Origin of the sequence: Paraburkholderia sabiae (assembly GCF_030412785.1) — a bacterium.
GTDB lineage: Bacteria > Pseudomonadota > Gammaproteobacteria > Burkholderiales > Burkholderiaceae > Paraburkholderia > Paraburkholderia sabiae.
In genome coordinates this window covers 1,206,650-1,321,992 of record NZ_CP125296.1, presented here as the reverse complement: position 1 = coordinate 1,321,992, position 115,343 = coordinate 1,206,650, and the positions used below count along the sequence as shown (strand labels likewise).

At 61.6% G+C, this 115,343-nt stretch carries 76 protein-coding genes and 5 pseudogenes (1 of these 81 cut by a window edge); 47 read left to right on the top strand and 34 right to left on the bottom strand.

Annotated features, from left to right (window positions below):
• Nucleotides 1-52, top strand: partial view of a nicotinate phosphoribosyltransferase gene (locus QEN71_RS35460; RefSeq protein WP_201651809.1) — the final stretch only. 1,670 nt of this gene lie to the left of the window's left edge; 52 of the gene's 1,722 nt are visible here — the last part of the coding sequence; its start codon lies beyond the left edge, outside the window; it ends in the stop codon at nt 50-52.
• 587 nt (nt 53-639) lie between these two features.
• Here QEN71_RS35460 and QEN71_RS35455 read toward each other — a convergent pair.
• Nucleotides 640-1,119, bottom strand: a complete 480-nt coding sequence (locus tag QEN71_RS35455; protein ID WP_201651811.1) for a hypothetical protein — start codon at nt 1,117-1,119, stop codon at nt 640-642.
• 166 nt (nt 1,120-1,285) lie between these two features.
• Here QEN71_RS35455 and QEN71_RS35450 point away from each other — a divergent pair, with 166 nt between their 5' ends.
• On the top strand, nt 1,286-1,837 hold the full coding sequence (locus QEN71_RS35450; protein ID WP_201651813.1) for a hypothetical protein: 552 nt from the start codon (nt 1,286-1,288) through the stop codon (nt 1,835-1,837).
• A 489-nt stretch (nt 1,838-2,326) separates the two neighbouring features.
• Here QEN71_RS35450 and QEN71_RS35445 read toward each other — a convergent pair whose 3' ends face one another.
• From QEN71_RS35445 to QEN71_RS35430, 4 genes are all read right to left on the bottom strand, one after another.
• On the bottom strand, nt 2,327-3,217 hold the full coding sequence (locus tag QEN71_RS35445) for a PoNi-like cognate immunity protein (protein ID WP_201651837.1): 891 nt from the start codon (nt 3,215-3,217) through the stop codon (nt 2,327-2,329).
• Nucleotides 3,214-13,233 (bottom strand): hemagglutinin repeat-containing protein, encoded by a 10,020-nt coding sequence (locus QEN71_RS35440; protein WP_201651839.1) that lies wholly within the window; start codon nt 13,231-13,233, stop codon nt 3,214-3,216. The genes QEN71_RS35445 and QEN71_RS35440 overlap by 4 nt, the downstream gene beginning before the upstream one ends.
• On the bottom strand, nt 13,230-14,990 hold the full coding sequence (locus tag QEN71_RS35435; RefSeq protein WP_233471898.1) for a ShlB/FhaC/HecB family hemolysin secretion/activation protein: 1,761 nt from the start codon (nt 14,988-14,990) through the stop codon (nt 13,230-13,232). Before QEN71_RS35435 ends, QEN71_RS35440 begins: the two co-directional genes overlap by 4 nt.
• An 893-nt stretch (nt 14,991-15,883) precedes the next feature.
• A complete protein-coding gene (locus QEN71_RS35430) occupies nt 15,884-16,288 on the bottom strand; it encodes a YybH family protein (RefSeq protein ID WP_233471903.1) in 405 nt (134 codons plus the stop codon).
• A gap of 237 nt (nt 16,289-16,525) precedes the next feature.
• Here QEN71_RS35430 and QEN71_RS35425 point away from each other — a divergent pair, with 237 nt between their 5' ends.
• Entirely contained in the window at nt 16,526-18,061 is a 1,536-nt protein-coding gene (locus QEN71_RS35425; protein ID WP_201651843.1) for a purine-cytosine permease family protein, read from the top strand.
• Between the two features lie 329 nt (nt 18,062-18,390).
• Here the strand turns inward: QEN71_RS35425 and QEN71_RS35420 are convergent, their stop codons facing one another.
• A complete protein-coding gene (locus tag QEN71_RS35420; RefSeq protein WP_201651845.1) occupies nt 18,391-18,573 on the bottom strand; it encodes a hypothetical protein in 183 nt (60 codons plus the stop codon).
• Nucleotides 18,574-18,863: 290 nt separating this feature from the next.
• Between QEN71_RS35420 and QEN71_RS35415 the strand changes: the two genes are divergently transcribed.
• From QEN71_RS35415 to QEN71_RS35375, 9 genes and pseudogenes are all read left to right on the top strand, one after another.
• Complete coding sequence (locus tag QEN71_RS35415; RefSeq protein WP_201651847.1) at nt 18,864-19,385, top strand: hypothetical protein; 522 nt, start codon at nt 18,864-18,866, stop codon at nt 19,383-19,385.
• Nucleotides 19,386-19,452: 67 nt separating this feature from the next.
• Nucleotides 19,453-20,031: pseudogene (locus QEN71_RS35410) on the top strand (DUF2059 domain-containing protein); the annotation flags it as partial.
• Between the two features lie 1,098 nt (nt 20,032-21,129).
• Nucleotides 21,130-21,795 (top strand): carbonic anhydrase, encoded by a 666-nt coding sequence (locus QEN71_RS35405; protein ID WP_201651849.1) that lies wholly within the window; start codon nt 21,130-21,132, stop codon nt 21,793-21,795.
• A 103-nt stretch (nt 21,796-21,898) separates the two neighbouring features.
• A complete protein-coding gene (locus QEN71_RS35400) occupies nt 21,899-23,458 on the top strand; it encodes a SulP family inorganic anion transporter (protein WP_201651851.1) in 1,560 nt (519 codons plus the stop codon).
• Between the two features lie 424 nt (nt 23,459-23,882).
• Nucleotides 23,883-25,283 carry an alkaline phosphatase family protein gene (locus tag QEN71_RS35395; protein WP_201652028.1) on the top strand — a complete coding sequence of 467 codons (1,401 nt, stop codon included), beginning with the start codon at nt 23,883-23,885 and terminating at the stop codon, nt 25,281-25,283.
• A gap of 407 nt (nt 25,284-25,690) precedes the next feature.
• Nucleotides 25,691-26,923: a hypothetical protein gene (locus QEN71_RS35390; RefSeq protein ID WP_201651853.1), complete on the top strand. Its 1,233-nt coding sequence runs from the start codon at nt 25,691-25,693 to the stop codon at nt 26,921-26,923.
• Nucleotides 26,910-27,461 (top strand): condensin complex protein MksE, encoded by a 552-nt coding sequence (locus QEN71_RS35385; protein ID WP_201651855.1) that lies wholly within the window; start codon nt 26,910-26,912, stop codon nt 27,459-27,461. Before QEN71_RS35390 ends, QEN71_RS35385 begins: the two co-directional genes overlap by 14 nt.
• Nucleotides 27,458-30,187, top strand: a complete 2,730-nt coding sequence (locus QEN71_RS35380; protein ID WP_233471905.1) for a chromosome partitioning protein ParA — start codon at nt 27,458-27,460, stop codon at nt 30,185-30,187. The genes QEN71_RS35385 and QEN71_RS35380 overlap by 4 nt, the downstream gene beginning before the upstream one ends.
• Complete coding sequence (locus QEN71_RS35375) at nt 30,165-31,034, top strand: hypothetical protein (RefSeq protein WP_233471907.1); 870 nt, start codon at nt 30,165-30,167, stop codon at nt 31,032-31,034. Before QEN71_RS35380 ends, QEN71_RS35375 begins: the two co-directional genes overlap by 23 nt.
• Before the next feature lie 16 nt (nt 31,035-31,050).
• On the opposite strand, the gene QEN71_RS35370 is transcribed toward QEN71_RS35375, so the two are convergent.
• Entirely contained in the window at nt 31,051-32,274 is a 1,224-nt protein-coding gene (locus QEN71_RS35370) for a DUF4268 domain-containing protein (RefSeq protein WP_201651857.1), read from the bottom strand.
• A gap of 62 nt (nt 32,275-32,336) precedes the next feature.
• Nucleotides 32,337-33,254, bottom strand: coding sequence for a BKACE family enzyme (locus tag QEN71_RS35365; RefSeq protein WP_201651859.1), 918 nt, complete (start codon nt 33,252-33,254; stop codon nt 32,337-32,339).
• A gap of 272 nt (nt 33,255-33,526) precedes the next feature.
• Between QEN71_RS35365 and QEN71_RS35360 the strand changes: the two genes are divergently transcribed.
• The gene (locus QEN71_RS35360) at nt 33,527-34,570 is read left to right on the top strand and encodes a phosphotriesterase family protein (RefSeq protein ID WP_201651861.1); all 1,044 of its coding nucleotides are present in this window, start codon (nt 33,527-33,529) and stop codon (nt 34,568-34,570) included.
• A gap of 9 nt (nt 34,571-34,579) precedes the next feature.
• Here the strand turns inward: QEN71_RS35360 and QEN71_RS35355 are convergent, their stop codons facing one another.
• Nucleotides 34,580-35,404, bottom strand: a complete 825-nt coding sequence (locus tag QEN71_RS35355; RefSeq protein ID WP_233471915.1) for a TetR/AcrR family transcriptional regulator — start codon at nt 35,402-35,404, stop codon at nt 34,580-34,582.
• 346 nt (nt 35,405-35,750) lie between these two features.
• On the opposite strand from QEN71_RS35355, the gene QEN71_RS35350 reads away from it, so the two are divergent.
• The 6 genes from QEN71_RS35350 (at nt 35,751) to QEN71_RS35325 (ending at nt 45,274) form a co-directional block, all read left to right on the top strand.
• Entirely contained in the window at nt 35,751-36,836 is a 1,086-nt protein-coding gene (locus QEN71_RS35350) for a porin (RefSeq protein WP_201651865.1), read from the top strand.
• Between the two features lie 129 nt (nt 36,837-36,965).
• Complete coding sequence (locus QEN71_RS35345) at nt 36,966-38,267, top strand: MFS transporter (protein WP_201651867.1); 1,302 nt, start codon at nt 36,966-36,968, stop codon at nt 38,265-38,267.
• Nucleotides 38,268-38,390: 123 nt separating this feature from the next.
• Nucleotides 38,391-39,755, top strand: a complete 1,365-nt coding sequence (locus tag QEN71_RS35340; RefSeq protein ID WP_201651869.1) for an aspartate aminotransferase family protein — start codon at nt 38,391-38,393, stop codon at nt 39,753-39,755.
• Between the two features lie 545 nt (nt 39,756-40,300).
• Nucleotides 40,301-41,059, top strand: a complete 759-nt coding sequence (locus QEN71_RS35335; protein ID WP_201651871.1) for a hypothetical protein — start codon at nt 40,301-40,303, stop codon at nt 41,057-41,059.
• 523 nt (nt 41,060-41,582) lie between these two features.
• Nucleotides 41,583-42,914: an esterase/lipase family protein gene (locus tag QEN71_RS35330; RefSeq protein ID WP_201651873.1), complete on the top strand. Its 1,332-nt coding sequence runs from the start codon at nt 41,583-41,585 to the stop codon at nt 42,912-42,914.
• Nucleotides 42,911-45,274, top strand: a complete 2,364-nt coding sequence (locus QEN71_RS35325) for a hypothetical protein (protein WP_201651875.1) — start codon at nt 42,911-42,913, stop codon at nt 45,272-45,274. Before QEN71_RS35330 ends, QEN71_RS35325 begins: the two co-directional genes overlap by 4 nt.
• Before the next feature lie 369 nt (nt 45,275-45,643).
• Here QEN71_RS35325 and QEN71_RS35320 read toward each other — a convergent pair whose 3' ends face one another.
• Nucleotides 45,644-45,922, bottom strand: coding sequence for an HU family DNA-binding protein (locus tag QEN71_RS35320; protein WP_201651877.1), 279 nt, complete (start codon nt 45,920-45,922; stop codon nt 45,644-45,646).
• 287 nt (nt 45,923-46,209) lie between these two features.
• On the opposite strand from QEN71_RS35320, the gene QEN71_RS35315 reads away from it, so the two are divergent.
• The gene (locus QEN71_RS35315) at nt 46,210-46,647 is read left to right on the top strand and encodes an SET domain-containing protein (protein WP_201651880.1); all 438 of its coding nucleotides are present in this window, start codon (nt 46,210-46,212) and stop codon (nt 46,645-46,647) included.
• 147 nt (nt 46,648-46,794) lie between these two features.
• On the opposite strand, the gene QEN71_RS35310 is transcribed toward QEN71_RS35315, so the two are convergent.
• Complete coding sequence (locus QEN71_RS35310) at nt 46,795-49,008, bottom strand: TonB-dependent siderophore receptor (RefSeq protein ID WP_201651882.1); 2,214 nt, start codon at nt 49,006-49,008, stop codon at nt 46,795-46,797.
• A gap of 759 nt (nt 49,009-49,767) precedes the next feature.
• On the opposite strand from QEN71_RS35310, the gene QEN71_RS35305 reads away from it, so the two are divergent.
• The gene (locus tag QEN71_RS35305) at nt 49,768-50,817 is read left to right on the top strand and encodes a DUF535 family protein (protein WP_201651884.1); all 1,050 of its coding nucleotides are present in this window, start codon (nt 49,768-49,770) and stop codon (nt 50,815-50,817) included.
• A 151-nt stretch (nt 50,818-50,968) separates the two neighbouring features.
• Here the strand turns inward: QEN71_RS35305 and QEN71_RS35300 are convergent, their stop codons facing one another.
• From QEN71_RS35300 to QEN71_RS35290, 4 genes and pseudogenes are all read right to left on the bottom strand, one after another.
• Nucleotides 50,969-51,409, bottom strand: a complete 441-nt coding sequence (locus QEN71_RS35300) for a winged helix-turn-helix domain-containing protein (RefSeq protein ID WP_290468258.1) — start codon at nt 51,407-51,409, stop codon at nt 50,969-50,971.
• A 43-nt stretch (nt 51,410-51,452) separates the two neighbouring features.
• A pseudogene (locus QEN71_RS44840) lies at nt 51,453-51,659 on the bottom strand (response regulator); the annotation flags it as partial.
• 519 nt (nt 51,660-52,178) lie between these two features.
• Complete coding sequence (locus QEN71_RS35295; protein ID WP_233471938.1) at nt 52,179-52,916, bottom strand: BPL-N domain-containing protein; 738 nt, start codon at nt 52,914-52,916, stop codon at nt 52,179-52,181.
• A 98-nt stretch (nt 52,917-53,014) separates the two neighbouring features.
• Nucleotides 53,015-54,388 (bottom strand): flavin monoamine oxidase family protein, encoded by a 1,374-nt coding sequence (locus QEN71_RS35290; RefSeq protein WP_201651888.1) that lies wholly within the window; start codon nt 54,386-54,388, stop codon nt 53,015-53,017.
• 486 nt (nt 54,389-54,874) lie between these two features.
• On the opposite strand from QEN71_RS35290, the gene QEN71_RS35285 reads away from it, so the two are divergent.
• Complete coding sequence (locus QEN71_RS35285; RefSeq protein WP_201651890.1) at nt 54,875-56,029, top strand: porin; 1,155 nt, start codon at nt 54,875-54,877, stop codon at nt 56,027-56,029.
• 188 nt (nt 56,030-56,217) lie between these two features.
• Here QEN71_RS35285 and QEN71_RS35280 read toward each other — a convergent pair whose 3' ends face one another.
• Both QEN71_RS35280 and QEN71_RS35275 read right to left on the bottom strand, forming a co-directional pair.
• Nucleotides 56,218-56,742, bottom strand: a complete 525-nt coding sequence (locus tag QEN71_RS35280) for an NAD(P)/FAD-dependent oxidoreductase (RefSeq protein WP_233471940.1) — start codon at nt 56,740-56,742, stop codon at nt 56,218-56,220.
• Complete coding sequence (locus QEN71_RS35275) at nt 56,711-57,208, bottom strand: NAD(P)/FAD-dependent oxidoreductase (protein WP_201651892.1); 498 nt, start codon at nt 57,206-57,208, stop codon at nt 56,711-56,713. The genes QEN71_RS35280 and QEN71_RS35275 overlap by 32 nt, the downstream gene beginning before the upstream one ends.
• Between QEN71_RS35275 and QEN71_RS44835 the strand changes: the two genes are divergently transcribed.
• Nucleotides 57,184-57,534 carry a GNAT family N-acetyltransferase gene (locus QEN71_RS44835; protein ID WP_377791359.1) on the top strand — a complete coding sequence of 117 codons (351 nt, stop codon included), beginning with the start codon at nt 57,184-57,186 and terminating at the stop codon, nt 57,532-57,534. The two genes, QEN71_RS35275 and QEN71_RS44835, sit on opposite strands and share 25 nt — an antisense overlap.
• 242 nt (nt 57,535-57,776) lie before the next feature.
• Here the strand turns inward: QEN71_RS44835 and QEN71_RS35270 are convergent, their stop codons facing one another.
• The 4 genes from QEN71_RS35270 to QEN71_RS35255 form a co-directional block, all read right to left on the bottom strand.
• Nucleotides 57,777-59,591 carry an esterase/lipase family protein gene (locus QEN71_RS35270; protein ID WP_201651896.1) on the bottom strand — a complete coding sequence of 605 codons (1,815 nt, stop codon included), beginning with the start codon at nt 59,589-59,591 and terminating at the stop codon, nt 57,777-57,779.
• A 71-nt stretch (nt 59,592-59,662) separates the two neighbouring features.
• Complete coding sequence (locus QEN71_RS35265) at nt 59,663-60,418, bottom strand: hypothetical protein (RefSeq protein WP_201651898.1); 756 nt, start codon at nt 60,416-60,418, stop codon at nt 59,663-59,665.
• Between the two features lie 254 nt (nt 60,419-60,672).
• Nucleotides 60,673-61,176, bottom strand: a complete 504-nt coding sequence (locus tag QEN71_RS35260) for a M15 family metallopeptidase (protein ID WP_201651900.1) — start codon at nt 61,174-61,176, stop codon at nt 60,673-60,675.
• A gap of 1,082 nt (nt 61,177-62,258) precedes the next feature.
• Nucleotides 62,259-63,746: a tetratricopeptide repeat protein gene (locus QEN71_RS35255; RefSeq protein ID WP_201651902.1), complete on the bottom strand. Its 1,488-nt coding sequence runs from the start codon at nt 63,744-63,746 to the stop codon at nt 62,259-62,261.
• On the opposite strand from QEN71_RS35255, the gene QEN71_RS35250 reads away from it, so the two are divergent.
• Complete coding sequence (locus QEN71_RS35250) at nt 63,745-63,936, top strand: hypothetical protein (RefSeq protein ID WP_290468257.1); 192 nt, start codon at nt 63,745-63,747, stop codon at nt 63,934-63,936. The genes QEN71_RS35255 and QEN71_RS35250 overlap by 2 nt on opposite strands.
• A gap of 69 nt (nt 63,937-64,005) precedes the next feature.
• Here the strand turns inward: QEN71_RS35250 and QEN71_RS44830 are convergent.
• Nucleotides 64,006-64,347: pseudogene (locus QEN71_RS44830) on the bottom strand (toll/interleukin-1 receptor domain-containing protein); the annotation flags it as partial.
• A gap of 652 nt (nt 64,348-64,999) precedes the next feature.
• Here QEN71_RS44830 and QEN71_RS35240 point away from each other — a divergent pair.
• From QEN71_RS35240 to QEN71_RS35225, 4 genes and pseudogenes are all read left to right on the top strand, one after another.
• Nucleotides 65,000-65,098 (top strand): annotated as a pseudogene (locus tag QEN71_RS35240) (IS5/IS1182 family transposase); the annotation flags it as partial.
• An 80-nt stretch (nt 65,099-65,178) separates the two neighbouring features.
• Complete coding sequence (locus QEN71_RS35235) at nt 65,179-66,843, top strand: hypothetical protein (protein WP_201651904.1); 1,665 nt, start codon at nt 65,179-65,181, stop codon at nt 66,841-66,843.
• A gap of 11 nt (nt 66,844-66,854) precedes the next feature.
• Entirely contained in the window at nt 66,855-67,676 is an 822-nt protein-coding gene (locus QEN71_RS35230; protein ID WP_201651906.1) for a hypothetical protein, read from the top strand.
• A 381-nt stretch (nt 67,677-68,057) separates the two neighbouring features.
• Nucleotides 68,058-69,053 (top strand): hypothetical protein, encoded by a 996-nt coding sequence (locus QEN71_RS35225; protein WP_201651908.1) that lies wholly within the window; start codon nt 68,058-68,060, stop codon nt 69,051-69,053.
• A gap of 1,350 nt (nt 69,054-70,403) precedes the next feature.
• On the opposite strand, the gene QEN71_RS35220 is transcribed toward QEN71_RS35225, so the two are convergent.
• The 4 genes from QEN71_RS35220 to QEN71_RS35205 form a co-directional block, all read right to left on the bottom strand.
• A complete protein-coding gene (locus tag QEN71_RS35220) occupies nt 70,404-70,730 on the bottom strand; it encodes a hypothetical protein (protein WP_201651910.1) in 327 nt (108 codons plus the stop codon).
• A 14-nt stretch (nt 70,731-70,744) separates the two neighbouring features.
• A complete protein-coding gene (gene flgK, locus QEN71_RS35215; RefSeq protein ID WP_201651912.1) occupies nt 70,745-72,730 on the bottom strand; it encodes a flagellar hook-associated protein FlgK in 1,986 nt (661 codons plus the stop codon).
• Nucleotides 72,731-72,839: 109 nt separating this feature from the next.
• Nucleotides 72,840-73,622, bottom strand: a complete 783-nt coding sequence (flgG, locus tag QEN71_RS35210; RefSeq protein ID WP_201651914.1) for a flagellar basal-body rod protein FlgG — start codon at nt 73,620-73,622, stop codon at nt 72,840-72,842.
• A 157-nt stretch (nt 73,623-73,779) separates the two neighbouring features.
• Entirely contained in the window at nt 73,780-75,279 is a 1,500-nt protein-coding gene (locus QEN71_RS35205; protein ID WP_201651916.1) for a flagellar hook protein FlgE, read from the bottom strand.
• 706 nt (nt 75,280-75,985) lie between these two features.
• Between QEN71_RS35205 and QEN71_RS35200 the strand changes: the two genes are divergently transcribed.
• The 3 genes from QEN71_RS35200 to QEN71_RS35190 all read left to right on the top strand — a co-directional run bounded on the left by QEN71_RS35200 (nt 75,986) and on the right by QEN71_RS35190 (nt 79,998).
• Nucleotides 75,986-76,804: a flagellin domain-containing protein gene (locus QEN71_RS35200; protein WP_201651918.1), complete on the top strand. Its 819-nt coding sequence runs from the start codon at nt 75,986-75,988 to the stop codon at nt 76,802-76,804.
• Between the two features lie 485 nt (nt 76,805-77,289).
• On the top strand, nt 77,290-79,164 hold the full coding sequence (locus tag QEN71_RS35195) for an EAL domain-containing protein (protein ID WP_201651920.1): 1,875 nt from the start codon (nt 77,290-77,292) through the stop codon (nt 79,162-79,164).
• A gap of 555 nt (nt 79,165-79,719) precedes the next feature.
• Complete coding sequence (locus QEN71_RS35190; RefSeq protein ID WP_233471919.1) at nt 79,720-79,998, top strand: hypothetical protein; 279 nt, start codon at nt 79,720-79,722, stop codon at nt 79,996-79,998.
• A gap of 233 nt (nt 79,999-80,231) precedes the next feature.
• Here QEN71_RS35190 and QEN71_RS35185 read toward each other — a convergent pair whose 3' ends face one another.
• Nucleotides 80,232-80,456, bottom strand: coding sequence for a hypothetical protein (locus tag QEN71_RS35185; protein ID WP_201651922.1), 225 nt, complete (start codon nt 80,454-80,456; stop codon nt 80,232-80,234).
• A gap of 396 nt (nt 80,457-80,852) precedes the next feature.
• Between QEN71_RS35185 and QEN71_RS35180 the strand changes: the two genes are divergently transcribed.
• From QEN71_RS35180 to QEN71_RS35160, 5 genes are all read left to right on the top strand, one after another.
• Nucleotides 80,853-81,998: a glycosyltransferase gene (locus tag QEN71_RS35180; RefSeq protein WP_201651924.1), complete on the top strand. Its 1,146-nt coding sequence runs from the start codon at nt 80,853-80,855 to the stop codon at nt 81,996-81,998.
• Between the two features lie 144 nt (nt 81,999-82,142).
• Entirely contained in the window at nt 82,143-82,883 is a 741-nt protein-coding gene (locus QEN71_RS35175) for a polysaccharide deacetylase family protein (protein WP_201651926.1), read from the top strand.
• Between the two features lie 218 nt (nt 82,884-83,101).
• Nucleotides 83,102-84,316 carry a macrolide transporter subunit MacA gene (gene macA / locus QEN71_RS35170; RefSeq protein ID WP_201651928.1) on the top strand — a complete coding sequence of 405 codons (1,215 nt, stop codon included), beginning with the start codon at nt 83,102-83,104 and terminating at the stop codon, nt 84,314-84,316.
• Nucleotides 84,313-86,394: a MacB family efflux pump subunit gene (locus QEN71_RS35165; RefSeq protein ID WP_201651930.1), complete on the top strand. Its 2,082-nt coding sequence runs from the start codon at nt 84,313-84,315 to the stop codon at nt 86,392-86,394. The genes macA and QEN71_RS35165 overlap by 4 nt, the downstream gene beginning before the upstream one ends.
• 13 nt (nt 86,395-86,407) lie before the next feature.
• Complete coding sequence (locus QEN71_RS35160) at nt 86,408-87,850, top strand: efflux transporter outer membrane subunit (RefSeq protein WP_201651932.1); 1,443 nt, start codon at nt 86,408-86,410, stop codon at nt 87,848-87,850.
• 188 nt (nt 87,851-88,038) lie between these two features.
• On the opposite strand, the gene QEN71_RS35155 is transcribed toward QEN71_RS35160, so the two are convergent.
• Nucleotides 88,039-89,169 (bottom strand): porin, encoded by a 1,131-nt coding sequence (locus QEN71_RS35155; protein ID WP_201651934.1) that lies wholly within the window; start codon nt 89,167-89,169, stop codon nt 88,039-88,041.
• Between the two features lie 468 nt (nt 89,170-89,637).
• Here QEN71_RS35155 and QEN71_RS35150 point away from each other — a divergent pair, with 468 nt between their 5' ends.
• From QEN71_RS35150 to QEN71_RS35125, 6 genes are all read left to right on the top strand, one after another.
• Nucleotides 89,638-90,918 carry an EAL domain-containing protein gene (locus QEN71_RS35150; protein ID WP_201651936.1) on the top strand — a complete coding sequence of 427 codons (1,281 nt, stop codon included), beginning with the start codon at nt 89,638-89,640 and terminating at the stop codon, nt 90,916-90,918.
• Between the two features lie 500 nt (nt 90,919-91,418).
• A complete protein-coding gene (locus tag QEN71_RS35145; protein ID WP_201651938.1) occupies nt 91,419-91,808 on the top strand; it encodes a hypothetical protein in 390 nt (129 codons plus the stop codon).
• A 32-nt stretch (nt 91,809-91,840) separates the two neighbouring features.
• Nucleotides 91,841-92,347 (top strand): hypothetical protein, encoded by a 507-nt coding sequence (locus tag QEN71_RS35140; protein ID WP_201651940.1) that lies wholly within the window; start codon nt 91,841-91,843, stop codon nt 92,345-92,347.
• Between the two features lie 214 nt (nt 92,348-92,561).
• On the top strand, nt 92,562-93,404 hold the full coding sequence (locus QEN71_RS35135; protein WP_201651942.1) for a hypothetical protein: 843 nt from the start codon (nt 92,562-92,564) through the stop codon (nt 93,402-93,404).
• Between the two features lie 4 nt (nt 93,405-93,408).
• Nucleotides 93,409-95,412: a RiPP maturation radical SAM C-methyltransferase gene (locus QEN71_RS35130; protein WP_201651944.1), complete on the top strand. Its 2,004-nt coding sequence runs from the start codon at nt 93,409-93,411 to the stop codon at nt 95,410-95,412.
• 235 nt (nt 95,413-95,647) lie between these two features.
• A complete protein-coding gene (locus QEN71_RS35125) occupies nt 95,648-97,894 on the top strand; it encodes a hypothetical protein (protein ID WP_201651946.1) in 2,247 nt (748 codons plus the stop codon).
• 52 nt (nt 97,895-97,946) lie between these two features.
• Here the strand turns inward: QEN71_RS35125 and QEN71_RS35120 are convergent, their stop codons facing one another.
• Entirely contained in the window at nt 97,947-100,004 is a 2,058-nt protein-coding gene (locus QEN71_RS35120) for a hypothetical protein (RefSeq protein ID WP_201651948.1), read from the bottom strand.
• A gap of 341 nt (nt 100,005-100,345) precedes the next feature.
• Here QEN71_RS35120 and QEN71_RS35115 point away from each other — a divergent pair, with 341 nt between their 5' ends.
• Nucleotides 100,346-101,299, top strand: coding sequence for a DUF2971 domain-containing protein (locus tag QEN71_RS35115; RefSeq protein WP_201651950.1), 954 nt, complete (start codon nt 100,346-100,348; stop codon nt 101,297-101,299).
• A gap of 263 nt (nt 101,300-101,562) precedes the next feature.
• On the opposite strand, the gene QEN71_RS35110 is transcribed toward QEN71_RS35115, so the two are convergent.
• Nucleotides 101,563-102,480, bottom strand: a complete 918-nt coding sequence (locus QEN71_RS35110) for an alpha/beta hydrolase (RefSeq protein ID WP_377791348.1) — start codon at nt 102,478-102,480, stop codon at nt 101,563-101,565.
• Between the two features lie 261 nt (nt 102,481-102,741).
• Nucleotides 102,742-104,319: pseudogene (locus tag QEN71_RS35105) on the bottom strand (methyl-accepting chemotaxis protein); the annotation flags it as partial.
• Nucleotides 104,320-104,668: 349 nt separating this feature from the next.
• On the opposite strand from QEN71_RS35105, the gene QEN71_RS35100 reads away from it, so the two are divergent.
• The 4 genes from QEN71_RS35100 (at nt 104,669) to QEN71_RS35085 (ending at nt 108,306) form a co-directional block, all read left to right on the top strand.
• Nucleotides 104,669-105,046, top strand: a complete 378-nt coding sequence (locus QEN71_RS35100) for a response regulator transcription factor (RefSeq protein ID WP_201651954.1) — start codon at nt 104,669-104,671, stop codon at nt 105,044-105,046.
• A gap of 191 nt (nt 105,047-105,237) precedes the next feature.
• Complete coding sequence (locus QEN71_RS35095; RefSeq protein WP_201651956.1) at nt 105,238-105,516, top strand: HU family DNA-binding protein; 279 nt, start codon at nt 105,238-105,240, stop codon at nt 105,514-105,516.
• Between the two features lie 563 nt (nt 105,517-106,079).
• Nucleotides 106,080-107,507, top strand: a complete 1,428-nt coding sequence (gene fliD, locus QEN71_RS35090) for a flagellar filament capping protein FliD (protein WP_201651958.1) — start codon at nt 106,080-106,082, stop codon at nt 107,505-107,507.
• A 505-nt stretch (nt 107,508-108,012) separates the two neighbouring features.
• A complete protein-coding gene (locus QEN71_RS35085) occupies nt 108,013-108,306 on the top strand; it encodes a PsiF family protein (RefSeq protein WP_201651960.1) in 294 nt (97 codons plus the stop codon).
• Between the two features lie 303 nt (nt 108,307-108,609).
• Here QEN71_RS35085 and QEN71_RS35080 read toward each other — a convergent pair whose 3' ends face one another.
• The 3 genes from QEN71_RS35080 to QEN71_RS35070 all read right to left on the bottom strand — a co-directional run bounded on the left by QEN71_RS35080 (nt 108,610) and on the right by QEN71_RS35070 (nt 114,983).
• Entirely contained in the window at nt 108,610-111,885 is a 3,276-nt protein-coding gene (locus QEN71_RS35080) for a hypothetical protein (protein ID WP_201651962.1), read from the bottom strand.
• Nucleotides 111,886-112,028: 143 nt separating this feature from the next.
• Nucleotides 112,029-113,039: a hypothetical protein gene (locus tag QEN71_RS35075; protein ID WP_201651964.1), complete on the bottom strand. Its 1,011-nt coding sequence runs from the start codon at nt 113,037-113,039 to the stop codon at nt 112,029-112,031.
• A 135-nt stretch (nt 113,040-113,174) separates the two neighbouring features.
• Nucleotides 113,175-114,983 (bottom strand): ABC transporter ATP-binding protein, encoded by a 1,809-nt coding sequence (locus QEN71_RS35070; RefSeq protein WP_201651966.1) that lies wholly within the window; start codon nt 114,981-114,983, stop codon nt 113,175-113,177.
• Nucleotides 114,984-115,343 lie beyond the last annotated feature (360 nt).

Genomic DNA, 115,343 nt, shown 5'->3' with positions numbered 1-115,343 from the left:
GCGCGCATCCTGGACTTGTCCCGAACCCGGTTCCATTGACTGGGCGGTCTGACGACGTGCGATGTCCTCGCCACCCCAGGCGGGGACATCATCCAACGGAATCTCACGGTTTCGTCAGAAATCGTCTGGATCGACCGCCCGGCGCAGCAACGGGGTTCCCGCCTGTTGCGTAACCCTCGGTCGACGCGGCCCTGATGCAACCAGTGGGAGGCTTCTGACAACCAGCGCGTTCGACTTGGCCCGGGCGGACTCCGCGGTGGATAGCCATCTTGGTGCAACGCCCAGGCAAGCGCACGGACAGCCAGTTCGACAGTGCTAACCGGACGATCAAGCGCCTTATTCAACGACGCCAGGGCGGCCACAGAGCGCACGCCGCCGTCAATGTACATTGCTCACCGCGAAGCCCCTGTTGTACTTGGACGACGAGAACGAGATGTGCCTGGCGTAGTACGGACCCTGCTGAGTCGTCTTCGGGGCAGAAAATAGATGCCCTCCTTCGCGAATGCAGTTGCCGCTGCGAACAGCATGACGGCAGGAACGAACTTCTCGGCGAACTGGTTCATTTCCCTGTGTTTTGATTGTGGGCGACGGGACGCCGGTGGGCGGCGCGCATATTGCCGCGCCACCGCGTTCGACATTTCAAAGTTTGAGCCGGCTCTTCAAGCTGGCACACGTGTTTTTGGTGTCTTTTGCGTCGTCGCTGCGCAACGCATCGATGATTCCCGCGATGCGAGGTTTCGCGGCATCCTGCTGGAGATCCACCAATCCTTTCGCGGTGAGGTTTGTGTTTGCCCGGATATCCGTTCCGACGTCGATGGCGAGCGGCAGGATCTTGCCGCCGCCCACGTCGCAGTTGTACGAAACGTGGCTGGTCGAACCTGTGAGGACGATGCGGTTGCTCTTTTGGACGTCCGTCATGTAGATAACCGTGACAACGAACGCGTCGCCCTTACGACTCTCGGGCGGGAGCAGTTCATATCCGGCCGACTGAAGGGCCTGCTGGATGACTGAAGAGTCGCCTTTCCCGTTCGACTGGAAATAGATCCCTTCCTTCGAGAATACGGACGCCGCCGCGAACAGCATGACGGCGGGGACAAGCTTCTTTGCAAATTTTCTCATCGGTTCTCACGTGTAGTTTCAGGAGCAGCACTCTTCTTATCGGCAACCTTTCACTGAAATTAAGCGGTTGCGGAGTTGAATAATCCGCTCCAGATCGATGGTTTCCGCCGATCGCCGCGCGCCGCCGCTGCTACTCTCGCTTGCGAGGCGGCGCGAGTCGCCTAGAGTGTCTTTTTCGATTCCACATGCCGCCACACCCCAGACCCAGCGTCCTGCACCGATGCGTCACGACGCGCGCACTCCCGCGTGGATCATCACCCATGAGCATGCAAACGCGGTGCTCAGCGCCGCCGTCTGTTCGCAACTGTGCACCTGCCGCGCGGATGCAGGAGCAGGCAGTCATCACCAGCCCACCTGCCCGTACCGCCTCATGGTCGAGTCTGCCGAGATCCTTTCCATACTCGCCGCGACTGACATCGCGCACTACAAGGGTCACGCTTCGCTCGCGGAGATGGTCAGCACACACGTATCGGCGTTCCGCGGCCTCATCGGTCAGGCGGCGCGCGTCGCCGGCAACGCAGATGGCGCAGACACCGCCGTCGAAGTTGTTGCGGAGGATGGGCACACCGATCTCGAGACGCAAGCAGCAGACGCGGCATCCTTCGATGCCAGCTACGTCGAGCACGAACTGGCGTCCCTCGCCGACATCGAAAACGCATGCCGCAAGGACATGCACCTGCGGTTCGGGATCCGGGCGGTGCCAGCCCTCGCGCGTTAGCGCCACCCACCGCGTGGAAAACAACCCACAAGGCTGTCCGTTCAGATCGACCATCAACTGATCTCGCTGCGCAGACTTATCGCAGATCACTCGAACGTCGGCGTATGAGTACGCACGCGCAGCCATGAAGCAAACAACGAATCGCTTTTCGTAGACACTCACCCGATAGAAGGCCCCGCCCGAACGGAAGACTGAATTTCCGAACGATGCGACTGCCCGAGCCTGCGCGATCAGACGGCCAGCATTTCTATCCGCCGTTCGCGGAACTGCAGGCAGCCCGACGAATACCACTAGCGCGACCGCAAAGAGCAATCCAATTATCACCCCCCTTCTAAGGGGCTAAGAGTCGCATGAAAGAATGGTTTCACTTTTTTCGAACGATAGCGATATGTCGGATCAACGGAAGCATTTGGCGGATATGCTAACGCCCACCAATCAACAAGCAGGGCAGCGCGCAGGTAAGAGTTCGTCGTCGCAGGGAAAGTGCTTTCACTCCCTCCTGAAAAAGCGCCTCAGCAAGCTTCGTCGAACAGGAGAGAGGTTCGTCTTTGTCAAATGCTCAGCAAGCTCGTCGAGTTCTTCCGAAGTCGTGCCGGGTTTGCGTAGCAAATCGCCAGGATAGTGCGGTAGACCCAAACACAGGTTGTCGTCGAGCTGGAAAACCTTGACCGCCGCCACAGCTTCAACACACCAGAAACCGAAGTACGCACCGCCCTCAATAAGTTCATCAAACCCGTACCAATACGGGCGATCGTAAATTGCAACGCCCCCCCCTTTTTTTGCCGATCGATTGAGTTCCGCATACCAGTTTTCGACAAACTGCCGAAGCATATGCGGTTGGTCGGGCGGCCGTGCGTTGATCGCATCGAGCAATCGGGCGTATGGCTTTGGATGACATAACACAGTCCCGATACGCCGGCCATGATCGCGGCTTGAGATGATACGGTCGAGCAGCACGTCTTCACCCTCATTGCCCATCAAGGCCGTCAAACGGTTCCATTGATCGTCAGGAATGTCGAGAGCAAGTGCCAGACCGGTCAGCCAGAAGCACACAATGTATTTGTCGAGGTTTGTGGTCCAGCTGCGGCGCGAGACCTGTTGTTCCGGTGAAAACACCTCCATCCCGAACTGCTCAGATTGCTCCCATGCATCAAGAAGTCCCGGAAAATACTGAGCCAACTCGCTAACTGTGTCGCCGCGTGAATATCGCTCGAACATCAGTTGCCAGTACTCTCTCGCAATTTCAAAGAGATACTGTGGTCGATAGCGTCGATCTCCAGACGGCTCCCTGGATTTTGCCCACATCGTGTCTATTCGCTTGCGCGAATGTTCGATCCACCGATCCCAATATGCATGGGTGGCAAGCTGATCTCTCGTCATTTTGTCGCTCCGACTAACGCGGATGCCGGTTGAGGAATGAATTTTCCGTTACTGTCCAGCATGCCGACCGTTACATTCCCAAAGGGATCGGTATGCACCAGCCATTTCTCCACACGACCGGACATCATCGCGTCCTGGATACCTTCTGCGGCAGCACGATTTCCACCAACGGACTGCAAGATACGGTTCATCCCGGTGTTAGCCCCGGTGAGCCAGTCGTCACTCATCTGTAACCCGTCAAGCGTCGATCCCAATCTGGATGTACCGAACTTGTATTCGACCACCACATAGTCCACGCCCGGTTTGCTGACCTTGTACAGATCATCAATCCCGTTCTGCCCGACTGCCTGTGTACGACCGAGTTTTACGGCGCCCGGTGCGATATTATCGATTGTGGCGCTGCCCAGCAATTCACCGACCATCCCCTTTTGCGCGCTGGTAAGTGCGGTGAAATCCATTAGTGGCGCACCATCCGCACCAAAGAGGCTAGCGAGATTCGTCAACTGACCGAACTCTCCGGATTTTCCGCTTGCCTTTGCCAAAGCATCAATCCCTACGTCAATACCGGCATTCGCCAAGGCAAGACCGGTCTTCGCTCCTCCGTAGACAACTGTGCCTGCGCTGGCAACCTGATAAATCAGATTACCCAGGTCCTTGCCCAAGAGTTCCGCGTTCGCATCGCCTCCAACCGTCAAGGCGGTTTGCATCTGGCTTATCTGGGTTTGAAGCGACGTCACAATTTGCGCGCCAAGCGCTTCCCGAACCTGAGGATCAGAGATGAGCGCCGCAAGACCGTTCAGACCCGTTACTGGATCAGACAGAAACTGCGCAAGTCCTTGCAGGTCAGTCAGCCCTGCTGATGCAAGGCCTTTTGCCACGCCGGTCGTCGTCAACGCATCCTGCTTAAGGCTAACGCCCGCCCACTTGCCGACCGCTTTCAACTGGCAAAGTGCGTTGCCGTTACAGGCGATCATGTCCTTCTGGGCCTGCACAATCTGCTGCGTGGCCAGCCAGTTGTTTTCGACTTCTGCCTGCGCCGCGTTTACTGTCGTCGCGGTGCTCGATGCACCTCCCACGGTTGCAATGCCTGCGACCAGCGTGTCGACCAAGTTTTCCTTGGCCTGCTTCTGCTGTTCCGTCTCGTTCGGATCGGTATCGCTAAATAGATTGGTCAAGAGACTAGCCGTCGCGGCGCCCAAGGCTCCAGCGCCACAACTTTGGCTGCTAGCTGCCGCACCAGCGCAGGCCACGATAGCATGCAATGCAGCGTGTAACGGACTGCCTTCTGTAATCGTGCCGTCCGATACCAGCTTGCCGATAAACTCGGCACCCTGCTGTTGCACGTAGTTCACCAGACCCGCCTGCACGAATTGCGCGCCGCTGCCCGTCACATTCCCGCCGGCCGCCGCCGTCAATGCAGTAAGTACTTGACGGTAGGTGCCGCCCGGGCCCCATTCGGCGGAAAGCTGATTGGCCTGTTGCTGCGCCGCCGCGCGCTGTTCCGGCGTCAGCTTCGGATCGTTGGCGGCCTTTCTTGCTTCATCCGCTTCTTTCGCACGATTGTTGACGAATGTGCCGACCTGATTGATGAACTGACTCGTGATGTCGAATCCGGCCTGGATCTTGTCCTTATCGAAGATGGGCGCGAGCGTATTTGCCGTCGAGCTTGTGTCGCGGCTGATGCTCGCGACCGCTTCCGCTGCACTCTGTCCGGTCAGTTGCTGTTGTTTTGCCCCATCTGTGATGTTGATAGCGCCGCCACTAATAGCGCTTGCTGTCGTCGAGCTGGCGTTCCCAGACGCGCTCAAAGCCACCGGCGGTGTCGCCGAGAAGCCGTTGTAGCCCGGCAGTTCCGTCCCCTTGACGGGATTCGTGTTATTCGCAACACCTTTCTGGTCCTTGCCAATTGTTCCGCCGTAGCCACCGGACAACCCGACCGACGATGCATCATAGGCCGCATGGTTTTCGATGTCGCTATGCGTCAGCGTCGCGGTCGTCAGGCTGTTCACACCATCCTGCACAGCCTTGTCACTGCTCGCGATCACGGCACCCTTGAGATCCGTGTTTCCCTTCACGTTGATCTGGAATCCGCCGTCGCCCGCCTTGATGCCCGACTGTTCGCTCACGCTGGCATAGTCGCTGTTCATCTTTTGCTGGTTGAAGTTCGCCGACGCGCTGGATGCCCCGTAGCAGATAGGTGGTACGCAGACGCTCACCGATACGCCACCACTTGTTTGCTTTGAGTCGTAGTGGCTGGTGTCCTGCAGGCTCTCGATGTTGAGATTGCCGCCGACATTCGCGACGACCTGCTCACCATCCACCACCGCCCCCTTCAGATTGGTATCACCGCCCGACTGCAGTGTGAGCGTGTTGCCCGCAGTAACGTGCGTATTGGTCCAGGTCGTGTCGCTGCCATTCCCGTTGCCCTTGGTGCCCGACACCCCGACCTGGAACGAAATACCATTTGATTTTCCGACGCCGAACGTCACGCCGATACTCGCGCTCGAACCGCTGTTCGTGCTCGTCTGGCTATCGGAGTTTTGCGCCGCCTGAAGGTTGATGTCGCCCTGCGCAATCAGCGTGGCGTTATTGCCGGCGGAGATATCGCTGCCGATAACGTTGATGTTGCTGTCGGCACCCGCGCCGGCAGCAGCAATGGTCAGATTGTGGCCGGCCGTGACCGTGCTGCCCGCCGACGTACTCATTGTGGCTGTCGAATTGCTGTTACTGTGGCTTGTACCGAGTGACACATTAATCCCTACGCCGCCGATGGCAGTCGGATCGCTCGCGACTGCATCAATTGCATTCTTCGCCGCCAGCCCCGTGGTGGCAGCAGCGAGTGCCTCAAGCCGCGCGTCACCCTTGGTCTTCTTCACATCCTGCCGCATCTGGTTCGCGGTCTGCACTGCCGCAAGGACAGGATTGCTCACGCCGCCCGTGATCGCTGTCTGGCTGAACGATTGCTGCTCGCTTTGCGTGAAGGTGTTCTGCGCTGCGTCGATCGTTACTGTCTTGCCCGCAAGTCCCAGATCGTTCGCAGCGTACAGTACGCCGTCCGTCACATGCAGGTCGTTGCCAGCGCTAATGGTGAGATCGCCGTTCACCGAACCCACCATACTGCCGTTGTTCGTGACCTGGGTGATCTGCTGTGCATCGGTCGTTTTCCGCGAGCCAAAGCTGTAGCCTTGCAGGCCACCGTCAAGCTGATTCACGACAGTCATGCCCGACAGGAAGCCGTACTCACTCTTCCTGTAGTCGGTCTGCGTCGTCTGCGTGTCCTGCGAACTCGTGACGATCACGTCGTGCGCCGCTTTCAGGCTAACGTCGTTCGTACCGACAACGTTGCTGCCCGTGATATTGATGTCCTTGCCGCTAACAACGTTCACGCCATCGGCGGAAATCATGCTGCCCTGGCTTAGCGTCAATGTCTGATCGATGCTGCTGGAGACTTTCGAACCGCTCACCACTTCGCTATGGCTATGTGTCTCATGCCCGTTCAGCTCGTGAGTTTCAGTTGCGGCGACGACATTCACGTTACCGGCGGCCAGCAGATTCGCGTTGCCCTTGTCCAGGCTGATCGTGCTACCGCTGAGCGTGATGTCTTTGCCCGACACGATATTCAAGGTGTTACCCGCTTCAAGCGTCGTGCCTGTCAATGCCTGATCGGATGTGTGCAGCGTTTCTGCATAGGTGCGGCTCGTGTCGCTACCCGAACTGCTGCTGTTCACGGTTGACGTCGCGCTTGCCGTACCGAGCGTCACATTGCCCTTTGCGGCAATCGTGCCGCCCTGGCCCAGGTCGATCTGCGCGCCGCGCGCCGTGAGATCACCGCTGATCGCGACGTTCGACTGTCCGCCGACCTTCACTGTACTGCCGATCACCTTGTTGATATCCGTATCCGATATCCCGTTCGCGCGCTCGACGACCTTGTGCTCACCCGTCTGCACAGCACCGAGCGTCCAGTCGCCGCCGATCTGCATGGCCAGGTTTCCACCGACCGACAGATTCCCCGCGTTCTGCTCGAAATTGCCGCCCGTGATGATTGCCGCGTTACCTGCGACATTGATGCTAGCTGTAGGACCAAGCGTCGTCGTGACACGCGTCGCGCCAGTAGCGCTGACCTGACTGACCGTCTTCGCCGCCGTATCCAGAATCAGATTTCCGCCTGCCTGCAGCGCCAGGCTGCCGGCATTCACATTCGCCGACGTCAGATTGACATCGCCCGCCGTCACGAGCGTCATCTGCCCGCCTGACTGCAACGTGCCAAACGAACTGTCGATGCTCTGCGCACCAATCGAGAAACTGTTTGTCGCGCTGATCGTGCCACTGTTGGTCACCGACTGGGCGTTTTGCAGATCGATGTTCGTCGCCGCGATGACGGGGCCGTTGCCCATGTTCTGCTGGCTCGCCTGCGCCAGATACACGACGGGCACGAGCACCGTCTGACCATCGACAACCTGGCTTTGCATGATGACGACGTTGCTGGTCAACTGCGCCACCTGGTCGGGCGACAACCCCGTGCCCGGCGCAAGATTGAGCGACTTCGCCAATTGTGCGCCGGATGCCATCAGCGCCTGGAACTCGTCCTGCGTGCTGGCGTAGTTCGTGAGCACCGACTTGCCCGTCATCGACATGATCTGGTCCTGCACGAGCTTCTGCTCGTAGAAGCCATCGCCCAGGCGCAACTGGATCTGCCCGGGGTTCATGCCCATCTGATTGAAGTAATAGTCGCTCGACAGCCACTGCTGCTGGTTGGTGAAGGCCGGATTCGTCTCAACGAGGTACGGCGCATTCGGCGCGGTATCGACGCTGAACAGACCGCCCTTCGGCAACCGGATGTTGCTCAATACGTTGGCGGCCGTGGCGCGGGCGATGACGGGGTTGCTGAAATCGATCAGGCTGCTGTTGGCGATGTGGCCGCCCTGCACAGACGCTGAACCTGCGTGCGCGCCGCCGCTCGCACCGATCGTCCCGCTCACGGATCCCGCGCCATTACCCGATATGCTCTGCCCCGGCAGCAGCCCGAGCGGCGTCACGGAGGCATTGCCAGCCGTGTTGTTGATGGTGACGCCTGTGCCGCTGATCGTCCCGCCCGCCACAAAGCTGGACTCATACGCCGGCAGCGCATACGTGCGAACGTCGGCCGGTGCTGCCTGTGCATAGCCACCAGGACGCGAGCCGACGAACGGTGCGTCACCGAACGGCAACTTCCAGTCGTGCTCGCTGTTGTCGTAGTTGTTGTAGTGATATTGCCCGGAGTACGTAACCTGCACCTGCGGCGCAGTCTGGCCCTGCCAGCTGTCCTGGTCAAAATGATGCGGCGAGGCGATGTTGCCCCCCGCCGCTATCTGGCTCCAGTAATTCTGGAGATTCCCCACCGCCGAAACGTTCAGATTGCCGCCAGCGATGATCTGCGATCCCGGCGTGACCGAGGTAACGGTGTTGGCGACGGCCACGCCCGTATAGGTCGTGAATTCGTACGTGCTGTTCCACTGGCCGCCGTGCGGAGGTTCCGTATAGACGCCGCCAATACTGTTCGGGTCCTTCACACCCACCTGGCCGGTCTGGCCGGACAGGCTGATGCCGAGACTTGCAAGCAGGTTCGGATCGACCGACGACGTGAAGCCGGACGTGGTCATCTCGCGCCGCGTGTTCGTCACCAGGTTTGCTGCGATCTGCATGTCACCGCTCGACTGGATCAGGGCGGACTGATTCCGGACCAGATTCGCGTTGACGTAGTTGCCACTCCCGTCCTTACCGCCCGCGAGGACCACCTGACCCAGGCCATAGATCGTCGTCATCGCCTGCGTGTCACCGTAGGTGGTGTCATCGCGGTTCTCGATGTCGGGTGCAAGCAGTTCGAGCTTGCCAGCGCTATCGGTCGCACCGATCAATGCGCTCGTGCCGAGATTCGACAGGGTCTGCGTGGCATTCAGCGATACGCTGCCGCCTACGATCGTGCCCGTGTTGGTCAGCGTATTGGAATGCGTGGTCAGCAATCCGCCCGCCGCGAGCGTGCCCGAGTTGGTGATGTTGCTCGCATTGACGGTCAGACCGTTCACCGCCGAGAAAGCACCGGCGTTGTTGAACGTGCCTGGCAACGAGAAGGTGAGGTTGTGGCCGGCGCTGAAGCTGTAGTTCGGCGCCGTCGTGAAGTCGCCTTGCAGGTTCAGCGTGAGGTCGTTGACCGCGCTGTACCGGCCGCCACCCAGCAGCGTGCTGGCGCCCACCGAAAGATTGCGCGACGCGTTGATCTGGCCGTTCGTGGCCGTGAGCGTCCCCGTCGAGATGCCGACGTCGCCCGTCGTGTTGGCGGCGTTGCCGATTGCGCCGCCCGTGTTGTCGAGATTGCCCGTGTTGATCTGCAGGTTCGCGCCGCTCAGTTGCCCGCCTTGCGTGTTCGAGATGGATGACGCAGTGACCGTGACGTCGCCGTTACCGCTGATCGAACCCATCCCCGACACTGCGCCCGCATTCCGGTTCGTGATCTGACTGCCGCCGCTGATCGTCGTTGCACCCGTCCCGACGTTGGTGATGGCGCCGCCCGAGTTGTCGATCGAAGCCGCGCTCAGATTCAGCGTGCTGTCTGCTGCGGCACCACCGGCACCAATCACGCCGCCCGCATTCAACAGCGCGCCGCCGGCCGAAGCTTTCAGCGCCGTGCCTGACGACAGTCGCCCGTTCGTGTTGTTCAACACAGCCTGAACGACGGCGGACATCGTGCCCTGCGAAGCGAGCGTGCCACCCGTATTGTCGAGACTGCCCACCTGAACCGAAGTCTGCCCATTGGTCACGATGCGACCGCCGACGTTGGTCAGCGAACCCGCGCCATTGCCCGGCTTGATGGTCAACGTGCCCGTACCGGCATGCGTGATCGTGCCGCCGTTGTTGTTCACCGAAGCGGATGCGAGCGTCAGGTCCGTGCTGTTGGTCTGGATGACGCCGCCGTTCGAGTTATCGAACGTGCCGCTGACGCCGAGATTCATCGCGCCAGAGCCGAGTTGCGTCAGCGAGCCATGCGCGTTCGTCAGGTTCGTTGCGGTCAACGCGAGCTGATTGGCAATGATCCGGCCGCTGCTGTTATCGAACTGCGGAGCCGTCATCGACACGGTGTTGCCGCTGACCAAACCGTTCGCGTTCTTGAACGCTGCAGACGAGGTCGTCACAGACTGCGCGCTGATCGTCCCGTCGCCATTGTCGAGCGTCCCTGCGACCGTGGCATTGAGAGTCTGGCCCGCCGTGATGTTGCCGCCATTCATAAGCCACGCAGCCTGCACCGAACCATTGCCCGTCGCCGCAATCGTGCCGCCCGTGTTGGTGAGCGCGCCGCCACTCGCGACGTTCAGATCCGCGTTCGACGCCAGTTGCCCATGCGAGTTGTTCAGCGCGCCCGCGATGGTCGCGACGAGTCCCGTCTGCCCACCGATGGCGCCGCTCGTGTTATCGAGGCTTCCCGCCGACAACGACGTCTGTCCATTGCTGACGATCGAACCGCCCACGTTCGTGACCGTGCCCGAACCGTTAGCGGGATCGATCGTCAACGTACCCGTACCCGCATGGGTGATCGTGCCGCCGCTATTGTTCAGCGACGCGGGTGCAAGCGTCAGGTCGGTGCTGTTGGTCTGGATCAGGCCGCCGTTCGAGTTGTCGAGCGTTCCCGTGACGTCCATGCCCATCGCGCCCGATCCCAACTGGGTCAGCGATCCATGTGCATTCGTCAGGTTGGTCGCGTTGACAGTGAGCTGTTTTGCAGTGATCTGCCCGCTGGTGTTATCAAGCTGTGGCACGGTCACGGAAACCGTGTCGGCGCTGATCGCACCGTTCACGTTCTTCAGCGACGCGGCGTTGGCTGCGAGCGTCGCGCCGCTCAGCGTACCGTTGCTGTTGTCGAGCGTACCCGCCGACGTCACACCGAGATTCTGCGCGGCCGTAATCGTTCCGCTGTTCGTCAGCGACGCAGCGTGGATCGTCGCATCACCGTTGCCGCCGATCACGCCCCCCGTTGCGCCTTGCGCCGTCGTGCCCGCCGCATTCGTGATCTGACCACTCGCCGACAGTGTGAGGCCATCGGCGTTTTCGGAGACGATACGCCCGCCCGCGTTCTGCACATTCGCCGCCGATACGTTCACCGCGCCGCCCGCTTCGACCCGGCCCGCCGTATTGTCGATATCGCCATTCGACGCAATATGAACCGACTGCGCCGACGTCAACGAGCCCGAAGCGTTCTTCACGCTGGAAGCCGCGATGGTCGCCGCGCCGTTCGTCGCGATGCTGCCCTGGCTGTTGTCGAGCGCGCCCGTCTGGACGCTGAAGGTTCCCGTACCCGAGTGGCTGATCTGGCCATTCACGTTGGTCAGGCTGCCCGCGCGGATCGTGGCGTTCTGCGCGTTTGTCGTGACCGTGCCGGAAGTGTTGTCGAGCGTGTGCGATGCGACGAGCGTCATGTCGCCCGCACCGGTTTGCGAGAGCGTGCCGCCCCGGTTGGAGATGCTGCCCGCCGTCACGTTCAGCTGCGCGGCGCTCAACTGCCCTTGATCGTTCGAGAACGCGCCCGCTGCGTTGGCATTCAGACTGCCGCCTGCCTGCAACGCGCCGCCTGTACGGGTGATGTTGCCGCTGTCGCCGTTGGCGCCCGTCGCGGCCATGGACACATTGCCCTTCGCCAGCGTTTGCGCCCCCGTCATGTTCACGCTGCTGCCCGACAGCGCGAGATTGCCGCCTGCCATCTGCTGGCCGGTGGTGGTCACGGCGCCCGTGCCCGTCACCGACAGACTGCCGCTTCCAGTGACGCTACCGTTTGCGTCGACACCCGCGCCAAGCGCGCCCGTAGAGTTCACGCTTGCGCCTGTGACTGCTGTGTTGCCCAGCGCTGCGATGGTGCCCGTATTGCTCATCACGCCCTGGCTGCTGAGCGTGGTGTTCTGCGTCGCATAGACGGAACCGGTGTTCGACACATCGCCCGAAGCTGCAACCGTTACGTTGCCGCTCGCGCTCGTCGTACCCGACAGCGTCACCTTGCCCTGGCTGCTTAGCTGAAGATCGCCGGCCTGCGATGCAATCGTGCCGGCGCTGTTGACACCCACGCCTGCTTCGGTACCGACCAGCTTGATCTTGCCGGCATACATGCCGCCCAGTTGCGCGACATCGATTGCAACGCCCGTACTGTTGCCATCTGGCCCAAGGGATTGCGCGCTCAGATCGTCGTGACGAACGTCATTGTTGCCCGCCACCACATTGAGTGACTGGCCAGCCCAGACCTTGCCGTTAATCGCCACACTGCGCGCGATGAGGTCGACCTGATCGACATTGCTGCCGTTCAGGCCCGCCGATCCGATCTGGATCTGGCCGCCCGTCACGTGAAATGCATCGAGGCTACCCGTGCCGCCAAACACGGGCGTACCCGTCGTCAGAATGCCCCGGCTCGTATTGATGAAGCCGCAACCGTTACAGTAGATGCCAGCGGGATTCGCGATCACCACTTCAGCGCGCTGGCCCGCCACTTCGGTATAGCCCAGCAACTGGCTCGGGCTGCCGCCGACAACCTGGTTGACGATGACACGCGCAGCGCCCGATGCGAGATTCGGATTTCCCGCGACGTAGCCGCCCTGCTGCGTGAGCACGTTGCCCTGGGAGTTGTTCAGAATCAGGCCTTGCGAGCCGACGTTGTACTGCGTGTATCCGTTGTTCGACACGCCTGCCGCATTCGGTGTCGCGATCTGGACAACGGGCACGCCGTTGCCCGCCACACCGACGATCGGCTTGCTGCCCGCCGAAGTCGGCGCCGCGACGACCTGCGCGTCGACCAGCATCGGTTGCATGCCGAGCACACACAGTGCGGCGAACGCGACATGGCGCATCGACAGCATGTCGACGAAGCTCCCGCGCACTTCAGGAATCGCTACCCGACGCGGCGTGCCGACCGTGCGGCCGCGACCGTTCCCCGTTGCCGTTTCCTGCACCGCCGTCCACAGGCCACGCGCTGCATTGAAGATCACGCGAAAGATGTTCTTGTTCATAGCAGGAAACTCACGCTGAAGCCCGCCACCGGCCAGTGGTTAGGGAAACGGTCAGGTTGATACAGAGGGCCGCCAATGAAGACGTCGTAACTGACGTGTCTGAATGCGCTGCCGCGCAGGCCAACGACTGCGCCAACAAGGCGGCGGCCAAGCAGGTTGTTCGCTTCGGGTCCGAAGACCTCGCCGCCATCAAGGCCGACGTACAGCGCCTGGCCGAAACGCGGAAACTGGAACTCCAGGTCGTTGCGCATGAACACGCCTTTCTCGGCGGCGAGCATCGTGTTGCCGTCGAAGCCGCGCACCGTGTAGCGGCTGCCAATCGAGAAGTACTCGGTGGGATACAGCACGTTGGGCGTGTTCTGCGCGCGCACGGTCGCCGTGTAGCGCAGCGGAAAGCCGGCGATCGTGAATGGCACGCTCAACGTCGTATCGAGCGTTTCCATCTGGTAGTAGGAGGTCGGCGTGCCGCTGCCCACACCTGGCAGGTCTGGTTGCGCGCCGAACCACGGCACGCCCCATCGATAGGCGATCGTGCTGTCCAGTTGCGCCGCGCCGAAGTAATGCTTGTGCTCCCAGCCGATTTCCGCGTAGCTGTTATCGCGATGCTGGACGTCGATTTCCGTGCCGTCGATAAACGCTTCGCTAAAGCGCTTGCCGAAGCGGAATTCGAGGGAGTTCTTCTGCACCTGGTTGCGATAGAACTGGTACTCGGTCTTGACGTCGAATGTTTCCGACTTGCCGCTCGAAACCAGCGTGGTGAACGCACCCGCTATCTGCTGGTGATAGTCGTACTGGCTCGCCGTCGCGGTGAAGGTCCAGCTGCCCCGCGGAATCGAGTAGTACGCGTTGCTGCCGTGCGTGCCGTACCGGCTCTCGTGCCCGTTGATGTCGTGGCTATAGCCGATGTTGAGCAGATCGGAGAGACCGAACGGATTATCGACGGTGAGGCTCACGCTGCCCTGAAGCTGGCCCGTCGACTTGAGGCCGCTGTCGTCTGCACTGACTGTGAGCGACCAGGGCTTCTGGCGTTTGACCGCGATCACGACATCGCTTTCGCCCGTCGAAGGCCCGGGCACGATCTGCATGTCGACGTCCTGATTGGGCACGCGCTTCATCTGCTCGAGACCTTGCTCGAGATTGCGCAGATTCAGCAGGTCGCCCGCACGAGTCGGGAACGCGTTGCGCCACGTGCCGTATGTCGACGGATCGGCAAAGCGGATGTCGCTGATCACGCCGGGAATCAGTTGAAGCTTCAGCTTGCCTGTCGACAGGTCCTGCGGTCCGATGACGACGCGCGTGGTCGAATAGCCCTTCTCGATGATGCGCGCCATCACGCGATGCACGATCAGATTGAGCCCTTCACGACCGACGCATTGACCGACGTAGCGCTGCAGATAGTCCCGGGCAAACGTTAGCTCGCCAGGGAAAAGAGGATTCGGCGATAACGCGCGCGCACCGGCTGTTTCGACTGCGTCGCTCAGCCCGGGTGGCACTTCCAGCGTCAGTTCGTCGAGCTTGAAACACGGCGTTTCGACAGGCAGCTTGCCGTCGTCGATCTCGGGGTGCACGGCCGGCTGCAGTTCGACCTTGGGCGCCTGCAGCGTGCGCTCGCGCTCGATCGCCTGCTCCTGAGCGCGCCGACGCTGCTCCTGTTCGCCGAGTGTATCGGCGACCTGCGCATGTGCGATTTGTGCCGAAGCGAGGAGCGCTCCAGAAAGGAGAGCTACCCGATGTCGTCCGAGCCAAGAGATAACCATCGTGGTCCGATGGACGTGCGCGCGCCGGCCGGGCCGGGTGCTCCGGCCAGGATTATTGTTCTTCATGGCGGCGAAACTACTGTGGCGCTAGCGCATGTGCTGCGAGCCATACGCTCGCAACAGGCGGCACACATCGGCGCCTGGTCTTCGCGATGTGTGCGTTACGCCGATTGTGTTTGCTGGGCGCCGTCTTTTTGACAGCGGCCAGTGTTCCCCGGATCCGGCTGGATACAAGCCGGTAAGCTCTCTTGGTCATTTTTGTACGCTACGGTAGTTCTGTTAGCGCGCGTAATGTACCAGAAACATTTAGTAACAACTGTCAAACCATGCAAGTCGAGGCGACGATACAACATTTCATGCAAGACGCATGACGGGCAAAATGACGAAGCAGTTTGCGCAACACCGCAGCGTATGCAGGTCGGCGTCGTTGCGCTCGACGTCCGGGCTTTCAATATTGGAGTAGTTCCAAACCGCCTCAAGGCGTTGTGGCCGGTTTGATGGCCGGTCGTCGAAATGGTGAATGGTCTTTCGAGGATTGTATGGTCCACCGACCGGACGTTTTTCGTTTCCACGACTGCTCCGGGCAACGTGAGCAGCGCGACTGGCACAACGGTGATTGCGCGTGGGCTCACGAGCCTTTCTTCAATCGGAACTTTGCGTCCAGAGAAAGTTGAAGTGGAATTGTGAAGATAATGCGCAGAATACGTTCAGGATTGGAGGAGATTTGATCGCGGCGGCACCGACTTTCGTCGGCGTGACAAGCTCAGCATGTTTCAAGCTGGCCGGAAACCGCGGGCGCGCAGCGGCACCACGTAACGATGTCATGGGTCAGCAACGCCCCGGAGTGCGACGTGAACCGCATCCCGTCAACATGAGGCGCGACGCGGTTGGCCTCAACTGTCCGGTTGCACTGCCGCCGATAGATGTTCATGCACGGCTAGCCAGCGATTGGAGCCATCCCGTTTGAAAACGATGGTCTCCCGCTCTCGCGAATGCGTTTCCTGCGTCCCGAACCTGATGCGCGTGCTCACGCAGTGGACGAAGATCGCAACGTCTCCCACGCATTGCACGTGCTGATCCGACGATTCGCACGCAACCACCGTGAACCCTTCAGCCTCCCAGTCCTTCCATAGCGCCCGATAGGCCGCTCTCGATTCAAGGCGCCCGGGTACGTTATGAAACACGAACGTCGCGTCGGGCGCGAACGCCTGAAAGTACCGCTCCGTATCATGGCTGCCGAATGCCGCAACGAGTTTCTGCGCGGCTTCGTGCACTTCCAGTTCCTGAACAGACACCATCGGATCTCCCCGGATTGTGGTTGTCGATGAGAGCGACTGCCCGACAGGGCAATCGGCGTTCAGTATCTACGAATGCGCCAGCGCTTAAAGATCAACCTGTCGATGTTTGCATCGATCGGTTCCGATGCGACCGATACATCGAGACGCGTCGAAGTACAGATCGCATCTGGCAATTTTTTTCCACGCGATGCCGCTTCTACACTCCGCCTGCAGGAACTCACAAGCGGAGACCCGAGCATGGCATCCTTGTCAGAGTCGTCAATCACGACGATCGAGCAGATAGGCGTTGAACAGATTCCCGATGACCAGCGCACAGCGACGGCGCTCGACATGTTCCGGGTCACCTTCGGCGGCGCGAATACATTCGCAACCTCAGTACTGGGCGCGTTCCCGGTGATGTTCGGCCTGTCCTTCTGGCAGGGCGCGGCAAGCATTGTGGCGGGCGTCGTGCTGGGCGCGTTGATACTCGCGCCGATGGCGGTGTTCGGCCCGTTGAACGGGACCAACAACGCGGTGTCGTCGGGCGCCCACTTTGGTGTGCATGGCCGGATCGTCGGCTCGTTTCTGTCGCTCCTCACCGCGATCGCGTTCTTTTCTCTTTCGGTGTGGAGTTCGGGCGATGCGCTGGTCGGCGGCGCTCACCGTCTGCTGGGTGTGCCAGAGAACAACGTGACGCTCGGCTGTGCTTACGGCCTGTTCTCGGTGCTGGTGCTTGTCATCTGCATCTACGGATTCCGCTTCATGCTGTACGTCAACAAGGTGGCGGTCTGGAGCGCGAGCGCACTGTTTCTGCTGGGCGTGTTCGCATTCGGTGCAGATTTCGATCCGAACTACGCGGGCCAGTACGGTGCCTCCGCCGACGCCGTGACGCGCGCGATGTTCATTCCTTCGTTCGTCGGCGCGACGGTGCTCGCGTTGAGTAATCCCATTTCGTTCGGCGCGTTCCTCGGCGACTGGGGCCGCTACATTCCCGCGAGCACCCCGAAACGTCGCGTGATGCTGGCCGCGTTCGCATCGCAGATCGCCACGCTGATTCCCTTCTTTTTCGGGCTCGTCACCGCAACGCTGGTGGCGACGCACGCACCGCAATACATCAAGGACAACAACTACGTCGGGGGTCTGCTTGCGATTTCACCGACATGGTTCTTTCTGCCCGTCTGCCTGATCGCGCTGATCGGCGGTTTCTCGACGGGCACCACGTCGCTCTACGGCACGGGACTGGACATGTCGAGCGTATTTACGCGGCTCTCGCGCGCACGCGCGACGCTGCTGATCGGTATCGCATCGATCGCGTTCATTTTCGTGGGCAGGTTCGCAGCGAATCTCGTGGAAAGCGTCTCGACGTTCGCCGTTCTCATCATCACCTGCACGACACCGTGGATGGTGATCATGATGCTTGGCTATCTCACGCGTCGGGGTTTCTACAAGGCCGATGACCTGCAGGTTTTCACGCGCGGGCAGCAAGGCGGCGCGTACTGGTTCCATCACGGCTGGAACTGGCGCGGTCTGGGCGCATGGATTCCAAGCGCCGCACTGGGTCTGTGCTTTGTGAACGTACCCGGACAGTTCGTCGGCCGCCTCGGCAATCTTGCCGGCGGCGTCGATGTCAGTCTGCCCGTGACGATGGTGCTTGCTGCGACGTTGTACCTGAGCCTGCTTCGACTCTTCCCTGAACCGGCGGATGTCTATGGGCCGCACGGGCCGCGTCTTGTGAGCGCCGGTAGCAGCACGGCGGAGGAAATCCGGGCGGGACGCGACCGGTCGGTGGCGTGAGCTTTTCTGCCGGGACAGCCATGACGTTCAGCGCGAGCGGCTGAACTGCAGAAGCGGTGCTCAGGATACGCGCGGCCATCCTTATTCCTCCATGTAGGCAGCTGCAGCACGAAGCACCGACGCGAGGCCGATATCCACGCCTTCAGACCTCTCGCCCTCGCGTCGCCTGGGCTTCGCCCCGCTGAGTACCTCGAGCGGTGTCAGCCCGCCCAGCGAATCTCGCGGCTGCGTGAAAAAAGATCCACTTGCTGGCGCACGGCAATTCCTTGAGCGCGCGCGACGCGACGAACGGAAGTCCGGTCGTACCTTGTGTCGGCGAAAAAGGAAGGTTAATAGCTCACACCCTTCGCACCATCCACTGTGAACAGCGACCCGGTTCGGATCTGCTGGTGGATCGCCCGGCGACTCACACCCGCTCTCTCCTGAGACTGTGCGGGCTCAAGCAGCTTGCCCTCTCTGGCGAGCTTTAACCGTGCGGCCATCGTCTCGGCGAACACCTTGTCTTCCGCCATGGCAGGCTGCGCCTTCCGCGGCGCCTGCGTTCGCGGCGCGCGCGGCGTGTCATGAAAGCGCGCCCGCGCGAAGCATTACGGATGACCTACGTGCGGTAGCGCACAGACAGGCGCGAGCCGGCTTGAAAACCGCACGCCGTCGGCCATACTGCCCTTGCCCCTTTCTCCTGACAAAGAAGGTGCTCATGACACGGCTCTCCCCGGGGTCGCACGCAGTTGGTGCGCCCTACTAGAGGCCGGTTGTCGTATCGCAACGCAGGCGCGCGCCACGTCTACGAGGAGGCTCCGCCATGTCCCTGATCGACCAGTGGTTCGCTGAAGCAACCCCCACCATCGTGCTGGCCGCACTGAACCTCTCGACACCCTTGCACTGGGGGATCGAGCGCGGCGCGAGTCCCTACCGGATTACCTATACGATCAGCAAAAACGTGACCGGATTTGTGGAGATGACGCACCGCCAGGTGGGGATCCCGGAAGTGAAGCCCACCCCCCTGCTCGTCTACTACGAGGCGCTGGATGTCGGGATTGACCTTCGGTATCCCGGGGCGCCCGATGTGGGGCCGGAAATGTGGCGCAAGGTCCAGATTTACCAGCCGCATTTTCACAGTCCGACATACACCCTGGACGTCGAATTCGGAGACGCGATGGGCGAGCCGTTCGACCCGCCGCAGAAAACATCGCTGACGCTAGAATTTGGTCTCTTGCCGTCGGGACTCGGGAGTGGCGTCGCGTTCGTCGGGCAGAGTGTGGGCGTGACATCCGCCGCGTTTCAGTGGCTGTGCGACGGCTACCTGAATGGTCCGGCGTCGTAGCTGACGCGAGGGCGTACCGTACGTCGAACGCCATGCTCACATGAAGCGCCTCCTTCTCCCCCTAGCGATGCTGCTGGCCGTGGGTTTCGCGTGCCTGTCAACGCGCGCACAGGCACCCGGCACCCCGCCTCAGGTCACGTCACAGGTACCGGCAGCGTCCGACGCGGGCGATCCAGGAAAGCGGAACGCCATTGACCGGGTGCTCGCAGCGATTGATGCGCGCAAGCTGGCAGGCGCCATCGCCGACAACGCGCGCAAGCAGGCACAGCAACTGGTGCCAGCGATCCTGTCGGACGCATTGACCGAAAACACGACACTCACAGAGGCGCAGAAGCAGGCTGCCGTCCCGGGGCTGCAAAAGAATGCGATCCCGGCGCTCGTCAATTCGGCGGGGCAAATCTTCCGGTCTGTCGAGTTTCAGAATGACGCGATCGCACTCCAGGCCAGCGCCTACGACCGCCATTACACTGCGGCCGAACTCGATGACCTGACGACGTTCTATCAGAGCCCGACAGGCCGCCGGTTTATCGAGGTACAGGATGCCGTCGGGCGCGACGTGGTCAACAGCCTCACGCGCGTGTACATGCCGAAAGCGATCCGGGCAACGCGCGCACAGGCCGATGCCTTTGTCGCTGAAGTGGCGCCGCCTCCTCCCGCATCAGACACCAGTCCGTGCGCCGGCCGGGTTGGATGCTTCGCCGCGACCCTGCGCGACCCGTTCACACCGCCACAGTCGAAGACGGGGTGCCTGGCAATGGACTGGGATCTTTCCTGGTGCCATCACAGCGGTTGCCCGAGAAATTGCACGCAACATGGTACGCAGTGGCGCCACATGGAGAACACGTTTGTCGCGTACATGGACGTGCCATCAGACTGGGACGCGCGGCTTCGGGCGCGCGTAGAAGGTGCGGCCCGGCAGTGCTGGGCGGAGGGCTATCAGGCCGCCGGATATGCAACGCTGGAAGCGATCATCCTCGCGGTCGCGACCCAGGGCGCCAGCGCCTCCAGCATCCCGGCTCATGTGGTCGCGCAAACACAGGTCGCCATAACAAACTGTCTCCAGCGGGAAGGCCAGCAACTTGGCATCGACCTCCAAAACGAGCTGACGCCGAAGGTCGAGCAGGCTAGCGGAGGCTGGACCGGGTGGCAATGACAATCGCGATGCGATCTCGATGCAGGCGTGACTCACCGACCCGGGAACAGCCGTCGGTGCTGTCGATACGCATCCGGCATTCACGCAGCGCAAGCACGACGCAGACACGATCCTGGCGCCCTGTGGTTGGCGCAGGCCAAAGCGCCCTGTGCGAAAACGGCTTTCATGAGCACGCGTCGCACCGATCCGGCAGGATGCAGCACGCCGATGGACGAATTGATGCCATGTGAATGACCTCATCGGCGCAATGATGCGGACGTTGCTACTGGCGTCTCCATCCGCATTCAGCAAATCCTTGAAGTCCCTTCCATGTTCGACGATTAGCCTTGTTCGGGTCACACGGGACTGAACGTTTCGAGCAACAGACTGGCCATGTATCCCGGCAGACAGGATTCGCGGGGCAGAAGATTCATGGGCCAATTCCCTGTTTCAGCGTCCCTCTTGTTTGCCTCGCAACGTCGGGCGACCAGACCCCTGTCCGTCCTTCGGCAAACCCGTTGCCGTCATCGCCGTCGTCATCGCCGCCGCCATCGTATCCCGGCGCGAACGATGACTGACCTTCCTTGTCTGACCCCATCAGGAGAACGAACGATGCATCATCCAAAACGCCTGTTGCTGTCCAATCTGGCCTGGTCGCAGGAAGTCTCGGCGCGCGAGCCCGAGTTCTTCGCCGACCTGGCGCGCGGGCAGCAGCCGCCCATTCTGTGGATCGGTTGCTCGGATAGCCGCGTGCCCGCCGAGCGCATCACCAATGCGCAGCCCGGTGAGCTGTTCGTCCATCGCAACATCGCGAACCTCTACACGTCCGACGACGGCAATGCGTCGAGCGTCATCGAATATGCGGTACATGCGCTGAAGGTCGAGCACGTCGTGATCTGCGGACATCATCATTGCGGCGGCGTGCGCGCCGCGCTGTCACCGCCTTCGGATGCGCTGCCCGTTGTGAATCGCCGCATCGCCGGATTGCGCGATCTCGCCGGACATCATCGCGACGAACTGCTGGCCATTGCGGATTTCGATGCGCGCGTCGACCGGCTCGCCGAACTGAACGTGATCGAGCAGGCGCGCCTGTTGCGCGAGTCGCCCATCATACGGCGCGCACCGCGTCCGCCGCAGGTGCATGGCTGGATTTTCGGACTACGCGAGGGGCTGCTCACGCCACTCACCGATATGGACGAAGCTCGCGAGATTGCCGGAACCCACGCCGGATCGCGCGCTGATATGCGCGAATCCATCGCCGTGCGCGACGCCGCGTAGCGACGCTTCAGGCGCTTCCTTTTTCACGAATTCACGGCCAGGAACAACGAGCCGCCGGTGCCTCGCGCCGCGCGACAGGGCCCAACTCGACCTTGCGGATACCATGCACACGCCACCCGTTTCCCGTCTATCGAACCTGCGCAGCGATGTCTTCGCGGGCATCGTTGTGTTTCTCGTCGCGCTGCCGCTGTGTCTCGGCATCGCTACCGCGTCCGGCGTCGAACCGTTTGCCGGGCTCGTGTCCGGCATTGTCGGCGGGCTGGTCGTCGCGCTGCTGAGCGGCTCGCATCTGAGCGTGAGCGGCCCCGCGGCCGGGCTGGTCGTGATCGTCGTGTCGGCGATCGCGTCGCTCGGCAGTTTCTCCGCGTTTCTCGCCGCCGTGCTGATCGCGGGCGCGCTGCAGATCGGCTTCGGCCTGCTGCGCGCGGGACGGCTCGCGAGCTTCGTGCCCGTCGCCGTCATCAAGGGGATGCTCGCTTCCATCGGCATCATGCTGATCGTCAAGCAGATTCCGCTGGCAGTGGGGTTTGTCACAGGCGGGTTTGTCACAGGCGCGGATATGCGCGCTGCGCACCCTGCACATGTCGCCGCGTTCCCGACGCCTTTCGGCGATATATCCGTCGTCTCGATCCTGCTGTCCGTCGTGTCTGTGGCCATGCTGTTCGCGTGGGAGACACCGCGTGCGAAGCGCTACGCGATCGTGCGCATGCTCCCGGGCCCGCTCGCGGCCGTCGCGCTCGGGATCGGCGTGACGCTCGCGCTCGATTGGCTCGCACCCGCGTTTGCGCTGCCCGTCGAGCATCGGGTCGCGCTGGCATCGCTCGATTCGTTCGCGGCGTTGACGGGCGCGATCTCGATGCCCGACTTCGCGCAGCTCGCCAATCCCGACGTGTGGCGCGTCGCACTGACGCTGGCCGTGGTCGCGAGCCTGGAAACGCTGCTGAGTCTCGAAGCCGTCGAGCAGATCGATCCGAAGCGCCGCCGCGCGTCGCCGGATCGCGAGCTGAAGGCGCAGGGCGTCGGCAATATGGTGGCAGCCGTGCTCGGCGGGTTGCCGCTGACGGCCGTGATCGTGCGCAGTTCGGCGAACGTGCACGCGGGCGCGCAGACGCGGATGTCGGCCGTGATTCACGGCGTGCTGCTGCTGGCGAGCGTGTTCGCGCTGACGGCCGTGCTCAATCTGATTCCGCTCGCGTGTCTCGCGGCGATCCTGATCCACACGGGCTACAAGCTCGCGAAGCCGGCCCTGTTCGCGGCGATGGCACGCGAAGGTGTCGACCGATTCGTGCCGTTCGTGGCGACGATCGTTGGCGTGCTCGCGACGGATCTGCTGATCGGCATTGGCATCGGCATCGCGACGAGCGCGCTGCTGGCGATGCGCGCGAACCTGTCGCGCACGTTCACGCTGACGCGTCACGACGATCACTATCTGCTGGTGCTGCGCAAGGACGCGACGTTTCTGTCGAAGCCGATGCTCACGCGCTGCCTCGCGCAGATCCCCGATCACGCGACGGTGCTGATTGATGCCGAGCGCGCCGATTTCATCGACCGCGATATCCGCGATGCGCTCGATGCGTTCGTCGGCGAGGCGCCGCGCCGGCAGATCGCCGTCGAACGGCTGCGCTGGCCGCAGGCATCGGTGCAGGCGGCAGGGGCAACCTGACCAGCTGCCCAGCAAGCCGCGCCGGCGCATGCGCGTGGCAATGTCACGCGCGTAAAGGCGGACAGATATGCGGCTGCGTTTGCGCATGCACCCTGCCGGCGTTCTTCCCGTTCATATAATCATCACGCAATCCGAGGAACCTTGTTCGCGTCCATCGGCGGCCATGCGCGCCCAGGTGCAACACGAAGTCCAGGTGCATAACGAGCCTGGGCGCAACACGAATCGCGTGGCATACGCCAGGACATATGTCGCACGGCTCGACCTCTCGCCGGTTTGAAGCACGTGCTCCCCGGGGCAAACGGGGCGCAGAAGCAGCAGCCTTTCCTCGTTGCCTTCATTGCAATCGATGCACCGCCCGAATGAGTTTCTTCCTGGAGACAAACGGTGACCAATACTCAAGAAAATCGAGCATATCGTCGTGCTCATGCTGGAAAACCGGTCGTTCGACCAGATGCTCGGTTTTCTTTACAGCACGGATCGACCCGCATCGGTTGAACACTTCGATGGCCTTACGGGAGAAGAGTCGAATCCGGATGACCACGGGCGTGAGATCAGCGTGTACCAGATCAAGGAGGGTGACACCCACGTCTATCTGATGCCTGGCGCGGATCCGGGCGAGGGTTTCCTGAATACGACCTACCAGCTCTATTCGAACGACGACCCCGCGCCTGGCGCCGCACCCACCAACCGGGGTTTCGTGCTCAACTTCAAGTCGGCGATTGCGTCCGATCTCGCGAAGCACTACAAGGACACCCTCCCCGGCACCGTGGCTTCGCAGATCATGGGCATGTACACGCCCGAACTGCTTCCCGTTCTTTCAGGGCTCGCGCGGGGCTATGCCGTATGCGATGCGTGGTTCGCGTCTGTTCCCACGATGACCATGCCCAACCGCGCCTTCGCGCTCGCGGGCACGTCGCAGGGCCATCTTGATGATCACGTCAAGATCTTCACCTGCCCGAGCATTTTCGGAAGACTCTCGGACGCGACGCTCGACTGGGCGATATACGGATACAACCGTGATCCGCTCACGCGTCACGATTTCCCGGACACCCAGCACGCCGATGAATCGCATTTCGGGCATTTCCGGGATTTCCAGCAGCGCGCCGCCGACGGTAACCTGCCGCCCTTCACCTTCCTTGAACCGAGCTGGGACGCGGCCGGCAACAGCCAGCATCCGAACTACGATGTGGCTGCGGGCGAGCAGCTGATTCACGATGTCTACTATGCCGTGCGCAACGGCAAGAACTGGGCGTCCACGCTGCTTGTCATCACCTACGACGAGCATGGCGGAAACTATGACCACGTCGCGCCGCCGACGGATGCAGCCCCACCCAACGACGGCTCGGTCGGGGAACAGGGATTCGACTTCACGCGCTTTGGCGTGCGTGTGCCCGCCGTACTCGTCTCGCCCCTGATCAGGCAGAACACGGTCTTTCGTGCGAAAGCGGGACGAATCGATCACACGTCGATCCTGAAGACAGTTCACGAGCGCTGGGGCACCCAACCACTCACTGACCGCGACAAGGCCGCAGCGTCGCTCGCCGATGTCCTCACGCTGGCCAATGCGCGCACCGACGATCCGCTCGATGGCGTCCAGGTGCCAGTATCAACCGTCCACCATCCGAATTCGGCGACTCCATCGAAGCTCGACAAAATCCACGCGGCCCGCGTTGCTGCCCTGCCGATCAGAAGCGAAAAGGGGCACTACGAGCAGGCCACACCGACGCTCACTTCTGCGGCGGAGGTCAGTGATTTCATTCGCGACCGCACCGCAGCCTGGAAGGAGCATTTGCGCCGCCAGCGCGAGCGCGGCCAGCCGCGCTAATGACCGCCCCAGCCGGCCACCCCTGGCAGCCGGCCCTAACGGTCGCCCTCTGCTGCGACCGGCGCCGTCGGGGCGATTGATTGGCCGCTCACCGACGGCCTGCCTGTGCGGGGATCGCGGCAGACACCTCCCCGACACTGATGGACAGGCCGACGTGTTTTAGCCCGCCTGTCGTGCCGAAAACCCTGCCCCGCGTCAAGCGAGGCGAAACCCGCAGACCAGCGCATCGTCCCCGCGTCCCCCGCATGGCCGGATGCGCCCGGGTAGTGGCGCGTGCCCGGAATGCGCGTGCCTGGAATGCGCGTGGCCCACCGCAAAAATCCTGGCCGACGTGATGGACATTCGTCTATAGTTGGCACTGCACGCCTTTCGGACCACTAAGCCGTTGTACCTGCAACAGCATCCCGATGCCAGCGACAAATCCTAAAAGAACGCTTCAACTCGCGGCAGAGTATTTCAGCGCCCTGGAGGCCCTCGCCCATCGCGGCCACGGCGTTTCACTGGGCCTGCTGCATGACACGCTCTGGAGCGTCATGCCCGGGCGCGCGCCGTCAGCGCACGCGGTCGCGGAACTCCTCTCCGCCAATGGCCTGCTCGAGCCATCGCCCGAAGCGGACGGTGAATGGGAAATCCCGCCCGCGGTTGCCGACTTCGTTCTCCATCTCGCCAGGCGCCAGCGGCTTCTCGCCCCGGGCGAGTTGCAGGGTCTGCTTGGCGACCTCGGACAGGAGGCCGACGCCCTCGCACGCCTCGTCCGGGCCCAGGATACGGTGTTGCTTGAGGGCGTCGCGCTCCGGCTGATTGACTATGTGCAGCGGGCGCACAAGCTGTGCGGCGACCACCACTCGGCCGTCCTCGCCGCCGTCGCAGCGGTGAAGACACGCGACGACCGGAGAACGTTGCGCGAACGCTATGTTTATATCAGGGACATCTACGAACGACACCTCGTACATATGCAGCATCTGGTCGATTCTGACGGCCTGCTCGATTCATTGCTCGACCGCGTGCTCGCGATCAGTCGCGAGGCCGCCCACCTGATCGACGCGAGCGTGACCACATCGAACCCGCTACGCCGGCTTCGTGCGCACGTGCTGCAACTTAAGCGGGATGCGCGCAGGAATTTTCACGAATCGTATAACGAGGTGTTTCCCCTCTACAGCAAGCTTCGCCGGGATCATGAGCTGGCGGCCTCCGCCGCGATAGTCCTCGAGGCATTCGGACGCAGGGGCTCGGGCGGCTGGAATATGGTCGCAGAGATGCCCGTTGCGTACTGGACGGAGGAGTCGCTGTTCACCGACTATGCGCTCGAAGACCATCTGTGGCAGGTCCAGGAATACACCGAGGATGTCATCCCGCCGCTGGTGACGCTGGACACGTCGGGTGTCGCGAGAGCGCCCGATCCGCTTTACATGCATGAAGTCATCGACCGGCTGCGTCAGGACGCCCCCGTCCCCGATGTGCTCGCCTGGCTCTTCGCATCGTATTGCGGCCAGTCCGAAACCGAACTGCTATGCGCCTACCAGGAAATCGCCAGCGACAGCAGTCTGGCGGCGGCCTGGTCGGACGAAGAAACCCATGCCCTGTTTTGCGGCGTGCGCTACAGCTACTACCCGATAAGGATCGAAGATGGATCTGCCTGACAAGCTTGAGGACGCGTTCGCCCAGCTCGCGCGAGGTCGGCATATCAGCAGCGTTGACGGCGAAGTCTTCACGTCTCTGTCGGCCCATACCGGCCGGTATCGCGAAATCTTTGCTGCGCTCGGCTTTGAGTTCATCGCCGACCCTCACGGCTTTTACTATTTCAACGGTTCGAAAAAGGGCCTCGCGAAGGGTGTCGAGCAATATGCTCTCTTCACCTACATCATGATTGACTGGCTCAGCGACAACGATCATGGCGTTGAAGACGGCCTCTTCGGCGTCGCCCGTCCCATCCGGGATCTGCCGCATCTGAAGTCCGAGCGCTACCGGGGGTATCTTCGCCAGATTGGTGGCGACGACGAGGTGAACCTGAACCGGATCATCAGCAACATGGAGCGCGCAGGGTTTGTGCGCCAGAACGCTGACCGGATCCAGTTCCTGTCGCCCACGCGCCGGATTCTCAAGGTGTGCCTGGACCTGGCGAAACGGACTACCCGGGCGGATGGCGCAAGCCCCGCGAACGAAGGAGAACAGGCTTGATCAATATTCCGGGATGCAAGCGGATGATCTTCATCCGCTCGGGCAACTACGACTACGCCGAGGTCGATCTGCAGGGTCCCATTCACCTGGTCGGTCGCAACAACGTCGGCAAGACGTCGATTATCGCGGCCGTGCAGTTCCTGTTCGTCCCGGACCAGAACGCCATGCACTTTGGCGCCTACACGCACGAAGACACGAGGCGATACTACTTCAGGCATCCGACCAGCTACATCCTGTTCGAGTGTCTGTCGGCCGAGACGCACAGTTACGTGACCATCGGACTGCGTGGGCTCGGTCCGATCGGCTCCTACCGCTATGACCGGTTTGCATTTCCGGGGCGCTACGATCGCTCGATGTTTGTCGACGACGCAAACGTCGTGCGTGAGTTCGACAGCATCAAGGCCGACATCATGGCCCATCGTCAGCATTTCAGGCTGCTTGAGCCGAAAGACATGCGTGCGTGCCTGGTCGGCGCGTGGGACGACCGGCGCCTGAACCTCGGCATCGTCCCGCTGCGAGATGGCACGTCCAACGAACGGTTCACGCGACTGTTTCGCAACCTGCTCGAACTCAACAAGATGGAACAGGAGACCATCAAACAGACCCTCGTCGAGATATACCGGCGCGAATTCACGAAGCCGACCATCGACCTGCAGAAAGACCACGAAGCCAGCTTTGCAAAACTGGAACTGGAAAAGCGGGCGATCGACCGGCTTGATGGCATCGCACCGCTGGTGTCGCAACTGCGGATCGCCATCCAGAACCAGACACACTCGCGCGTCGTACTCAGGCCAATGTATCGCGCCTTATGTCAGCTGCGCGACGAAGCACTGGCAAACCTGCGCTCCAGCAGCAATGCCCTCTCGAAGCGCATCGGCGATGCCGACGCAAGTCACGGCGTGCTCACGGCCGAAGCGCGTGCCCTGCGCGGGCAACAGACGGGCCTGATGATGCCGCTCACGGATGCGCAACGGGCTGTTGACGCAACGTTGAAGCTTCAGGAGAAGTATGCGTACTTCGAACAGGACCTGCAGCAGTCTTCGCTCAACAACCTCGTCGAGGAACTCGAAGTTCTGCAAGGGAAATACCACCAGTCGGGCGACCCGGTCGCCGTGATCAGACGCGATATCGCAGACCTGGAGCAGCAGCATGCGGAGAAGGTCCGCATCCGCGACGGTCACCACAGGCTTCTCGGCTCATACCTCGTCAGGGAGCTCGGCGAGCACCAGCTGCGGGACGTCTTCCGCGTCCTGAATCCGAAACTGCTGGAACGTGAGGTGTCTGACGAGGCTATCAGGATTGACGATCAGTCGGCGTTGGTCAGGGCGCTGGACCACATCGACAGTCTTGTCAGTCCGCAGGACCAGCGTTTTTCAGGCCACGGCATTTCGTTTCCCGTCCGCATTGTTCCCGGTCCAACGTCACTCATCCCCGACCTCACGCGGCTGACGGAAGAGATCGCGGCCCTCGAACAGAAGCTTGTGGCCCGCAGGCAGCATCTCGAGGATGCGTTGGCCCGTGAAACCCTCAAGAACGAAATCGACGCCAGGAAGAAGGAAATCTTTGCACGCCAGCAGCAGATCGATGAATATCTCACGCTGCTTGAGCGGCTTAACGCGCTGCCGTCGCAGCGCGCAACGGTAGAGGAACTGACTGCACGACGTGACGCGATGGAGAGCCGCCAGGAGGAGATCGCCGGGCTGATCGACGCCCTGTCGGGCGAAAAGGTGGAGGCAGTGAACCGCAGGAACGCGATCAACGCGGATATCACCCGGATCGAGCGTGAACACGTTGCTGCGCCGGATGACACGTGGCCCGAAGCGAACGTTCCACCCGATTACTCCGGTATGTCGTTCCCGGATCTTTTGCAGCGTTACCGAAGCGCGGATGCCGCGGAGCGCGAGGCGACGCGAACCATCGAAACGCAGATCGCACTGGTCGAAAGCCGGATGCAGGACGGACTGTCGGGCGCCAGCCCCGAAGAAAAGGCCGCGTCGGCGATCGACGCAATCGACAGCCTGGCGGACAAGAAGGCGTCTTACGACGCCTTGTGGAGTGGACTGGTGACGGAAATCAAGTCCTCTATCCGGGAGATGCTCAGCGACGTCATCCGGCTGTCGGACCGGGTGTCAGATTTCAGCCGTCGGCTGGGCAGCGTGACCGTGTCCAACCTCAAATCGATCTCCATGCAGATCGTCGAAAACCGCGAGCGCATCAGAACCTACCAGGCGCTGTTCAACGCGGGCGGGATTTTTGGCGATAGCGCCGAGACGGGCCAGGCCATCGATGACGTCAGCAACCTGATTCGCGGCGCAACCGGCAAGGTCGAACTGCTCGATCTGTTTGGTATCGAATTCGTGGTCGAATATGCCAATGGCCGCACCAAGACCTTTTCGAAGCTGGACGCCATCGAGTCCAACGGGACCACGATGATGATCAAGGCGCTCGTCAACATGATGCTGATGCGCGACATGATGAAAAAGGACCGCACTTTCGCCATTCCGTTTTACCTGGATGAGGCCAACCAGATCGACGAGGACAACCTGAAGGGACTGGTGAAGACGGCCACGGGTCTGGGATTCGTACCCGTCCTGGCGAGCACCACGCCCGTCGCGGTCGCCGACACCCTATACTTTGTGCACTGGGCAAAAGAGGGGCGCGCCGTGCTTGAACCGAAGCACCGTATCCGACGCCAGGATCCCGATGACGAACTTGAAGCCGCTTGATCCCCTTGCGAAACTGCTCCACCGTCTGCTCGAGGGCGAGAGTGCGCCACTGAGCGCGCTGTCCGCGTTGACACACAAACGGCTGCAGGCGGCTTTTGACGCTGGCGCGCTCCAGATCCAGCGAAGTGGCGCAGGCAAGACTGTCGTATGCGTCAATCAGGCCATCCTCCGGTCATTCGCCACCAACCTCTATCCGAACGGCCTGCTGGTCGAGGACGCCGTCCTGACGGGAACACGGACGGGCGCGCTGACGCACTTTCGCGACACCAAGGCGATGGGGGGACTCGACTTCGAACTCGCACATGTGCGGGTGTTTGATGATGCGGCCTTCACGTGCGACGGGCACGATGCGGACGCGGCAAGGCAGACGCAACAGCGAGGATGTATTTCCGTGGTACTGGGAGGCGAATACGAGCCGCAACTCGCCGGTTCCATAGCGCTCGTTGAAGGCCCCGAGCTCTTCATGCGGTACGACTGGGTTGCGGAAAAGGTTGCGGCCGTTGTCCTGTATTCCGGCCGGATTTCCGAGCGCATGCTCGCGTGGCTCGGCCGGTGTCCGGCCATTACCGCCGTGCGGCATTGCGCGGACTACGATCCCGTGGGACTGTGCGAGTATCTGCGCGTCAGGGAGCGGCTTGCGGAAAAACTCGTTCCCCATGCGCCGCCCGTCGTCGACGCCCTCTTTCGCCAGTACTCGAAGCCCGGATTGCTGCAGGACAATGCCGCCCTGATGCCGCGACTGTGCAGGTCCAACGATCCGTACGTCAGGCGCATCGTCGGGCTGATGCAGACGTACGGTGCGGGACTTGAGCACGAGGCGCTACTGGCTGCGCCCGCTGCCGTCTGAACTCGCTGTTCCCGTCTCAGGCTTCATTGCGCTGGAAATCGGCGGCCGCAGAGCGCACGCGTGGTCGCAACGCATTGACGAACGCATTGGTTCGCTCAGCCAGCCAGTCGTACATCTGGTCCCGCGCTCCGGGAGCGTCGGCGTTCGGGAAGATGCGGCAGTCGTGGACAGTCGGCCGGCCATCTGCCCGGGTGAACACGGCGGCCGTTCCACCAATCTCGCGACTGATGTCTGGCCAGTCATCCACGATGGCGCGCATCGCGTACTCACCAGCCGTGTTCCGGTTTGACGACAGCTCAACGCCGATTTCATTGCGGCGTTGATTCCGGTACACGTTCAGCCAGGCGTTGTTGTGCAGCATGAAGTTCAGATAACCCTGGCGGGCGGGTTTGGGTATGCCCTGCTCGGGATCGTCAAGCCTGAGCCTTTGCAGGAAGCCGCTCCAGAACTGCTGCTGTTCGCTCATGACTTCGGCGCGCGCCGGGTCGAGGCTCGCCGGGCCTGCGTCTGCATCGTCTGCGTCGCCTGCGACGAGCATATGGCCGTCCGGGACCGCGACAACGGTGTGCGTGAGGACCCTTGTGCGAACGAGAACCCGCGGAATGACCAGGCGCCCACCATCCGGTGTCGCGAACAGGCGCATCTCGACGAGTCCGAGCGTGAAGTGAAGCCCCGCGTGCGCCTGGAGATACTCGCTGATCGCCTCGACTCCCTCACGGATACCGTCGCCGACGATCAGCAGCAGAAAGCGCCCGCGCCGCAGATTCGCAGTGAGTGCATCGTTGAACTGGATTTCATCCGTGTCGGGTGACACGGCCCTGACCATCTCGAGAATCGGATCACCGCCCCGATTGAGCCGGTCCCTGACCTCGCGCTGCAGGTCCGATGACGACCAGCGCGTTAGCTCCTTCGCGTAGTCAAGAATCTGACCGACGACTTCGCGACGCGCTTCGGGGTTGCGCCACAGCTTGCACTCGACGAGGACGGGCAAGCCAGACGCGGTCACCATGAAATTGTCGATTCGACCGGCATGTGTTTCAAGCTCGGTGCAGATGGCAATCGGTTCGGAGAACACCGCATCGATTTCAGCGATCGGCAGACAGGACGGATGCGCGTGGATGAGGCGCTGCAGGTCAGCCTCACTGTAATCACCTTCGCGCCCGCCTGCTACGACGGGCCGCAGCGGTATGGTTTGCGATTGTGCGGAGATCAGGAGCGGGGAGAAAGAGTTGCGCGACATGGGAACAGGATGTGTGGCGACCGCCCGATCATACCTGCTCGCGTGCGCCGGTGGCGGACGTATCAGCCTGCGGCGAACGCCGGTTTCGCGCCCGTACGTCGAGGCAGGCCCATCATGGCCCTAGCCTCGGCCGGACTGGCGGGCTCATACCCCATCTCCCGTACCATCCGGACAACCCGCTCGGTCAACTGTACGTTCGTCGCGAGTTCTCCCGGTCCGTAGTACAGGTTGTCTTCGAGCCCGACGCGCACATGTCCGCCCAGCAGCAGCGAATTCATCGCCGACGGCAATTGCGCAGCGCCAATGCCGCTCACGCAAAAGATGCTCCCCCGCGGTAGCAGGTCCACCATCGACTGAAGGATGCGCGGCGAATACGGCATGGCGTTCTGGAATCCCCGGTGCGCGCCGAGTACGAGGTTGATGAAGAACGGCTCCTCGTCGAACCCCGCCGCGGTCAGGGACGCCACGTCCTGGACGATGTGGGTGGGGCTGAACACCTCCCACTCGGGCTTGATGCCGCGCGCTTTCATTTCCGCCGCGAGATGCTTCGATCGTTGCGGCGAGGTATGCATCAGCAGTTCCCGGTCGTCGAAGCTCGCGATGATCGTCGTCGCGTCGAGCGTGCACATTTCCGCACCGGCGTCGAGCCCCTTCAGACGTTCTTCCCAGAGGATTTCCCAGTACCCGTTGGGTGCCTGCGCAATCATGTCGCCGTGCACGCCCCCACCCGTCGAGTTGTTGATGACGATGTCGCACCTGTCGCGGATTCGCGTGTTGATGTCGCGGTAAATCGACGGGTCGCACGTTGCGCCGTCATCCGGACGCCTCGCGTGGACGGCGACGACGCTCGCACCCGCATTGAAACAGTCGTACACGTCACGCGCGATGTCTTCGGGCTGCGTCGGCAGGCTGGGGTTCTGCTTCCTGCTCGCCATCCCGCCCGTGGGCGCGATGGTCACGATCACTCTGGGTCTGCTCATGTCTGCCGTCTCCTGTTGAATCTGCGTTCGACATCGGGTATTTTTGTACTCCGGACAATTTATAGTTGTTCAACGTACAATGAAATCTATTCTTGCCGGTTCCCTGCATCAACCCAGGAATAACGTGAACCTCGCATCCCGGCCGTCGACGACGTGGCGACGCGCGTGACGCCCGCCATCGCAGGGGTAGGCTTCACCATCAGCCCCCTGCTGGCCTGAAGCTGGCCTGTCGCCCCTTGCTGACCTGAAACCCCATACGGACGCTAGAAAACATGAACGGTTCCCAACCACGGAAAGGCCGCATCCAGACGGTACTCGGTCTCATCGACCCGGCCGGTCTGGGGCCGACGTTGATGCATGAGCATCTGCTGATCGATCTCGTGCCGCCACGGCTGGATGAAGACGCCGACCATGACGAAACGGAAATCGACCTGTGCAACTGCTGGAAGATCGCGTACGGCCAAATGCCGTCGCTGAAGAACTACCGGCTCGACCAGAAGGAGGTCGCGGTCGAGGAGTTGATCGGGATGCGCGAGGCCGGCGGTGCCGCGATCGTCGATCTCACGGTGGGAGGGCTTAAGCCCGACCCCGCCGGACTGGCGCAGATTTCACGCGAGGCGGGCGTGCCTGTCGTGATGGGATGCGGGCACTACGTGCATGAATATCAGGATCCCGCCAATGCGTCCCGGTCCATCGACGACTTCGCGCAGGAGATGATCGGGCAGATCACGGAAGGCGCATGGGGCACGCAGGTGCGCGCCGGGATGATCGGCGAGATCGGCTGCCAGTCGCCGTGGACCGAACTGGAAAAGCGTGTCGTTCACGGGGCATTGATCGCCCAGCAGGCGACGGGCGCGGCCCTCAACATTCATCCGGGACGGCATCCCGATCAGCCGCAGGAGGTCGTCGACACGATCAGGCGCCTGGGCTTTCCCGTCGAGCGCGTCATTATCAGCCACATCGACCGGACGATTTTTGACGATGCGCGCCTGTTGCGGCTCGCCGATTCAGGCTGCGTGATCGAGTTCGATCTGTTCGGCTGGGAGCAGAGCGCCTATCCGATGTCGGACATCGACATGCCCAACGACGGCGCGCGTCTGCGCATGGCGCGCACGCTGTTCGATCGCGGGCATGCCGAGCGCGTGCTGATCAGTCACGACATCTGCACGCGCACGCGTCTGGGCCGCTATGGCGGTCATGGCTACCAGCACATCTTCGCCAATATCGTCCCGCGCATGCTACGGCGCGGATTCACGCAGGACGAGATCGATACGCTGCTCATCCACAATCCCCGCCGCCTGCTGGCCTTTGTCTGAACCTGCCCGTCACTTTGCGAGCACGCGTTCCATGCCGGCGATCGTGACCTCGACGAATGCCTCGAAGCTCGAATCGAGCGGCACCTCACTGCCGCTTTGCCAGCGTACGATGAACGCGCGATTGGCCAGTGCCGGCAGGTGACGCGCCAGCGTCGGATACTCCAGTGCGCGGATTTCATGGACCTTGTCCTGCAACTGGCTGGCCCAGTTGTCGAGATCGTCGGTCGGCAGTGGCGCGAGTTCGAGCGTCGCGAAGCCGACCATGCTGGCGACCGCGACGTTGTACATGTCGACGAGCCGCTCCTCGCCGCAGCCGGCATCGAGCAGGACGGCGAGAATGCGGTCGATGAGCAGCGGGCTCAGGCTCGCATTCGAGACGAGCTGGGCGCCCACGAGTTGCGCGACGTTTGGATGCTTCTGCACCGACTTGCGATAGCGGCGAAACAGCTCGCGGAACCAGTCCTGCCATTCCAGCTTGCCGATCTCGGGCGTCACCCCCGACATGGTCGCCTCAACCACGGCTGCGAGCAGCGCATCACGGTTCGGTACGTGCCAGTAGACGGCCGCCGGGTACACATCGAGCTGGCGCGCGACCTCGCGCAGGCTGAACGCCGTCAGTCCGTTCTGGTCGATCTGCTCGATGGCGACCGCGACTATCCGCTCGCGGGTCAGCGCCCTGTCAGATGGCGCGGCCTTTTTCTTCGCCGCCACGCGCGCCTGCTTCGCCGGGACGGCGGCGACCGGCCGGGCGGCCGTTTTCGTGCCCGTTTTCGCGCCCGCTTTCGTTCCTGCTTTCGACCCTGCCTTCGTCCCCGCTTTCGTCGCTACCTTCACCTCCGCTTTCGTCCCTGCTCTCGCCTCTGCTTTCGTCCCCGTCTTTGCCGGCCTTGTGGCCACTTCCATTCCAGTCGTTGCTTTCTTCACGTGTGGGCCATCCGCGGTAAAGCGCCCCGTGCCTGCGGGCGAAAAAAGGGTCGCACAAGAATCCCATTGTATACCGCACAACTGTCGCGTTGCCGCGACGCGCGGCAGCGAGCTCCATTCAATTCCTGCTTGCACTTCTATTTTGATCGCCATATAACCCGTTATTGTTCACTGTCCAATATAACGATGTTCATTAAACAGGCCGCGCTGACGCGAGCTCAGCCGGCATTCCTCACGACGGGTACCGGAGATAACCATGAAATGGAAAATGCTGGCAGGCCTGACGGGACTATTGGCCGCGAGCGCGGCGGCGCACGCGCAATCGTCGGTCGTCCTCTACGGCGTGATCGATGACGGCCTGACGTACGTGTCGAATCAGGGCGGCCACCACGCATACCGGATGGACGACAGCATCAGCCAGGGCGACCGCTTCGGTTTCAGGGGCGTGGAGGATCTGGGCGGCGGCCTGAAGGCAGTTTTCAATCTCGAGGGTGGCTTCAATCCGAACACGGGCGCCTCGCGCCAGGGCGGGCTCGAGTTCGGGAGGCAGGCGTATGTCGGCTTGCAGAGCGATCGCTACGGCGCAGTGACGCTCGGCCGCACGTACGACCAGATGACGATGACACTGATCCGCTACCACTCCGGCTACTGGTCGGGCATCTACGCGTTCGACGCCGGCGATCACGACCGGATCTCCGGCAACTGGCTCAACAACGTCGTGACCTACACGAGCCCGACCATCCGCGGCCTGCGCTTTTCGGCGCAGTACAGCTTCAACTCGCAGAGTGCGCCGGCCAACAGCTACGGCGTCGCCTACAGCCTGAGCGCGAGCTACGAGCACGGCCCGTTGAGCATCGGCGCGGCGACCACCAGCATCCACCACTACACGGTGACGCCCGGCAGCAGTTTTGGCGTGGGCAGTTTTCTTGGCGTGGACGTCGCGTTCTCGTCGACGGCAGTCGTCGTGGACCGGTATCGCACGGCCGGCATCGGCGCTTCGTACGATTTCAGGGTCGTCGGCGTGTCCGCGCTGTACACCAACACCCGCTATGAAACGGGTGCGAATGCTTCCACCATGCAAAGCATCAACGCGGTCGTGCATAGCTATCTGCGTCCGGACCTCATCGTTGCGGGCGGCTACGGCTACTCAAGAATGTCACCGTACAACTGGAACGAGTTCAATGCGGTGCTCGACTATCTGCTCTCGAAACGAACCGATGTCTACGTGAGCGCGAACTACCAGAAGGCGAACGGCGGCGCCCGGGCTGTGCTCGTGACGCTGCCGGCCTCTGGAAATGACAAGCAGCTCGCGCTGCGCGTGGGCATCCGACACAAGTTCTGATTCACGCCATTGCATGGCACTGTACGCAACTTCACGCCGCTGTACGCAACTGCACACCGGCAGCGCGCCAACCGGGCGTATCAGGCTCGCGCGCCCGGCGCCTCTCCCACTGACAAACCGGAAGCGAACATGAACAGCAGCTCTTCTCACGCAGGCGCCCTCGACGCGCGTTCGCCCTCGACGATCCGCGCTGAACAGAGGCGCGCCATCGGCGCAGGCATGGTCGGCTATATCCTCGAATGGTTCGACTTCGGGGTGTATGGCTTTCTCGCAGCCATTATCGCGAAGAACTTCTTTCCTTCGGCGGACGAGTTCACGTCGTTGCTGGCGTCGTTCGCCGTGTTCGGCGTCGGCTTCGTCGCGCGACCGGTGGGCAGCCTGGTGCTGGGCCGCGTCGCCGACGTGCGGGGACGCCATATCACGCTCGCCCTGACCATGATCCTCATGGCGATCAGCACGGTGACGATCGGCCTGCTGCCGACCTATGAGCGCATCGGCGTCGCGGCGCCCGTCCTGCTCGTCGCCGCGCGCCTCGTGCAGGGTTTCGCCGCGGGCGGAGAGTGGGGAACGGCGGCGGCATTCCTGGTCGAATGGGGCGGTGCGAACCGTCGCGGATTTTTTGGCGCATTCCAGCAATCGAGCATCGCGGCGGGACTGCTGCTCGGATCACTCGCCGCGGCGATCCTGAGCAGTTCGCTGGACGCAGGCGAGCTCGCATCGTGGGGCTGGCGCATTCCGTTCTTTCTCGGCGCGCTGCTCGGTCCCGTCGGGATGTACGTACGACGGCGCGTGCAGGAGTCGCCTGCGTACGAGGCCGGGAGCGCACGCGCGCAGACACTGAGCCGCGCACAGTTCACCCGCTCGCTCTTTCACGCGTTCTCCTTCGTGATTTTCTGGGCGGTGAGCTCGTACATGGTCGCCGTCTACATGCCGACTTTCGCGAACCGATATGCACATATCTCGCGTACGCAGGCGCTATGGACAAGCACGGCGTCGCTCGCCACCGTGATGATCATCGCGCCCCTGATGGGCGCGCTGTCGGACCGCGTCGGACGCAAGCCGGTGCTTCTTGCGAGTTGCGTGTTCTTTGCCCTGCTCTCGTATCCGCTCTATGCTTTTATCGTGTCCGGCATCGGTTTCATCGCCTTCTTCTGGACGCAGTTGTTGATGAACGTGGTCTTCACCATGTATTCGGGCGCCGGCCCTGCTGCCCTCGCGGAAATGTTCCCGACGCGCGTGCGCTCGACGGGCGTCGCCTTTGGCGGCGCACTGGCGACGATCCTTGGCGGCTTCTCGCCGTTTCTGACGACCTGGGCGATTTCTTCGACGGGCGCAAGCGCGAACGCAGGCTGGCTGCTTGCGGGCAGCGCGCTGGTCACGCTTCCGGCGCTCGTCGTCATGAAGGACCGGGCCCACGAAAAATCGATCTGATCGACGCCCCACGCCTATTGAACACTGTACAATGGATTATTGTTTAATCCGCCCGCGTCCGGGCCACTGCATCAGGGCGGACCTGGCGCAAACGACTCCTGATAAAGAAGGCAGGAAACCCGAATGACGACGTCGACCCTATCCGCAGCGCAACCGGCCGCACCGCGCGAGCTGACCACGCCGGCCGAAGCGCTCGCCGCAGCTGCCCACGCGTTTGCCGCGCGCAATCCGAAGAGCGCGCGCCAGTACGAACTTGCAACGGGAGTCATGCCCGGCGGCAATACCCGGTCCGTGCTGTTCTATGAACCCTTCCCGCTCGCGATGACGAAGGGCGAAGGATGCCGCCTGTGGGACGCGGACAGTCACGAGTACCTCGATTTCATTGCCGAATTCAGCGCAGGCATCTACGGTCATTCGGATCCGCAGATCCGCCGTGCCATCGATGCCGCACTCGACGACGGCCTGAATCTGAGCGGCCACAACCTGCTGGAATCGCGTCTCGCGAAGGCGGTGTGTGAACGGTTCACGTCGCTGCAGTCGGTGCGCTTCACCAACTCCGGCACGGAAGCCAACCTGATGATGCTCGCAGCGGCGAGAGCTTTCACGGGGCGCAGCAAGGTGGTGGTGTTCGTGGGGGGCTATCACGGCGGCGTCCTGACCTTCGGGCGCGGGCCGAACGCGGTGAACGTGCCCCACGAGTTTCTGTACGCCAGGTACAACGACGTCAACAGCGTAGCGCGCCTGCTACATGACAACCCGTCGGAAGTGGCCGCGATTCTTGTCGAGCCGATGCAGGGCGCGTCGGGCTGTATCGTGGGCGACAGGGATTTCCTGAAGGGATTGCGCGAGCTTGCGACTGCACACGGCGCGCTGCTGATGTTTGATGAGGTCATGACCTCGCGCCTCGCGCCCGGTGGACTGCAGTCGACGCTCGAGATCGTGCCGGACCTCACGTCGCTCGGCAAATATATCGGCGGAGGCATGTCGTTTGGCGCTTTCGGCGGCCGCGCCGACATCATGCAGCTTTTCGATCCGCGCAGAAGCGGCGCGTTGCAGCATGCGGGCACCTTCAACAACAACGTCATGACGATGGCGGCCGGATTCACCGGGCTGACACAGGTCTATACGCCCGAGGCAGCACTGGCCCTGACCGCGCGCGGCGACACGCTGCGCGATGCGCTCAATGCGCGCTTCAGCGCAGCAAACGTGGCGCTGCGCTTTATCGGGGTGGGCTCGCTGATGAATCTCCAGATCACCGACAGGCCCGTTCGCTCGGTGCGCGATATCGATGCGTCGCTTAACGTATTCAAGGATCTGTTCTTTTTTCACCTGCTCGAGAATGGCATCTACATCGCGCGGCGTGGCTACGTCGTGCTGAGTCTTCCCGTTGGAGACGCCGAAACCGCGCGGTTTGAAGCTGCCGTGGCGAGCTTTATCGAGCGTTACGGGCATCTGCTGCCGAAGAGCAAGGAAACGGACCGCCAATAACGTGCGCAAGGCAGGTGCGGTCCGCTGCGTCCGGCAACCTGCTTCCTGATGGGATCCTGGATGGCTGATTCTCAAGGTGTCGTTAAATCGTCCGTGACGACGTTGCGCAGGCTGACTGGCAGCAGACAGATTTCGCCCTTCGAACTGACGGGTGCGTACGGGCTGTAGCGTTCGATCGTTACCGTCCGCTTCACGTCTGATCGCAACCGTTTCTGTTCGTGCAACTGCCGCGCGGAATACTGGCGACGAGCAGTTCACCCCTGTTCATGGACGTTCGGGCAACAAGGGGTTGAGTTCGCAGCTGCTGATGTTCGCGGTCGCACAGGTCGCAGTCGTTGCACGCGATGGTCACAGCTACCGCGAGTGTTGCAGATAGCGAAACCCTCCTGACGAGTCGGCGGGCGCAGTTCCTGTGTGTCTGTTACCGCATAGACTCAAAACGCGCGCCCTGGCTGAATTTCCGTGAAGCGCCGGATGCGCCGACGCCAGTGAAGAAAGCGGCGCCGATCCGGTACTGGCCTGCGCATGGACACAGGAGTTCAGACATGAAGCATCGGTGGCTGCTCATCAGCATGTTTCTCGTGTCACTTTTCTCCAGCCATGCACAGGCGCTCACCATCAGGATGACCATGTACGACGACGGCCGTTCGTGTCCGGCCAACTGCGACGCTCATGTCGTGTTCGACCATGCCCTGAATGGAACCCAGTATGCTCACCGGCCGGATGACGGTGATCATTATTCAGCCTGTCAGAACGGCGCTTCCTGCGAGGTTTGCCTGACCGATGGCAGGCAGCAATGTCTGACGGTGACTTACCGTGGGGCCGGCCCCGGAAAAGACACGTTCGATTTCACTCCGGCGTTCTATGAAGCGTATTGCGCCAGGGAGTCAATCCCGGAGCTTCTGCGGGGCAAGTGCATTTCTCTGCGTAACGACGCAAAGCGGCTCGAAGACAGGGTGAACTGTATTCACGAAGCGGACAATGTCGCGTGCGGCGCTGTCATGGCCGATGCCCAGCGGAAGTCCGCCGAGGACGAACCTCTTTACAAACAATGCCTGCAGCTCGGCGAAAGCAGATTCAATGCGACGCACGCACCGGGCCAGCAGCGCTCAAATGCCTGCGCCTACGAACGTATTCCGACCGGCGGCCCAAATTCGCATGGCACGCGGTGGCGCCGCCTTCTCCCCGCCGCCTGCCGCCCCGGCACGTATGTGGGCCGGGACGGTCTTGATTGCTGCAGCGGATCAACGCTCGCCGACGGACCGTTGGGATCAGAATGCCGGGCATTCTATCCGGCCCGCTAGCCTGCCCTTTTCTTTTTACAGCACCCGTTATCGAGGTTGAGCGTGTCGTGCGCGTTTGCTGTCTTCGCCTTCGCCCCCTTCGCCCCGATTCTGTGACGGCGCACTGATTGTGCCGCGACATCTGGGGCGCATTTCAGCATGGGGCAACAGGGGAGTTTCAGGAGCGCTTCGCGACTTCGTCACGAGGCCCCAGTTGAACGCGAAGAAGATGACCGTGTTGCGGCCCGGCATGTCGACGTGAAAATCACCGCGAAGCCACGGATCCCATCCTGTTGATGGCAGGCGTTGGAGCGATTTCTGGAAATAATCCGTTGCATGTGTTTGCAGTCCTTAACTTATTGACGTCATCAGATCCCCTCTTCCGGTTCGTTACCCGCAGCAACCGTCCGCGCTGACGCGCTATGGCGGAATAGCACTAGCTACAAGGCTTGCGGTGCCGGTGGACCATTCCTATAACAATTTCAATCTCCGTCAAATGCTGGGTCTTGTACGCGGGTCAATGATCGCCAGTCCTGTGTAGCCGGTGCGCCGCATCCTCGCGGCCAGGTTTTCTGACGAATGCCAAACGGATTCTGCGCTACGTGCCTGGCAGCTCTATCTGGGGGTTGTCATGCCAGGAGTTTGGATCCGGCAAGCTGACGCAGGCCCGACTGTCGTTTTCGTTCACGGTGTGCTTTCCTCCGGTGCGTCATGCTGGAAAGACGAAGCGAGCGGCACGTTCTGGCCTGACCTGGTTGCCAACACTGATCAGATTCCAGATCTGGGTGTCTATGTGTCCACGTATCGCACGGGCCTGGACAGTGGAACCTATAGCATCAACGATGCCGCCAGCGCAGTTTTCGAAGAACTGCGCCTGGATAGGGTGCTTGATCACGAACTGATCGTATTCGTTTGCCATAGCATGGGCGGGCTTGTTATCAGGCGCATGCTGGTGCAGCGAATCGACGAACTCGCAGGCAAACAGGTGAGCGTGTTCCTCGTGGCGACACCATCACTCGGGTCGATTTACGCCAACTGGGTCAGGCCGATCGCTCGCTTCTTCAAGCATGCTCAGGCCGAGTCCATGCGCCTCGGTGAAGACAACCAGTGGCTGGAGAGCCTGGACGACGACTTTATCGATCTCGTGTACAAGCACGAGATTGCGGGACGTGAACTCTATGAAGACATATCGATCTTCAGCACTGGAATGTTCTCGCTTGCACCCGTCGTGTCGCCCTTGAGTGCGCGTCGCTATTTCCGCGATCCGTTAAAAATTCCGGGATCAAACCATTTCACGATCGGCAAGCCGAAGGACGATCAGGAGCTGCAGCACAGGGTGCTGATCGAATTCATCCACCAGCGCCAGCAGGCGTGGGAGATGCGTGCTGCTGCGTCTGCGAGCGCCACAACTGGTAAGGCGAAGGTTCCATCGGCGTCCGACCTGCTTGCGCACGACAACCTCGCAGACTATCTGCTCGCCGCCAATGAAATCGCGCTCGGACGGCTGGTGGAAGCTGTGCCGCCCGGTGCAGCCGTCCGGTCAGACTTCGTCCGCGAACGGTTCAGGCATCAATATCTGGCCGCCACCGATGGGGCGGATATTCACGACCGCGTCGGAGCTGCTTCGGCGCTTGTGAACGACCTCTACCCGGAATATAACGGCCGGTTCCACCTGGTAAGCGTCACGGGCGGTGAGCTTGCCCCCATTGTTGCCCCTCCACAGACTGTTCTGCAGTCGGCGCTCAGCGCGTCCAAACTGAAGGGCCCACGAATGATGGCTGCGATGATTGCGGAGGCACCAATGCCTGCAATCCGCGCTGCGCGAGATGAGATAGACGCCATGTTGCGCAGTCTGCTGAAGGGAGAAGCCGGGTGAAACGCATTTTCGCCACCGCGCTTCTTGCGCTGGCGTGTATCGTTGCGCTGATACCAGCGTTTGCGGAAATCACGCAGCAATTTCGTGATCAGGTGATGCAGTGCGCGCAGTCACTGACCTTCTCGTCGTCGGCGCTTCACGAAGAGTTGCGCATGACCGGCTTCCTGGACAACGCCAGGACGGATGAGATCGTCGAGCGCTCGCCGCCTGCGTATGCGCTTGCCTGGGCCGCACTGCAAGCCGAACGCAAGCGGTCCGGCGCAGCGATGGAACTCCTGCAAAACGTGGCGCAGGGAATTGCGGCACATCACGCGGACGCGATTCGATATGCACCTGCGCTACGCACGTACTTTAGCCAGTTTCCGCCAGACGCTCCCGTTCCCGCGCCCGTCGCACGCAGATTCGAGTTTGATCGCACCGTAGGCGCTACCCCCGACGTCGCAGCACGCCTGCCCGCAGCCGCGCGGCGTTTGCTCGAGCCGCTCTCCAGCTACTCAGGGCTACATCCAGGCGGCATGCATGGCCTCATGGTAGACGTGCTGGGGTTGTCGCCTACCGTCGCCATGGATATCGAGCAGTCCTCGTCCGACACGTCGGACGCGTTGATGACGGGAATCGCGCACTCCTCTATTCCCCCCAGCCCGGAGCAGCATTTGCGCGATGTAGTCGTCGCACTGGCCTTGCATGGTGGTGTGAGCTTTCGCAAAGAAGCCGTAGTCCAGATGTTTGGCGGTCGGCAGGTCACATTGAATGATGACAAAGGGCCGCCGCCTCTGGTCGCTGCGCACGAAGCATCGCGTAAGCCTGCGTCAGCCGACGCGATGCGGGAGCACGCGGAGATCCTTGCCCTCGCCGACCGGATCATCGACAACATGCGCAATAACCGGGATCAGCCACCTCCGCATGTGTCCACTGGAAATGGAGGTCCCAACAATGGAGGTCCAGGCGGAGGTGCAAACCCGGCGCTTCGACGGGGATCCACGCCGCCGCCCAAACCAGGTCCACCACCGGGTTACAAACTTGTCGCACAACAGTTGCATTCGGACGGCGTCAATCCCGTCGCATTGCCGGATTTCGCCGGGATGCGGTCCGCGGGCGGCGGTCTCGGAGGCGGTGGCATTATCATGGGCAGTCCCGTCACTTCGTCCATTGCCGGGCAGCCGCTTGCAATGTCGTTTCGCACAATCGAACATTCCGACCGGGTTGTGCCCGTCGTCGCGATGAGTAACGGACGGGTATTGTTCGGATCGCCCGTGCGGCCGGACGTGCTTCTTGCTGCGCAGCGGCTCGCTTTCGGCGATCGCGAGCGCAAAGTCGAGCCGCTTGCCGCGAACGGGTCGACTGGAGCGATCCTTATCTCACTGCTCGTATCTCTGGAGTATCCGGTCCAAGCGGCGGAGTTTCTTGTCAATCCAGCCATTTCAGACCTGAACATCGGACGCGATCTTGTTGTTGTCGACGGTGCCGGGTTCCTGTTTAGACGCCAACTGGCCGATCGGGTGGACGTCGCCAGCGTCATGCCACCGCCAACGAATGCGACGGTACTAACGATGCAGCAATGGTGCGCTGCGCTCATCAAGCATCAATTCGGTGGGTGGTATCGCTTCGCGGAACGGCCATCCCTGATATCGACGAAAGGCGACGTCATCGAGGTTGCGGCGCAATCGGGTGCAAGCCGCACAGTCATGTTCGAGTTCCTTCGGCCTTCCGACACGAAGGGGACAAATAATGCACCCGAGCGCTCGGTCGTGATCAGCGACGCGCCCGACAAATTGCCCGAATTTGCAGCGCTCAACGATCTGCTCAAAACGGCGGCAATCCTGCGGTGGGGCGCCAGCGCGGGCGCGAAGTGGATCCGTGCAGATATCGGGGCCACTCGGCTCGACAATGTGCGCACCGTGGTCTTACGCGACCAGACAGTGAGTTTCGACCCGCGCGGCGCGATGGACATCGAGCTCGAGCAGGTACGTGTGCAGCTCACGACCGCGATGAAGGCGATCGCGAAAGACAGGCTTGCCGACGCTAAAACGCTCAACAACGCGATCGTCCTTCAACGTAAGCGATATCTGACGTTGAAGGAACTGCAGGCTCGCGGGTATTCCGACGCCATCATTGAGCAAGCGATGCACAATGCCGCGATGAGCGAGGCTTTGGGCAATTCGGATCCCGTCTTCACGACCATGCTTGGCATGCTCCGAAAGGATATGTCCCAGGACGCGTTCCGGAAGTTGCCATCGTCACATGACTGTGATAACCCTGAGAGCAGCATCTGCGACAAATCATTCGGGACCGTCCGTCGACAGTTCGATCAGACCGATCCATGGGCGCGAGGGCTACTGAACGCTGGCTTTGTCCAATAATGACGGCACTGCTCTGCTGGTCATTCGTCTGGTGTACTGGATCAGACGCCACAGTTTCGCTCGGCCCGCGTTCCGCTAGGCGGATGTGGCGTTCAGATAGCGGCCGGTCCGCCCGGCGCAGGCACCAGCGAGACGCTGGCACACGACGTGTGCAGCACAGCTGACGATGCTGTGCGATCAATGCCGGGGCAACGCGGAGTACGGCTTCGCTGGTCACATGAAGCGCACAGATCATCCCGACCTGCCTGCGCAGCGTGTGCATGAAAGTCAAACGCCGCTGGCAGGCCAGATCCGGTAACTGTCAGCGAAAGAACGATGCTCTTCCCGCAAACCACCAGACGATCCGGCCACACAACATGAACGTTGGGTTCAGGCAGCGTTCACTGCGTCCTTGAACGCCTTGCCTGCGGTGAACTTGACTGTCTTTGCCGCCGGGATGGTAATGGTTTCCCCCGTCGACGGGTTTCGCCCGCTGCGCTCTGCGCGCGCGCCCGTCGAGAACGATCCGAAGCCGATCAGCTGGACTGTGTCGCCCCCCGTGACGGCGGCCGTCACGATCTCGAGAATCGCATCAATGGCTTCGCCCGTGCTGGCCTTGCTGTCGCCCGTACGGGAGGCGACCGCGTCGATGAGTTCCTGCTTGTTCATGGAGATTCCTTGATAAAACGTCCGTACAGTGCGGACGGGACGCTCACCCTAACCCATCTGCACCGTGCGAGGCAACCCGAAAGCCTTGCTGGACGGCAGGCAACGCCTGGCATTGCGTCATGTCTGGCGACGTGGGCACGGTCGTGGCCGGGTCTGCGCGTGGGCCAGCCGCGAGGCGTCGGTGCAAAACGCGTTGAACGCGAACAGCGGCAGCGATATGCTGTGCACCTCGACCAGGACGCCAGAGACGTGACGTGAAGAAGGAACCAGGCCAACGATTGCGACGCATGACGGCACGACGCTCGGCTGTGCACGGCAAGGGACTGTTTGCGCTGAAGCCCATCGCCGCGGGCGAACGGCTGATCGAGTATAAGGGCGAAGTCACCAGCTGGCGGCGCGCTGCGGCCCGCCAGCGTTCAGACGCGGGACACACGTTTGTCTTCGGTCTGTCGGATGGCCGTGTCATTGACGGCAGTCGTGGTGGAAACAGCGCCCGCTTTCTGAACCACGCGTGTTCGCCGAACTGCGAGGCGATCGAAATTGGCGATCGCGTGTTCATCCATGCGGTCGCTGCCATCAATCCAGGCGACGAGCTTTTTATCGATTACGGCCTCGTGATCGACGGTGAGGTGACGGAAGCGATCCGTTCATCGTATGCGTGCTACTGCGGCGCATCCGTCTGTCGGCAAACCATGCTTGGCGAAGGCACCGAATCGGCCGGTTGAAGCTGCAACGCTGCCGATGCGGCGCACTGGCTGGCCATCTGCAAGGTCACATTCGCGAGATGCAGAACGCCCGTTCACCCGGGCTAACGCTGCTGATAGCCCGGGTGAGAAGCGTCCAGATTCACAGAAAGCGGCGCCGCGCAGCGCTCAGAACTGGAGCGTTGCGCTTGCCACCGCGGTGCGCGTCGCGCCCGGAAGCGCGTAAACGCCGTACGCCGTCGTCCAGTACTGACGGTTGAACAGGTTGTTGATGCCCGCGCGGAACGTGACATCCTTGCCCGCGATACGGGTCTCGTACTTTCCGCTCAGATCGAAGGTCGTGTAAGCGGGAATGAACTTCGTATTGGCCGCGTCGACGGCCATATTGCCCGTGTACTTGCCACCGAACGCCAGCGTGAGTTGCCGGAGGTACTTCGGGTTGTATTCGACGCGACCGGTGGCGACGAGGCGTGGCGTTGCAAACACCCGCTTGCCGTCAACCAGCGCATCGTCGATGTCGACGCCTTTCGCGTTCAGCATCATGACGCCGCCCAGTACCCGCCAGTCATCGGCGACCTGCAACCAGCCACTGGCGTCGACCCCCGTGTAGCGTTTCGTGCCGCTCTGGACGAAGGCGTTCTGCGTGTTCGTGTACTCATAGCCCTGATCGACGCGGAACAGCGCCAGACTGCCGCCCCACGTGCGATGATCGGTCTTGTACCCCACCTCGTACTGTTTGCTCTTCAGCGGCCCGTAGCTCTGCGGGAAGTTCACGTTCGTATTGCTCGCCGACCCGCCCGCCTGCAACGATTCGACATAGCTCGCATAGAGCGTCGAGTAGGGATCGGTCTTGAACATCACGGCAATCGTCGGCGTGACGGGATGCGCACTGTATCCGGCTGACACGGTCGTGTCCGTGTTGTAGACGGTCTGCCTGAACTGCGTATAGCGCAGTCCGAGCAGCGCCGAAAGCCGCGAGGTCAACTGGACCGTGTCGCTCGCATAAATCGCGGACTGCGTGATCAGGGACTGTCGATACAGATTCTGCGCGATGTTGACCTCGTCGTTGGTCAGCAACGTGCTGCGATACAGATTGCCCGAGCCGAGATTGAAGCCGTCATTCCAGCCGGTGCTGTTGTCGTATTCGCTGACCTGCGTCTGGTAGCCCGCGCCGACCACGACGTTGTGCCCGATGCTGCCCGTGTGGAATTTGCCCTCCACCATCGCGTCGACGTTTGAGTAGAAGTAGCGGGTCAGTGCAGCGAACAGCGTGTTGGTGTAATCGCCTGCATTGTTGATGATATTGAGCCGGCTGTCGTGGTTGTACCGGTTCTCTTTCGCAAAGCGGTACTTCAGGCTCCCGTGCCAGTTGGGCGTGAACCGGTAGTCGAGCCCGGTTCCAACCGACGCCATCTCCGTCTTGTACCAGTTCTGCGGTTGCGTCAGATCGTGAGTGATACTGCTCGCGTCCGGAATGTTCACGCCCTCCCCGAACCACATGCCGAAGAGCGTCCCGTTTGTCTTGCGTTTCGCATAGAACGCATCCAGGCTCCACGTGAGATCGGGCGTGACGTGAAAGTCCAGCGCAACGGACGCCACCTGCCGGCGCAAATGACCGTTGGCCTCAGCGGTATTGCCGTTTTCATTGACAAGATTGAACCGGTAGCCGAACCGGTCGTCCTTTCCGAACCGGCCACCCACATCGAGCTTTTCGCTGAACACGCCCGCCGACTGATAACCGAGTGAAACGCTGCGGTACGGCGTGTCCGTCGGACGCTTGAGCACATAGTTGACGATGCCACCGGGCGCGCCGAAGCCATACATGAAGCCGGACAGCCCCTTGAGCAGCTGCACCTGTTCGAACGGCTCCAGAGGAAGATCGGTGTCCCACGACGGGAAACTCTGACCGTCGACCTTCACGCCGTTGAGCATGTCGATCTGCATGCCACGCACGCTGAACGCAGAGTTTTCCGCGGTCGCGTTTTCGCCCACGACGGCGACTGACGGATCGTACCGGAACAGATCATTCGCGCTTTGCGCCATCAGGTCTTTCGCGTCCTCGCTCGTCTTGACGTTGGTCGAGAATGGCGTGTCGACCTGCTTTCGCGCCCCGAGCGCGCCAGCGCTGATGACCACCGCATCGGTCGCCGGATCCCGTCTCGCCTTGACGCTCACCGGCGGCAGTGCACTGTCGGTGGTCGGGCGGGATGTGTCCGCATCGGACTGCGCCCACGCACCTGGCGCTGAGAGCGACAGCGCGACGCCGCCACTGAAAAGGAGGGCTGCACGCAGCGGCAGTAGCGCGAATGCCGGGAGGCGGCGTGGCGCGGGGCGTCGTGCGCGCGGGAGATTGCGGCGTTTGGGCGGTCGTAGTTCTGTCATGTATGTGTCGGGTAGCGTGCGACTGTATTGAAATAATGCGAACAATAGTGATTCGTATTCCGTATTTGAGAGAAAACAGCTCCTTTCGCGTTTGTGCCTCCGTTCAGGATTGGATCGCGCAGCCCGCGCGCGCCGTGAGCGATGCGGCCACCGGGGCGTACCCGCAGTGGCAGCAATGGGTCGGACACCCGTTGTATCGCGACATCACAGGTATCCGTGCGTCGCGCCCCGGGCAGTGATGGGCGTCGGCACTGCGCCAGCGCTTGCCGCAACGCCCGTACGGTTGCCTGCATCAGGTGTGACGGCAAGACAGGCATGCAGGGCATTGGCCCGTTAATTCACCCGTTGCTGGCGTACCCTTCATGTCGCACGTCCAGGACGACGCGCGTCCGACACATTGCGGCCGCCCTCCCCGATGCATGGGTCCGGCCGGTTCATGTCGCGAGCGTTGCGTTGTCGCGGACTCCCCGCGACGGCGCAACGTGTCGCTGGCGACCGATCGGCAGACGGTAGGTGAAGATGACGAAGATCACGTCAAGAAACGGTTCGATCTTGATGGAGAAGTGATCTTGGTTCGCAGCGACATGGCCTGATGCCACCGGGTTCGAAGGTCGGCTTCAGAACGGTTGCAACGCGCGCAGCCGGGGCCGGAAATCCGCGTCTTCAAGATGGCTCAACGAGATCTGGAACGAACCCTGACGTCTGGCTCGCAGTATGGCGGGCAACGTTCGGGTTTCAGCGTTCTGGGGGATATCTCACATGCAATCGGGCGACCTTATCTTCAAGGACCCTCTCAAGGGGCTTCACGCGTTCATGCGCAACCTGCGTCTGGTGTGGCACTGTGCGGGCGACGCTTATCCGGGATCGGATCTCTTCCATCGCTGGCGGCGCCTCAGGTTTCTGTTGCGCTCGATGTTATGGTGGAAATCAACGACAGTCTGGCTGAGCAGCTACGCCGCACCGTCGTCACGCGCGTCCATGCAATGGCATGCCTGCAATCTTGAGCGGATCCACAGGCCGTTCATGCACAGCGCCTTTGCCGCTGAAGACAGACTGCGGATCAGCCTTGACCACCAGTACTTCACATGGCGACTGGCGCCGCGAATCGCGCACGCGATGACAACGTATGGATCCGCACTGCTTGCTTCGTTCGCGGCAAGCGGCCAGACGTGGTCACTGCTGGTGGAGTCGTTGGACCGCTTTCACGAGGAGGGGGACTGGTCGCTGTGCATCCGCGACGCAGCGGGCGCGCGCCTGGTTTCGTGCACCTTCTCGGTCGGACGACTCGCAGGAAAGGTGTCCAGACCGAGGCTTCTGATCGGCTGCGTGCAGGGTCCCGACACGGCGGTCAACGGACGCGAACTGTTCCGCGCCCTGACCCGGCAATGGCACGGGCTGCGCCCCAAGCCGTTCATCGTCTACCTGGCGCAATCGCTTGCTCACGAGATGGGCGCATCGAACGCCCTGCTCGTATCCAATCACGCGCACATCTACTCGCATTGGCGGTACATGCTTCGCAAGCGCAGGGTCAAGGCGGACTATGTCGCGCTGTCCCGCGAATGCGGGCGCGTGACCGCGTGGAATGGCTGGCTGCTGCTGGGCCTGCCCCATAACCGGAAACGAAGCACGCAGCCAGATCGCAACGGCCGCGGACGCACGCGCCGTCTGCGCGGCGAACTGCTGGCCTCGGTCGAAGCCCAGATCCGGCGCGCGGTCCACTACAGCGCATGGCTATCCGCAGGCGCACCGACCCCGTCAGTCAGCGTCACACAGTCCCAGCCACCACATGAAGATCCGTCTGCCGGTTGACCGTACGCACGGAACGTCATCGGAGCAGTCACAGGAAGCCCTTCACCCTCCCTCACCAGCCTGACGTTCAGGAGATCGTAAAAGCCGAAGCCGGCATTATCCGGTGCGCCCGACCGTGTTCACGGAGGTGACCCGGCGCGTGTCCGTCGCGTCAAGGCGCGTGTTCACGCGACGCGGGGACGGCGGGAACAAACATGTAGCCAATGCCTCGCACGGTCTGGATATAGTGCGACGCTGACGGATCGGCCGCCAGCACCTGACGCAGGCGCCAGACAGGCACATCGATGCTTCGTTCAAGAACGGGTGTGCCTATCCCGTACATCAGCACGAGAATCCGGGCGCGCGACAGCTCCTGCAGCGGATAGTGCGCGAAGATCTCCAGCAGCGAGAACTCCCGTTCGTTGATCCTGACGGGCGCCCCATCGAGAAAGAGTACCCGTGCCGTCAGGTCCAGACGGAAGGTGCCGAACACGAGCTCGCGCCGGGGCACCACGATCGACCGTGGGAACGCATTCACGCGCGGTCCGGCACGTTCGATGACGGCGTGAATTCTGGCCACGAGTTCCTGCGGAAAAAAACGGCCTGCCGACACAGTCGTCTGCGCCCAGCTGGAAGGCAGCAATGCGATCGTTTGCCTCGTCGCGCGCATTGAGCATGATCACCGGAACATGATCGCGCGTCGCACGCAGTTGCCCGAGCGCGGCGAGACCATGCAGGCGTCGTAACATCATGTCGAGCACGATTATGGAGGGGCATAGCGCGTCGTGCAGTTCTCCCACACGGGACATGTCGTGCGCGACTGAAACCCGCAACCCGTTATCCTGAAGGAAATTGCGCACCATCTCGCAATGCTCCCTGTCCTCGTCTACAACCAGAACATGAATTACGGTTTTCTCCATCAGGTTCATCCAGTTTGGTTGGTACGGCCCGCCCCTGCGCGACACGTCATTGACGTGTGACCGCCGTCGCGTCGCGTCATGAGACAGGCTGGCTGTGTGCTTCGGCCGCCCGCTTCGTCTTCCGGGGTACGTAACTGTCGTGCCGATGACGGCACCAGGGCGGCGTCGGTGATGCCGGTTGCGTCAAGGTCTCCCGTCCATGAACGAAGAGACATTGCCCAGAAACCGTCGAGCATATTTGTGACGGATGAATCTTTTCTTGAGGATCTGCGAAGGACGGATGGAGGGTGGGAGCGTTTAACAACCGCTCTCGACGTTCATGATCACCGCGCGCCTGCCAGCGCGCTTCCCGTTCACAGCGGATCTGCATCGACCCGCCTGGCGATGTCAGGGCTGTCGCCTCATCCAGCGCAAGCCGCGCGCACGTCGCTGAGTGTCGAGCGTCGAGTATCGAAAGTCCCGCTACTGCTTCATCGTGGCGTCGATCAGATCAAACGCCATGTCCGCAGAACTGCGCTCCGGATTCCTGAGCTGATGCTCGCCATACCAGCTACGATCGGCTTCAGGATGAGGCCCCACGAGTCCTATACGCCCGCTGCCATAGCGGTAGACGGCAGCTGCGATATCGTTATTCGGATAGGTCGCCAGAACAGCGCCTCCCGACGCGGCCTGTGCGGCGGGCAGTGCCGCTCCGTCCTGGAAATACATCCATCGCCTTTTGCCGCGCCATATCACAGGCGCGATCGTGTCCGCGATACTGTGAATCGTCGAGCCGGGCCGGTCGACCTCTGACGCGATCTCGCCATGGACGAGCCCGAACCCCTGCTCGCCGGCCAGGTAGGCACCCATGCAGATGCCGAGATACCGGCCTCCATTGAACACATACTGCCGCACCGCGTCGATCGAATTCTTGCCGATGCTGGCCGCCGCGCCATCGATATCCTGCCCGCCACCAGGCTGGACGTACAGGGCGGCATGAGACAGGGCTGCCGGGCTGATTTTCAGCTTCTCGGCGGGGCCAACGTAGATCACGCGAAACCGCCAGGGTGAGCGCGCGAGAACCTCCGCTATCGCACCAGGACAGCCATCGCACGCCGCAGGTCCACGATAGACCAGCGCAACGGGACGACTCGCGGGCTCACGCGTTACCTCGCGCGTTCCAGCGGCATGAACCAGTGAGGAAGTGACGAGCGAAACCATTAGAAGGACGAAATCTCTGGATCGCATTTTCTGAAAAGCCTCCTCAAATTCACATGCATCCTTCCCGTCCAGGGCAAGGCGCATTGACCGGGTCGATCCTAACGGGCAAGTATCTGGTGAGCTGCCGCTCTTCCCGAGTCGCAGGCCGTGTCGACCGTTGACATGATCGTGCCGACCCAATGAATTCGGCCGGTCCGCTTCAGGACAGCATTCCCGTCGGGCCACGCGCCATAGGCCCCAGCCGCATAGGGATCGCGCGTCCAGTCGTGCATCCTGGCGGCGCTGAACCCGAGGTCTGCCTGGCCGGCAATGCTTCGGACGGCAGCAAGCATCGTCCCGAAACGCGCGCTTTCGGGCATGGCCAGCAGTTCCCGCGCAGGTTCGCCCGTCGCCCAGCCGACAACAATCTGACCGTTGAACGCACGGGCGCCCTTCGATGCATTCCAGTAGTAAGACGGATTTCGGGAAAAATCGGCGACCCCGTCCGCGCCACCAGGAAGCACGGGCCTGTTGAATTCCATGACGAGCTTCGCGACGGGTAGCATCTCGCCCGCCTTCAACGCGTCGATCCTGGATGCCGGCAATGGAGGCGAAAACTCGATGTCGCCATGCAGAAGCACGGACGCCGGTACGGCGACCACGCAGTGCCTTGCGGAAACCGACAGCGTGTCCGCACCGCTGCGTGCACGAACGACGACCGCTTTGCCCCGATCCTCAATACGCGTCACCACTGTCTCAAGCACAATCCGCAGACCTTCGGCCAGCGGACGAAGAACCTGCACATAGCCGTCCGGCACACGATAGTCGGCGTCGTCGTCCTGCGTGATCGCGACGGGATCTGTCCACAGCGCCCTGACCACCGGTTCAATCCCGCTCGCCGCCATGTTCGGGAAGTTGTCTCCGTCGAGCGTCTCATAGAACAACGCCAGTGGACGGTTATCCGGAAGGAGGCCCAGACGCGTGAGATAGGCCTCAGCGGTTTCGTTCCGGCTGGCTGGCCTGAAGCTGGCGGGTCTGGGCGGCCGGCCTTTCGGAAACGCGTAGAGCGCGGCGTCATGACTGTCGACGAATGTCGACTTCCCGGCAAGACGGACGACGGTTGTCGTTAACCGCGCGGTCCTGATCTTTTTCGATCTGACGATGGACCACAGACTGTTCGTCCCTGCGGTGCCGTGAATCAGCTCCGCCCCAAGTTCGATCGGCCGGCTCATGGACCGGGTATCGGTGAACATGCGACCCCCGATCCGCTCGCGTGCCTCCAGGACAATCACCGAACGGCCAGCGTCGGCGAGTGTGCGGGCGGCGGCCAGCCCGGCGGCGCCAGCGCCGATGACAACAACATCAACGGTTTCGCCTTCCGGAGCAAGGGCTTGTGTCGGGCTTGCCCTGCCGAAACTTCTTGCCGGCAGCAGTAATGCTCCCGCGGCAAGAAGAGAACGACGCGACATCGGCATGGTGTGTCCCAGATTCATATCCAGAATTTGGTCTTGCCCCGCCCCTCCCGCCCGGCCGCTCCTGCCGGTTCACGGGCGGCCTGAGGCCGGGTCCGATGTGCAATGAGCGGATGCCTCGCGAGGAGCGCGCTGTCCCGCCGGGTGCACATCGGTACGGATATACGGGCGCCCCGCGCAGGTTCCGACGAGATGGTGTCCAGAACGGATGGATTCGGGTCCGTCGCCTCCCGCACAACCCCGGACTGGATGCCGTTAAACCGGTTGTCAGGCAGGCGTCAAACATGGGCTTCCCGACGGTCGGATCTGTTGCATGAAAGCCAGGGCCAACGATATTCCACATGGGCTCCATACGGCCTCCAATATCGGACCCTACACTCGCGCTTCCCTTTAAGGGGGCGTGGTGCAGATGGTCCCGGACGACAGAACGTCAGGGACCTACGTGATCAGATCCCTGATTCGCACCGCCCGCGCCTTGACTGAATCAGGTATATAGGATTCCTATTTATGAAGAAGAGCCTTGTTTTTCTTGCGGCTGCCGCAGCGTTTTCCTCCGTCGCTCATGCGCAGAACAGCGTGACGCTGTATGGTCTCGTCGACGCAGGCCTGACCTACACCAGCAATGTCAATGGTGGCGCAAGCTGGACGGCCGGCAGCGGCGGAATCAGCCAGAGCAGGTTCGGTCTGCGCGGCACCGAAAACCTGGGTGGAGGCCTCGCGGCCGTCTTCACGCTGGAAAGCGGCTTTAATGTGAACAACGGGAAGCTTGCGAACAACAACGGCCTGTTCAACCGTCAGGCGTTCGTCGGCCTGTCGAGCGCGTATCTCGGCACGGTGACACTGGGTCGCCAGTTCGACGCTGCGCAGGACTATCTCGCACCGCTGACGGCAACGGGCAGTTGGGGAGGCACCTACTTCGCGCATCCGTTCAACAACGACAACCTGAATACCAACGGCGGCTACTCGGTCAATAACTCGATCAAGTACGCGAGCCCCAACTACGGCGGCTTCACGTTCGGCGGCACGTACGGATTTTCGAACCAGGCCGGCGCCTTCGCAAACAATCGCCAGTACAGCGTCGGCGCCGCCTATCAGTCGCAAGGTCTGCGTCTCGGTGCTGCGTTCGCGCAGCGGAATAACCCGGGAGCAACCAACGCAGCAGGCACGGCAAGCAACGGCGGCGCGTCGGACGGCTCGTACGTCAATGCCCTTCTGGGCGATGTCGGCAACTACCGTCAACGCCAGTTCGGTATTGCAGGCTCATACGCGTTCGGGCCCGCTATCGTTGGTGTTGCATGGACGCAATCGCGCACCGACCATTTTGCTTTCGGCTCGCAATCGTTGCGCGCAACCAATTATGAAATCAACGGCCGGTACAACCTGACCCCGGCCCTGGGCGTCGGGGTCGCCTATACCTACACCGACAGCCGGGCCTATGGTTTCAGCACGGATGGAACAACGCAGAAGCTGCGCTACCACCAGATTGGCGTTCAGGCCGACTATGCGCTGTCGCGTCGTACGGACGTCTACGCCCAGGCCGTGTACCAGCGCGCAACGGGCGATGGCAACGCCGCGGCGATCTACAGCGGCGATGTGTCCCAGTTGCCATCATCGTCGAGAAACCAGACGGCCGCGACCGTCGGCGTGCGCCATCGTTTCTGAACGCGCGCACAAGCCTGACGGTTCCCACACGGTGCCCTTCGGGGCACCTTTTCCCCATGGCGTCCGTCAATGCGATATGTCGCCTCGACGGGCGATGCGCGCACCATGGCGCAACGCACAGCCGTTGAACTGGCCGCCGCAAGGAAACGGTGCGCTCTGTGGGGACGTGATCGTGATCGTGTTTGTGATCACCCCCTCCTCATTCGCGCCCTGCCGTAAGCGATCCGCGCGCTCACGGCCAGCGGCCACAGTGAATGGAACGGAACAGGGTGAAATGCGCGAACCGGCATATCCAGTTCCTGTGAAGGCGTACCCGTCACACGACGCGCAATTTCGCCGCCCATCGCGGTGGCCATCGCAACGCCCCGGCCGTTATAGCCGACGCTCACCAGAACCCTGTCGGCCGGCTCGCTGAAGTGGGGAAAGCCGTGCCGGGTGATCGCGAGCTGACCGTTCCAGCCATGTGACCATCGCACATTGCCGATCGACGGCCAGAGCCGCTTCGCGTAGGCCTGAAGATCAGGGAAGTCGCCTGGCGAATGCATCGGTTTCAGGCGGCTGCGGCCACCCACCAGCAGACGGTTCGCCGCATCTATCCGGCAGTACACAGTGATGTCCTCATGCTCGTACATGACAGAGCGCCGCGGCAGGATACCGGCCGCGACATCGGCCGGCAGGGGCTCAGTTGCGACGATGCCGCTGTAGACGGGAATGATGCTGCGACGCAGTCCGGGCCAGATGTCGTCGGTATAACCGTTCGTGGCGAGAAACGATCCATTCCGCAGCGATACGCCCGCCGGGCGTCGAGAGCGTCCAGTTTCCGCGCACGCGCCTGATCCCGGTGACCGTCGTGTGCGTGTAGATGTCCGCGCCTGCGTGCGATGCCGCTTCGGCCAGTCCTCGCGAATACGCGAGCGGATTGACTGATCCTCCGCGAAAATCCAGCGTGCCGCAGAGATAGCGATCGGTTCCTGTCGCGCTGGCGATTGCCGCGCGGTCCAGAAACTGCACTGGCGCCCCGAGCGTCTGCCAGCCCTCTGCGGCGCGCTTCAGGAACGCCGCGTTCGCTTCAGTGAAGGCCGCGCGGATGGTGCCCGCCTGTCGGGCCTCGCAGCAGATCCCGAGGTCGCGGACGAGTTCGAACAGCCGGTCCGGTGCATCGCCCGAAAGCCGCACCATACGCCAATCAGTGTTGGGTGGCGTGCGAGTCCAGGAGTCCGTCGCTTCCGCTCGGCTACGGAACCCTGAATCGGTCATTCTTAGATCGGGCGTTCATCGCGCTTGTCGTGGTACGCAAAGATGCGCGACGTGAGGGCGTGGCCACAGCAATCATGGAACTGCTTGAAGCGGAGTGCGCAAGATCCGGGGTGTTCACGCCTAAAAATGCCTCAAACCTTCCGATGCGCGCGCTCCTGAAACGGTCGGGGTACGTGGATAGTGGACGGATAGACAATCTCGATGACGCCGACCCTGAGCTCGTATTTGTAAAGTTTATTTCGCTTTGACGGCACTCCTCATCAAGGCTCTGAAAAGACTGCGGCTCGCCGCGCTCCGGATCTCCGCTGTCTGATATCGCATAAGGGGCTACTCTACCCTTCCAGAGCGGTCCATCTGATACCGGTGATTTTCCTGCTTTGGGCCTGGCCTGCGGCGTAACCTGCGCGCTGGGCGCCTGACCACTGGCGCCCAGCGCATCTGGCACCTTACCTTGTGCTGACCAGAGGCCGCGCGCTGCGGGTCCGCCCGATCACACCCATGTCGCTACCTTCCAGATCAACGCGACATACACCGCGAAAGCCAGCGCCCATCTCGAATGCTCCCACCCCTGTCCGGCCAGAAACAGAAGCAGGCCCCCGATGGCCATCAATACGGCAAGAATCACGAACGAGATCAGGGGGGCGCCCCGCCCCAGCCCGACCACGAATGAAGAGCGCTTTTCTAGCAGATCACACGACCTGGGTGCTTGACCTTCCAGAATGAAACGGGCTATCACGTCCCAATGTTCTTCCTTGAGCGCGGCGCCATGGGTTCCCTTCACGTAATGATCCTCCCGCAGTGTCTCGCGCGAGGTTTCTGGCTTGGGGCTGGCAGGCCCGACCGGGTTTGCGGCCAGATCATTCCGCTTCGCTTGCACAAAGCCATCGTGACCGGCGCTGCCAAGATCCTGCCAGCCGAGCATCTGAAACGTGCGCGGAAAGATAGCCACGACCCAGTCCGCGCTTGCAACGAAGTTGAGCACACCGCGTACCCTTTTGGCGCGAATCAGGGCGTCCCAGTCATACTGCGTGCGGACCACACTCCCGGCGAAGGCGATGTTCTTGAAACGTACGCAGGGATAGGATTCGAGCGCGCGCGCGAGCATGTAAGTGCCGTGACTATGGCCGACATAAGAAAATTCGGCATTCGGATACGTCGCCCTGTTTTCCGCGTAGCGGTCCATTAGCCACTCAACCCGCTTGCGGCGCACATTGGGCAAAAGGAACGGCAGCATCGCGAAGTAGCCATAGCTCGATGTCTCCGTTTTCACGGGGCAAGACGCAACAGCGAGCCGCTGGCCCGCATCTGATATCTGCGGCTCCCCTCCCTGCTCTTCCCTGATGCGTGCAAGTGCGACGACGCGCCGTGCGATCTTTTGCGTCCAGTAACCTTCGTCACGAATGCCGTGGATGACAAATACGACGTCTGTGACTGTTTCGTCCACCGCAGGCACGCCGTGGTCGCTCGGCAAGATAGAGGACTGCCTGAGGCGACTCGCGTCCATCGTCAGCGCATCCATGATTACGCTGGCGCGTGCCTGCCCCACTTCACTTTGATCGATCTCGATCACGTTCCGGTGTCCGGAGTGCGGCACGTCGAGATAGTAGAAATCGTGACCTGCCACGAGGTCGATATTGTCTTCGGGTGACACGATATCGTCGATCGAGCCAAGCAGCTGAATGATCATCGGCGATGGTCTGTTCAACCGGTTTCTGCATATCGACATCCACTGCAGACGCAGCATCGTCAAAAACGGCGCACCACGATGCACCCGAAACACGAGAGGGACTTTCTTTCCCATGGTCAGGGCCATGATGGTGTTTCCGATCAGGACGCCCAGTCCCCATTGAATCAACCTGCCGGGTGCGACGTGCGCCGACAGATGCCAGCCCCTGTTCATTCCTGCAAGCAACACGATACGCTCGACACGCTGCGCCCAGCTTCTCGGTACGTTATACCTGGACGCTTCCAGATCATCGATCGCGCAGTCGCCGCATGCATAGACGTATGCCTTGCGTGCGATCAACGAACCGAAGCTATAGCCGATGAGGACAATGTTCCTGATTCCCGGCAGTTGCTCGCATTCCTTCTCTATGCGATCACTGAGCCTGTGCGCGATCTCGCAGGGATCGTCAAACGAAGCCATCGAGAAATCCAGCTGCGGGATGACAATACGTGGTTCGTTTCTGCCCTCCTCTTTCCAGGCTTGACGGACGACATTCGCAACGGGATTCATCCTCCCGGCCCGACCTCCCATGCCGTGGATGATCACGACAAGGTCGCATGGATGAGCGGACTCGTTCATTGCATGGTCCCTGAATGGGCGGTCGACGTGCTGGTCTGGGAGTGACAAAGCCTTGTATGATCTGGCGGCAGTCACCGGCCAGCCATGGTCGCATCACTGAACGCGCGTTGCAAAAAAAGCCGTGTCAGCAGATAACTTCCGAGGAGTCCCGAGGTGAAGAAATATATGAGGAGCGCCATGGCAAAGGAATCTGACTGCTCGCCGCCAAGCGCCTGGCCGATCACGTGTCCCGCAGCCTGCAACTGCCCGATCACCTCTTTGCTTTCGACCAGTGTGACCCCGACGATGATCTTGGTGAGCCAGTCAGAGATTTGCTCGAGATTGGTGTTAACGGCGGTGGAGGCGCCGGACGGTGGTGGCCCGCTTCGGGAAGAAGTACTGTCAACCCGGCTGGGAAACGTAACGGTTGTTTGCTTCGCCTCTGCGTGATCCGCCTGCGACTCGACGTTGACGACCGTTACGGAACCCGTGTCTGTCCTGGCCGGTTCTACTCCATCAGGGACCGTCGGCGGCGTAGACGGGTCGTGCGGCTGCGTTGGTGCGGCTGGCTCATTGGGTCTAACCGGCAGATCTGCACCTGGCACTGACGTGCGGGCCGTATCCGAGGAGAGTGACCGGGGGATACCGAACAGGAAACCGAGGAACCATCCGCCCGCGCTGCAGGCACTGGCCCACAAGAGCCCGATCCAAGTAGCCTTCCAGCCCTGCGTGCCTGCAGCAACCAGACAGGCACCGATAAAGAGTGCCACCACCATGACTGCGGCAACACGTTTCGCGTCCCGATCAACGGACCAGAGTTGCGAAAATGTGCGAGCGGATTCAGGCATTTTTCCTCCCGGACGAAGGATTGAATGACGCGGCGCAGCCTGGTTCAACCTGCTCGCGTGCACGGATCGGGACAAACTCGATCAGGCGCATTTCCGACGACTCCCTACCACCTGCCCAGTGCAGGGATCAGCTTCAGCACGACATACCAGGCCGAATAGACTACCCTTCCAGCAGCAATTGCGTTAACAGAAACGTACCCGGTTAGCGCGCCTGCATGGTAATGCCGGTCTTCAATCCATACTCTTGATCAATTTCAACCACCCAGTTCCTTTGGCGTCAGAAACCTCTGGATCTCGAAGTGCATCGGATCGTTAAAGGACTTTCCCCACATGAAGCCGTACTTCTCGAAGACAGGGGCGACCGGTGCGACCGAATCGCCAAACCCTGGATCACCTTCATTAAGATCAATGGCAATTCCGAAAGCGTGGTTTGAGGGGAGCTTGCTAAGGGCACCGCTGGTTGGCTTACGCAAGCGTCGATTCACTGTTCCTGCACAGGTCTTGATATGACGCATCAGATCCTGCTCTTGAATATCATGAAAGGCGCGAAGGAGCTGCGCATGTCCCTTCTTGTGGAAGCTAAGCTTTCCGCGATTCGACCCGGGGATGCGCTCCAGTTGCGGTATGAAGAGTTTCACCACATCCGATGAATCAAAGCCGCTCAAAAAGGTGATATGGTCTCCGCGCTTCCAGGCTTCGTGTTCCGTCTCAAACTGTATCGTGCCAAATAGCGGATGAACGAAGGTACTCTTGGGCATGTTCAAACTCCCTGCTGGCGATTGAACGACGAACGTGCGGCCGTCAACTTCTTCTGTTTATCGCTGTTTCACGAAAGAGTTTTTTATCTCCCTGGCTGTTTCCGAAACAACAGGCTTACGCGGGCAGCGAAGTTCACGTAGTTACGCGAATTCAACCAGTCGAGCTTCCTGTCGTGTCTAGCCAATGCAATAGCGGCTTATGCACCCAAAACAGCCTTCCCCAAAGAGACTCGTCCCTGTGACGGCCCGTTCCACCACCCCGTCCGAATGTGCAAAGAACTCGTCGGCCGACACCTGGCTTCTCACCTGTGCATTTGTAGTCGCCCAGCAATGCGCGTTGAATGCAGGGCTGGCGTCTCTTATCTGCATACACAGAATTTTCTTCTTATAGTTTTTTAATCTGCAACAATCCTCCCATAAGGTTCCAAGTTCGTTTCCCATGCTGACTTGACCAGACGGGAACAAGCGTAGTGCCAACCTTCAGGAAATTGTCATGCAACGAGACTGAAAGTTAGTAAAAATTTTCGGCAACTGCATTGAGGGAATATGCCGAGAAGAATATTCGCCAGGATGTTGGGAATCGAACAGACTGACCGAGGCCGCGGGCGAATTAACCATGACGGTCGAAGCGACGCATCGGGTGCACCCTCTTCACACCTCTCATAGAAATGTTCGGCCTGAGGATTACCGCTACCCGAATGTCAAGAATCGCCGATCTGCTTCGATCCGGGCTTCCGGCAGCCTCCAAAGCGCACAAGCCCTTGGAGTGACATCTTTGCGGTATCGTGCAAACGGCAACTGCCAACCCGAATCCGGAACGACGGCGAACGCATCAAATCGATCCTTAACGTTCGCCCAATACTCTGCGTCTCAATGTCTCTTACCGAAGCAGATGAACGTCCTCGGGCTGCTCGGTGCAAGCTGCCGACGACAACGACGAAGTCCCGCGTCACTCTCGCACCCCTGATTTGCTGTTCATTTCCCTTTGAAAAAGGGAGGCAGCAGTCGTTAACAATAATGGTGCTGGTGACACCAAGGGAGTGACCGCTGCGAAATAATCACAGGTGGTTCAGGCGAATACGTCACAACTTGCCCGACAATGAATCCATGTTTGCGCTGAGCGCTTGACTGAGCCAGTGGGCGGCACCCACCGACTGACAACTCGAATTGTAGGCTCGTTGCAGCGTCCCGCGAGCCTCCGCATATTTGCCCTGCCGTATAAACAGATTCGCCAGATTGTTGAGGGTGATGGCGGTATCGGGATGGTTCGGGCCGAGCATTTTCTCGTCAATGGCGAGCGCACGGTTCAGCAGTTCTTCCGCCTCGTCGGCGCGGTTGAGCGCCGCCATGACGCTGCCCATGTTGCTCAGGCGGTTCGCAACCCTCGGGTGTTCATTCCCAAATGTGCGTTGATCGATTGCCAGCGCCTCTTCGAAAATAGACAGCGCCTCGTCGAAACGCCCCTGATCGCGCAATACGCTGCCGATGTTGTTCAGCCGGTTTGCGACGGTCGGATGCTCCGGACCGAGCAGCTGGGTATCGATTTCCAACGACCGCTGGAAATAATCGCGTGCTTCATCCAACTCTCCAAGATCACGCAGGGCGCTTCCCACGTTGCTCAGGCGATTCGCCACGTCCGGATGATCCGGTCCAAGCGTGCGCATGTCTATCGCCAGAGCCTGCGAGAAATAGCCGAGCGCCTCTCTGGTGCGGCCCAGGTCCAGTAACACGCTGCCCATGTTGTTGAGCCGGTTCGCGTAATTGGGGCGGTCGCCGTCCCGGTTCTCGCTATCGATGGCGAGAGCCTGCTTTAAGTAGCCGAGCGCCTCTTCCAGGCGACCTTGATCGCGCAGCACGCTTGCAATGTTGTTCAGGAAGTTGGCGGCGTTCTGCGGGTTCGGTGTGGACGTCTGCTGGTCGCATTCCAGCGCTTTGCGGTAAAGAAGTTCGGCGCGGGCTAGGTCTCCCTGCTCTCTCAGGCTTCCGCCCACGGCGTTGAACACGCTCGCAAGCCCCTCTGTCTGTTCGCCTTGAGCGTTCCCGGCACCGACCAGCGATGTGAGCGCTGTCGGAAGGGTGTCCAAATCGAGTTCCTTCAACGTCGCTATCAGGGACTCGAGGTAGACAGACACATCTGTCGCTTTGCCTACTTTTGCTGCCTTGAATGAATCGGCGAAGCGGCGAATATTGCTTTCGAAAGTGTCCTCGTTCCGAAGATCCAGCATTTGCCAGTTGGACAGTGCAGACGGAAGCAAATTCAGATCCGCACCGGGTAGGAGTACAGGCACGATCGACACGTCAGAATCCGATTTGCGTCGTTGCTCAATGGCGTTGAGGTCTGCCTGCTGCCACGAAGTCAGCTTACCGGGGCCGAGAATGAAAATGACGCACTGCACGTCCGACAGCGCCTTGGCGATGGCTTGTGTCCAGTCTGCGCCTGGCACTAGCGTCCATTCGTCAAACCACAATTTCACGCCGGCATCTTTCAATGCGCGGGCGACACGTGACGCCGCTGCACGATCGTTGCTGCTGTGGGAAACGAAGACATCGTAGGTCGGTTTATCGGTCATGATGGGTCACTTATGGCCGGATAAGCCTGTCGAGCAGTCTGCGCTGATATTCGAGCGCGACGACATCGTCGATAAGCTTCTGATCGCGAAGCTGCTGAAGGCCAAGCAGGGTCGCTTGCAAGTCGATGAATGCGCCGTTCATGGGAACAGGCCGATTCAGTCGGCCTGGCGGCACGCCCTTAATGCCTGAGGCCAGCAGATGGAACGCTTCCGCATTTTCGAGGCCGCTCGAAAGATCGACCCATGTGCGAAGCTCGAGAAAGTTGTCAATCAGTGCAGGATCGCCACCAGGAAGAATGACAGGGATGACCCTGAACGATTGTTCTTTTGCCTGACGGTTGAGCGCGCGCTGTATCTCCTGGCGAAACCAGCCCTCGGGCGTCTGGTTGCCGATGCAGACGGCGCACGTTTTAGCTTGCCGGAGCCCGGTGGCCAGTTCCTGCTGTCAACAGTCGCCGGGAACGAGCACCCATTTGTCCAGCCAGACACGGAACTTCCAGTCATCGTCGAGTTTGCAGGCAAGCTTGTCGACGAGCGCGGCGTCGACGTGCGCGTGACTCAGAAATACATCGAAAGCCTCGAGTTCCTCGGGATTCGCCATCGTCTGGCCGCCTATGGGAAGATCCAGTCGAAGATGCGTTTCGCCCATGCCATGGCCGCCTGGCACGCCAAACGCGATGTCCTGAGTGTAGGTCAAAATGGCGCTACTGCGGGGTAATGAAAGGTGCCCCCACGGGTTGACGCTGAAGCCCTTTCGACGCGGTTCTGGTCTGCGACATCAGCCGATGGGGCGATTTCAGGAACGTTGATGAAAGTGCACATCACGAGTACTTCTGCCCAGGCGGGTGTCAAGGTCATCTACTGCGCCGGGCCTTTCGCAAACGATGGCTCTCCTGCATCGAACATCATCAAGAGCATCAAACGCGCGATGGCCGGTGAGTTCAGTCGTGAACTGCCTGAAAAAGTGTTCCTGGGGCAATCACGGCAGGTCGAACGCGGATTCTGGCAGGGTTCAATGCCGGGTTACGGGCTTCGTCGCATGCTCGTCGACGCCAGCCATCAGCCCAAAGGCTGTCTGCGATTCGCGGAACAGACAAACATCCAGACCGACCGCATTGTCCTGGTCCTGGTGCCACCGAATGAGGTTGCTTCAGTGCGACGGTTTCTTTTCTGGTACCTCCATAACAAGCTCGGTGTGGGCAAGCACGCTGCCCGATTGAACACATCCGGCATTTATAACTCTCTTGGGCACGCGCATCCGCTTCGAACGGCTCGCTTTCATCCACTAGGCGTTCCTCAGAATCGCCTGCTGCATCATATGCTGGCGACGCCTTCAAAAGTCATTCTGCTAACACCTCTAAGACTGTGCGCTTCCGTACAGTGCATCTCATCGCACTGTGGGAATTTCCTGTCAAAACGTAAGGTGACGAGAATGATACAAATTCAAAAAATCTTGCCGACTTGCTTTCTATTCGCCGTGCTCGTAAGTTTCACCACAATCGCGAGTGCCTCTGCGGAATCGGATCCGGAACCGCCAGCACTAGAAACAACCATACATACATTTACAAGGTGCCCGGTTAGCGGTGCGACAGGCCCTACCATTGGTGCTCTTCCGGTCTTTCTCGTACCTATCTTATCCGCCGTCATATCCCGGGGAGTCGACGTCACGGTCGATAAAGCAGCGAAACTTGTACAGGATGCTGCGTCTCCGAAGGATTTCGTGTTGACACCGCCTGCTCCAATCACGGCTCCGTTCTACAAGATAACAAGTTCGGGCGACGTGCAGATTAGCCAGCAGATCAATTGCGTCGTTGTCGTTCGCGGAAGGATCGGATTCTCTGTGATCGACCCGCTCGCGAACTCGTTGGCCGGCGCGCCCCCTCTGCTGAGAGGAATAATGACGAGATTTTCAGCGTCCGAACCCAACGGTCCGCACCCGGCTAGAACAGCGGTGGCCGGTAAGCCAACATATCACCTTATTGAGCCACCGGAGTACTACGCCGAGTTCGCGCTGGTCACCTCAGATAGTGGTGACAAAATTGCGCTTCGACCGCAGGTTTTATACGTAGGCGACTTTCAATCCAAAGATGGACTATTCGGTCCTTCGAAGCGCACTTACACCACCGTGATAAATTTCTCGGAGGTTGGCTCGGCGCTTCCTTTTCTAAGCGCCGAGTTTAAATACAACAATGTCGCTCGTAACGAGAGCAAGCTTCAATGCGATGGCATATCAAGCAAGTTGACCTGTGAAAGTGCGATACTCGGGCCGGAGCGAGGATGGGCATCGACTCTTGCAAGAACTGGCGAAATTACTGCTGCACAACAAGGGCGACAAAAGATGGCAAGCACATTGGCGTTAGCCGCAACCCCGGCTCCGCCAAAGCGTCCATCGTTTGCTGACGAAGTGCCAGATGCACGGACTTCGTTGATCGCATACTGTAATGCCATAAGCGCTCAAAACAAGGAAAAATCGTCTCCGCAGAAATTCTCGTCAGATGCTTGTCCGGTTTCGATAACACAAACGAAGAGAGACTATGAGTACGCGCTCGTACTGGCTCAATACCAGATTGAGAAATCGAAAGCTAACGATTTTCGCCAGAAGAAATGTCCGGGGACAGCGCCCTTTGATAATACGGCCGTCGTGCAATGCATGAACAAACTGCCTGAGTTGCAGGAAATGGACATTGGTAATTTCCAGATCTCTGCTTCGATTAGTGAGACACGACCAGGAAACAAGGTCGCCGAGTTTTTTGTGCCGGTTATTGACGAGGTATCGCCTGGTATCAAGACTGCCATTAAAGAACAGATTGATCCGGCCGAACGCCGCCGGGCCAAGGAGGCCGAGGAGGAAAAGGCACGGACCGATGCGAGTGCGTCACGCGATGCGAAAGTGGCATTGAAAGAAGCAGAAATCAGGGTGCAAATTGCGCAAAATGACTATGAACAGGCACTTTCTAACGTGGAGAAGAACTTTAGCGATAGCTCCGCAAAGAACACTCTCCTTGAGAAGAAGATTGCCTTGATTCAACAGCAAGTGGCCGCAAACAACGCGGCAAGAACCGTCGGCCAGGCAGTTCCCTACCCCGACGCCGAATGAAGAGGAGCTCCATGGACGCGATACATATTGCCATCCTTACCGAATCACCAAACGTTGATTTGCGTGAGCTCAACCGGGTTGTGGCTGCCATCAGCAAGCAGGTTAACTTTGATTTTTTTCCTATCTGGAAAATACCAGCGGTTATTTCAACTTACGGGGCAAGCGAAGACGTGCCACCCAATTCGTATCGAGTTGTAGTGGTTTCGCATTCCATTCTTATCGATGGGCGAGAGGTAATGGGGGCCCATCGCGGCAAGGATAAGTCGGGCAACCCTTTTGCCCTGGTAAGTGACAAGGGGGATCACTGGAGCCACACTCTCAGCCATGAAATTCTCGAAATGCTGGTCGATCCAACGCTTGAGCAATATAGGCCTGGCAAATGGGCAGGTCACGATGTCAGCTTCCTGGTTGAAATCTGTGACCCTTGCCAGGGAATTCCGTATGACATCGACGGCGTTGCCGTGAGCAGCTTCATCACACCTCGTTACTTTGATGAGCAAAAGCACGACAACACGGACTATAGTTGGCGAGGCTCCATCGATGAACCTTTGACTTGCGCACCAGGCGGCTATCTAGTCTGGCGTGCGGATGAGGATGGCCCCTTCAAGGGTGAGCACGTCGCAATTGACTCGAACGGTGGTATTACTTACCTGGGAAAATTTCAGGGAGGAATGATGACTGCGCGAGAGTGGGTCGATTCTGTTCTGAGAAAGCCCACCATAAAGTTATCGAAGAATGTCAAGAAAAAGCTTAGGCATTCCCGAAATCATCACAAGCGTCTCTGCACGAAGCATGCGAGAGCATGGCGAAGTGCCAATCGATGTACTGAATAGAGAAACCGCCCTCGGGTCATGTGCTCACGTCTCGTGCGCAGCAGGCGAGGAACGCGACCTCCCACGACGGATAACGGTGACGCACAACGACCCCATCGCGGACGTTCGGGGGTCGCGGGACCCACGGCAGATATCAACCGAGTACTGCCATAACCGAGGCCTTGTTTGCTCGTTGCCTCATGCAAGAACCTTATGGGGCATGGGAATGAGGGAAAGGTGGGCATCGGTTGTGCCTCAACGATCCCAGCTCTTCGCAGGCTCCGACAACCTGCGTTGACGACGGCCGCGCCGCGATAGCATCGATCGGTCATCGGACTTGGCGAAACGGTCGTGAAAATTTATATTGCTGGTATTTCCGGAACTGCGATAAGGCGTCGAAACTTGAAACGTGAAATTGACCAGATCAGAGACAGCGGGAAGGTCTTCGAAGTCGGAGATGCGGACGACCAGACGCCCATCCGTTTTATGTTCGGAACACCGGACGGCCTCTACGCTGTAAAGGACAAGAGCATTTTCCTTACGCAGTTGGCCGATCACATTGATCCTGAACGTACTAACATCGACGTGCGCGATGTTCATCAAAAGGCGCTTCCCTACGGCTTTGAAAATCCGGTCGTCGGAAAAATACTCGTTTCCGCAAAAAGGCTGTTTAACGCCGGGTTCATGAGCGACGCCATTGCGCAGGAAACGGCGATGGAAATCATCCTTGGTGGGACAGGGATTCTCTGTGAGATGCAGGACCTGACCGACAAGGTTTTTGGACAGATTTCAAGCATTGCCGCCGCCGGAATCCCCCGCGGCGACAAAGGGCAAATGTTGCCTCACACGCCCGATTTGCGCACAAGCATTGACACTTATATAAGGCTGATCAACAACCTCCGACAGATGTTGATCGATTTCCTTGTGGCGATTTATAAACCGGCTGAAGGTAAAGGGCTGCTGGCAAATCTGAAAACCGCAATTCATCAAAAGCACGGCGATGACCACGGATTCTGCACGTTCTTCGATGACCTTACCCAGGCGATTGCGTTTATGCGAGAGCTACGCAACGCTTGGGAGCATCCGAAAGCAGGTCAGAAAGTCGTCTGGAAAGACTTCGCGATGAAGCCCGACGGTCGGGTTTATTCACCGACAATCGAACTGGTTAGCGCCGAATATCCGCAATGCGAGATGGACCTTGTCGCATTCATGAAGCAATGCACCGCGACACTGATCTATCGGCTGGAAGATCTGATCGGCAACGCATGTGCTGCGAACCGCTCCTTCGGCGACTTTGAATGCGGTGTGATGGAGCTACCGATGGAACGCCGGCAACATCCTGAAGCCCGTCTTACCTATGCAGTGTTTCTCAACGGCGAATGGCAACCAATCGGGTAGTTCAGCGAGCGTCGCACCGGATGAAGGGTCGGCGTTGTCCCATCGGCTACGGACTCAAGTACTCAGCTAACGCGCCGACTGGCGCTTACGCACAAGGCTGCGATTCTCACTCGGGTCTGGCCGAATTGTCGGCAGTCCCGCCTCACATGCCGAGCGTACGTCCCTGGTCAAACGATCAGTGCCGAAAGTGCTTTACCGCGATAACTACAACTATAAGGGTGACGATACCAATCAACCATCCCCTCTCTTTGATAACGGCAGGCTCGTGTTACATCCTGGATATGAGCGAAGAACGAGAAAAAAAGCCGACCCTGAGGTCGGCGAATGGACTCCTTCCCGCGAGGACGGCCGCTGGAGCCCGAGCGTACGAGCGCGATTGCCGCTTTCTGAGTTTTCAGATGCTCAGGAGTGCGATGTTCGGAATTGCATGCCCACCTGCAGAGGCAGGAACACCATGAATTGCTTCAACCGGCGGAAAAAAACGCCAACCCGCCACGTTGATCGAAGACCGAGCGATTTTCGTTCCACGATGTTGGGAATCTGTGCAGATCGCCCATAGACATGCTGGAGAAAGTTTTCGAGGCGCGCTGTATCGACGGGAACCACTCCTGCGGCGCCCGACCGTGCAGGCGTATGCACGAATCCGTCAGTCCCTGAGGGCAGGCAGTCGAAGTGGCCCCTGCGCTTTCCGGTATGCCGCAAGGAACGCAGGCGATCCGCGTCGGACCTCGGCCAGCCAACGCGCCAGCTCGATCTCGCATGGGTCGCCATCGGGTCTCCTGAAACACGGGGAAGACACGGGCATCTGCTGGGCGGCCCAGAAGAAGCTGAACAGGGTGAGCCGGTCGACAATACCCAGGCGCAATCCCGCGTCACCCTCGCCCGCCAGCCATTTGCGCAAGGCCGAAGCAAGCGCCCGAGGTGTCTCGTCCGTGACGTACGACAGGCCATGCGGCCGGCCAGCTCTCGCGCGGGCCAGATCCCGCGTCGCAACGGTCACGACAAATTCAGTCGCGCGTACGGATGGGCCTGCATACGGGCTTGCGTACGGCCTTGCGTATGGAATTGCGGACGGACCAGACGGGTTTGCGGTCAGCGCGCCTGGCCCGGCCGGCGGAGACATGGAGAAGGCGGCAGCGACAACCAGTGACGCATGAAGTTGAAACATGATCGAACCCAATGCTGCGTCGGCAGCACGCGCCTGGCCGGAACGGCAAACCCCGACGGCGCGCGGTGCCGCACCGGCTGGCGTGAGGATGGCGTTCCGAAGCGGGACGATTGCATCCCGCTGAATGCCAGGCCCTGGTTATCCACATTTTCCGTGGACAACGTTGTGGAAAATGCACGACTTCACGGGGCCGATGCCATGCGTGTGCGCACCGCATAGATCACCACCGCGACCAGCAGTGCGGCGGTCCCTGTCACGAGCATGCGTCGTGCTGAACGCAGGCTTGCGGGAAGCTTCTGCGGTTTGACAGGATTGGTCGCCTTCCATGGAACGAGTCCCAGAAATCCGAGCCCGACAAGTGCGAGCCCCGCGACAAGTTGCTCAACCACGCCCCAGTGCGCATGGTCGCGGATGCGCCAGTAGCCGACAAAGGCGACTCCGATAAAAAAAAGCGCCGCTGACGAAACGCACAGCGCCAGCACCGATCCCTCAGACTTCCGAAAACGCATAGACCTTCCGTACCTCACTTCACAATGCCAACAATCGTGTCAAACATCTGCGAGGCCGCCTGGATCACCTTGCTGTTGGCCTGAAAGAGCTTCTGGTACCTCAGCAGGTTCGCCGCTTCCTCGTTGGCGTTCACGCCCGACACGGACTGCTGCGCGCTCGTGATCTGTGTGACGAGTGCGGCCTGCGCCTTGCCCGACATCTGCACCTGTTTCGTCTGGTTGCCGATGTCGTTCACGTAGTTGGCGTACGAGTCGGTCAGGGTGAGCGCGCCATTGCCCTTCGACCTCGCTGACACGAGGTTCGACATGGCCTGCGCATTACGGCCGTCCTTGCCGCCCGACGGATTCGGCGCGATCGTGAACGTGTCGCCGCTCGCTGGCCTGCCGGTGATCTGCAGCGAGACATGGTTGATCGTGCCGCCCGTGACGCTCAGCGATGCGCCTCTGGCCGGGTTGTACGGAACATTGGGACTCGCAGCCGTAATGGTGTAGACGGTCGGCGGCGTGCCGTCGATGCTGACGGTCGAGCCGACGGGAAAACCGGAAAGCGTGCCCGGCGATGTGGGACTGGCGCTACGGTACGTGAGCGTCGTCGCGCTGGCCGGCAGCGCGTAGCCTGCCGATACCTCGCCCTGGGTCACGGATGCGGCGCCGCGATTGGTGCGGCCTGCTGACACAAGCACGGGCGAGGACGCTGCTATGGCCGCACCACTGGCTGTTGTCAGCGCGAAGCCGTTTAGTGCGCCGCGAGTAGGCTGGATCGTGAACGAATCGCCGCGGTTCATCGCGCCGCCTGTGAGAGACAGCTTCATGCCGTTGAGCGTTGCGGGCAGGCTGCCCGCGAGCCCCGCCACCTGCCCCGTCTGGCGATTGGTCAGCGTGTAGTTCGCCCCGTCGTACGACAGTGTGTAATCGCTTGACGCGGGCTGCGATGGATCCGCGAGCGCGACACCGAGCGTCGCGCCGCCGGTGTTGTTCGCGTTGGCAAGGACGGCCGGACTGCCGACCGTGAACAACGCACCGCCCCGCTTGCCGTTCAGGTCGATACCAAGCGCATTCTGTGCATTGACCTGCGCAGCGAAGCTCGTTGCGATCGCGCCGAGCTGCGACTGGGCGGGATCAAGCGTCTGGCTGCGAAATGTCATCAGCCCGCCAATCTGCCCGCCGAGCGCGATGCCGTCCGGCACGATCTGCGGAGGCGTTGCGCCAGCGACGCCTGCGAGACCCGCATACGCGACAGCCGTTTCCGTCGGATCCGAGGGGGACGCCACCGTCGTCAGGTCAAAACTCCTGTCAGCGACGACGAGCGGCTTGCCGTTGGCCATAAAGACGTTGTAGCCGCTATCGCCACGCACCACCTGGGCACCAACCAGTTGCGACAGGTTCGACACGGCGAGGTCGCGCTGGTCGAGCAGCTGGTTGGGCGGCTGGCCTTGTCCCAGCGCGCGGATCTGCGCATTGAGCTGCGCGATCTGTGCGCTGTAGCTGTTGACCTGCGTGACCGTCTCGCGTATCTGCGTATTCACGCTCGCGCGCAGCTTGTCGTACTGGTCGCCGGCCGCATTGATCTGGTCGGCCAGCGACTGCGCATTGCTCAACGCGCTCTGGCGCATCGCGGCATTCGACGCATTGTTCGCGACGGTCTGCAGGCCGTTGAAAATGCGTGTGATCGCGCTCGCGATACCCGTGGTGGGATTGCCCACCATGTTGTTGAGCTGGGCGATCAGCCGGTACTGTGCATCGAGCGAACCGGCGTTCGACTGTGCGCTGTTGAGTTCAGTCGCCAGATACTGGCTGTACTGGCGCTGGACCGTGGTGGTCGACACGCCACCGCCGCGATAGCCCGAACCGGTGTATCGATCGCTCGCCTCGGTGTAGACGGGGCGCTGCACGGAATAGCCGGGCGTCGTCTGGTTGCTGATGTTCTGGCCGGTGGTCGTCAGCCCCCACTGGGCTGCCTGAAGCCCACTGAGGCCGATCCCCATGAGGTTGCTGGACATGCGTGGATCCTGGTGTCGGCATGAGAGCCGGTGATGGGATATCGATGGGATGTCGACGGGTTATCCGCGAGGCGCGTCAGATCCGGCGATCACTGCGCCGGGACCGACCTCACAGCTGGCTGACCTTCTGCAGCATCTGGTCGGACGTGGTCACCGCCTTGCTGTTGATTTCGTACGCACGCTGCGTCTTGATCATGTTGACGAGCTCCTGCACGACGTTCACGTTCGACGCCTCGACATAACCCTGATTCAGCACGCCCGCGCCGTTCGTGCCCGGCGCCGTGAAGTTGGGTACGCCCGAGCTCGCTGTCTCCGCGAACAGGCTTTCGCCTTTTGCATCGAGCCCGGCCGGATTAATGAAGGTCACGAGTTGCATCGCGCCGATTTGCTGGCTGACGCTCGACCCTGCGAGCGTGACGGACACCGCGCCGTCGCGGCCGATCGTGAGTGACGTCGCGTTCTGCGGAACCGTGATCGCGGGCGCCACCGGATAGCCGCCCGAGGTCACGAGCTGCCCCTGCGCGTTGGTCTGGAATGAGCCGTCACGCGTGTACGCGTTCGTGCCGTCGGGCATCATGACCGGGAAGAAGCCCTGGCCATTGATGGCGACATCCTTCGAATTGCCCGTCTGCTGGAGGTTGCCCTGCGTGTACAGGCGCTCGGTCGCGACCTGCTGCACACCCGTGCCGAGCTGGACGCCAGAGGGCAACTGCGTCTGCTGTGTCGCGTTTGCGCCCGGCTGGCGGATCGTCTGGTACAGCAGATCTCCGAACACGGCGCGTGAGCCCTTGAAGCCATTCGTGCTGACGTTCGCGAGGTTGTTCGCGATGGTGTCCATCTGCGCCTGTTGCGCATTCATCCCCGTGGCGGCGATATAAAGTGAGCGGTTCACTGGTCTTTCCTCTTTCGCGCATCATCGTGCGCAGCGTTAAGTCTCGTGGTGGGCCGCAGCCCGACGCGCGCAGCCCGGTGGTGCGCAAAGCGTGTGCGGCGAACCGATGCGGCCGCCGCGAATGTCACTGACATCACGATGCCGGACGGCATCGCGCTTACAGGTTCATCAGCGTCTGGTCGACGGCCCGCTGGGTCTTGATCGTCTGCGCGTTCGCCTGATAGTTGCGTTGTGCGGTGATCAGCTTCACGAGTTCACTGGTGAGGTCGACGTTCGAGTTTTCGGTCGCCCCGCCCTGCAACATGCCGTGGTTCGTCGAGCCGGGCGTACCGATCACGGCGACGCCCGACGCGGCCGTCGCCTGATACTGGTTGTTCCCCAGGTTGACCAGTCCGTTCTGGTTCGCGAAGGTCGCGAGCGTGATCTGGCCGAGCGCCGCGGTCTGACCGTTCGAGTAGTTGCCCGTGAGCGTGCCGTCCGTGCCGATCGAGAACCGGCTTAGTTGCCCGGCGGCGAATCCGTCCTGCGTCAACGAATACGTGCCATTCTTGCTGCCAAACTGCGTCGTGCCGCCGATCTTCAGCGTGAGCGCCTGGGGCGTCGCAGAGCCGTCCGTGTTCGGAATGGAGAAGTTGAAGGCAAACGGCATGGAGGTCGCCGCGCCTGCCGCGTCGGTGGTGCTCACGAGATTGCCGCCGGTGTCGAACTTCGCCGTGCCGATCTTCGTAGCCGGCACGTTCCCCGTCTTGCCGGCGTACACGTCCCAGGCGCCCGCTCCCTTCTTCACGAAGTACATGTCGACCTGATGGCTGCCACCGAGCGAGTCATACACCCCGACCGAGGTGGCGTAGCTGTAGGTGGCGCTGTCGGCGGGGTTGAAGACGACGGGGTTAGGCGCCACCGTCACGCTGTCGCCAGCCGCTGCCGCGCCCGTGAGCGTGATGGTCTCGCCATTGCCGAGCTTGAGCGGCGAGTTCGCGGTGTGCGTCAGACCCATCTGCGAAAACCCGCCAGACGAACTCAGGTTGTAGGTGCCCGCTCCCGTGAAGCGTATCGTCCACGTCTCGGCGTTGGTGCCCTGCGTGGCGTCGGTAATCGTCACGCCCCGGCTCGACAGCGCGCCCGACGTCGTGACCGTCGGCGCGCCCAGCCGGAGGGGATCCTGGGCATTCAGGTTCAGACCGGCGGTCACGGTCGTGGTGGCCGTGGGCGGAATGTTCGCCGTCTGCACCTTCAGGGGCACGGTGGATGCCGTATTGATGACGCCGCTGGCGCTGGCCGGATAACCCGTGAGTTTCAGGCCGTCAGCATTCGTGATATAGCCGTTCTTGTCGAGCTGGAAGACGCCGTTGCGTGAGTAGGTCAGTGTGCCGTTGTTCGACATCTGGAAGAACCCGTCGCCGTTGATGGCGACATGCAGCGCAACGTCGTCGCTCCTGAGCGTGCCCTGCGAGAAATTCTGCTCGACGTGCGACATGCGCGTACCGATGCCGACCTGGTTGTTGATCGCCGTGACGACCGAATTCGCGTACACATCGGTGAATTGCGCCTGACCGTGCTTGAAGCCGACGGTATGCGCATTCGCGATGTTATTGCCGATCGTGTTGAGGTCGCTTGACGCGCCCGCCAGTCCGCTCAACCCCTGCTGGTAACCCATAACGCTCTCCCCGATCCGTTGCCGGATATTCCTGATGTCGGCGACAGCCCCCGCCAGACCAGAATGGCCTGCCGGTTACGCTGCACCGGATTTGCCACATCACGCTTCATAGCGCTTCATAGCGCCCAATCGCCTGCCCGCGATCGTCAGTGACCCCGGGCGTAAAACATTGCCTACGAACGTCGCCCTGCGGCGACGCTGTCACGCCGGCCCGCATTCCGGGCCTTCATTCCATCGCGCCCGCCTTCCATCAGCGACATTCTGGTCACAGTTTGTTTAGTTATCCTGGAAATATGGGACACGTTTCATGCATGCATCCTGCCTTGCCCCGATATCGCCGATTGCCACAACCACTCACGCAGAATGAACAGCAACAACGTCATTCAACGTTCCTTCATAGACTCTCAACAATTTTGCCGCCACGTCTACGCGAATCGTGTGCCCGCTTCCTGGGCAGCACTTTTCACCTTACCCACTGAACTGCCCTTTTTCCAGTGAAGAATTGCTGACTTCACTGAATCCATATCGTTTCTTAACACTATCTCCAACTACAAATAAAACTCATCAGCAATCCAGATAAATCTCTAAAGTTTCGATTCCTGGTCGCCGTCATCCACGACAGGCGCAGGCGCAGTGCATCGAACATGCGCCACGCCAGATGTATCCACCGGGGAGCACCGGGGCGTTTTACAGACAAGGACGAAAAATGCTGAACATCAACACGAATATCATGTCGCTGACGGCGCAGAACAACCTGTCAGGATCGGATAGCGCACTCGCGCAGGCGATCAACCGTCTGTCGTCGGGCAAGCGGGTGAACACGGCTGCCGATGATGCAGCAGGCCTCGCGATCGCGACCTCGCAGACAGCGTCGATCAACGCGCTCACGCAGGGCGCATCCAATGCCAACAACGGTATCTCGATGGTGCAGACGACCAACGGCGCGCTGCAGTCGATCGTGGACAACCTGCAGCGCATCCGCCAGCTGTCGGTGGAAGCCGGTGACGGCTCGCTCAACTCGAGCGCGCTGGCGAACCTGCAGTCGGAAGTGACGACCCGTCTGACGGAAATCACGCGCGTGGCGCAACAGACGACGTTCAACGGCCAGGCGGTGCTCAACGGCATCGGTTCGGTCAACTTCCAGATCGGTGCGTTCAACGGCCAGCAGATCACGGCCAACTTCGGTTCGCAGAAGTGGGACTCGACGAGCCTCGGCATCAACGCGCTGAGCGTCTCGACGGCGTCGGCAGCCCAGTCCGCGATGAGCTCGATCGACAGCGTTCTGACGAGCGTCAACACGTTCCAGGCGACGCTGGGCGCCACCCAGAACACGTTCCAGGCGGCCATCTCGACGACCAACACGCAGGCGACGAACATGAGCGCGGCCCGCTCGCAGATCACCGACGCGGACTTCGCGGCGGAAACGGCGGCCCTGTCGAAGGCGCAGGTGCTCAAGCAGGCGGGCATCTCGGTTCTGGCGCAGGCGAACTCGATGCCGCAGCAGGTTCTGAAACTGCTCCAGTAAAGGTCGCGGGGCGCGTGACACAGCGCGCCCCACATCGCAACGCACGGGAGCCGTGGCGCCACGACTCCCGTCATTCACCTGCATGCCGGATCCTGCACGTAACACGACGTGCAGGGCGCGTCGTCTGCCTTGAGGAACAGGATGAAAACGCGATACGTGATCGCAGCAAGGATCTTTCTGGTTTTTGTGCTCTATCTCGGCTGCAGCGCCGAGGTTCAACGCATGACGGACTGCCTCCAGGACCGGAGGCGAGCGTTGTGACGGCCGTCATTGCCGCCGTCCTTGGCGAACTGATCTACCGGTTCATGAGGTGGATGAAGTGAGCGTGACCGGGAGTAACAGCCGTCAACGCCCGGTCAGTCACCGCTCGCGGCGCACTCATGTGTGTGCGACCGACTCACGTGATGCTCAATCTTTCCGGGGATCCGTTCTCCTGTTCCGGCCGTTGTCGCCCAACGTGAAGTTCATCGCCTTTGCAGGTCGCCATGCCACTTCGCTCATCAACGACGCCTGCGTCGCCCAGCCTTGACGATCTGATCGTCAGGGGCGGCCTGTGCGCCGTATTTCAGCCCATTGTGGATTTTCATGATGGCGCGATCCTCGGCTACGAGGGGCTCATCCGCGGGCCGGCGGGCACTGCGCTTGAGACGCCATTCGCGCTGTTCACGCAGGCGAACACCGAGAGACGCGTCATTGAACTCGAACGGGCGGCCGCGCGCACGTGTATCGATGCGTTCGCGCGACTGGAATTCGATGGCCGGCTGTTCATCAATTTCAGCGCGGACACGATTCGCGAGCTCGCCGCGCTCACCGCCCAGCAGCATACCCGCCCCTGGCACGCAGGCATCGATCCGAGGCGCATCGTGATCGAGTTGACCGAGCAAGGCGCGATCTCCGATGTCGGCAGCTTTCTGCCCGCCCTCGCGAGCCTGCGCGCGTCGGGCGCACAATTCGCGCTTGACGACTATGGGACAGCCCGAGCGACCATGAACCTGTGGGTCCAGCTGAAACCAGATATTGTCAAGATCGACCGGTTCTTCATTCATGGTGTCGCAAGCGACCCGCTCAAGTTCGAAGCGGTGCGGGCGATGCAGCACTTCGCCGGCGCAAGCGGGGCGAAACTCATTGCGGAGGGACTCGAGACCGAAGCGGACCTGACCGTCGCCCGCGATATCGGGATCGGCTACGGCCAGGGCTACCTGCTCGGTCGGCCGGCGGCGCAGCCCCAACGCAAGATCGCCGAGAACATCCGCCGGACAGTCCGCGCCAGCCAGATTGCCGTCTTTCCCGAAACGGCGCGCCCGGGCATGACCTCGCTCTCAGGCGGCGTGGCGACCGCCAAACTTCTGGTGTATGCGCCGGCATTGCCGCGTCAGGCGACCAACGACGATGTGCTTGCGTGGTTCAACCGCATGTCTCACCTGCACGCGCTCGCAGTGATCGAAGACAATCAGCCGGTCGCCCTGCTCAACCGGCGCACCTTCATGGACCGGTATGCGCAGCCGTTTCATCGCGAACTGTTCGGCAAGCGGTCCTGCCTGATGTTCGCCAATACGTCCCCGCTGCTGATCGAGAAATCCCTGAATGTGCAGCAGATGGCCGAGTACCTCGCGAGCGACGACCAGCGCTATCTCACGGACGGCTTCGTCATTACCGACAATGGCCGCTACCTCGGGCTAGGCACGGGCGAGAGCCTCGTGCGGGCAGTCACCGAAGCGCGCATAGAAGCCGCGCGCTACGCCAATCCACTGACCTTCCTGCCTGGCAACATTCCCATCAGTTCACACATTGAACGCCTCCTGCGAAACGAAGGCGGCTTCTACGCCTGTTACGTCGACCTGAACCATTTCAAGCCCTTCAACGATCAGTATGGCTACTGGAAAGGTGATGAAGTGCTGAAGTACGCCGCCACCGTGCTGGCGGACGTATGCGACCCGACGCGCGACTTCCTGGGACACGTGGGCGGCGACGACTTTCTCGTGCTGTTCCAGAGCGATGACTGGCGAGAGCGTGCACTACGCGCGATCGGATCATTTAACGAGGGCGCGCAACGCTTCTATGCGCTGACCGACCAGATTGCGGGCGGCATTCGTGGCGAAGATCGCCGCGGCAATCCCACCTTCTATGGCTTTGTCACCATGGCAATCGGTTGCGTGCACGTCCAGTTCCACGGCAGCTCGCTTCCGTACAACAGCGAAGACATTGCGTCGGCTGCAGCGCTGACCAAGCGGCGTGCAAAACAGGATCCCTCAGGCTTCATCGTGATCAGCATTGACGAAGCCTGCGCGTCGTTGCCTCGAGAGGCCGATCAGGCGGAGGCCGACCCGTTTGACAGATCGACCGGTACCCGGAGCGACTGAAACGGCTTCTGACCATGACCAGCCGATGCAGATCGCCATGTCACAGGTGGCCATCCGCTACACGCTGGCGCCGGACCGGGAGAATGCGGATTGAACCGTGAGGTGTTGTCCTGCGTTAGCAGCTGTACATGTTGAACATCCCGGGTCCTAAACGGAATTCCACGTTCAGCTTTGATGGATGTTGGGTGCAGAATACGTGGACCAGGTTACAAGCCTGGCCTGATCCGGGCGAACATCGTGCGCCTTCTCCCCGCCGTCACCTCGCCAAGGCTTGCATCACAAGCGCCTTTTCGAGCCTGAACCAGTTGTTTATCAAGTGATTTCCGGCCTGGCGCTGGCGACAGAACCGAAAACACATCGTATGACTCATGAAGCGGTATCGTGATCGTCAACCCACACCTTCTTCGACAATCCGTTACAACAATGATGCTAAGCATCACGTATTGTTCCGTCACCCTCACACGGTGATGTGCGAATACTCCTTCGCTGCCCAGCTCTGAACCGGTGGCAACACACTGTGACGTCCGCGATCAAAAGTACCTTTCGGGTGACGACATGAAACCTCAGAAACTGATCACAGGCACCACCTGCCTGCTTCTCATTGCACTATCACCCCCCTCGTGGGCGGGGGCTGATATTGGCATCTACCTTGGCGTGGCCCCGGTATATACGCCGTCGCCTGTCGTCTATGCGCCGCCGCCCGTCGTGTATCGGTCACCGCCCGTCATTTACCAGGCGCCCCCCGTGATTGTTGCGCCGTCGTGGACGGATGATGATCGCTGGGACCATGGTTGGCACCACCGCTATTACCACGACTACTATGGAGACTGGTAAGCGCTGGGCGTGCGGTGTTCATGTGGCGTTCGTCTGGTGCGCGTGACTGCCGCACGCCTGGAAGCACCGGTCCTTCGGTGCAGGCCGGTGTGCAAACATGTGTGACAACGTCCCGACCAGACGATGTTTCCACTGGTGATCGACTCCATCCAGAATGTGTCGACGTACCATGCAGATTGGATGGAGTCGACGGCGTTCGACGCGTAAGCCCGGCCGCCGCATTCGTCGATGCATCACGTGTGATTGCGGTCTTGCGCGATACCACGCAAGGCCAGTTCAGAAGACAACCAGCCGCGCCTGGCGCGTTCATACATCTGCCGCGCGTCCACCACCGCGGACGAATCAGACGGATGGTGTCTGAGTGCCTGTTCAAGCTGCCGGTAAGCATCATCCAGCTGCGCCAGCGCAGCATCATATTCGCGGCGCAGCGCGTCGTCGTGTGCGCTCGAAGTATTCATGGGTGGGCGAATCCGGGCAGTCCGAAGTCAGTATAACCGTGCACCAGTAACACGGTCGTGGCGTTGTGACGGGTTCGATCCGGTATTGCTGGGGTGAAAGCGGACACTACATCATCAGCACCATTGAGCGCAATGGTCTCCCGGCCGCTCATGAACATTGCGTTGCCCGACACCCGGTGCGAGCTCGCTTCGGCTGCGCCAGGCCATCCGGCTCACTCAATCAAATCTCAACACGTCCTCCATGATCCATCGACCTTACCGGGCGACGATGGTCATGCTGACAGCGCGACGCCATCTCAAACCGGCGTGTGTTCCCGGAGCGGGTTGCAGACAGCATCGCTGCCGGACCACGCCTCAGGCGTTCGATCATGTTGACCATTTGCAGGACAAAGCGCAATGAAAATTCTGTACACCAATTTCCACAGCGGCCATGGCGGTGGACACGACACATACATCTCCGGTCTTGCCGCCGCCATGAGCGGCGACAATGAGGTGACCGTCGCCTCACCGCGTGGCAGCCATCTGTCGCAACAGGTGCGCAGGATTCCCGGCGTGCGGGTGGTGGAGATCGACTTCAAGCCGCGCTGGCAGCGTTTTCTCGCCAATCTTGTACGCCTGCGCTCGCTGATTACGGAATCGCGCTTCGACGTGATCCATGTGAACGGCTCGGCCGATCACCGGCAGGTCATGCTCGCCATCGCGGGTTGTGCGTCGAAACCGGCTATCGTCTTTACCAAGCACAACACGCGACAGGCCAACAGTGTCGGCAATTTCTTTCGCGCGCGCTTTGCGACCACCCGCACGATCGCCGTTAGCGACTATGTCCACGACATGCTCAGCGAGCGCTCGCCCTACCGTCATGTCACCGTGATCAAGCATGGCGTGTTTTCTCCTGTGCCTGGCAGGCCCTCGCGCGAAGAAGTCCAGTTTCGCAAGGCGGCCTACTTCGGTCCCGCCAGCGCGAACACCATCGTGCTGGGCAGCGTGGCAGGCACCGCGCACGAAAAAGGATGGGGAGACCTCGTCACCGCGCTCGGGCAACTGCCCGCGCCGCTGCGCCGACAGTTCCGCGTCCTGCTGGCGGGTCATCCCCCGACAGCGGATCAGCTGCAGCAGGTCAGGCAGTACGGTCTCGCGTCGCAGATCACCTACACGGGACTGAGTGATCGCGTGTCGGACATCCTCACGGCGACGGACGTTTCATTCGTCCTGTCCTATGGCGAGAGCCTGTCCTACGCGTGCCGGGAAGCCATGTCGATGGGTCGCCCGGTCATCGTCACGAATGTGGGTGGCCTGCCGGAGAACGTCGAGGATGGCGTCGACGGCTGGATCGTGCCGCCGCACGGGCCCGATGCGATCGCGCGCGTGCTCTTCATGCTCGCCAGCCAGCGCGAACTGATTCCGCTAATGGGACACGCGGCGCTGCGCAAAAGCCGGCGGGAATTCAGTTTCAGCAAGTTCCTCGAAGCGACGCGCTCGGTCTATCTCGAATCCGTCCGGCTGCGCCGCCCGTCCGCGGCGGGGGGCGCGCTGCGCGCCTGAACCGGGCAGCGCGGCCCGGACGGGGAACCCGCCGCAGATGCCAGCCACGGATGCCAGCCGAGCGCCCCGCCCTCCGGCAACCCGCGTCGTCAACGCTCATACACGCCAGATGCTCATCGTCGCTTTCATCGTATTACTGATCCTATGCCTTACCCGATCCTGATGTATCACCAGATCCGCGCCCTGCCAGCCCGAACCGATACCCTTCGCGGGCTGAGCGTCGATCCGACCGATTTTCGCGCGCAGATGACGCTGCTCAGCCGTCTCGGGTACCGTGGCGTGTCGATGAGAGAGCTGCAGCCCTATCTGCGCGGCGAGCGCAGCGGCAAGGTCTTCGGCATCACGTTCGATGACGGATTCCGTAATGTGCTGCAATGCGCGGCGCCCGTGCTCAATGACCTGGGTTTTACCGCCACCTGCTATTTCGTCGTCAACCGGCTCGGTTGCGTCAACCACTGGGACGCCCATCTCGATACCCGGCAATCGGTGCTGATGAACCGTGGCGAGCTATTGTGCTGGCATGCTTCCGGCCACGAGATCGGCAGCCACACGCTCGATCACGTGTCGCTCACACAGACGGCGAGCGCTGAGGCCCAACGCCAGATCTTCGAATCGCGCGAGCGCCTGGAAGACATGACGGGAGAGGCGGTGGAATCATTCTGCTATCCCTATGGCGACGTCTGCCCGGAGGTGCGGGAACTCGTCGAGCTGTGCGGCTACGCGAGCGCCACCACCACTGTGCGCGGCCTGGCCAGCAACGCGGATGACCCTTACCTGCTGCCGCGTATCGGCGTGGTCGGAGGACATAACCGGTTGCGCTTCCTGTACCGGTATTTCAGGCAATACGCCAGCGCTGTCCCGGCACGGCTCATGGCGCGGGCCTGATAACCAGGCCTGATAACAGGCCTGCTAGCCAGGGCGCAAGCGCAACCCCGCTGCTCGTCGGGCGGGTCGCATCGTCGACCTGGTCGCTGCCCGCGTTGCGGTGCGCTCTCTGCCCGCATCGCGCGTCAAGGCCGGCGCGCACGCCTGATGTAGAAGCCTGCGCCTCCCCGCTTCCTGTTCCTCACGCGAATTCCTGCGTTTTTCAACCACCTGAGCTGATGAAGAAACCTTCCCGCCGCCTGCGCTACGTGGCCGCCGGTATCCTTGTCGCCGCGCTGGCCGTCCTGCTGATGTGGGACTGGTTCGTGCCGGACACGCGTGTGCAGTACCTGACTGCGAAAGTCGAGCGTGGCGACCTTGAGAACGCGGTGCTCGCGACAGGCACGCTGCAGGCGTTCAGCCAGGTGGACGTCGGCTCACAGGCGTCCGGCCAGTTGCGCGCGCTGAAGGTGAAGCTCGGCGACAAGGTCGTGAAGGACCAGTGGCTCGCCGAGATCGACCCCGTGCTGTCCGAGAACGCGCTGCGCCAGGCGCACACGACCGTCGATAACCTCGTTTCGCAACGTCGCGCAACGGCTGCCCAACTCGCGCAGGCCGACCTTGCGCTCGCCCGCCAGCGGAAGATGATCGCGGACGACGCGACGGCGCACCAGGATCTTGAATCCGCGCAGGCGGCCGCCGGCGTCCAGCGCGCCACGTTCTCGGCCCTCGACGCACAGATCCGCGCCGCGCGCATTCAGGTCGAAACCGCGCAGGCCAACCTTGGCTACACCCGGATCGTCGCACCGATGGGTGGCGAAGTCGTCGCCATCGTCACGCAGGAAGGCCAGACGGTGATCGCCCAGCAGCAGGCGCCTGTGATCCTGAAGCTCGCCAATCTGGACACGATGACCGTCAAGGCGCAGATCTCCGAGGCGGACGTGATCCGCGTGCACCCGGGCCAGACCGCCTGGTTCACGATCCTCGGCGCGCCGGACACACGCTACTATGGCAGGCTTCGCGCGATCGAGCCCGCGCCGCAGAATTTTCTCGACACGCAGACTTCGCCCGGCGGCACGGGCAGCGCCTCATCCAAACCCGGCACCGCTATTTTCTATAACGCGCTGTTTGAAGTGCCCAACCCCGGTCACCTGCTGCGCATCTCGATGACCGCGCAGGTGAGCGTGCTGATCAGCACTGCGCACGACGTCCTCAGCGTGCCCGTCGCGGCGCTTGGCGCGAAGACGCCGGACGGACGGTACGCAGTGCGCGTCGCCGGGGCCGACGAACAGGTTCAGACGCGCCTTGTCCACACCGGACTGAACAACAACGTGAGAGTCGAGATCCGCGACGGGCTCAGGGCTGGCGAGCGCGTCGTGGTCGGCGAGGCGCCCGCCAACGCGGCCGATGCACCTGCCGGGGACAACGCCCTCACCGGGATCATCGGACCATGACGCAGCCACTGTTGCAACTCACCGGCGTGACGCGCCGCTTTGCGTCCGGCGACCATGAGACGGTTGTGCTCAGGGACATCAACCTGTCGATCGACGCGGGTGAAATGGTGGCGATCATGGGCGCATCCGGTTCCGGCAAGTCGACGCTGATGAATATCCTCGGCTGCTTGGACCACCCGAATGCAGGCAGCTACCGTGTCGCAGGCCACGAGACGCGTGAACTCGATGCGAACGAACTCGCGCAGTTGCGACGCGAGCGGTTTGGCTTCATCTTTCAGCGCTATCACCTGCTCGCGCATCTGGATGCAGCGGCCAACGTCGAGGTGCCGTCCGTCTATGCAGGCAGCGCCCCGCAGGCGAGGCGCAGGCGTGCAATCGAACTGCTCGCGCGCCTCGGCCTTGCCGAACGCGCCGCTTACCGGCCAGCCCAGCTCTCCGGTGGCCAGCAGCAGCGCGTCAGTATCGCCCGCGCACTGATGAACGGCGGCGACGTGATCCTCGCGGACGAACCCACAGGCGCGCTGGACTCGAGATGCGGCCACGAGGTGATCCGCATCCTGCGTGAACTGAATGCGCTTGGCCACACGATCATCATCGTCACCCACGATGCGCAGGTCGCGGCACACGCGCGTCGCATCATCGAGATTCACGACGGCGAAATCATCGCCGACCGTGCGAACGTGCCTGCTGCAGACGATGCACCCGAACGGGCGCCGGCGGATGGCGCGGCTGATAACCTGGCTGATGACCCTTCCGTGCGTTCGGCTGCATCAGGCGCGCTCGCGGGTGAGGCCATACGCGACGCCGCCGAGCCCGCTGATCCCGCTGATCCCGCTGACCCGGCCGTACTGCTGCCACCCGCCCGACGCTGGTCGGCGGGCTTCAGCCGCTTCGTGGAGGCGGCCGGCATGGCGTGGCGTGCACTCGTGTCGCACCGACTTCGTACGGTGCTGACCATGCTCGGCATCATCATCGGCATCACGTCCGTCGTGTCGATTGTCGCGATCGGCGAAGGCGCCAAACGCTACATGCTCGACGAGATCGGCAGCATCGGCACGAACACGATCAGCATCTACCCCGGTGCGGATCAGGGCGACAGCCAGGCGGACAGGATCCAGACCCTGGTTCCCGCCGACGTGTCGGCGCTGGCCGAGCAGCCGTACATCGACAGCACGACGCCCGAAACATCGCGCAACCTGGTGCTGCGCTACCGGAACGTCAATGTCAACGCACTCGTAAGCGGCGTTGGCGAGTTCTGGTTTCAGGTGCGCGGCACCCGGGTCGCACAGGGGATCGGTTTCGGACCTGACGAGGTGCGCCGGCAGGCGCAGGTCGTGGTCATCGACCCGAATACCCGGCAGCGGCTCTTTGGCGCGAACGTGAACCCGCTCGGCCAGGTGATGCTCGTGGGTGATCTGCCGTGCATCGTGATCGGTGTGACGGCCGAGCGAAAGAGCACGTTTGGCGACGCGAAGAGCCTGAACGTCTGGTTGCCGTACACGACCGCGAGTGGTCGCCTCTTTGGCCAGCAGTATCTCGACAGCATCACGGTGCGCGTGCGCGCCGGGCAGCCCAGCAAGGTCGCCGAGGACGGGCTCGTGAAGATCATGACGCAGCGCCATGGGCGCAAGGACTTCTTCACCTACAACATGGACACCGTTGTGAAGACGGTCGAGAAGACAGGCCGGTCGCTGACGCTGCTCCTCACCCTGATTGCGGTGATCTCGCTCGTGGTCGGTGGTATCGGCGTGATGAACATCATGCTTGTCTCGGTCACCGAGCGCACGCGTGAAATCGGCATCCGGATGGCCGTTGGCGCGCGCCAGGGCGACATCATGCAGCAGTTCCTCGTGGAGGCCGTGATGGTCTGCCTGATGGGTGGCGCGATCGGCGTTGCACTGGCATTCGCCTCAGGCGTCGCCTTCTCCCTGTTCATCGTCCAGTGGAAAATGGTGTTCTCGATGACGTCGGTCCTCGCCGCGTTCCTCTGTTCGACCCTGATCGGCGTCGTCTTCGGCTTCATGCCCGCACGCAACGCCGCGCGGCTCGATCCCATCGACGCGCTCGCACGCGATTGAGGCGAGGTCAGTCATGCAACCCGCAACCACGCCCCGCCGTCTCGTTACGCTCGCATGTGCCACTGTGCTGCTTGCCGGCTGCGCGGGCGCGCGGCATCAGCCGCTACCGGCCGCGAACGTACCTAACCACTGGACCGATTACCGCACGACAAACGAAGCCGTGTCCGCAGCCTCAGGTTCGTCCGTGCTCGCGTCCACCGGCGCACCGATACCGACTGACTGGTGGCGCGGCTTCAGCGATCCCGTACTCGATGATCTGATCTCCAACGTCCTCGCGCGCAACAATGACCTCGCCGCCGCCGCCATCCGCGTCTACCGCGCGCAGTTGCAGGCCGGCCTTGCCGCAACCAGCCTGACGCCGAGCGTGACGCTCGATGGCAGCGGCAGTGTGTCACGCACGCTCGACACCGGTCAGGTCTCACGCGCAAGCAGTGTCACAGGGTCGCTCAGCTACGAACTCGACCTGTGGGGCAAGCTGGCCGCCCAGCGCGATGCGGCGCGCTGGGAAGCCGAGGCGACACAGGCTGACCGCGACACCGTCCGGCTGTCGCTGATCGCCACGACGGCGGGCCTGTACTGGCAGACGGGCTATCTGAACCTGCAGATCGCACTGGGGGATGCCAACATCGCCTACGCCGAACGCACGGTCGCGCTCGTCAGATCCCGCCATGCATCGGGCGCCGTCTCGGGGCTTGATCTTGCCCAGGCCGAGCAGAGCCTGTCCGCGCAACGCGCCGCGCAGACGCAGCTCATCCAGCAGCGCACCGAGAGCCGCCACGCACTCGCCATCCTGTTCGACCAGCCGCCCGAGGTACACGTCGCTGAGCCCGACGCGCTGCCCGGACAACCGCCGCCGGCCGTCCCCGCGGGGCTGCCTGCCGGTCTGCTCGGTCGACGTCCCGATCTGCGCGCGGCGGAATTCCGGCTGCGCGAGTCGCTTGCCAACGTTGACCTGACCCGCACCAGCTTCTATCCGTCCTTCACGCTGACGGGATCGGTCGGCACATCGAGCGCGAGCCTCGAGCGCGTGCTGTCCAATCCTGTTGGCACGCTGGGCCTGGGGCTCGCGCTGCCGTTCATCCAGTGGAATACGATGCAGTTGCAGATCAGGGTATCCCGCGCACAGTACGAAGAAGCCGTCGTGGCGTTCCGGCAGCGGCTCTATGTTGCGCTTGGCGAAGTGGAGAATGCTCTGTCCGCGCGGGTGCAGCTCGAACGTGAAGGCGAGCAGCGTACGTTGTCGCTTGAGCAGGCCCAACGCGCAGAAGCGCTCGCCCGGGTCCGCTTCATCGCAGGGGCAACGGGCGTGCAGCCGTGGCTCGACCAGCAGCAGCGCCTGCGCGACGCACAGGGCGCCGCCGCACTGAACCGGCTTAACCAGCTCAACAACCGGATGACGCTGTACAAGGCGCTGGGTGGTGCAGATGTGACAGTCGCCGACGCCGCACGCCCATGATCGGGCTGCGCGGTCAGCGACTGCACGGCGACTGCGCAGCGACTGTGCAAACGGAATGTGGGCAGTGCCTGAGGAGGGGTTCCGCGCATGACATCAGCGCGGGTGGCGCTGCCCAGGCACGCTGCAACGCCAGATCGACGATCCGACGAACGTGAAGTGGTCGATGCCGCCAGTACGGCGGCCTTCGTTCAGAACTTGTGGCGGATACCGGCCGTCACCGTCGCCTGCCTGCCGGAGCCCGATGCACCCGTTGCAGAGCCAATCACGGCGACGGCCGGCGTACCCGACGGATCCTGCGTTCCCGATGCCGTTGTATAAGCGGCCCACGCGTAGACATCGGTGCGCTTGCTCAGTGCATAGTCGGCGGCGGCGGCAAACTGGTGGTACTTCGCCGAAGAATTGCCGCTCGACTTCATGTACACGTAGCCAATCTGCGTCTGCAGCGGCGCCGACACCTGCCACACGGCGTACACCGAGCCGGTATTGTATTTCTGCGTATTCGCGAATGCGGAACGGCCGTCTGCCGTGTATTCCGCATGGCTGTAGTACCCCCCGAGCGTCACGGGACCCACGAGGTAGTTGCCGCCAAAGCGGACATTGTTGATCGCAGACGCAGTCGCATAGGCGGCGTTCACGGGCGTACTGAACAGCGAATCCCACGTCGTCGTACCCCGGTTCGCGGCGTTGCCGTTGTTGAAATGATAGTAGCCCGCAGCGACGTTAAGCGGACCGTTGCTGTAGGCGGCTGCCACCGCGTAGCTCTGGCCGGAGCCCGTCGCGCCCGCGACGCCGCCCAGCGAGTACAGTGCCGAGAACTGGAAACCCGACAGGGACGGTGACGTGTACTTGATCGCGTTATTGACGCGGGCGCTGTTGTCGGCGTTGTCGATGTCGCCCGGCGAGATGAATACGCCCCCGAGGAAGTTGTCGCCCTGAACGGGCTGGACCAGGTCCACCAGCGGATCGTACTGGCGCCCCACCGTCAGCGTGCCCCACCTGTCGCCGCTCAGACCGACGAACGCCTGCCGGCCGAACAGGCGGCTGCCCTGCCCCATCTTTCCGTTCGTCGAATCGAATCCGCTTTCCAGCGTGAAGATAGTCTTCAGGCCACCGCCGAGATCTTCCGCACCCTTGAGGCCCCACCGGTTGCCCGACTGGTTGCCCGAGGTCATCGAAATGGACTTGTGGCCGCCATCGTTGTTCACCCAGGTCAGCCCCGTATCGACGATGCCGTAGAGCGTCACGCTGTTGTCGGCATGAGCCGCGCCCGTCGCGGCCAGCATGGCCAGAGAAAGAAACATCCGTGTATTATTTTTCATCTGCATTCCTGACCTGTTGGAGGGTGAACACCGCCGACCTCACGACCAGCGGGCGACTTCACCCGACGCGGCGCGCGCCTGTCGACGCTGGCTTCGGGCCGGCAAATGCTGCACCCGAACGGTTCAGGAACTGTCGAGAAATACTCCGGATCGCATGAAGAAAATTGCCCCGCGCACGGACGCGAAGGATGCGCCCGGGCTTCCGTCCGGCCGACACCTCACGGTCAATCCATTGCGCATCCATACAACATCCACATAATCTGGACGATTGCGCGCAATCCTTTGACTGCGTCAACTGTCAGCGCCCGCACATGGGTCAGCGGGGTCGGCGCAGTCGGCGCCGGACCGTCGCCAGCGTTCGGGCCGGCGTGATCGACGCATAACCCCTGATGGCGTAACAGCGTGCAGGTGATGGCACCGCGAATCTGCGTTGCGCAATTTTCCAGTCGCGCGCAAGGAGCCGCATCCATGACGCAACACACCACCTTCACGCCGTCGTCCGACCTCCTGCCGGCAGCGTGCTCGCGCTCCGGCTGCGAGAAAGGCGTGGACCGGCCACCGCAAACCACGCTCTCGGTCATCGCGACGGTCACCAACCTCAGGCAGATGGCGCAGGCCTACGGCGACGCTTTCGCCGCCCATGCCCTGCGCATCCTGCACGAGCGCGCGAACGCGCTGGGTTTTGTCGACACGTGTACCGTGATGCGCACGGGCGAACACCTGCTGTTCTCTTTTGACTTGCGGGCGCACGCCCAGCGCCTCTTGCCATCGGGAGTCGATCCTGGCCCGTATCTGATCGACCGGATCCTGCTTTCACTCGGCAATGAGGCGGTCAAGGCAGGCGACGCCCACGCGTACCCGGCTATCGTCGCCGAGGTCGTGCCTTCAGGGACGCGTCCCGAAGCGATCATCGAAAAGTCCGTCAGTCTTCAGTTCGGCCAGCCATTCACACAGTGGCGAAGACAGTATCAGGCGAACACGACGACCGCGCGGCGCGTCTTCGGCGCGCTCGCCTCCGGGCGTCTCGATTTCGACTTCGAACCGGTCTACGATCTGCGAACGGGTGGTGAACCGCTGTACTACGAAGCGCTCCTTTGCGAGCGCACGGATGGGCAGCTTCGCCACATCGGCGCCAGTGTGGCCGCCATCGAACAGCTCGGGCTTGCCCGCCGCCTCGACCACTGGGTCGTACGGGCCATCATCGCGAGGCTGCGCGCGCTGCCCGGGGTCCGCCTGGGTTGCAACATCTCCATGCAAAGCGCGGTGCCCGACGCATGGTGGGCGCTTGCGTTCGCCACGCTCGAGGGGGCGCCCGAGCTCGCCAGCCGGCTGACCATTGAGATCACCGAGACTGCGCTCTCCGCGCAACCGGAAGCCGTCATCGGGTTCGTCAGGAAGCTGCAGTCCTTCGGCTGCCAGGTCGCGCTCGACGACATCGGGACCGGCTTCAGCTGTCTGCAGCAACTGACCAGCCTTGACGCGGACGTCGCCAAGATCGACCGGTCTTTCCTTGTGGCCGCGCGCGAAGACGACATGGCCGCACTGCGCCTGGGCCAGCTTGTCGGCTTCGCCCGTACGTGTACGAACTCCGTCATCATCGAGGGCATCGAGTCCGATGAGGACGCAAGGCTCGCCTGCGCGAGCGGCGCGACCGGTCTCCAGGGCCACCTGTTCCGCTCGGGCGCATACGGTCCCGACGTCGCACGCCTGCTGCAACTGCCTGGCTCGCACGCGGCCCGCAACGGCTGACCCGGTATCGCAATAGCAGTCAGGCGGATCTCGCTCCGCAAGCATCGGTGCGTCAACCCGGTTGAACATTTTTTTATCATCAATCAGTCTGTCATTTTCGCTTATAGCGAAAAGGGGTTCCTGCAACCCGTTTCTTAAGGAAAATTTCAGGATCAATTCGCGAAAAAGTACTGCCATCAAATTCGAATAGCGCAATACACATTCATTGCAATTCGCCAGGCTTTAGAGCCGCGCTTTAGAACCCGCGAAAATTGCCGCATTGCCTGCTTACAGAAACAGAAAAATCGCCTTGCTGTTTTCCATGCAGTCACTATCCTGAAACCGTGCGCCATCCGCATGGCCCGCATAGCCTCCATAGCCCGTATGGCCCTATCAAGCCATCCCGGGCATGTCATGCACAACAATAATCCCGCGGGCGCCAATCGATCTCTCGTGCATTGCATCCCGCCTGGGTACGTGTGTCTGGCTGTCATTTTCAACGCCCTCTGGAGGCATCCGGAATGAGCGCCTACTTTAATCTTTACCGACCGTCGCCCGAGGATCAACCGACGCGCGGCGTCCTGCTAAAGCCTCGCAATCCGGGCGATCCGCCGTGGATTTTCTGGGTGGCGTCGCTGGTGACTTCCACAGCCCTGAAAAGCGCTGCGTCACACATCACCGACGAACAGAAGCGGGCATCTTTCATCAAGGGACTTGATGCACAGATCGCAGCCGATGTCGATGAACTGTGCCCGCGTCCTCCCCGCCCGCCATTTCCGCCTGGACCCAACTCGTTCGCGTTTGAGGTCGCCAGCGAATTGTCGCTAGCCGCCGCCTCGCTCACGGAAGGACAGATCCGCAGCGAACTGCAGTCAATCGCCGGGCTGATCGTCGAGCGCTCCCTCGCGTAGCGATCCACCACGGTAGCGTGACGGGAGGCAACATGCCCGACTGGACGAGATATAACGCCGAGCTGCTTGCAAAGGTCGGGATTCCGTGGCCGCGCCTCCATCCCGCGACGCACCGCCCACCACCCGATGATGTGCGCGGGGAATGGCATGTCCCGGATACGGCGGGTGCAGGTTCTGCATCGTCTCCCGCGTCACCGTGGCAGGCAGTGTATGAGCCTGCGGATCCTTCGCCGTGGCGCGTGGCATACGATGCGCTCAGGCAGGTCAGTCTGCAGATCGTCTCGCTCGTTGCACTGCGTGAGGCTCTGTCCCGCAAGGGCGCTCAGGCAGCCGTCGCCGCGCAGCAGGCGGGCATTGACGCAAGGATTGACGACGAAATAGACAACTGGTGCGGCACGCGTGTACCTCTACACTGGCCGCATCCCCGAACGCTGGCGCTTGCGAGTGAACTGGCGTTGCTGGCGAGCCAGATCCCGGACACCGAAGTGCAAACAGCGCTAGTCGGTATCTCGACCCGCATTCTGGAGCGCAGCGCATAACGCGTGAACGGACCACGTGCTGCGTCGTGCGGACGAAGCCTCTATCGGACCATGCCCGCCGGCCATGCAGAAAGACACAAAGCTTGCCACGATACCCGGTTCGGTCATGTTGCGGGTTCAATGAACCGGAGTCGCCCCCAGCAGGCGTGGCGAGTTGCGTCCTTCCCGCACGAAGTTCTGGCGTTCCACAGACTGGCAGACCTGGGAGCTACATATGAGTCGCATCATCCTCTTTCAACGTGGCGAGTCGGGCGGGATTCTCATCGGCGCCAACGCTGTGCGTGCGATCCCGCCATTTGCAGCGCCCGTGCTCGCGCATCTGCGCGCGATCTCCGATCTCCTGCGCGCGAGTTCGACTCAAACGCCCGAAGCCTCACAGGAGATGGCGGGGCTCACCACGAAAATCGCCAATCTTGCGGTGGAGCGGATTGAGGCGGCGATCGGTGCGCTGGATGCGACCGATTCGCTTGTCTATCTCACGGACGACGATGGTTTCGTCTGTGGATCGACGGGCGCCCCGCCCAGGCCGATTCACTGGCCACCCGTGGGCGGGCGGGAGACGGGCCCGCTGGAGGCGGACGAACTCCTGGCGCCTGACCTCGTCGAACTGCTTCATCGGGCGACTGGCAAGGGGATCAAGTTTCCCGATTTCCTCGAAGATCCCGCCTCGGCAGCCAAGGCCGTCGACGTGAAGCTTTCCAAAGTCTCGGCGGCGAATCTGCAGCGGCTCGCCCCCTCCCGCCTGGCCAAACTGCAGGATCCCGTCGACCGGGAACTCGTAGGATTCCTGCACAAGGTCATTGAGGACGGACGGTTCACACAGACATGGTCTGCAGAGCCCGTGGCGGTGTCCAAAGCGCTCGAGGTTGGTCTTTCGGATCCGGCCATCGACAAGCTGCTTGGCAGCAGCGCAATTGTCGGAAAGGTCGGCGACGTCGCCAACGTCAGCATTGAACAGGGCATCGTCGTTGGCGTGGTCGCGGTCGTGCTTGTCGTCGCAGATCAGGATCCCCGCTTCCAGAACGTGGTGGACCGCTCCGGCATCGAGAAATTCTGACGCCATGTCCGAGCGCCCCGACACCCGACAGCCCCGCGTACTGCTGGTCAGTCCTCCCTGGACGTCGCTGAATGAGCCGAGCCTTGGCCTTGCCCTGCTCAGCGCCATCCTGAAGCGTGAGGGCATCGCTGTGCGCGTCACGCACCTGAACCTTTTCACGCTCGATTTCCTGCGTGCGCAAACCTATGGCGCCCTCGCCCGGATCTATGCACTCGACGACTTTCTGTTCAGCGGACTGCTCGATCCGGAGGTCACCCCTCGCCAGCTTCGACTGCTTCGCGAAAAATGCGCCGAGGTGGTGTCAGTCGGTACGATCGACCACCGCCAGCACGGCGGGATCGCTGGCATTGTGGCGAAGGTCCTGCAGTTGCGCGCAGAGGTCATTCCGGCCTGGGTCGACACGCATGTTGCGCGTATGGTGCAGTGGTGTCCGACACTCGTCGGCTTCACCTGCATGTTCGACCAGACGATCGCCTCTGTCGCGATTGCCTCTCGCCTCAGGCGCGCTGCGCCCGGGATCATGACCGTGCTCGGTGGTTACGCCGTGCGGGCGCCCACGGGCGAAATGTTGCTGGACGCCTTTCCGTGGATCGATGCGATCTGCACCGGCGAGGGCGAGCCGTGCATCGCCGCACTGGCGCGCGTGTCAGTGAACACGGAGCCGGACCTCTCGGCCGTGCCCAACCTCCTGTACCGCAATGGCGCAGGCAGGCCTGTCGAAAGCCCGCAGGCTGGCCGCGTCGACATGGACACCGTGCCGCCGCCCGACTTTGATGATTTCTATGCCGAAGTCGCGGAGCTCAGCGCCGCGCACTCGGTCGACATTTCCGTCGATCGGCTGCCCGTCGAAAACTCGCGTGGATGCTGGTGGGGCGCCACCCACCATTGCGTATTCTGCGGCATCCACGATGACGACATGGCCTATCGCGCCCGCAGCGCGGAATCCGTGCTCCACACGCTCGATTGGCTCAGCCATCGCTATGGATGCAACGAGTTCCGCTTTGCGGACTACATCCTGCCGCACGCCTACTACAACACGCTTTTGCCCAGACTCATCGAGCGCGGCGCGCCCTACCGTCTGAAATGCGAGCTGAAGGCCAACATCGACGCGCGGCGCATGCGTCTGCTGGTAGACGCCGGCTTCGTCGAAGTGCAGCCCGGTATCGAGTCCTTCAGCAACCGCGTGCTGACGAGCATGGACAAGGGCGTGTCCGGCGTCCAGAACGTCTACCTGCTTCTGCTCGCCCGGCGCTACGGTCTGACGCTGCTCTATAACCTGCTGTACGGATTGCCTGACGACGACGCCGACACCCTTGAGGCTATCGCGCGCGCCTTGCCACACCTTGCGCATCTTGATCCACCATCGACCCGCGGCCGCATCCAGATTACGCGGTATGCGCCGTTGCAGGCGGATCCCGCCCGCTTCGGACTCGGCGAACTGCGCCATGAGCCGGCATACGATCTCATATTTTCCGGGGACTATCTGGCGGGCTCCGGATTCGACCTCGACCGCTATTGCTACATTTTCAGACTGCCGTTCGAGCCCTCGCCGCGGCTTGCCCGGATCTATCGCGAGATCGAAGCGCTGTGCGACGCGTGGACAGCCGAGGATCGGCGCAGGCCCATGGATCTGCTCTACGAGTGTGATGAGGCTGGCCGGCTCATCGTCTCCGATAGTCGCAGGGAGCCCATGGAACGCCATGCACTGAGCGCCGACGAGAGCCGGCTTCTTCTCGCGGCAGAAACGCCCACGACGCGGCCGGCCCTGAGCGCCATGCTGCCGATGACTGACGATGAACTTGGCGTAACGCTACGCGCGCTGGCAACGCGCGGGCTGATTTTCGAAGACGGCGGGAAACTCGTCTCGCTCGCCCTGCCGATGAACGGCGTCGCGCCTCGCCGTCACTGGTGGGATCACTATGCGACCCGGTGGCGTCCCGTCGCCGAACACGAGCCGGGCACACCATCCGCCGTTGATGTCCCCTATGCGTGGCACGAGGGCCGCTGAGAATTCTCTTGAACAACATGGCAGGGGCGGGATGGGGCGTGACGCGCCTGGGCACGGTGATGTTCGCATCCGTGCGCCAGGCATCCAGCCGGCACATTTCGATTACTCCGCCTGACCAGCCAACCTGTACCCTCTTTTCCAGCATTGAATCCCGGCATCACACAGATCGCGCATCGCACTATGCAGGGGATCGGATACCGTTCCCTCATCCAACAAGTATGAAAAAGGAAAGAGCATGGTACCGGTTCAAGGACTCAAGGCATATCGTGCTCACGCGCTGATCCAGCGATCTGCAACGCGTCTGTCCATGACGGCGCTCTTCACCACAGTCTGCGTTCTGAGCGGATGCAAGCCTTTCGTCGACTGGAGCGCAAACAAGGTCTACGCCAGTCTTTCGGAGCCGTGGGAATCTGAAGCGCCGAGAACGTTTACCAGCTACCCCTCATCCCCGACCACCCAGGCGATCATCGGCGCGGGCGGTCGCAGTCTGGACTGTTCGATTCCCTCGTGGGCTGATATCGCGTTCCGGCGGCCTTCGAGCCAGTTGTCCGACGTCCGGCTACGCTTCCGGCAGGCCTGCGTGCTTCACGACTTCTGTTATCGCCACGGCCTGGCCACTTACGGCTACACACAAAACGACTGCGACGTCATGTTGCAGCAGTCATCCTATCGTCTATGTCGCCAGGTCTTCGCCAAGGACAGTACCGATAGCCCAGGCAAGCCTTCCAGCGACAATCCGTTCTCGTTTTGCGAAACCGAGGCCAAGAAGGTGCTGCTCGGTGTCGCGCTGGGTGGTGCCGGTTCATACATGGGACCGGACCGGTCGACCTATTTCGAGTACGATCCGATGCCCTATGCGGCTGACGACTATGTGATCGCGCGCGCGGTCCCGCCTGGTTCACATGCAGGCGCACCGGCCGCTGACATGGGTATCCGCACGTTTTACTTCAAACGCAACACCGTCACCATGTCCGCACTCGTCGAACGGGACGGGTTGGCCAGTACCTGGAATACCCCGAATGTCGTGCCGTTCCCCGATCGACGCATCGCGACACCGCCTCAATGGGCGCACTCTCCTGGTGCTCCCATGCTGGCCTCTGTCGCGCGCGACAACTTCGCGAACACCAGCGTGCGCGTCTTCAAATTTCTATACGATTCCCCCTCGCCTGACTCGCCTTTTGTCATCGAGAGTTGCGATCCGCAGAAAGGCATGCAGTGTTCGCAGGTCGGTGATGTGTCAGTGAGCAAGCTTGCGGTGGTCGGGCAGCGTGCCGGACTGCTGTCCCTTTCACATCGAGGCTGTCTTCCTCCACGCGGGAATAAGACCTGTCCCGGAGTCACGCCAGAGCTTGTCTGGCAGGACTTCGGCAGCCCAAACGTTGAGCGGCCCTATCAGTTCGACACGCGCTCCGTGCAAGGCAACGCGCGATTCCTGCAGCACGACTTCCTTCTCGAGAATGATGCAACGGGATCGGCAACGCATGCCTGGGTTCTCGCCCGCGGCATAACGGTGACGCCCGACGGGCATGACTATGCGGAATCCGTCGCGGGCAGTGCCACCCCCTGCAGCAACGCCGTAGCGGACTACCGGGAATGCGTCGCAGTCACCCGCCAGGAGCTTAAACCAGGCGGCACGGTGGAACGCTCCGTGATTCGGGCCAGGGAAAAGAATGAGCCTCTTTCAGTGATACGGCTTGCTGACGGCAGTCCGCTGCTAGTCGGACTGGAGTGGGACGATACCGACTTCGATCGGGTTGTAGCTGGCAAGCTCCCCAGGAGCGCGCCAGCCTTTCGATACTGGAGCGTGGCCGACGCGCTTGAGCATGGAAGCGCCGGCCATACCGCGCCTCTCCCAGATGAGACGAAGGACGGCTTCATGGACATGCCAGCGACCATCGCGAACGTAAGCGGAACCGGTCAACCCATCCTGGTGCTCACGCGAATCAACGCCGCTGCCAGGGAAGAAACGGGCAGCGCGCAGGAACAGGCGAAGACCGACACCGCCAGGACGTTCGACGACGAGCACGCGACAATCGAGGTTCTCGTCGCCAGGATCGACGGCGGCGCAGGAAAGACCGTCGGCGTCACGCAGACCGGACGTGCCTACTGTTCAATCAATCTTCGCGACCAGTTGTTCCTCCAGGATTCCCGAGGAGCACGGATGATTACGGAACATGCCAACCGGTCCTATGACCAGCCGGCAACCAGTACGATCAAGGTGGGATCGGCAGAATGGCGCAAGGGCCTGCTTGAGCTGGCCCAGCGATGGAAGATGAGTCAGGTACTGGTCTCAGAGTCACCCGACGACAATGCCGCGGAACTCATGCTGGTGACCATCGTTTTCAAGGGCTTCACAGACATGAGCGTTCAGTTGCGGCTGCACACCAATGCGAACGAGGCTCGCTTTTCAGCCCAGAGGGGAGGCAAGCGTTTTGCCAGTTGCGGCGAAGGCAAGGCGCCTCCCCTTGCCCCGGCGAACTGACGTGCATCTTCGCAGGCGGCTTCGTCGTGAAAGCCCTGCCTTGCGATACTCGTCAAATGTCCCAACGATCAGGCGATGCCCTGAACCAGTATTCGCGATCTGGCCCGTGCCACCTGTCACAGAGATGTCCCGACGCGTCGTGATCCAGGCCCCGCCTTGATCCGCCCGGGTCAATCCCGAGTTGTGCGAGCAGCGCGTACGATGCCTGGTAAAATTCGAGGTGTTGTCCAAAAGAAAAAGGCGATTCCCGGGTCCCGTCTCCTGAATAATCCTCGCCCGCGACGAATGCTTCCCTGAAATGGCCGAACACCTGACGAGCCATATCATCCGTCGTGGCAGCTGCCGTGCCCCCAAAATCTGCCGAATGCCCCATCCGCATCAACGCGATGCCCGCCGCCGCGAGGTGGTCCATTTCTTCATCCCGATCGCAGAGGCGCTCAAGCACCAGCAATCCGATATCGCGGGAACTGGTCTTCAGGGCGGCTGCCCGTAACAGCAGCTCGATTCCACGGTGCGCTCGTGCATGCAAGGCAGCCGACGTCAGGGCGTACAGCTTCCGGAACCGGTCGTCTTCCGGAAACGCCGTCTTGACGATATGTTCAAGATTCAGCCACGCGAGGCGCGTGTCGCCTTGCCCGCGCATGACCCAGGCTCGCCGCACTTCCTTTGTGTGCTTCGCCTGCGCAGCCAGAAAATTCGCGAGCGCGGTTTCCACGCCTCGTCCCGTCGCGGGAATGTCCCCGCCCGCCTGAATCTGACTGGCTGCTGCATCGAGCGACGCGGCTATCTGTTGCGGGAGCCAGACCGCCAGCGCCCGATGCTCGATCAGCGAACGCACGCACAGGAGTGCGGCCAGGCCATTTCCTTGCACGACCTGGCGCGCAAGCTGCACCTTGAAGGCCGCCGCCTTTGTCTGGCCGACCAGCATCGCGAGTTCAAGGCAGAGGTTATTGAAACGCAGCCATTGAACCTGATCCGTGGCATCGGGAGCGCCGGCCTGAAACTCCGAAACAAGGTGATGCTCGGCGCGGCGGGCAGCAGCAAATCCGAGAATATCGGCTGCGTTGGCTCCCTCCCAGATCCTGAAGCCGGACGCCCGGGCGTCCGCATCGCACATCTGGCGTCGCGGCAGACCATCTGTCAGCGGTGCCGCTTCGGGGTCGAGCAGCATTGCTTCCAGATCGTCGCGTTCGGTCGTAAGCCACCGGGTGATGGCCGGCGCATTCATCACCTCGGCGAATGCGTCATCACCTGCCGTCCGACGAGCTTCCGGCAGGATCTCCGACAAGAGCCGCCGGGTCGTCTGCGCCCAGGATTCTACGGGACCAACGTCCACCGGCCGCGTCGGTCCCGTGACTGGCTTTTCGGACCAGGAAAGCGCGAAAAAGGCCTCATAGACGGATGCAACTGCTTCCAGCAGGAGCCGGCCAGCGGCAGCCCGTTCGGGGAAGAGCGCAACGATGTGGCTTCCATAGTTCGGGTGAACATAACTGTTGAGCGCCGCACGTGCCTTCTCGAGCCGGGGCATGGCCTTTGCCGTCGACTTCAGGGCAGGCCAGCCTTCTCCTTCGAGAACGGTATCTGACGCAAGCGTCGCAAGCGAACTCGAAGCAAATGCCAGAAACTGGTTCAGCCGTTCCTGGTCGGCAACGTCGGCCGAGCCTGCCAGCGTGGCGAGCCCTTCCACATCGATGTCGAGGGCATGGAGTCGCAACACCTCCTCGCACATGGTCCGAAGCACCAGCGCGGCAAACAGTAGATCGCCCGTGGTCGATGCATCCGCAAACGCCCGTTCCAGAAGCAGCCAGCGAGGCCATGCTGCGGCGCTAAGAACCGGCTTGACCAGATGATGGATACGACGGATGAGCGACGGCCGCGCCATGACATCTTTGGGTGGCTCACCCTGCGCCCATAGTTGCAGTGCACGTATGCCCAGGGCGAGCGTCTGCTGTTCCTTATCCGGGACCGTCCAGCGAGGGATACGGTGATTTCCTGCCACGCGTCGCTGCAAGGCAGCGTCAGCCGCTGTCAGCAGTTCAGGGATCCCCTCAATGGACATCCACAGATCACGCCAAGTCGGGAACGCCAGGGGTGGAGAGATGCTGTCCATGAACGCCCATGGGTCTTGAGGAAAGGAGCGAAATGCTAGCCGAGCCGTAGGGAAGCGTCAACGCGGCGCCATCGGTCGTCCTGACGCGCCTGCGGCGTCGCCATATCGCTCACGCGGAGTCGGGTTATCGCGGCGTTTGCCGGGATGACTGCTCGCGCGCGAATGGGCTGAAAAGCGGGCTGAAATCGGCTGAAATCGGGCTGACGTCGCGGCCCTCTGAGGAAGATCCGATCGGGAACCCCCGGGCCGATGACCAGCAACCCGACGCCGGAACGCAAAAGAATGCTAGATTCCCGTTCCACCGGCGCGCGCCCTGCCGTCAGACCTCACGAATAACAACGATGACGCTGCTTTTCAAATATCGCCCACCAATCGACTTCTCCAAAACGGTTCGCTGCAACACGGCAAGGATCTTTTCAAACTCGGCGCTTTACTATGCAAAGCCCTCAACATTCAATGATCCGTTTGACGGGCGGATACTGTTCGATTTTATCGCCGACAAGAACGATGCTTACGATCGCCAGTTCCGGGTAATCCGACGCCGTGCATGGGAGCGCAGCAAGGTCGAACGTCACGTGATGCTGCCGACAGTAATGCAGGCCTGGAATCAGGCGAAGAAAAACGTCGACTACACGATGGATCTGCTCGACAACAACCGCTTCGACTATGAGCGCTACTATCGCGACGCGATGGATAACTTTGGTGCGCTCGCACTATCAGCGGAAAAGCACAATCTGCTACTGTGGGCTCACTATGCTGCCGAACATCGGGGTCTGTGCCTCGGGTTCAACTGGGAAGCGACCGGGCTCCCTCCAGCGGCCGAAATGCAGTACTCCACAAGCTATCCGAAAGTGGACTTCTGGTCACACTCGGAAGCTGAACTGGGAAAGATTGCGCTGTTCCAGAAATCTTCGGAATGGGCCTATGAGCAGGAGTTTCGATCCATCAACCCGGCGACGTTTGAGTGGTATCCGAAGTTCGACCGCCGCAATGCGGCAGCACGTGAAGCGATGAGAAAAGCGAAGATCGATCGGCCGGGCAAAGCCGGCCGCTTTGAGCGAAGGAACGTGATGGCAGCGCACTCGTACTCTTACAAGAGACCGAAGACGGATGGCGCGGGTACGCTCAATTTCGCAAAGGACGCCCTCAGGGAAGTGATCTTTGGAGAGCGGATGACCCGTGATTCTATTATCCTGCACGCCCATTTCATCAGGGGCTGGGGCTTCAATCCGGTTTTCTGGCGAGCGGTCCGTAACCCGACACGCTTCAGCATTGATTTTGTGAAACTGCGATGACCGCTACTCTCCATGGGGTGCAATGCTGCCTGAACGCGGGCGCTGTAGCCAATTAACAAGAGTGTCTGTGCGTGGTGCATCGCCTCGCTTCGATGTCTTCAACAGCGCCAGCCTCGTGGAGATGTCTTGATAGCTGCTGCCCCCTACGGGCGGATTGAAGTCGAACCAACCGCAGTGGAATAGTCCGATGTCCGGATCACGCCTGCACAGACAGCAATCCGGTTGCGCAGTCACCGAGGCGACCGGGAACCAGAAGTAGCCGTTCAACCAAACGCATGCAACGGTACGGCCTGACCGTGAGGAGCGTGGCTGACGGTCACGGGGCGCACCTCGCGCGCAGTGAAGGCGCCGAGAAAATCGAGCACGCTTCGTGTCACCTGCTTACGATCGTTGTCGATGCAGATCATATGGTAGCTGTTCTCAAGGATCAGCCCTTTCGCGTCGGGAATCGCGTCCAGCAGGAATTCTGCCGAGCGCAGCGAGGTCAGTTCGTCTTCGCGGGCATTGGCCACGAGCGTCGGACACGGTATGCCGCGGGCGCTATCGAGCACCCAGTGCCGCAACCGGTCCACCTGGCGTATGCAGGTCAGCGGCACCCAGCGATAGTGAAACGGATCACCCCGCTCGAACCGCGCCTTGATGGCCGAACGGATGAGCGTGTTCTTGACGCCGAACGGCGCTTTTTCCTGGACGCGCATGATGCCGGCAAGGCGGGGCATGCGATAGATCATGTGCCGCAACCAGCGATAAGACGGCACAGACCAGCCGTCAAGAAAGACGGGCGCGGCCAGCGCGACCAGCCGCCCCTTGCGGTGCTGGCGACGCTCGGCCAGCAGCAAGGCGAGCAAGGCGCCCATGCACATCCCGATCACATGAAACGTGTCGTACCGTTGAACCAGCTCGTCGTAGGCGGCCGTCACGTTCTCGAGCCACGCTTCGGCCCGGACCTCGCGCAGATCCCCGGGCGTGCCGCCGTGGCCCGGCAACGTCGGGGCGTGCGTCGCGATGCCAGCAAGCTCAAGCGATCTGCGCATCCGTCCAAGGTCATGTTCCGAACCGCCGAGTCCGTGGATGATCAGCGCGCCGACGCGCAACGCGCGAGGTCCTGTCGTGTTCGCGGCCGCTTCGAAGCCTGCATGCCAGACGCGCTCGGGACGGCCAGTGTTGTCATTGCTGCGCAACGTGATTTCTCCGGTCAGTACGGGGTGGCACCACGTGCGGCATCAATGCATTGCCGCACCGGTGAATTCCGGACTGAATTTTCAACATCGACCGTTTGGTCTTCGTTGAGAACGCGTGGAGAAATATTGAAGTTGCGCGTCGCGCACTACCGTGGGGTGCGCACTACCGTGTTCCAGACGTCTGTGGTTGGCAGGCCCGGGCCCATCGCCTCGGGCCCGTGGCAAGCCGGAAACCCTGTTGACGCTGACGGCTCACGCCACCGCGGCCTGCGCGTCACCCAACCGGAAGAAGGTGACCGACTTCGTCAGTTGCTCGCCCTGGTCTTCAAGCGATCGTGAGGCAGCCGCCGCCTCCTCGACGAGCGAGGCATTCTGCTGGGTCACCTGATCCATCTGCGCAACGGCCTTGTTGACCTGCTCGATGCCACGACTCTGCTCGCTCGAGGCGGCGGCAATCTCGCCCATGATGTCCGTGACCCGCGCGACCGCCTGTGTCACCTCGCTCATCGTCTTTCCTGCGTTGGCCGCGAGCACCGAACCGTTCTGGATCTTCCCGACCGAACTGGAGATCAGCTCCCGGATTTCCTTGGCCGCGCCCGACGAGCGCTGGGCGAGATTACGCACTTCGCTCGCGACGACGGCAAAGCCCCGCCCCTGCTCGCCCGCGCGCGCCGCTTCGACGGCGGCGTTCAGCGCGAGGATATTGGTCTGAAACGCAATGCCTTCGATGATGCCGATGATGTCGGCGACCTTGCTCGAGCTCTGACTGATGTCTTCCATCGTGGCGACCACTTCGCCCACCACGGCGCTGCCACGCCCCGACACTTCCGAAGCATTGGCCGCAAGCGTGCTCGCCTGCTGCGCGTTTTCCGCGTTCTGCCTGACTGTCGAGGTCAGTTCTTCCATGCTCGATGCCGTCTCCTGCAGCGACATCGCCTGCTGCTCCGTTCGCGTCGAGAGATCCGCATTGCCTGCGGCGATCTGGCTCGACCCCGTCGCGATATTGTCGGCCGCAGCGCGCACCTGGCTGATCAGCCGCACGAGACTCGCCTGCATCTCGCCCATCGACGCCAGCACGCTCCCCCCGGGCGCCCGATTCACGCCCGCGACGGGACTCAGGTCGCCGCCCGCCACGCTGCGTGCGGCATGACTGAGTGCAGCCGGTTCCGCGCCCAGCGTGCGCATCAGGCCGCGCGTGATAAGAATCCCCGCGGACAGCGCAGTGCCGAGCGCCGCAAGACAGAAAACAACCAGCAACAGCCGCTGTGTCGCGTACTGCGCATCCGCATCAATGATCAGTTCCGTCTGCTGCTCACGCGTGTTCTGCGCAAAATCGTCGGTTGCCTTGACCAGCGCGTCGAGCAGCGGCCGGCACTTCTGGTCGAGCATCGAGACCGCTTCGTCATGACGGTTGTTCAGGGCGGCGTCGACGATCGCGAGCGCCACCGGGCCGTATTGCGCTTCGATGTGGTCGATATTGGAGACGAGGCTTCGCGTTTTCTCCGTTACGCCGGATGCCGTGCTCAGTTCCTTGAGCTGGCGCAGCCGGTTTTGCACATCGGCGTGCGCCTGGTTCACCGCCACCTTTTCCGCCTCAATATCGGACGGCTTCGTGACCAGTACGAGATTGCGCGCCGCGATCGCCCTGCGATCGACTGCCGTGCGCACACGTATCGTCATGTCGGCGCGCGCACTGACGCCCGCAAGATAGTCCCGGAACCGCTGGTTCGCGTCATAAAGGGCCTTCAGCGAAAATCCCGACACTACCATCACCATCGCGGCGATCAGACCAAATCCAATTGTAAGCTTGGTCCTCACGCTCATCCCGTTCCCGTTCATCGTCCTCGCTCCCATCACAGCCTGTAAGGTCAACCCCGTGCGATCCAGACGTTATTGCCCGACCCGCACCAATGCCGTTATGCGATCACCCCGGCAGGCTGTCTATCGGCGGCCTCCATGCAATCTTGATGTTGACCCGGACTGGAAAACGTTTGTCTCAGGGTTTCTGATGATCGATCACGCAATGGTGTAGCGCAAGTGCACGATTAATCGATAAGGTTTCCCTGAAATTAGATCCTAACCAGGATTCCTAATTTGTTTAGATCATGTCGAGAAGTAATGGAGATGGTTGACCCCGGCGCGGCGCGAAGCGAGCATCGCGAGATCCGGAAGCAGACCGGCGACAGGCATGCGCATCGCCATCCAGAGCAGAGGATCCAGTATGCGAATACTAATTGTCCACGACGACTTTCAGACAACCCAGGCGCTCTGCACACTCGCTGTACGGGAGGGACATCAATGTCTGATGGTCAAGGCATCGAGCGAAATCGAACTGGCAGCGGCAGACTTCAGACCTGACATGGCGTTGCTGAACTCGCATGCTGATGCCGGGCAAAGCAGGATCCTCTGCGCGGAGCTCCGGTCAATCAGCGTGTTGACGCATTGCCGGATGGTCGCAATGTCGGAAGACAGATCGCTGGAAAGCGACCCGTCGCCCTTCGACGTGGTGCTGATCCAGCCATCCGGTTTTGACGAGTTCCTCGATCTCCTTGACCTGTTCGGCTGAGGGTGTCTATGCGCCCACATCGCCCAGGCGCATAGGCGCAGCCCGTTTCTGCACGGTCAGTCATGCACCGACAGCCATGTGTGGTCACGAGGTACCCCGGAACTTTTGCAGACGCAACCCGCCGGCGTACGCGGCACTTATCACTCAAGCTGTATCAACCTCAGATCAACCCCAGCCAGAAAGGAACTGCAATGAACAAACAGGAACTGATCAACGCCGTCGCCGATCAGACGGGCGCCACCAAGGCGCAAACGGGTGAAGCGCTGGACATCCTGCTAGACGTGATCAGGAAGACGGTGTCGAAAGGTGAAGCCGTCCAGTTGATCGGCTTTGGCAGTTTCGGTTCGGGCAAGCGCGCAGCACGCCAGGGCCGCAACCCGAAGACGGGGGAAACCCTCAGGATTCCGGCCGCAAAGACCGTGAAATTTACGGCTGGCAAGGCGTTCAGAGACGCGGTCAACAAGCGCTGAAACCCTCCACCTGATCCCCCGACACCCACCGCCGGCGCGTTTTTTCGTCGGTGTTTTCTGAGGCTGGGCGTCGTGCACGTTGCCGTTGCGTAGCGGAAGACCGCTCGGCGTAACAAGGATAATTGGCATTCCTCTTTACCAGAATGCTCCCATTGGATGATCGCCAATGGACCACGCCCGAAGACCGTCGCGAATCCGGACAATCTGTATGTTCCCATTCAAGCGCTTTCAAGATGAATCTTTATTGATTTGGCAAGACCAGTGATTCGAAATTAACCATTTCATCACTGCTTCTCGACATTATCTCAACCAATTCTCATTAATCGATACGCACTCCAAATAAATATTAAAGTTTCGATTTACCCGCGCCGTCATCCACGACAAGGCGATCCGACAGGCGTGCAAAAGACGCCTGTCGGACAGCCTCCGCGCCTCATGGCCAGAGACGTTTCTGACGCCGGCGGAGACACCCTGATCCCTGCCCTGCTGGCGGGCAAATCCCGTAACGGATCCTGAAACCCCTCAGTGAAAAACTGGTGGCGGTCGTTAATCGGAGTAACCAGATGGCATCCATGTCCAGAACGACTTCATCGACTGACACAACAACATTACTTCAGCAGGCTGCGCAATCCATTATCAGCGGCTCGACCAAATCGACACTTGATGTCAATTCACTGGTGTCGGCAATGGTGACGGCGAGAACGGCTGCTCAGGCCGCGGCGCTGACGACCAGGCAGAACGCTGATAATGCAGAACTGTCCGCGATTGGCAAGATCAAATCGGCGCTCGCTGCGCTGCAGACTGCGCTGGCCGGCCTGTCCGACGGCACAGCGCTCAACCAGCTGAGCGTCGATGCAAGCGGCGACGGCGTGGCGGCGACCGTCGCATCTGCGAAAGACGCCACGGAGGGCAACTTCAGTATCGCCGTCAGCGGCATCGCCACCGGCAGCAAGATTTCCTCGCGGGCGTTTGCCGCCGGGGCGAGTCCTGGCAGTGGCACCCTGACGATCGGCTCGGGCAGCAGCTCCATGCAGTTGAACGTGTCATCATCGGATTCGCTGTCGTCGATCGCGAAGGCGATCAACACGGCGCCAGCCAATCCTGGCGTGACGGCAAGGGTAATCACGGCGACGGACGGGCAGCACCTGGTGCTTGCGTCCAGACAGACGGGCGCGGCTGCCAGCGTCACCATTTCAGCGGGTGCTGGCCTCGACGCGAGACTGAACACCGCCAGCTTCACGCAGATCAGCGCCGGGAAAGATGCAACGTTCTCCATTGACGGCAATCCCGTCACGAGCGCGAGCAACACCGTCATGAACGCGATCACGGGCATTACGCTCAATCTCACCGCCGCGTCGGTCGGCACCACGCAGACGATATCGATCAGCAAGGATGCCGACGCGTCGGTGAAGGCCATCAACGACTTCGTCACCGCCTACAACGGATATATCAGCACCGCAAAAGGCCTGACCTGGGACGCGACCCAGCCCTCAGGCAAACAGGCCGGCCCCCTGCTTGGCGACGCCATGACCACGTCGATCACGACCCGTCTTGGCAGCCTGATCGCGCAGGGCATCACGGCAGGCAACAAAACGTTCAGTCTGTCCGCGATCGGCGTGAACCTGAAGCACGACGGCACGCTGGCAGTGGATGGCGGGGCGCTCAAAACCGCGCTCACAGGCAACAGTCCGGCCGTTTCAGCATTATTCAATGTGAAGACGGGCATCGGCGCCGCACTCAATGCGTTCGTCAGCACGTACACGAAATCGAGCGGCAGCATCGACCAGCGTACACAGACGCTCAATGCCGAGCTGGGCAAACTCTCCGACCAGGCTACACAGCTCACGCGTTACCAGGAGACGCTTACCCGGCAGTACAACGCGCAGTTCTCCGCACTCAACCGGCTCATGACGATCATGCAAAACAACACCCAGTACCTGAACCAGCTGTTCGGCGGCGGAGGACTGTCCGGCACGCTGCGCGGTCGCTAGGTCACCAGGTCGCCTGAACACGACTGAGCCATACGGATGACCATGACGTACGACGTTGCGAAGGCGCCTGCCAGCGGGTGACGCGATCGATCAGGCCGATCCTTTTGTCCCGCTTCGGCGGGACGCAACGTTCACCCGGCCTGCGGCTCACTGTGCCCACAGGGCTACCGGCGTTATCCGGCGCCGCGTCGGCCGTTGCGGCCAAAACGACGCTGGACGCGACCATCGCCTCCGGTCTTGCCGCTGCTGCGAGGTGTCGGACCATCCCTGGCCAGCGTCCCGACGCGGCTCGAAGGCAAGCGGTTTCCTCAGGGCGGCTCGCGCTGGCGAATGCGAGTGCGCCGCCCGTGTTCATCAAATCCCGACCGATTGTGGACGGTTTCTGATGCCAGAGCGCGCACCATTCAATGCACCGAGACGGCCAGCGCGCATCGCACAATCCACCTCGCTTAATGGCCGCCCGTTTAACGGTCCTGCAGCATCCACAACCATGATGGAGTATCCCGTGAAAATTCAAGCCATTGTCACCGCCCTCGCCCTCACCAGTTGCCTCGCTGCTCCTGCATTCGCCCAGAACGGCCAGCCAGCGCCCACGGCCGATTGCAACCGCCAGGCCGGCGACAGGAAGGGCGATGACCGCAAGGCATTCATCAGGAACTGCATGTCGACGAAACCTGCGGCTGCGTTGACACCGTCGTCGCAGCAGGACAGGATGAAACTGTGCAACAGTCAGGCTGGCGAGAAGAAAGGCGACGATCGCAAGGCGTTCATGAAGGCCTGCCTGAGCGGCAAGACCTAAAGGCCGTCGCGCCCCCGAACTGATCCAGTACACGGTACGGAGACGCCATCCGCAAGCAAATCACGTTCACGCACCGCTCCATCGACACGAAGGACCAGCGATAACCTTCTGTCCGACTGTTTTCTCGGGCTCCGGGATAGCGCCCTCGAGTGTTCCGGAGCGTTCACGGCCGACCCGATGGGTCGGCTTTTTTTGTTCTTCTGGAGTACTGAAGCGATGTGTTGGGTGGCGTTGCGATGTGTTGTGTCATGGCAGGCCTTTCGCCTCCGTCTGCGTGACCGCGCTTCCCCTGTCCCGATGGCCTCAGTCGATCCCGCGTGCCGTTACGTCCCATCGAAAATGCAGCACGATGGTTCCCTCTGTCTCCGGCGCCCACTCCACGTCGACGAGATGGCCGGTCCCGGGCGCGGCGGCATACTCCAGTTGCACAAAGGCCTCCTGCGCAAGCACGTAGCCGTGTTCCCCCGCCAGTGCGCTGGTATGAACGGCAATGTCGTCCAGATAGCCCACCACGCTGCGCACGTCGTTGTTGCGCCGGTAACTGAACGTCAGTTTTTGGAGCTCATCGCTTTCGACGCGTCGATACTTCGCAAGCAGCTTTTGCGCGAGCGCCGCGGGCGCAGCGAGAACGGGTGTCTGCCCGCGCTCGCGCAGCGCTGCCGAGCGCCTGCGAAGCTCCTGCGCGAACGTGTCCGCGCTCATGGCAGGAAGCGCCTCAACCTGATGTCCGTGTAGATACTTCTGCAGCACTGAGCCGCCAACACGGTCCGACAGGATCGAACTGAACTGCTCGATCATCCGGTCAAAACCGTGTTCGAACGGTGGCTCTGTGAAAACCCCCTTGCGCACACCCTTCATGGCAAGGGCCGTCAGTTCTGCGGCCGGCGGCACGCTCGTGTACCCTTTGACCACCGAGAGCGGGAAGGCTCTCGCCGGTTGTTCCTGAATGTGCCGGGAGACGGCGTCCGACACCAGCCGGATGCGAGCCGGCGAGACCTGCGCCCTCACCACGCGTTCCTGACGCGCCCGGGACGCGGCCTCCAGCACCTCGTCGAGTGCGTCCCTGACAGCCTTCAGCGCCTCGTCCTCTGTCGTCGTGCGTTCGAACGCCTGACGGACCCTGCCGATCACCTGCTGGCGGGAAGGCAGGCCCGGCCAGTCCAGCGCATCCCTGAGCGACCTTACACGGTGCGCGAGCCGGTCAAGGCGCTGCCCATCGTCTGCCCATAGTGGAATCGTTTGCCCGATACCGGTTATCCCGAATCGCTGACGCACCGTCGCAACGGCGAGCAGCAGCTCCACCTGCTGATGGCTCAGGGAGCCCATGTCGATATCCCCGCGCGTCATGTACACGCGCCCGCCCGGATGGCGCGGTTCGAGCGCCTCGTACATCACCTTCACCAGCTGGTCTACGCGCCCTTCATAATGACTGTCGGCCGCCTGCGCCCGCACAAGATGGAGCAGGAGCGTGTCCATCTGCTCGATGCCTGCATCTGTGACCGTCCCGCCTTCGCGGTAACTGCGCCCAGTGAGCAGCGCGAGCGCAAGCTCCAGGCTGAGCGTGGATTCGTCCGCGTCATCCGGCGTCCAGCCCAGAAGGACCAACGCGCAGGCCAGGCGTGCGTCGATCCAGTACCGTCTCAAAATCGCGGACGCGAGGTCACCCGCGACCCGCTTTTCTGCATCGCCTTCTGGCAGACCTTCGATCGTCAGGCGCACGGTTGACCAGTCAGCTTCCGCGCAACTGGCTACATGAAGCGCAAACTCATCATCGGCGCGGGGGAACCGGCTCCATTCGAAGCCCAGAGCGTCCCACCATTTCAGCAACGAATCCACGAACCATCTTGATGCCGTTACGTCGCCGCGCGCGACCGCCTGGCCGAGCATCTTCACGGTCGACACGAGGTACTCCACCGAAAACCGGACGTGGTCCGCGCGCGCCTCCCAGATCCCTTCCGCTGTGCGCGCACGCTTCCATTCACTGGCGAGAGTCAGGTAGTCCCAGGCTTCGAAGAATGTATTGAGTGCGGATTCGTACTGCCCCGCGAGAGGCAAAGGGAGCGTGACGCCGTTGCACCTGTCCCGCGGAGCAAGACCACGCTCGTCCGCCTTTGATGACCACCAGAGCCCGAGCCCGTGCGCGAGCAGCGTCGACAGGTTCAGCGCATAGGCGCGAATGTTGTAGTGCTCTGTGCGGATGCGATTGAGCAGCCGGTAGCTCAGGTGGCAGCAGCGACTGTAGTACGCGGAGCCCAGATGCGCATCGGCCGCCGCGGCCAGCACCAGCTCGCGATAGCTGTGGATCCATTCCTGGTGAAGGCGGTGTGATCCAAATCCGTACGGATCAGGAAGAAGTGCAACGTTATCCCGTCGCCCCTCACCGTCGACATGGCTGCCGCCCCGGATCAGGCTGGCGTGCAGATCCACCAGTCCGGATATGGTCTCCACCGCGGCCTCATATCGACGCTGTTCCAGGAACGCAAGCGTCTCAGCCGCCAGTTCATCGAAAAACCCAACTGTCGTCAGATGCGGCCGTGGCCGGCGCAACACGATTGCCATGCGCATTAGAAACGCGAAGAGCCATCCAGGCTCAACACCGTTCCGTATCCTGCAAAGCGTGGTTGGTCCTGACACGTCGTCGCCAGGTGAGACGTCGAGGACGAGCAGCGCCCCACCCGCACGCCACGAGCGTCCTTCGTCCACCGCGGGCGCAACGGGCTGTGCGCGCAACCACACTCGCGTCGCCATACGCAGCACACGCAGCCGGACGTCAGCCACCCGTCGTGTTCCACGCACATCCATGGTGACGGTGGGGTCGCCTTCGCCCAGCGAGAAGTACATCACTCTGGGCGCCCCCGTCTCCCCGTGCGCCTCCTCGCCCGCATCATCCGGCATGGAGCCCGGCTGCGGTTCGTTCTGGAAGATCAGTCCCGCGAGCCGCTCGCGCGCATCATGGGGAAGCGCATCGGCGACGGCATAACGCGTGAACACCGCGAGCCGCACCGAGTCGTCGACGTATTGCACCGTCCGATAGAGGAAGACCGCGGTCAGGATCGTGTTCGCGATAAACCATGCACCATCACCTACGGTCATCATCGCAATCCACGATGCGCACACGTAGGGAATGGCGAGGTACTCAGCCGCCATGACGGCCAGCAGGATCAGCGAACTGATGCCCGCGGGCAGCACCAGGGCATCACGCAGATACAACTGGAGGCTGAGGCGGGCGGTGGCGCGCCGCTGCAGCAGTACCGCGACGAACGCGATGACGATCGGATACACGAGCGCGGTAATCGTGGCCTGCACGGACCACAACGCGCTGAAGTACGAGGAGAACTGGGTGTTATCCCACTTGTCACCTGGCGACGGACGCTCGCCCGCCCAGTACCACAATGCAGCGCACGCCATCTTGAGAGCGAGCAGCGCCAGGACGCAAGCGACGGGGTGCGCCACCAGCGCGCCAGTCGCCCGCTGGCTGCGCGATCCGGCATACGCTACAGGTCCGCCCGTGCGTCCCCACCGCAATCGCAACTGTTGATCGACCCGACGTGACAGGTTGTCAAACGCAGCCTTTAGCATGTTCTATTTCCACGTTGATTACGTGCGCGACATGGGTGCCTTTTGTGGCGCCTCTTTCAGGCACCCCTTTTCTCCCGACGGCCGGCACGCGCCTGTGCGATCCCGACCGGTGCGGATGATTATCCCGATGACTGCCCGGAAGGCTAACCGGGCGCGGGGTGCCCAACTTCACCGTCAGCCCATGATGTGCGGATTCGTGCCTCTTCCATGACTGTCAGGAAGTACTCGTTAAAGTACCCGCGCATGAAAAAGCCCATTCCTGGCACAATCTCGGGCGGCAAGGCAACGGTCCGCTGCATCGCGATGCTGAAGGTTTCACAGGCGACAAGCGTGCGGTAGACAACCACCGCGATGGCTGGCGTGAGAGGGACCAGGTCGTTGGGCTGGCGCTCATCGTCGCGCCAGATGCCGAACGTCGAGAACGGTCTGCGCTTCTCGTGTACCAGAAAATCCGACTCGCCGCTCATGATGCCCGACACCTGCGAACCGTTGTGTATGAGGTTGTCCCGGATCGTTCGCAGGTCCATAAAGAAGGGCGCACTCGACGCGTAGAAGTCAGCCAGTTCCGGCGACAGCCCATATTTCTCCATCAACCGCGCCGCCGTCACGGGCTGACCTCCGACAATCGCGACATCCGCGAACGAGCGCGGCATGCCGCTCTTCCTGTGTACAGGATCAACCAGATGGACCATCGACCAGAGCCGGGTAACCACTTCCTGGAGCAGATCGAAGAAGCTTCTGCAGACCAGGAGGATGTACTCGACTTCCGTCGCCGCCATCCTGCCTGTACCCTGCCCGACCGTCTCGCGACTCGCATGGAGCAGCTTCAGTTTCGACAGGGACGCGGACAGATTTGCGATGTCATCCATGATCCCTGTTACCGCGCGTTTGAGCTCGGGAAATGCCGCATGCTGTGCGATGAAATTCAGGAAACGGAAATGCATGTCGGTTGCCGATTCCGGCTGTCTGGCGAAGTAAAAGCCTTCTGCCGGCCACGCGATTTTCAGCTCGATGAGCGTGTGCTCAGACGTTGACGCCCAGAGTCGCCAGCTTTTGCCATCATGGAACGTCAGGCTGCTCAGAAAGCGCCCTTCCAGCGCCGACACATCGATGAACGGGATGGATGCGAGCTGCGATAGTTCGATAGACGCCATATTTTCTGACCGTCTCAAAAGGCAGTTGCGGATATCTGTCACGGGCCGTGTGCGCACGGGCGCCACCCGACCAGGCTCCAGACGATACCGCAGAACGCCGTTTCCATGCGCAGGGAATCCGATCCCCAGCCCGCGTCATGCACTATTCATGGAAGCGACCAGTTCGGCGTAAAGGCCCGAGCGTCTCATCAGTGTGTCGTGATTCCCGTGTTCGACGATGCGTCCGTTCTCGAGCACCACAATCTGGTCGGCGTTGCGCACGGTGGACAGCCGATGCGCGATCGTGATCGTCGTGCGGTGTTGCGCGAGGATGCCGAGCGCGTCGGACAGGAGGCGTTCCGTGCGCGTGTCTAGCGCGCTCGTCGCTTCATCGAGCAGCAGCACGGGCGTATTGCGCAACAGGGCGCGTGCCAGTGCAATGCGCTGCTTCTCGCCACCCGAAAAATGGTAGCCCGCCTCGCCCACCGTCGTCTGCAGTCCGTCCGGCAACGCGTCCACCACGTGACCCAGTTGCACGGCGCGCACGGCAGCAGACAGTTCCGCGTCGGTCGCATCTGGCCTGGCGAAACGCAGGTTGGCCGCGAGTGAAGCGTTAAAGAGATACGGTTCCTGGGTGACGACGCCGACCATCGCCGTCAGCGTTTCAAGACTCAGATCTCGAATGTCGATGCCGTCGTACGTGATCACCCCTGCGTCCACGTCGTAGAGGCGCGCGAGCAGCCAGGCGAGCGTCGTTTTCCCCGAGCCGGTCGGTCCCACGATGGCGACATGCGATCCTGCGGGAATGTCGATGCTCACCCCCGCCAGAGCTGGCGCATCGCTCCTCTCATACGTGAAAGACACGTTCTCGAGTCGAACCGCGCCGCGCATCGCGTTGCGATCGAGCGTGACGGCGTCATGCTTCTCAACGATGCCCGCCGGCTTGTCTAGGTACTCGAAGATGCGGGCGAAGAGCGCACGCGCGGCCCGGATTTCGATGCCCGCCTGCAGTACGCCCGACAGCGGCCAGAGCAGCTGTTCCTGCAGCGTGATCATCGCCACCAGCGTACCCACGGTGACAGCGGAGCCTGGCCGCATCAGTGCGCCGCCCGCCAGCAGCGTCAACGCCGGGAGCACGGCGAGCGCGAAATAGACAAGACTCCATTCCCACTGGCCCGCCGTGTGCGAGCGCACCTCCAGATTTCCGACGTCCTGTGAGGTGCGGGTGAATTCGCGCGTCAGGTGGCGCGCGCGGCCGGTCGTGCGCGCGAGAATGATGCCGGGAACGGAGAGCGACTCCTGGATCGTCGACGACATGTCGGCGATGCGTGCCTGCTGCTCGTGCGCGATGGCCTCGCGCATTGCCCCGACCCGGTGCTGCAGCCACGCCAGCGCGGGCACGATCGCGAACGAAAAGAGCGCGAGCCGCCAGTCCAGCATGAGCATCGCCACTGCCGTCATGATGGCGACGCTCGCCTCGCGGGTCAGCTCGATGCCCGTTCGCGTGACCAGCGACTGCAGACCGCCTATGTCGCTGGCGATGCGCGACTGGATTTCCCCCGTTCGCGTATCGGTGAAGAATGACAGCGACAATCTCTGCAGATGGACATACACGCGCACCCGCAGGTCGTGCATGATGGCCTGCCCGATCCTCGAGGCAATCAGCGTCTCCAGCGTACCCACGGTCGCCGTCGCAGCGGCGATGACCACGAGCGCCGCAACAAGCTCACCAAGCAGCCACAGGTCCGATGCCGGCAGCGCGTCGTCAATGATGCGCCGGATGATAAACGGTGTCGCGATGCCGGCGATGGACGTCAGGGCAATCAGGCCGAGTACGGCCGCAAGGTGCCTCGAATAGGGCCGGAAAAGCGCGACGATCCGTTCACGGGAAACGTGGCGGCGCGCGAGCGCCCGATAGCCCGTTGGCGCGTCCGACTCGGGCGTCGCAGTATTTCGGTCTGGCATTAAAAGCTCCGTGAGCACGATGGATGCGTTGTCCCGGGGATCCGCCGCGCACCGCGCAGGATGCTCGCAACATGCATGCACAGTACGTCAACGGCGGCGCCGCACGACCCGACGGGACGTTTTGCGCCCCCTCTCGCGTCCCTTTAGCTGGCGAGGCCCGTCGCATCCGGGTTCAGACCTCCTCCATGGTCCAGCCGGGCCGTCCAGCCGCTGTCGATGAATGATGGAGATCCGCTGCAGACCTTGGATCGAAACTACTGGACCCTGTCGTGCCCGGACACGCCGCGGAAACCTGGAAGGACCGGCCGTACGGGCGCACCGGAAATATTGAGATAACATGGAGATTCCATGAATCCCATT

Excerpts from the sequence above, each read along its gene's own strand:
- QEN71_RS35455 (WP_201651811.1), bottom strand. The coding sequence starts at position 1,119 with ATGAGAAAATTTGCAAAGAAGCTTGTCCCCGCCGTCATGCTGTTCGCG.
- QEN71_RS35445 (WP_201651837.1), bottom strand. The coding sequence starts at position 3,217 with ATGACGAGAGATCAGCTTGCCACCCATGCATATTGGGATCGGTGGATC.
- QEN71_RS35440 (WP_201651839.1), bottom strand. The coding sequence starts at position 13,233 with ATGAACAAGAACATCTTTCGCGTGATCTTCAATGCAGCGCGTGGCCTG.
- QEN71_RS35435 (WP_233471898.1), bottom strand. The coding sequence starts at position 14,990 with ATGGTTATCTCTTGGCTCGGACGACATCGGGTAGCTCTCCTTTCTGGA.
- QEN71_RS35430 (WP_233471903.1), bottom strand. The coding sequence starts at position 16,288 with ATGGTGTCTGTTCAGGAACTGGAAGTGCACGAAGCCGCGCAGAAACTC.
- QEN71_RS35425 (WP_201651843.1), top strand. The coding sequence starts at position 16,526 with ATGGCATCCTTGTCAGAGTCGTCAATCACGACGATCGAGCAGATAGGC.
- QEN71_RS35420 (WP_201651845.1), bottom strand. The coding sequence starts at position 18,573 with ATGGCGGAAGACAAGGTGTTCGCCGAGACGATGGCCGCACGGTTAAAG.
- QEN71_RS35415 (WP_201651847.1), top strand. The coding sequence starts at position 18,864 with ATGTCCCTGATCGACCAGTGGTTCGCTGAAGCAACCCCCACCATCGTG.
- QEN71_RS35405 (WP_201651849.1), top strand. The coding sequence starts at position 21,130 with ATGCATCATCCAAAACGCCTGTTGCTGTCCAATCTGGCCTGGTCGCAG.
- QEN71_RS35400 (WP_201651851.1), top strand. The coding sequence starts at position 21,899 with ATGCACACGCCACCCGTTTCCCGTCTATCGAACCTGCGCAGCGATGTC.
- QEN71_RS35395 (WP_201652028.1), top strand. The coding sequence starts at position 23,883 with ATGCTGGAAAACCGGTCGTTCGACCAGATGCTCGGTTTTCTTTACAGC.
- QEN71_RS35390 (WP_201651853.1), top strand. The coding sequence starts at position 25,691 with ATGCCAGCGACAAATCCTAAAAGAACGCTTCAACTCGCGGCAGAGTAT.
- QEN71_RS35385 (WP_201651855.1), top strand. The coding sequence starts at position 26,910 with ATGGATCTGCCTGACAAGCTTGAGGACGCGTTCGCCCAGCTCGCGCGA.
- QEN71_RS35375 (WP_233471907.1), top strand. The coding sequence starts at position 30,165 with ATGACGAACTTGAAGCCGCTTGATCCCCTTGCGAAACTGCTCCACCGT.
- QEN71_RS35370 (WP_201651857.1), bottom strand. The coding sequence starts at position 32,274 with ATGTCGCGCAACTCTTTCTCCCCGCTCCTGATCTCCGCACAATCGCAA.
- QEN71_RS35365 (WP_201651859.1), bottom strand. The coding sequence starts at position 33,254 with ATGAGCAGACCCAGAGTGATCGTGACCATCGCGCCCACGGGCGGGATG.
- QEN71_RS35360 (WP_201651861.1), top strand. The coding sequence starts at position 33,527 with ATGAACGGTTCCCAACCACGGAAAGGCCGCATCCAGACGGTACTCGGT.
- QEN71_RS35350 (WP_201651865.1), top strand. The coding sequence starts at position 35,751 with ATGAAATGGAAAATGCTGGCAGGCCTGACGGGACTATTGGCCGCGAGC.
- QEN71_RS35345 (WP_201651867.1), top strand. The coding sequence starts at position 36,966 with ATGAACAGCAGCTCTTCTCACGCAGGCGCCCTCGACGCGCGTTCGCCC.
- QEN71_RS35340 (WP_201651869.1), top strand. The coding sequence starts at position 38,391 with ATGACGACGTCGACCCTATCCGCAGCGCAACCGGCCGCACCGCGCGAG.
- QEN71_RS35335 (WP_201651871.1), top strand. The coding sequence starts at position 40,301 with ATGAAGCATCGGTGGCTGCTCATCAGCATGTTTCTCGTGTCACTTTTC.
- QEN71_RS35320 (WP_201651877.1), bottom strand. The coding sequence starts at position 45,922 with ATGAACAAGCAGGAACTCATCGACGCGGTCGCCTCCCGTACGGGCGAC.
- QEN71_RS35315 (WP_201651880.1), top strand. The coding sequence starts at position 46,210 with ATGACGGCACGACGCTCGGCTGTGCACGGCAAGGGACTGTTTGCGCTG.
- QEN71_RS35310 (WP_201651882.1), bottom strand. The coding sequence starts at position 49,008 with ATGACAGAACTACGACCGCCCAAACGCCGCAATCTCCCGCGCGCACGA.
- QEN71_RS35305 (WP_201651884.1), top strand. The coding sequence starts at position 49,768 with ATGCAATCGGGCGACCTTATCTTCAAGGACCCTCTCAAGGGGCTTCAC.
- QEN71_RS35295 (WP_233471938.1), bottom strand. The coding sequence starts at position 52,916 with ATGGTTTCGCTCGTCACTTCCTCACTGGTTCATGCCGCTGGAACGCGC.
- QEN71_RS35290 (WP_201651888.1), bottom strand. The coding sequence starts at position 54,388 with ATGAATCTGGGACACACCATGCCGATGTCGCGTCGTTCTCTTCTTGCC.
- QEN71_RS35285 (WP_201651890.1), top strand. The coding sequence starts at position 54,875 with ATGAAGAAGAGCCTTGTTTTTCTTGCGGCTGCCGCAGCGTTTTCCTCC.
- QEN71_RS35275 (WP_201651892.1), bottom strand. The coding sequence starts at position 57,208 with ATGGTGCGGCTTTCGGGCGATGCACCGGACCGGCTGTTCGAACTCGTC.
- QEN71_RS35270 (WP_201651896.1), bottom strand. The coding sequence starts at position 59,591 with ATGAACGAGTCCGCTCATCCATGCGACCTTGTCGTGATCATCCACGGC.
- QEN71_RS35265 (WP_201651898.1), bottom strand. The coding sequence starts at position 60,418 with ATGCCTGAATCCGCTCGCACATTTTCGCAACTCTGGTCCGTTGATCGG.
- QEN71_RS35260 (WP_201651900.1), bottom strand. The coding sequence starts at position 61,176 with ATGCCCAAGAGTACCTTCGTTCATCCGCTATTTGGCACGATACAGTTT.
- QEN71_RS35250 (WP_290468257.1), top strand. The coding sequence starts at position 63,745 with ATGATGGGTCACTTATGGCCGGATAAGCCTGTCGAGCAGTCTGCGCTG.
- QEN71_RS35255 (WP_201651902.1), bottom strand. The coding sequence starts at position 63,746 with ATGACCGATAAACCGACCTACGATGTCTTCGTTTCCCACAGCAGCAAC.
- QEN71_RS35235 (WP_201651904.1), top strand. The coding sequence starts at position 65,179 with ATGATACAAATTCAAAAAATCTTGCCGACTTGCTTTCTATTCGCCGTG.
- QEN71_RS35230 (WP_201651906.1), top strand. The coding sequence starts at position 66,855 with ATGGACGCGATACATATTGCCATCCTTACCGAATCACCAAACGTTGAT.
- QEN71_RS35220 (WP_201651910.1), bottom strand. The coding sequence starts at position 70,730 with ATGCGTTTTCGGAAGTCTGAGGGATCGGTGCTGGCGCTGTGCGTTTCG.
- flgK (WP_201651912.1), bottom strand. The coding sequence starts at position 72,730 with ATGTCCAGCAACCTCATGGGGATCGGCCTCAGTGGGCTTCAGGCAGCC.
- QEN71_RS35205 (WP_201651916.1), bottom strand. The coding sequence starts at position 75,279 with ATGGGTTACCAGCAGGGGTTGAGCGGACTGGCGGGCGCGTCAAGCGAC.
- QEN71_RS35200 (WP_201651918.1), top strand. The coding sequence starts at position 75,986 with ATGCTGAACATCAACACGAATATCATGTCGCTGACGGCGCAGAACAAC.
- QEN71_RS35195 (WP_201651920.1), top strand. The coding sequence starts at position 77,290 with ATGCCACTTCGCTCATCAACGACGCCTGCGTCGCCCAGCCTTGACGAT.
- QEN71_RS35190 (WP_233471919.1), top strand. The coding sequence starts at position 79,720 with ATGAAACCTCAGAAACTGATCACAGGCACCACCTGCCTGCTTCTCATT.
- QEN71_RS35185 (WP_201651922.1), bottom strand. The coding sequence starts at position 80,456 with ATGAATACTTCGAGCGCACACGACGACGCGCTGCGCCGCGAATATGAT.
- QEN71_RS35180 (WP_201651924.1), top strand. The coding sequence starts at position 80,853 with ATGAAAATTCTGTACACCAATTTCCACAGCGGCCATGGCGGTGGACAC.
- QEN71_RS35175 (WP_201651926.1), top strand. The coding sequence starts at position 82,143 with ATGCCTTACCCGATCCTGATGTATCACCAGATCCGCGCCCTGCCAGCC.
- macA (WP_201651928.1), top strand. The coding sequence starts at position 83,102 with ATGAAGAAACCTTCCCGCCGCCTGCGCTACGTGGCCGCCGGTATCCTT.
- QEN71_RS35165 (WP_201651930.1), top strand. The coding sequence starts at position 84,313 with ATGACGCAGCCACTGTTGCAACTCACCGGCGTGACGCGCCGCTTTGCG.
- QEN71_RS35160 (WP_201651932.1), top strand. The coding sequence starts at position 86,408 with ATGCAACCCGCAACCACGCCCCGCCGTCTCGTTACGCTCGCATGTGCC.
- QEN71_RS35155 (WP_201651934.1), bottom strand. The coding sequence starts at position 89,169 with ATGAAAAATAATACACGGATGTTTCTTTCTCTGGCCATGCTGGCCGCG.
- QEN71_RS35150 (WP_201651936.1), top strand. The coding sequence starts at position 89,638 with ATGACGCAACACACCACCTTCACGCCGTCGTCCGACCTCCTGCCGGCA.
- QEN71_RS35145 (WP_201651938.1), top strand. The coding sequence starts at position 91,419 with ATGAGCGCCTACTTTAATCTTTACCGACCGTCGCCCGAGGATCAACCG.
- QEN71_RS35140 (WP_201651940.1), top strand. The coding sequence starts at position 91,841 with ATGCCCGACTGGACGAGATATAACGCCGAGCTGCTTGCAAAGGTCGGG.
- QEN71_RS35135 (WP_201651942.1), top strand. The coding sequence starts at position 92,562 with ATGAGTCGCATCATCCTCTTTCAACGTGGCGAGTCGGGCGGGATTCTC.
- QEN71_RS35130 (WP_201651944.1), top strand. The coding sequence starts at position 93,409 with ATGTCCGAGCGCCCCGACACCCGACAGCCCCGCGTACTGCTGGTCAGT.
- QEN71_RS35125 (WP_201651946.1), top strand. The coding sequence starts at position 95,648 with ATGGTACCGGTTCAAGGACTCAAGGCATATCGTGCTCACGCGCTGATC.
- QEN71_RS35120 (WP_201651948.1), bottom strand. The coding sequence starts at position 100,004 with ATGGACAGCATCTCTCCACCCCTGGCGTTCCCGACTTGGCGTGATCTG.
- QEN71_RS35115 (WP_201651950.1), top strand. The coding sequence starts at position 100,346 with ATGACGCTGCTTTTCAAATATCGCCCACCAATCGACTTCTCCAAAACG.
- QEN71_RS35100 (WP_201651954.1), top strand. The coding sequence starts at position 104,669 with ATGCGCATCGCCATCCAGAGCAGAGGATCCAGTATGCGAATACTAATT.
- QEN71_RS35095 (WP_201651956.1), top strand. The coding sequence starts at position 105,238 with ATGAACAAACAGGAACTGATCAACGCCGTCGCCGATCAGACGGGCGCC.
- fliD (WP_201651958.1), top strand. The coding sequence starts at position 106,080 with ATGGCATCCATGTCCAGAACGACTTCATCGACTGACACAACAACATTA.
- QEN71_RS35080 (WP_201651962.1), bottom strand. The coding sequence starts at position 111,885 with ATGCTAAAGGCTGCGTTTGACAACCTGTCACGTCGGGTCGATCAACAG.
- QEN71_RS35075 (WP_201651964.1), bottom strand. The coding sequence starts at position 113,039 with ATGGCGTCTATCGAACTATCGCAGCTCGCATCCATCCCGTTCATCGAT.
- QEN71_RS35070 (WP_201651966.1), bottom strand. The coding sequence starts at position 114,983 with ATGCCAGACCGAAATACTGCGACGCCCGAGTCGGACGCGCCAACGGGC.